The organism is Ruegeria atlantica, assembly GCF_947495585.1.
Lineage (GTDB): Bacteria > Pseudomonadota > Alphaproteobacteria > Rhodobacterales > Rhodobacteraceae > Ruegeria > Ruegeria atlantica_G.
Genome location: NZ_CANLZK010000014.1, coordinates 1 through 111,573, shown reverse-complemented (window position 1 = coordinate 111,573; position 111,573 = coordinate 1). Strand labels below are relative to the sequence as shown.

At 58.2% G+C, this 111,573-nt stretch carries 114 protein-coding genes, 1 tRNA gene, 1 pseudogene and 1 riboswitch (1 of these 117 only partly in view); of the genes and pseudogenes, 49 read left to right on the top strand and 67 right to left on the bottom strand.

Annotated elements, in window-relative coordinates; all coding sequences use genetic code 11:
* A protein-coding gene (locus QMP16_RS19700; RefSeq protein WP_282153770.1) for an NADP-dependent malic enzyme crosses the window boundary here: on the bottom strand, positions 1 to 775 show its 5' portion. Its footprint begins 1,499 nt before the window's first position; 775 of the gene's 2,274 nt are visible here — the first part of the coding sequence; it begins with the start codon at positions 773 to 775; its stop codon lies beyond the left edge, outside the window.
* 185 nt (positions 776 to 960) lie between these two features.
* Between QMP16_RS19700 and QMP16_RS19695 the strand changes: the two genes are divergently transcribed.
* From QMP16_RS19695 to upp, 7 genes are all read left to right on the top strand, one after another.
* Positions 961 to 1,665: a hypothetical protein gene (locus QMP16_RS19695; protein WP_282153769.1), complete on the top strand. Its 705-nt coding sequence runs from the start codon at positions 961 to 963 to the stop codon at positions 1,663 to 1,665.
* Positions 1,628 to 2,731, top strand: coding sequence for a cupin domain-containing protein (locus tag QMP16_RS19690; RefSeq protein ID WP_282153768.1), 1,104 nt, complete (start codon positions 1,628 to 1,630; stop codon positions 2,729 to 2,731). Before QMP16_RS19695 ends, QMP16_RS19690 begins: the two co-directional genes overlap by 38 nt.
* 103 nt (positions 2,732 to 2,834) lie before the next feature.
* Positions 2,835 to 3,227: a cytidine deaminase gene (locus tag QMP16_RS19685; protein WP_282153767.1), complete on the top strand. Its 393-nt coding sequence runs from the start codon at positions 2,835 to 2,837 to the stop codon at positions 3,225 to 3,227.
* A 4-nt stretch (positions 3,228 to 3,231) separates the two neighbouring features.
* Positions 3,232 to 4,539 (top strand): thymidine phosphorylase, encoded by a 1,308-nt coding sequence (locus QMP16_RS19680; protein WP_282153766.1) that lies wholly within the window; start codon positions 3,232 to 3,234, stop codon positions 4,537 to 4,539.
* The gene (locus QMP16_RS19675; protein ID WP_282153765.1) at positions 4,536 to 5,747 is read left to right on the top strand and encodes a phosphopentomutase; all 1,212 of its coding nucleotides are present in this window, start codon (positions 4,536 to 4,538) and stop codon (positions 5,745 to 5,747) included. The genes QMP16_RS19680 and QMP16_RS19675 overlap by 4 nt, the downstream gene beginning before the upstream one ends.
* On the top strand, positions 5,744 to 6,730 hold the full coding sequence (locus QMP16_RS19670; RefSeq protein ID WP_282153764.1) for an adenosine deaminase: 987 nt from the start codon (positions 5,744 to 5,746) through the stop codon (positions 6,728 to 6,730). Before QMP16_RS19675 ends, QMP16_RS19670 begins: the two co-directional genes overlap by 4 nt.
* Entirely contained in the window at positions 6,727 to 7,359 is a 633-nt protein-coding gene (upp, locus tag QMP16_RS19665) for a uracil phosphoribosyltransferase (RefSeq protein WP_282153763.1), read from the top strand. The genes QMP16_RS19670 and upp overlap by 4 nt, the downstream gene beginning before the upstream one ends.
* 5 nt (positions 7,360 to 7,364) lie before the next feature.
* Here the strand turns inward: upp and QMP16_RS19660 are convergent, their stop codons facing one another.
* Positions 7,365 to 8,378 carry a hypothetical protein gene (locus QMP16_RS19660; RefSeq protein ID WP_282153762.1) on the bottom strand — a complete coding sequence of 338 codons (1,014 nt, stop codon included), beginning with the start codon at positions 8,376 to 8,378 and terminating at the stop codon, positions 7,365 to 7,367.
* A gap of 153 nt (positions 8,379 to 8,531) precedes the next feature.
* Here QMP16_RS19660 and QMP16_RS19655 point away from each other — a divergent pair, with 153 nt between their 5' ends.
* Complete coding sequence (locus QMP16_RS19655) at positions 8,532 to 9,467, top strand: DMT family transporter (RefSeq protein WP_282153761.1); 936 nt, start codon at positions 8,532 to 8,534, stop codon at positions 9,465 to 9,467.
* 322 nt (positions 9,468 to 9,789) lie between these two features.
* On the top strand, positions 9,790 to 10,548 hold the full coding sequence (locus QMP16_RS19650; RefSeq protein WP_282153760.1) for a Hint domain-containing protein: 759 nt from the start codon (positions 9,790 to 9,792) through the stop codon (positions 10,546 to 10,548).
* A gap of 64 nt (positions 10,549 to 10,612) precedes the next feature.
* Here QMP16_RS19650 and QMP16_RS19645 read toward each other — a convergent pair whose 3' ends face one another.
* From QMP16_RS19645 to QMP16_RS19610, 8 genes are all read right to left on the bottom strand, one after another.
* Positions 10,613 to 12,814, bottom strand: a complete 2,202-nt coding sequence (locus tag QMP16_RS19645) for a 3-hydroxyacyl-CoA dehydrogenase NAD-binding domain-containing protein (RefSeq protein WP_282153759.1) — start codon at positions 12,812 to 12,814, stop codon at positions 10,613 to 10,615.
* The gene (locus QMP16_RS19640) at positions 12,807 to 13,295 is read right to left on the bottom strand and encodes a cupin domain-containing protein (RefSeq protein ID WP_282153758.1); all 489 of its coding nucleotides are present in this window, start codon (positions 13,293 to 13,295) and stop codon (positions 12,807 to 12,809) included. Before QMP16_RS19640 ends, QMP16_RS19645 begins: the two co-directional genes overlap by 8 nt.
* On the bottom strand, positions 13,295 to 14,506 hold the full coding sequence (locus QMP16_RS19635; protein ID WP_282153757.1) for an acetyl-CoA C-acetyltransferase: 1,212 nt from the start codon (positions 14,504 to 14,506) through the stop codon (positions 13,295 to 13,297). The genes QMP16_RS19640 and QMP16_RS19635 overlap by 1 nt, the downstream gene beginning before the upstream one ends.
* 11 nt (positions 14,507 to 14,517) lie before the next feature.
* Positions 14,518 to 15,156 (bottom strand): glutathione S-transferase family protein, encoded by a 639-nt coding sequence (locus QMP16_RS19630; RefSeq protein WP_282153756.1) that lies wholly within the window; start codon positions 15,154 to 15,156, stop codon positions 14,518 to 14,520.
* Positions 15,157 to 15,291: 135 nt separating this feature from the next.
* Positions 15,292 to 15,504, bottom strand: a complete 213-nt coding sequence (locus QMP16_RS19625; RefSeq protein ID WP_058274212.1) for a hypothetical protein — start codon at positions 15,502 to 15,504, stop codon at positions 15,292 to 15,294.
* 54 nt (positions 15,505 to 15,558) lie between these two features.
* A complete protein-coding gene (locus tag QMP16_RS19620; RefSeq protein ID WP_282153755.1) occupies positions 15,559 to 17,340 on the bottom strand; it encodes an acyl-CoA dehydrogenase C-terminal domain-containing protein in 1,782 nt (593 codons plus the stop codon).
* A 49-nt stretch (positions 17,341 to 17,389) separates the two neighbouring features.
* Positions 17,390 to 17,791, bottom strand: coding sequence for a MerR family transcriptional regulator (locus tag QMP16_RS19615; protein ID WP_058274210.1), 402 nt, complete (start codon positions 17,789 to 17,791; stop codon positions 17,390 to 17,392).
* Between the two features lie 283 nt (positions 17,792 to 18,074).
* Positions 18,075 to 18,443 (bottom strand): MerR family transcriptional regulator, encoded by a 369-nt coding sequence (locus tag QMP16_RS19610; RefSeq protein ID WP_058275812.1) that lies wholly within the window; start codon positions 18,441 to 18,443, stop codon positions 18,075 to 18,077.
* Between the two features lie 117 nt (positions 18,444 to 18,560).
* Between QMP16_RS19610 and QMP16_RS19605 the strand changes: the two genes are divergently transcribed.
* Genes QMP16_RS19605 through QMP16_RS19595 form a run of 3 tightly spaced genes read left to right on the top strand, consistent with a single transcriptional unit; the run spans position 18,561 to position 20,821 of the window.
* Entirely contained in the window at positions 18,561 to 18,980 is a 420-nt protein-coding gene (locus QMP16_RS19605) for a PaaI family thioesterase (RefSeq protein ID WP_113790396.1), read from the top strand.
* Positions 18,980 to 19,498, top strand: a complete 519-nt coding sequence (locus tag QMP16_RS19600; protein WP_108860205.1) for a PaaI family thioesterase — start codon at positions 18,980 to 18,982, stop codon at positions 19,496 to 19,498. Before QMP16_RS19605 ends, QMP16_RS19600 begins: the two co-directional genes overlap by 1 nt.
* A gap of 6 nt (positions 19,499 to 19,504) precedes the next feature.
* Positions 19,505 to 20,821 (top strand): MATE family efflux transporter, encoded by a 1,317-nt coding sequence (locus QMP16_RS19595; RefSeq protein ID WP_282153754.1) that lies wholly within the window; start codon positions 19,505 to 19,507, stop codon positions 20,819 to 20,821.
* On the opposite strand, the gene arsC is transcribed toward QMP16_RS19595, so the two are convergent.
* The 4 genes from arsC to QMP16_RS19575 are packed head-to-tail and all read right to left on the bottom strand — an operon-like array spanning position 20,818 to position 22,977.
* Complete coding sequence (gene arsC / locus QMP16_RS19590; protein WP_282153753.1) at positions 20,818 to 21,159, bottom strand: arsenate reductase (glutaredoxin); 342 nt, start codon at positions 21,157 to 21,159, stop codon at positions 20,818 to 20,820. The genes QMP16_RS19595 and arsC overlap by 4 nt on opposite strands.
* On the bottom strand, positions 21,156 to 22,214 hold the full coding sequence (locus QMP16_RS19585; protein ID WP_282153752.1) for a quinone-dependent dihydroorotate dehydrogenase: 1,059 nt from the start codon (positions 22,212 to 22,214) through the stop codon (positions 21,156 to 21,158). Before QMP16_RS19585 ends, arsC begins: the two co-directional genes overlap by 4 nt.
* A complete protein-coding gene (locus tag QMP16_RS19580; RefSeq protein ID WP_282153751.1) occupies positions 22,211 to 22,642 on the bottom strand; it encodes a DUF1330 domain-containing protein in 432 nt (143 codons plus the stop codon). Before QMP16_RS19580 ends, QMP16_RS19585 begins: the two co-directional genes overlap by 4 nt.
* On the bottom strand, positions 22,639 to 22,977 hold the full coding sequence (locus tag QMP16_RS19575; protein WP_282153750.1) for a DUF952 domain-containing protein: 339 nt from the start codon (positions 22,975 to 22,977) through the stop codon (positions 22,639 to 22,641). Before QMP16_RS19575 ends, QMP16_RS19580 begins: the two co-directional genes overlap by 4 nt.
* A 108-nt stretch (positions 22,978 to 23,085) precedes the next feature.
* Between QMP16_RS19575 and QMP16_RS19570 the strand changes: the two genes are divergently transcribed.
* The 3 genes from QMP16_RS19570 (at position 23,086) to mnmH (ending at position 26,564) form a co-directional block, all read left to right on the top strand.
* On the top strand, positions 23,086 to 24,663 hold the full coding sequence (locus tag QMP16_RS19570; protein ID WP_282153749.1) for a bifunctional metallophosphatase/5'-nucleotidase: 1,578 nt from the start codon (positions 23,086 to 23,088) through the stop codon (positions 24,661 to 24,663).
* 140 nt (positions 24,664 to 24,803) lie between these two features.
* Positions 24,804 to 25,469, top strand: coding sequence for an SOS response-associated peptidase (locus QMP16_RS19565; RefSeq protein WP_282153748.1), 666 nt, complete (start codon positions 24,804 to 24,806; stop codon positions 25,467 to 25,469).
* 42 nt (positions 25,470 to 25,511) lie between these two features.
* Entirely contained in the window at positions 25,512 to 26,564 is a 1,053-nt protein-coding gene (gene mnmH / locus QMP16_RS19560) for a tRNA 2-selenouridine(34) synthase MnmH (protein ID WP_282153747.1), read from the top strand.
* Here mnmH and selD read toward each other — a convergent pair.
* Genes selD through QMP16_RS19525 form a run of 7 tightly spaced genes read right to left on the bottom strand, consistent with a single transcriptional unit; the run spans position 26,555 to position 34,647 of the window.
* Positions 26,555 to 28,714, bottom strand: a complete 2,160-nt coding sequence (selD, locus tag QMP16_RS19555) for a selenide, water dikinase SelD (protein WP_282153746.1) — start codon at positions 28,712 to 28,714, stop codon at positions 26,555 to 26,557. The genes mnmH and selD overlap by 10 nt on opposite strands.
* 5 nt (positions 28,715 to 28,719) lie before the next feature.
* The gene (locus QMP16_RS19550) at positions 28,720 to 29,106 is read right to left on the bottom strand and encodes a Na+/H+ antiporter subunit G (protein WP_108860214.1); all 387 of its coding nucleotides are present in this window, start codon (positions 29,104 to 29,106) and stop codon (positions 28,720 to 28,722) included.
* A gap of 7 nt (positions 29,107 to 29,113) precedes the next feature.
* Positions 29,114 to 29,383 carry a K+/H+ antiporter subunit F gene (locus QMP16_RS19545; protein ID WP_058274196.1) on the bottom strand — a complete coding sequence of 90 codons (270 nt, stop codon included), beginning with the start codon at positions 29,381 to 29,383 and terminating at the stop codon, positions 29,114 to 29,116.
* Positions 29,380 to 29,880 (bottom strand): Na+/H+ antiporter subunit E, encoded by a 501-nt coding sequence (locus QMP16_RS19540; protein WP_432653421.1) that lies wholly within the window; start codon positions 29,878 to 29,880, stop codon positions 29,380 to 29,382. Before QMP16_RS19540 ends, QMP16_RS19545 begins: the two co-directional genes overlap by 4 nt.
* The gene (locus QMP16_RS19535; RefSeq protein WP_282153745.1) at positions 29,877 to 31,421 is read right to left on the bottom strand and encodes a monovalent cation/H+ antiporter subunit D; all 1,545 of its coding nucleotides are present in this window, start codon (positions 31,419 to 31,421) and stop codon (positions 29,877 to 29,879) included. The genes QMP16_RS19540 and QMP16_RS19535 overlap by 4 nt, the downstream gene beginning before the upstream one ends.
* Positions 31,418 to 31,777, bottom strand: coding sequence for a Na+/H+ antiporter subunit C (locus tag QMP16_RS19530; protein WP_058274194.1), 360 nt, complete (start codon positions 31,775 to 31,777; stop codon positions 31,418 to 31,420). The genes QMP16_RS19535 and QMP16_RS19530 overlap by 4 nt, the downstream gene beginning before the upstream one ends.
* A complete protein-coding gene (locus QMP16_RS19525; protein WP_282153744.1) occupies positions 31,777 to 34,647 on the bottom strand; it encodes a monovalent cation/H+ antiporter subunit A in 2,871 nt (956 codons plus the stop codon). The genes QMP16_RS19530 and QMP16_RS19525 overlap by 1 nt, the downstream gene beginning before the upstream one ends.
* Before the next feature lie 218 nt (positions 34,648 to 34,865).
* Here QMP16_RS19525 and QMP16_RS19520 point away from each other — a divergent pair, with 218 nt between their 5' ends.
* Positions 34,866 to 35,339 (top strand): rhodanese-like domain-containing protein, encoded by a 474-nt coding sequence (locus tag QMP16_RS19520; protein WP_282153743.1) that lies wholly within the window; start codon positions 34,866 to 34,868, stop codon positions 35,337 to 35,339.
* Positions 35,336 to 36,151 carry an alpha/beta hydrolase family esterase gene (locus tag QMP16_RS19515; protein WP_282153742.1) on the top strand — a complete coding sequence of 272 codons (816 nt, stop codon included), beginning with the start codon at positions 35,336 to 35,338 and terminating at the stop codon, positions 36,149 to 36,151. The genes QMP16_RS19520 and QMP16_RS19515 overlap by 4 nt, the downstream gene beginning before the upstream one ends.
* Here QMP16_RS19515 and mdoH read toward each other — a convergent pair whose 3' ends face one another.
* The 13 genes from mdoH to cbiE all read right to left on the bottom strand — a co-directional run bounded on the left by mdoH (position 36,152) and on the right by cbiE (position 50,880).
* Positions 36,152 to 38,020 carry a glucans biosynthesis glucosyltransferase MdoH gene (gene mdoH / locus QMP16_RS19510; protein WP_282153741.1) on the bottom strand — a complete coding sequence of 623 codons (1,869 nt, stop codon included), beginning with the start codon at positions 38,018 to 38,020 and terminating at the stop codon, positions 36,152 to 36,154.
* On the bottom strand, positions 38,017 to 39,516 hold the full coding sequence (locus QMP16_RS19505; RefSeq protein WP_282153740.1) for a glucan biosynthesis protein: 1,500 nt from the start codon (positions 39,514 to 39,516) through the stop codon (positions 38,017 to 38,019). Before QMP16_RS19505 ends, mdoH begins: the two co-directional genes overlap by 4 nt.
* On the bottom strand, positions 39,513 to 40,730 hold the full coding sequence (locus QMP16_RS19500; protein ID WP_282153739.1) for an OpgC family protein: 1,218 nt from the start codon (positions 40,728 to 40,730) through the stop codon (positions 39,513 to 39,515). Before QMP16_RS19500 ends, QMP16_RS19505 begins: the two co-directional genes overlap by 4 nt.
* A gap of 32 nt (positions 40,731 to 40,762) precedes the next feature.
* The gene (locus QMP16_RS19495; RefSeq protein WP_282153738.1) at positions 40,763 to 42,133 is read right to left on the bottom strand and encodes a tetratricopeptide repeat protein; all 1,371 of its coding nucleotides are present in this window, start codon (positions 42,131 to 42,133) and stop codon (positions 40,763 to 40,765) included.
* Between the two features lie 181 nt (positions 42,134 to 42,314).
* Positions 42,315 to 43,499 carry a CaiB/BaiF CoA transferase family protein gene (locus QMP16_RS19490; protein ID WP_282153737.1) on the bottom strand — a complete coding sequence of 395 codons (1,185 nt, stop codon included), beginning with the start codon at positions 43,497 to 43,499 and terminating at the stop codon, positions 42,315 to 42,317.
* Positions 43,486 to 45,105: a thiamine pyrophosphate-binding protein gene (locus QMP16_RS19485; RefSeq protein ID WP_282153736.1), complete on the bottom strand. Its 1,620-nt coding sequence runs from the start codon at positions 45,103 to 45,105 to the stop codon at positions 43,486 to 43,488. The genes QMP16_RS19490 and QMP16_RS19485 overlap by 14 nt, the downstream gene beginning before the upstream one ends.
* A 78-nt stretch (positions 45,106 to 45,183) precedes the next feature.
* Complete coding sequence (locus QMP16_RS19480; protein WP_282153735.1) at positions 45,184 to 45,642, bottom strand: DUF302 domain-containing protein; 459 nt, start codon at positions 45,640 to 45,642, stop codon at positions 45,184 to 45,186.
* 100 nt (positions 45,643 to 45,742) lie between these two features.
* Positions 45,743 to 46,486, bottom strand: a complete 744-nt coding sequence (cobF, locus tag QMP16_RS19475) for a precorrin-6A synthase (deacetylating) (protein WP_282153734.1) — start codon at positions 46,484 to 46,486, stop codon at positions 45,743 to 45,745.
* Positions 46,479 to 47,207: a uroporphyrinogen-III C-methyltransferase gene (gene cobA / locus QMP16_RS19470; RefSeq protein ID WP_282153733.1), complete on the bottom strand. Its 729-nt coding sequence runs from the start codon at positions 47,205 to 47,207 to the stop codon at positions 46,479 to 46,481. Before cobA ends, cobF begins: the two co-directional genes overlap by 8 nt.
* Positions 47,204 to 48,532, bottom strand: coding sequence for a cobyrinate a,c-diamide synthase (locus QMP16_RS19465; protein ID WP_282153732.1), 1,329 nt, complete (start codon positions 48,530 to 48,532; stop codon positions 47,204 to 47,206). Before QMP16_RS19465 ends, cobA begins: the two co-directional genes overlap by 4 nt.
* Positions 48,525 to 49,319 (bottom strand): precorrin-4 C(11)-methyltransferase, encoded by a 795-nt coding sequence (gene cobM, locus QMP16_RS19460; RefSeq protein ID WP_282153731.1) that lies wholly within the window; start codon positions 49,317 to 49,319, stop codon positions 48,525 to 48,527. Before cobM ends, QMP16_RS19465 begins: the two co-directional genes overlap by 8 nt.
* Complete coding sequence (locus QMP16_RS19455) at positions 49,316 to 49,684, bottom strand: cobalamin biosynthesis protein (protein WP_282153777.1); 369 nt, start codon at positions 49,682 to 49,684, stop codon at positions 49,316 to 49,318. The genes cobM and QMP16_RS19455 overlap by 4 nt, the downstream gene beginning before the upstream one ends.
* On the bottom strand, positions 49,681 to 50,880 hold the full coding sequence (gene cbiE, locus QMP16_RS19450) for a precorrin-6y C5,15-methyltransferase (decarboxylating) subunit CbiE (protein WP_282153730.1): 1,200 nt from the start codon (positions 50,878 to 50,880) through the stop codon (positions 49,681 to 49,683). Before cbiE ends, QMP16_RS19455 begins: the two co-directional genes overlap by 4 nt.
* Here cbiE and QMP16_RS19445 point away from each other — a divergent pair.
* Entirely contained in the window at positions 50,879 to 51,628 is a 750-nt protein-coding gene (locus tag QMP16_RS19445; RefSeq protein WP_282153729.1) for a cobalt-precorrin-6A reductase, read from the top strand. The two genes, cbiE and QMP16_RS19445, sit on opposite strands and share 2 nt — an antisense overlap.
* Here QMP16_RS19445 and cobJ read toward each other — a convergent pair.
* From cobJ to QMP16_RS19405, 8 genes are all read right to left on the bottom strand, one after another.
* Positions 51,601 to 52,353: a precorrin-3B C(17)-methyltransferase gene (cobJ, locus tag QMP16_RS19440; RefSeq protein WP_282153728.1), complete on the bottom strand. Its 753-nt coding sequence runs from the start codon at positions 52,351 to 52,353 to the stop codon at positions 51,601 to 51,603. The two genes, QMP16_RS19445 and cobJ, sit on opposite strands and share 28 nt — an antisense overlap.
* Complete coding sequence (locus tag QMP16_RS19435; protein ID WP_282153727.1) at positions 52,350 to 53,078, bottom strand: precorrin-2 C(20)-methyltransferase; 729 nt, start codon at positions 53,076 to 53,078, stop codon at positions 52,350 to 52,352. The genes cobJ and QMP16_RS19435 overlap by 4 nt, the downstream gene beginning before the upstream one ends.
* A complete protein-coding gene (locus QMP16_RS19430; RefSeq protein ID WP_282153726.1) occupies positions 53,075 to 53,704 on the bottom strand; it encodes a precorrin-8X methylmutase in 630 nt (209 codons plus the stop codon). The genes QMP16_RS19435 and QMP16_RS19430 overlap by 4 nt, the downstream gene beginning before the upstream one ends.
* A complete protein-coding gene (gene cobG, locus QMP16_RS19425) occupies positions 53,704 to 54,831 on the bottom strand; it encodes a precorrin-3B synthase (RefSeq protein WP_282153725.1) in 1,128 nt (375 codons plus the stop codon). Before cobG ends, QMP16_RS19430 begins: the two co-directional genes overlap by 1 nt.
* The gene (gene cobN, locus QMP16_RS19420) at positions 54,828 to 58,121 is read right to left on the bottom strand and encodes a cobaltochelatase subunit CobN (protein ID WP_282153724.1); all 3,294 of its coding nucleotides are present in this window, start codon (positions 58,119 to 58,121) and stop codon (positions 54,828 to 54,830) included. The genes cobG and cobN overlap by 4 nt, the downstream gene beginning before the upstream one ends.
* Before the next feature lie 3 nt (positions 58,122 to 58,124).
* A complete protein-coding gene (gene cobW, locus QMP16_RS19415) occupies positions 58,125 to 59,180 on the bottom strand; it encodes a cobalamin biosynthesis protein CobW (RefSeq protein WP_282153723.1) in 1,056 nt (351 codons plus the stop codon).
* Positions 59,177 to 59,566, bottom strand: a complete 390-nt coding sequence (locus QMP16_RS19410) for a DUF1636 domain-containing protein (RefSeq protein WP_282153722.1) — start codon at positions 59,564 to 59,566, stop codon at positions 59,177 to 59,179. The genes cobW and QMP16_RS19410 overlap by 4 nt, the downstream gene beginning before the upstream one ends.
* Before the next feature lie 85 nt (positions 59,567 to 59,651).
* A riboswitch (cobalamin riboswitch) is annotated at positions 59,652 to 59,861 on the bottom strand.
* Positions 59,862 to 60,148: 287 nt separating this feature from the next.
* A tRNA-Cys gene (locus tag QMP16_RS19405) sits at positions 60,149 to 60,222 on the bottom strand.
* 227 nt (positions 60,223 to 60,449) lie between these two features.
* Here QMP16_RS19405 and QMP16_RS19400 point away from each other — a divergent pair.
* The 3 genes from QMP16_RS19400 to QMP16_RS19390 all read left to right on the top strand — a co-directional run bounded on the left by QMP16_RS19400 (position 60,450) and on the right by QMP16_RS19390 (position 63,456).
* The gene (locus tag QMP16_RS19400) at positions 60,450 to 61,103 is read left to right on the top strand and encodes a protein-L-isoaspartate O-methyltransferase family protein (RefSeq protein ID WP_282153721.1); all 654 of its coding nucleotides are present in this window, start codon (positions 60,450 to 60,452) and stop codon (positions 61,101 to 61,103) included.
* A gap of 95 nt (positions 61,104 to 61,198) precedes the next feature.
* The gene (locus QMP16_RS19395) at positions 61,199 to 62,617 is read left to right on the top strand and encodes a TolC family outer membrane protein (protein WP_432653419.1); all 1,419 of its coding nucleotides are present in this window, start codon (positions 61,199 to 61,201) and stop codon (positions 62,615 to 62,617) included.
* Between the two features lie 74 nt (positions 62,618 to 62,691).
* Positions 62,692 to 63,456 carry a hypothetical protein gene (locus QMP16_RS19390; RefSeq protein WP_282153719.1) on the top strand — a complete coding sequence of 255 codons (765 nt, stop codon included), beginning with the start codon at positions 62,692 to 62,694 and terminating at the stop codon, positions 63,454 to 63,456.
* A gap of 3 nt (positions 63,457 to 63,459) precedes the next feature.
* Here the strand turns inward: QMP16_RS19390 and QMP16_RS19385 are convergent, their stop codons facing one another.
* Positions 63,460 to 64,917, bottom strand: a complete 1,458-nt coding sequence (locus QMP16_RS19385; RefSeq protein ID WP_282153718.1) for a cobyric acid synthase — start codon at positions 64,915 to 64,917, stop codon at positions 63,460 to 63,462.
* 60 nt (positions 64,918 to 64,977) lie between these two features.
* Between QMP16_RS19385 and QMP16_RS19380 the strand changes: the two genes are divergently transcribed.
* A complete protein-coding gene (locus tag QMP16_RS19380; RefSeq protein WP_282153717.1) occupies positions 64,978 to 65,547 on the top strand; it encodes a cobalamin biosynthesis protein CobQ in 570 nt (189 codons plus the stop codon).
* Positions 65,548 to 65,614: 67 nt separating this feature from the next.
* Here QMP16_RS19380 and QMP16_RS19375 read toward each other — a convergent pair whose 3' ends face one another.
* Positions 65,615 to 65,935, bottom strand: a complete 321-nt coding sequence (locus QMP16_RS19375; protein ID WP_008757056.1) for a DUF6280 family protein — start codon at positions 65,933 to 65,935, stop codon at positions 65,615 to 65,617.
* Between the two features lie 218 nt (positions 65,936 to 66,153).
* Between QMP16_RS19375 and efp the strand changes: the two genes are divergently transcribed.
* Positions 66,154 to 66,717 (top strand): elongation factor P, encoded by a 564-nt coding sequence (efp, locus tag QMP16_RS19370; protein ID WP_058274164.1) that lies wholly within the window; start codon positions 66,154 to 66,156, stop codon positions 66,715 to 66,717.
* Between the two features lie 58 nt (positions 66,718 to 66,775).
* On the opposite strand, the gene QMP16_RS19365 is transcribed toward efp, so the two are convergent.
* Both QMP16_RS19365 and QMP16_RS19360 read right to left on the bottom strand, forming a co-directional pair.
* Positions 66,776 to 67,720, bottom strand: a complete 945-nt coding sequence (locus tag QMP16_RS19365) for an ABC transporter transmembrane domain-containing protein (RefSeq protein ID WP_282153716.1) — start codon at positions 67,718 to 67,720, stop codon at positions 66,776 to 66,778.
* Between the two features lie 106 nt (positions 67,721 to 67,826).
* On the bottom strand, positions 67,827 to 68,564 hold the full coding sequence (locus QMP16_RS19360; protein ID WP_282153715.1) for a YgfZ/GcvT domain-containing protein: 738 nt from the start codon (positions 68,562 to 68,564) through the stop codon (positions 67,827 to 67,829).
* Between the two features lie 74 nt (positions 68,565 to 68,638).
* Between QMP16_RS19360 and QMP16_RS19355 the strand changes: the two genes are divergently transcribed.
* Positions 68,639 to 69,313 carry a TIGR04283 family arsenosugar biosynthesis glycosyltransferase gene (locus QMP16_RS19355; RefSeq protein ID WP_282153714.1) on the top strand — a complete coding sequence of 225 codons (675 nt, stop codon included), beginning with the start codon at positions 68,639 to 68,641 and terminating at the stop codon, positions 69,311 to 69,313.
* A gap of 7 nt (positions 69,314 to 69,320) precedes the next feature.
* Here QMP16_RS19355 and QMP16_RS23675 read toward each other — a convergent pair.
* Positions 69,321 to 70,076 (bottom strand): annotated as a pseudogene (locus QMP16_RS23675) (hypothetical protein); the annotation flags it as partial.
* Between the two features lie 78 nt (positions 70,077 to 70,154).
* Positions 70,155 to 71,042: a MurR/RpiR family transcriptional regulator gene (locus QMP16_RS19345; protein WP_282153713.1), complete on the bottom strand. Its 888-nt coding sequence runs from the start codon at positions 71,040 to 71,042 to the stop codon at positions 70,155 to 70,157.
* Positions 71,043 to 71,157: 115 nt separating this feature from the next.
* Here QMP16_RS19345 and QMP16_RS19340 point away from each other — a divergent pair, with 115 nt between their 5' ends.
* From QMP16_RS19340 to QMP16_RS19295, 10 genes are all read left to right on the top strand, one after another.
* Positions 71,158 to 71,934 (top strand): N-formylglutamate amidohydrolase, encoded by a 777-nt coding sequence (locus QMP16_RS19340; RefSeq protein ID WP_282153712.1) that lies wholly within the window; start codon positions 71,158 to 71,160, stop codon positions 71,932 to 71,934.
* Entirely contained in the window at positions 71,931 to 72,515 is a 585-nt protein-coding gene (locus QMP16_RS19335; protein ID WP_282153711.1) for a TRAP transporter small permease subunit, read from the top strand. The genes QMP16_RS19340 and QMP16_RS19335 overlap by 4 nt, the downstream gene beginning before the upstream one ends.
* Positions 72,512 to 73,831, top strand: coding sequence for a TRAP transporter large permease (locus tag QMP16_RS19330; protein WP_282153710.1), 1,320 nt, complete (start codon positions 72,512 to 72,514; stop codon positions 73,829 to 73,831). The genes QMP16_RS19335 and QMP16_RS19330 overlap by 4 nt, the downstream gene beginning before the upstream one ends.
* 50 nt (positions 73,832 to 73,881) lie before the next feature.
* A complete protein-coding gene (locus tag QMP16_RS19325) occupies positions 73,882 to 74,916 on the top strand; it encodes a TRAP transporter substrate-binding protein (RefSeq protein WP_282153709.1) in 1,035 nt (344 codons plus the stop codon).
* A gap of 148 nt (positions 74,917 to 75,064) precedes the next feature.
* The gene (locus QMP16_RS19320; RefSeq protein WP_282153708.1) at positions 75,065 to 76,750 is read left to right on the top strand and encodes a Na/Pi cotransporter family protein; all 1,686 of its coding nucleotides are present in this window, start codon (positions 75,065 to 75,067) and stop codon (positions 76,748 to 76,750) included.
* A gap of 51 nt (positions 76,751 to 76,801) precedes the next feature.
* Positions 76,802 to 78,163 carry a glutamine synthetase family protein gene (locus QMP16_RS19315; RefSeq protein ID WP_282153707.1) on the top strand — a complete coding sequence of 454 codons (1,362 nt, stop codon included), beginning with the start codon at positions 76,802 to 76,804 and terminating at the stop codon, positions 78,161 to 78,163.
* Between the two features lie 129 nt (positions 78,164 to 78,292).
* Positions 78,293 to 79,675, top strand: coding sequence for an aldehyde dehydrogenase family protein (locus QMP16_RS19310; RefSeq protein ID WP_282153706.1), 1,383 nt, complete (start codon positions 78,293 to 78,295; stop codon positions 79,673 to 79,675).
* Between the two features lie 67 nt (positions 79,676 to 79,742).
* Positions 79,743 to 80,888 (top strand): iron-containing alcohol dehydrogenase, encoded by a 1,146-nt coding sequence (locus QMP16_RS19305; protein ID WP_282153705.1) that lies wholly within the window; start codon positions 79,743 to 79,745, stop codon positions 80,886 to 80,888.
* A 74-nt stretch (positions 80,889 to 80,962) separates the two neighbouring features.
* On the top strand, positions 80,963 to 81,802 hold the full coding sequence (locus QMP16_RS19300; RefSeq protein ID WP_282153704.1) for a DMT family transporter: 840 nt from the start codon (positions 80,963 to 80,965) through the stop codon (positions 81,800 to 81,802).
* Between the two features lie 68 nt (positions 81,803 to 81,870).
* On the top strand, positions 81,871 to 82,641 hold the full coding sequence (locus tag QMP16_RS19295) for an alpha/beta hydrolase (RefSeq protein WP_282153703.1): 771 nt from the start codon (positions 81,871 to 81,873) through the stop codon (positions 82,639 to 82,641).
* 18 nt (positions 82,642 to 82,659) lie between these two features.
* Here QMP16_RS19295 and QMP16_RS19290 read toward each other — a convergent pair whose 3' ends face one another.
* The 5 genes from QMP16_RS19290 to QMP16_RS19270 all read right to left on the bottom strand — a co-directional run bounded on the left by QMP16_RS19290 (position 82,660) and on the right by QMP16_RS19270 (position 87,800).
* A complete protein-coding gene (locus QMP16_RS19290) occupies positions 82,660 to 82,941 on the bottom strand; it encodes a hypothetical protein (RefSeq protein WP_282153702.1) in 282 nt (93 codons plus the stop codon).
* 253 nt (positions 82,942 to 83,194) lie between these two features.
* Complete coding sequence (locus QMP16_RS19285; RefSeq protein ID WP_282153701.1) at positions 83,195 to 83,872, bottom strand: DUF2971 domain-containing protein; 678 nt, start codon at positions 83,870 to 83,872, stop codon at positions 83,195 to 83,197.
* A 104-nt stretch (positions 83,873 to 83,976) separates the two neighbouring features.
* Positions 83,977 to 84,984, bottom strand: coding sequence for a serine hydrolase domain-containing protein (locus tag QMP16_RS19280; protein ID WP_282153700.1), 1,008 nt, complete (start codon positions 84,982 to 84,984; stop codon positions 83,977 to 83,979).
* Positions 84,985 to 85,127: 143 nt separating this feature from the next.
* Positions 85,128 to 87,086, bottom strand: a complete 1,959-nt coding sequence (gene parE, locus QMP16_RS19275) for a DNA topoisomerase IV subunit B (RefSeq protein WP_282153699.1) — start codon at positions 87,084 to 87,086, stop codon at positions 85,128 to 85,130.
* Positions 87,087 to 87,245: 159 nt separating this feature from the next.
* The gene (locus tag QMP16_RS19270; protein ID WP_282153698.1) at positions 87,246 to 87,800 is read right to left on the bottom strand and encodes an NYN domain-containing protein; all 555 of its coding nucleotides are present in this window, start codon (positions 87,798 to 87,800) and stop codon (positions 87,246 to 87,248) included.
* A gap of 190 nt (positions 87,801 to 87,990) precedes the next feature.
* On the opposite strand from QMP16_RS19270, the gene QMP16_RS19265 reads away from it, so the two are divergent.
* A complete protein-coding gene (locus QMP16_RS19265; RefSeq protein WP_282153697.1) occupies positions 87,991 to 88,599 on the top strand; it encodes a carboxymuconolactone decarboxylase family protein in 609 nt (202 codons plus the stop codon).
* 6 nt (positions 88,600 to 88,605) lie between these two features.
* On the opposite strand, the gene QMP16_RS19260 is transcribed toward QMP16_RS19265, so the two are convergent.
* Entirely contained in the window at positions 88,606 to 89,481 is an 876-nt protein-coding gene (locus QMP16_RS19260; protein WP_282153696.1) for an alpha/beta fold hydrolase, read from the bottom strand.
* 126 nt (positions 89,482 to 89,607) lie between these two features.
* On the opposite strand from QMP16_RS19260, the gene ppk2 reads away from it, so the two are divergent.
* Both ppk2 and QMP16_RS19250 read left to right on the top strand, forming a co-directional pair.
* On the top strand, positions 89,608 to 90,531 hold the full coding sequence (gene ppk2, locus QMP16_RS19255; protein WP_282153695.1) for a polyphosphate kinase 2: 924 nt from the start codon (positions 89,608 to 89,610) through the stop codon (positions 90,529 to 90,531).
* 105 nt (positions 90,532 to 90,636) lie between these two features.
* Positions 90,637 to 92,001, top strand: coding sequence for an MATE family efflux transporter (locus tag QMP16_RS19250; protein ID WP_282153694.1), 1,365 nt, complete (start codon positions 90,637 to 90,639; stop codon positions 91,999 to 92,001).
* Positions 92,002 to 92,012: 11 nt separating this feature from the next.
* Here the strand turns inward: QMP16_RS19250 and QMP16_RS19245 are convergent, their stop codons facing one another.
* Both QMP16_RS19245 and QMP16_RS19240 read right to left on the bottom strand, forming a co-directional pair.
* A complete protein-coding gene (locus QMP16_RS19245) occupies positions 92,013 to 92,414 on the bottom strand; it encodes a hypothetical protein (protein WP_108860266.1) in 402 nt (133 codons plus the stop codon).
* 10 nt (positions 92,415 to 92,424) lie between these two features.
* Positions 92,425 to 93,627, bottom strand: a complete 1,203-nt coding sequence (locus QMP16_RS19240; RefSeq protein WP_282153693.1) for a pyridoxal phosphate-dependent aminotransferase — start codon at positions 93,625 to 93,627, stop codon at positions 92,425 to 92,427.
* Positions 93,628 to 93,718: 91 nt separating this feature from the next.
* Here QMP16_RS19240 and QMP16_RS19235 point away from each other — a divergent pair, with 91 nt between their 5' ends.
* The 3 genes from QMP16_RS19235 (at position 93,719) to QMP16_RS19225 (ending at position 94,941) form a co-directional block, all read left to right on the top strand.
* Entirely contained in the window at positions 93,719 to 94,111 is a 393-nt protein-coding gene (locus QMP16_RS19235; protein ID WP_058274142.1) for a helix-turn-helix domain-containing protein, read from the top strand.
* Positions 94,112 to 94,146: 35 nt separating this feature from the next.
* On the top strand, positions 94,147 to 94,365 hold the full coding sequence (locus tag QMP16_RS19230) for a succinate dehydrogenase assembly factor 2 (protein WP_432653422.1): 219 nt from the start codon (positions 94,147 to 94,149) through the stop codon (positions 94,363 to 94,365).
* Between the two features lie 78 nt (positions 94,366 to 94,443).
* Entirely contained in the window at positions 94,444 to 94,941 is a 498-nt protein-coding gene (locus tag QMP16_RS19225) for a MarR family winged helix-turn-helix transcriptional regulator (protein WP_186437453.1), read from the top strand.
* Here the strand turns inward: QMP16_RS19225 and QMP16_RS19220 are convergent, their stop codons facing one another.
* The 3 genes from QMP16_RS19220 to QMP16_RS19210 are packed head-to-tail and all read right to left on the bottom strand — an operon-like array spanning position 94,942 to position 96,790.
* Entirely contained in the window at positions 94,942 to 95,664 is a 723-nt protein-coding gene (locus QMP16_RS19220) for a DUF1194 domain-containing protein (protein WP_282153692.1), read from the bottom strand.
* Positions 95,661 to 96,365 (bottom strand): DUF1194 domain-containing protein, encoded by a 705-nt coding sequence (locus tag QMP16_RS19215; protein WP_282153691.1) that lies wholly within the window; start codon positions 96,363 to 96,365, stop codon positions 95,661 to 95,663. The genes QMP16_RS19220 and QMP16_RS19215 overlap by 4 nt, the downstream gene beginning before the upstream one ends.
* Positions 96,362 to 96,790: a VOC family protein gene (locus QMP16_RS19210; RefSeq protein WP_282153690.1), complete on the bottom strand. Its 429-nt coding sequence runs from the start codon at positions 96,788 to 96,790 to the stop codon at positions 96,362 to 96,364. Before QMP16_RS19210 ends, QMP16_RS19215 begins: the two co-directional genes overlap by 4 nt.
* Before the next feature lie 175 nt (positions 96,791 to 96,965).
* On the opposite strand from QMP16_RS19210, the gene thyX reads away from it, so the two are divergent.
* The gene (gene thyX, locus QMP16_RS19205) at positions 96,966 to 97,877 is read left to right on the top strand and encodes an FAD-dependent thymidylate synthase (RefSeq protein ID WP_058274136.1); all 912 of its coding nucleotides are present in this window, start codon (positions 96,966 to 96,968) and stop codon (positions 97,875 to 97,877) included.
* 228 nt (positions 97,878 to 98,105) lie between these two features.
* Here the strand turns inward: thyX and QMP16_RS19200 are convergent, their stop codons facing one another.
* Positions 98,106 to 98,312 carry a cold-shock protein gene (locus QMP16_RS19200; RefSeq protein WP_010439113.1) on the bottom strand — a complete coding sequence of 69 codons (207 nt, stop codon included), beginning with the start codon at positions 98,310 to 98,312 and terminating at the stop codon, positions 98,106 to 98,108.
* Positions 98,313 to 98,527: 215 nt separating this feature from the next.
* On the opposite strand from QMP16_RS19200, the gene QMP16_RS19195 reads away from it, so the two are divergent.
* Together QMP16_RS19195 and QMP16_RS19190 are read left to right on the top strand one after the other, a co-directional pair.
* Positions 98,528 to 98,845, top strand: coding sequence for an ArsC/Spx/MgsR family protein (locus tag QMP16_RS19195; protein ID WP_282153689.1), 318 nt, complete (start codon positions 98,528 to 98,530; stop codon positions 98,843 to 98,845).
* A gap of 39 nt (positions 98,846 to 98,884) precedes the next feature.
* A complete protein-coding gene (locus QMP16_RS19190) occupies positions 98,885 to 99,253 on the top strand; it encodes a hypothetical protein (protein WP_282153688.1) in 369 nt (122 codons plus the stop codon).
* Position 99,254: 1 nt separating this feature from the next.
* Here QMP16_RS19190 and QMP16_RS19185 read toward each other — a convergent pair whose 3' ends face one another.
* From QMP16_RS19185 to thrS, 5 genes are all read right to left on the bottom strand, one after another.
* Positions 99,255 to 99,782: a DoxX family protein gene (locus tag QMP16_RS19185; RefSeq protein ID WP_058274133.1), complete on the bottom strand. Its 528-nt coding sequence runs from the start codon at positions 99,780 to 99,782 to the stop codon at positions 99,255 to 99,257.
* Positions 99,779 to 100,540 carry a DNA-binding domain-containing protein gene (locus QMP16_RS19180; RefSeq protein ID WP_282153687.1) on the bottom strand — a complete coding sequence of 254 codons (762 nt, stop codon included), beginning with the start codon at positions 100,538 to 100,540 and terminating at the stop codon, positions 99,779 to 99,781. The genes QMP16_RS19185 and QMP16_RS19180 overlap by 4 nt, the downstream gene beginning before the upstream one ends.
* Positions 100,537 to 101,394, bottom strand: a complete 858-nt coding sequence (gene bufB / locus QMP16_RS19175; protein ID WP_282153686.1) for an MNIO family bufferin maturase — start codon at positions 101,392 to 101,394, stop codon at positions 100,537 to 100,539. The genes QMP16_RS19180 and bufB overlap by 4 nt, the downstream gene beginning before the upstream one ends.
* 70 nt (positions 101,395 to 101,464) lie before the next feature.
* On the bottom strand, positions 101,465 to 101,767 hold the full coding sequence (locus tag QMP16_RS19170) for a BufA1 family periplasmic bufferin-type metallophore (RefSeq protein ID WP_058275886.1): 303 nt from the start codon (positions 101,765 to 101,767) through the stop codon (positions 101,465 to 101,467).
* Positions 101,768 to 101,989: 222 nt separating this feature from the next.
* Positions 101,990 to 103,948 (bottom strand): threonine--tRNA ligase, encoded by a 1,959-nt coding sequence (gene thrS / locus QMP16_RS19165; protein ID WP_282153685.1) that lies wholly within the window; start codon positions 103,946 to 103,948, stop codon positions 101,990 to 101,992.
* A 195-nt stretch (positions 103,949 to 104,143) separates the two neighbouring features.
* Between thrS and QMP16_RS19160 the strand changes: the two genes are divergently transcribed.
* The 5 genes from QMP16_RS19160 to QMP16_RS19140 all read left to right on the top strand — a co-directional run bounded on the left by QMP16_RS19160 (position 104,144) and on the right by QMP16_RS19140 (position 107,746).
* On the top strand, positions 104,144 to 104,893 hold the full coding sequence (locus QMP16_RS19160; protein WP_282153776.1) for an alpha/beta fold hydrolase: 750 nt from the start codon (positions 104,144 to 104,146) through the stop codon (positions 104,891 to 104,893).
* Positions 104,890 to 105,885 (top strand): alpha/beta hydrolase, encoded by a 996-nt coding sequence (locus tag QMP16_RS19155; RefSeq protein WP_348774612.1) that lies wholly within the window; start codon positions 104,890 to 104,892, stop codon positions 105,883 to 105,885. Before QMP16_RS19160 ends, QMP16_RS19155 begins: the two co-directional genes overlap by 4 nt.
* Positions 105,885 to 106,313 (top strand): VOC family protein, encoded by a 429-nt coding sequence (locus QMP16_RS19150; protein ID WP_282120052.1) that lies wholly within the window; start codon positions 105,885 to 105,887, stop codon positions 106,311 to 106,313. Before QMP16_RS19155 ends, QMP16_RS19150 begins: the two co-directional genes overlap by 1 nt.
* Before the next feature lie 17 nt (positions 106,314 to 106,330).
* Positions 106,331 to 106,945: a hypothetical protein gene (locus tag QMP16_RS19145; protein WP_282153774.1), complete on the top strand. Its 615-nt coding sequence runs from the start codon at positions 106,331 to 106,333 to the stop codon at positions 106,943 to 106,945.
* Positions 106,946 to 107,029: 84 nt separating this feature from the next.
* On the top strand, positions 107,030 to 107,746 hold the full coding sequence (locus tag QMP16_RS19140; protein ID WP_282153684.1) for an alpha/beta fold hydrolase: 717 nt from the start codon (positions 107,030 to 107,032) through the stop codon (positions 107,744 to 107,746).
* Here QMP16_RS19140 and QMP16_RS19135 read toward each other — a convergent pair.
* Positions 107,737 to 108,321, bottom strand: a complete 585-nt coding sequence (locus tag QMP16_RS19135; protein WP_282153683.1) for a DUF6151 family protein — start codon at positions 108,319 to 108,321, stop codon at positions 107,737 to 107,739. The two genes, QMP16_RS19140 and QMP16_RS19135, sit on opposite strands and share 10 nt — an antisense overlap.
* Positions 108,322 to 108,326: 5 nt before the next feature.
* Positions 108,327 to 109,598, bottom strand: coding sequence for a polyhydroxyalkanoate depolymerase (gene phaZ, locus QMP16_RS19130; protein ID WP_058274101.1), 1,272 nt, complete (start codon positions 109,596 to 109,598; stop codon positions 108,327 to 108,329).
* A gap of 110 nt (positions 109,599 to 109,708) precedes the next feature.
* Here phaZ and QMP16_RS19125 point away from each other — a divergent pair, with 110 nt between their 5' ends.
* A complete protein-coding gene (locus QMP16_RS19125; RefSeq protein WP_282153682.1) occupies positions 109,709 to 111,511 on the top strand; it encodes a PHA/PHB synthase family protein in 1,803 nt (600 codons plus the stop codon).
* Positions 111,512 to 111,573 lie beyond the last annotated feature (62 nt).

The following is a 111,573-nucleotide window of genomic DNA, read 5'->3' as shown; positions in this document are numbered from 1 at the left end:
CTGCATCGCCGATTACATCGTCCAGCGTGCGCAAATCCGTTTTTTGTGCGAATTGATCCTTGTGCGGGTTCATGTCCTCTTCACGGCCTTCATAGACAAGCCCGTGAATGTCGCACAGCCAGATATTCTCGCGTTTGACGCCCAGTTTGACCAGCATCATCAGGCAGGCAATTCCCGCCGCGCCGCCACCGGTTGAGACCACTTTGACGTCTTCAAAATTTTTGCCGGCGACGTGCAGCGCATTCTTGGCCGCGGCACCCACGACAATCGCGGTGCCGTGCTGGTCGTCGTGAAAGACCGGGATGTTCATCCGTTCCCGGCACAGCTTTTCGACAATAAAACAGTCCGGCGCCTTGATGTCTTCAAGGTTGATCGCGCCAAAGGTCGGTTCCAATGCGCAAACGATATCCGCCAGTTTCTCGGGGTCGGGTTGATCGAGCTCGATGTCAAAGCAATCGATCCCGGCGAATTTCTTGAACAAGACGGCCTTGCCTTCCATCACCGGTTTGGATGCAAGTGCGCCGATGTTTCCCAGCCCCAGAACAGCTGTCCCGTTTGAGACGACAGCTACCAGGTTCCCGCGTGCGGTATACAGCTCGGCGTTGGCAGGATCCGCTTTGATTTCCAGGCTGGCCTCTGCCACACCGGGCGAATAGGCGCGTGCCAGATCGCGGCCGTTCGCCATCGGTTTTGTCGCTTTGATTTCAAGCTTACCGGGCTTTGGATGGGCGTGATATTCAAGCGCGGCCTGCCGCAGGCTGGGTGTGTCCGACATCGGCGACTCAACTCCTCAGAAAATTTGATTTAGTGTTAAACTATTTCCCCGGCTTTGGCTACGCTACGTCATTTTGCAACAGTTTCGCTAAAGTTCACCGACATCCCGTTGAAAAGCGTCGCATTGCTTTTACATTCGGGCAACTTTGGAGCCAACTTAGACCTGTCGAGCACTGAAAGCCATAAATGAGCTATAAAGACGAAATTCAGGCCGGGACTGCCTTCCCGGCGGAACAAGTTGTGGTTGGTCCGGATCGCGCCGCTTACGTATCGGTTTTGCTGATCGCCATCCTTATCCTTGCCGCCGTCAGTATCTGGCCGGTTCAAGCCCTTGCTCTGAACGAAGAGGGGGGATTGTTCGAAACGATCTCGGCCGCAGCGCTTTTTGCCTCAGGTCTGGCCGCGCTCTGGCGCTATCCGGGCATCACCCGTCTTTATATTGCGCTGGTCTGTCTGTTGCTGGCGGAAAGAGAGCTTGAGGCGGAAATCTATCCAGTCGACAGCCTGCCATATTGGGTCCTTAACGGTTTGGACAGTGTGCTTGATATGACGTCGGTCCGGATTGTTCTGGCCGTCATCGTGATCGGAGGTGCCCTTTGGCACGGAGCCCCGACGGCATGGCGGGCGGCAAAGCGACGGGCGCCTTTTTTCGTAATTTTCGTGCTGGCGGGATTGCTGGCGGTAACCGCTCAGCTGCTCGAGGAATTTTCCGGAATTTACCAGGCAGATCTGTCCACACTTATGACGGTGCGGCTCTTTGTGCTGGAAGAAACGCTTGAGATGTTCTTTTCGATTGGCATTTTGGCCTCTGTTCTGATCGGATGGCCAAAATCCGATGCCGAAGAGACGCTGAATGACCTCGACCTTGAACAACAGCCAGACGCGCGCTGAAATCCGACTGCCCACCAGCGAACTGCGCGACGATATCCCGTTTTTCACAAAGACCCTCGGAATGAGGATGGATATGATCTATCCCGCTGACGATCCGAGTGTTGCCGTGTTTTCAGGCCACGGGTTGCGCCTTCGGGTTGAGAGGGACGCGCCTGAAGCGGCAGGCACGATCCGCATCCTGACAGACGATCCTGACGGTTTTGCGGGCGGACAGCGGACTCTGGTCGCGCCAAATGGTACACGGGTTGAGATTGATGAACTGAACCCGCCGATGGTGATGCCTGAAACGGTGCATTCCTTTGTGGTTCGCAGGCTCAAGGATCAGGCACCCTGGATCATCGGGCGGGCGGGGATGCATTACCGCGATCTGGTGCCAGATCGGCTGGGTGGGTCGATCATCGCCAGCCATATCCGTATCCCCGATGGGGGGCCGGTGCCGGATATGGTGCATTTCCACAAGGTCGGGTTTCAACTGATTTTCTGCATCCATGGTTGGGTCGACGTCGTGTACGAGGATCAGGGCGACAAAATGCGCCTGACAGCTGGGGATTGCTTTATCCAACCCCCAGAAATCCGCCACCGCGTTCTTGAAGCCTCGGATAATGTTCAGGTGATCGAAATCGGTGTTCCCGCCGAACATGTCACAGAAATCGACCACGAGATGGACCTGCCTACGCCGAATTTCCGCCCGGACCGCGAATGGCAAGGGCAGCGTTTTGTTTATAACAAAGCCGAGAATTCAGAGTGGGGACCATTTCGCCTGCCAGGATATATCTGTCGCGACACGACGATTGCCGAGAATACCAAGGGTGTTGCAGGCGTTCAGGTCGTACGAAAAGGGCAGGGTGAACCGGTCTGGGCGACGCATGACACGGATATCCATTTTACCTTCGTCATGACGGGCGAGGTAACTTTGGAAGGTGAAGGGCGCGACCCCTACCGTCTGGAACAAGGGGATGCGTTCGTGATCCCGCCCGGTATGCGCACCAAACTGTCCGAACCTTCTGATGATGTCGAATTGCTTGAAGTCACCCTTCCGGGGGTCTTCAATACCGATCTGGGCTAGGTGAGAATTTGCCTGGGAATCTTGTACTCGGGGGTTCAACTCCCCGGGCAGTTTCCTTTAGGGTGTGATTTTCTGACCAGTTGATCAAAAATGGGGAATCGCCATGACTTTGAAAGATGCAGCACTGTCTGTCCGGGAAAAAGCCTATGCGCCTTATTCCAACTTCAAAGTTGGAGCTGCACTCCGGTCAGCCAGCGGTGAGGTCTATTCCGGCTGTAACGTGGAAAATGTGGCGTATCCCGAGGGCACCTGTGCCGAGGCCGGAGCTATTGCCGCGATGGTCGCTGCGGGCGAACAGGAACTGTCCGAGGTCTATGTTGTTGCCTCAAGTCCGCAACCGGTTCCGCCGTGTGGCGGTTGCCGGCAAAAGTTGGCCGAATTTGGCAAGCGGGACGTCAAGGTGACGTTGGCGACCATGGATGGCGCCGAGTTTGTAACCACGATTGGACAATTGCTGCCGGGCGCTTTCGACGCCTCGCACATGGAGGACGTGTGACCCCATGGACGCCCGTTCGATCATTGCAAAACTGCGCCGGAATGAAGTGCCGACCGGAGATGAGCTAAACTGGTTCGCGCAAGGTTTGGCCGATGGTGGTGTCAGCGACGCTCAAGCGGGCGCTTTTGCCATGGCCGTCTGCATGGGCGGATTGGGTACCAAAGGGCGCGCCGATCTGACGATCGCAATGCGCGACAGCGGTGATGTGCTCAGCTGGGATTTCGATGGCCCGGTAATTGACAAACACTCGACCGGTGGGGTGGGAGACAGCGTAAGCCTCGTGCTCGCCCCTGCACTGGCTGAGATGGGGGCTTATGTCCCTATGATCTCGGGGCGGGGTCTGGGTCATACTGGCGGCACCCTGGACAAGCTTGAGGCCATTCCTGGTGTCAGCACCCAGATCGGTCAGGACCGCCTGACGCAGATTTTGCGCGAAACCGGCGCGGCCATTGTCGGGGCCACGGGGCAGATCGCCCCGGCAGACAAACGCCTTTATGCGATCCGTGATGTGACGGCGACCGTTGAAAGTCTGGACCTGATCACAGCGTCGATCCTGTCCAAGAAACTGGCTGCCAGCCCCGAGGCTTTGGTGCTGGACGTCAAGGTCGGCAGCGGTGCGTTCATGAAGACGATGGATGATGCGCGCAAACTGGCGCGGGCCTTGTCGGAAACTGCGAATGCAGCAGGTTGCCGGACCTCGGCGGTCATCACCGATATGCACCAACCTTTAGCGCCTGCGCTGGGCAATGCGTTGGAAGTGGCCGAGGTGATGAAGGTCATGACGCAAGACCCCTATGCCCCGCTGGCCGAAATCTCGGCCGAGTTGGGCGGGGTTCTGCTGGCGGATGCCGGGATGTTCGCAACCGCCGAAGAAGGGCGCGACAAGATCACGGATGTCATCCGCGACGGTCGCGTGGCGGAACGCTTTGGGCGTATGATGGCAGCCGTAGGCGCGCCGCTGCAGTTTGTTGAAAACTGGTCCCGGTACTTGCCAGAGGCCAGCGTGATCCTTGAGGTTCCGGCACCGACCAACGGACACATCAAAGCGATTAACGGTGAGGCGCTGGGCCTGACAGTTGTTGCACTGGGCGGCGGACGGCAGGTTGAAGACGACGTCATCAACCCGGCCGTGGGTTTGTCTGACATCGTCCGGCTGGGCGACAAAGTCGAGAAGGGCGCGCCTTTGGCGGTAATCCACGCTTCGCGGGAGGATGCCGCGTGGCGGGCCGCCCAGAGCGTTCTCAGCGCGATCACGATAGGTGCCGATGCCCCGGCAGAGCCCACTCTTGTCCACGAAAGGATTACGCCGTGACCCGCGCGTTTCTTGTGGTGATGGATTCGGTTGGCATCGGCGGCGCGCCGGATGCTGATCGGTTCTTTAATGGCGATGTGTCGGACACGGGTGCAAACACCCTGGCCCATATTTCACAGGCCTGCGCCGAAGGGCAGGCTGAAGACGGGCGCTCAGGCCCGCTGCACCTGCCAAACTTAGATGCGCTTGGATTGGGGGCGGCAACGCGGTTGGCATCGGGGTCGGAAACACCAGGGTTGGAATTAGATCCGTCTGGGCGCTGGGGGTGCGCGAGAGAGCATTCACTGGGCAAGGATACGCCTTCGGGCCACTGGGAGCTGGCCGGTCTGCCTGTGCCGTGGGATTGGCATTATTTCCCGGATACCACGCCAACCTTCCCCGCCGACTTAAGCCAGGCTGCGGCCCAGGCGGCTGGAACAGACGGAATTCTGGGTGATTGTCACGCCTCGGGCACGACCATTATCGCCGAATTGGGGGCCGAGCATATGCGGACCGGTTGGCCAATCTGCTACACTTCCGCCGACAGCGTGTTCCAGATCGCGGCACATGAAGAGAGCTTTGGCCTCGACCGCCTGCTGGACATGTGCAAGGCGCTTGCCCCGCGGTTGCATGAGATGAAAGTGGGGCGGGTGATCGCGCGACCATTCATAGGCTCACCCGATCAGGGCTTTACCCGCACCACCAACCGAAAGGATTTTGCTATCCTACCGCCGGCGCCGGTTTTGACCAATTGGGTGCAGGATGCGGGACGCCGCGTCCATGCGGTGGGCAAGATCGGTGACATCTTCTCGATGCAAGGGATCGACACGCTACGCAAAGGGTCGGATGCCGAGTTGATGGGCCACTTGTCCGATTTGGTCGATCAGGCCGAAGAAGGCAGCCTGACCTTCGCCAATTTTGTTGAATTCGACAGCCTCTATGGCCACCGCCGTGATATCAGCGGCTATGCCCGCGCCTTGGAATGGTTCGACCGCGAGATCGGTTTGATTCTGAACAAGCTGCGCCCGGGCGATCTTATGCTTTTGACCGCCGATCACGGCAATGACCCCAGTTGGATCGGAACCGACCACACGCGCGAACAGGCGCCCGTTCTGATCGCGGGGCAGGGCACGGGCCAAATCGGGGCCGTCGATTTTGCCGATGTCGCGGCAAGTATCGCACACCATCTCAACATTCCGGCACAAGGGCCGGGGAAGAGTTTTCTATGACCGTCGCAGACCTACCCAAAATCGAGTTGCACCTGCACCATGAAGGGGCAGCACCGCCTGAATTCATCCGTCAGCTTGCGCATGAAAAGCGCATAGACCTGAGCGGTATCTTTAAATCAGACGGAAGTTATGACTTCCGCGACTTCGCCCACTTTCTCAGTGTCTACGAGGCCGCCTGCGAGGTGCTTAAATCACCCGAGGATTTCCGTCGCCTGACCTTGGCCATTCTGGAGGAAAGTGCTGCGAATGGGGTAGTCTACTCGGAAACCTTCCTCAGCCCTGATTTCTGCGGCGGCGGGGATGTGCACGCCTGGCGTGACTATCTGAACGCCATTCAGGACGCGGCGGACGAGGCCGAGCGCAAGTTCGATATTACCCTGCGCGGCGTTGTCACGTGCGTCCGGCATTTCGGACCCGAACAGGCGAAACAAAGCGCCTATTGCGCAGCAGAAACCGCCGGCGAATGGATCACCGGGTTTGGCATGGGCGGTAATGAGGGCGTCGGGACGCAGGGCGATTACAAATGGGCCTTTGACTGCGCCCGCGAAGCTGGGTTGCGCCTGACCACCCATGCCGGAGAGTTCGGCGGCCCCGAAAGCGTACGCGATGCTGTTCGGGACCTCGGTGTCGAACGGGTCGGCCACGGCGTGCGGGCCATCGAGGACGACGATCTGATCCGGGAACTTGTCGACCGCGAAGTCACACTTGAAGTCTGCCCCGGTTCCAACGTGGTTCTGGGCCTGTTCCCCGATTTTGCGGCACATCCTATTGCCCGGTTGCGCGATCAGGGCGTGAACGTCACAGTTTCCACCGACGATCCGCCGTTTTTCCATACCACCATGCGGCGCGAATATGAGATGCTGCATCAGGCCTTTGGCTGGGACGCCGAGGATTTTGCGGCCCTGAACGACACAGCCCTGAACGCGGCCTTCTGCGATGATGATACCCGCGAACGGGTCAAGAAAAGACTGGAGAGAACATGAGCGAACACCTGACCGTCGTTGACCACCCGCTGGTGCAGCACAAACTGACGCTCATGCGGGACAAGGGCACCTCGACCGCCGTGTTCCGCCAGCTGTTGCGCGAGATTACGCTGCTGTTGGCCTATGAGGTCACGCGTGAGCTGAAGCTGACCACCCGGCACATCGAAACCCCAATGGAGGAAATGGACGCCCCCATTCTGGCCGGTAAAAAACTGGCTCTGGTGTCGATCCTGCGTGCAGGCAACGGAATGCTGGACGGGGTGCTGGAACTGGTCCCATCAGCGCGCGTAGGCTTTGTCGGGCTGTACCGCGACGAAAAAACCCTGAAACCCGTTCAGTATTACTTCAAAGCGCCCGAAGGTCTGAAGGATCGTCTGGTCATCGCGGTTGATCCGATGCTGGCAACCGGCAACAGCTCGGCCGCGGCGATTGATTTGCTGAAAGAAGCCGGGGCGACCGATATCCGTTTCCTCTGCCTGCTGGCCGCGCCCGAAGGCGTCGCCCGCATGAAAGAGGCGCATCCTGACGTGAACATCGTCACGGCGTCGCTGGATCGCGAGTTGAACTCAAAAGGGTATATCATGCCTGGGTTGGGCGATGCCGGCGACCGGATGTTCGGCACCAAGTAATCGGTTTACTCGCCACAGATATTCTGCAGCCGGACCCAATCGCGGTCCGGCAGCACTTGCGGCAGCGGGCGCCCGGCCATCGGGTCAGCCTCGATCAAGCCGAGAGTGTCTTCCCCCGTGACATCCACAGCATAGGCATATGGCGTTGAAGGCAGTGCTGCCTGGGCGAAAGCTTCTAGCAAAGCTTGATCGGACAAAGTTGGGCGCGGTTCTGACAAGACCTGTTCTGTATAGGCGTCAACGATCTCGGGCGTCAGCTCTCCGGTTGTCAGCAGGCGGAACGCCGTGGTCGGGCCAGTTCGGTCCAGTACCTCGTCCAAGGGATCCTGTGCGGCGGCCCGCGCGCGTTCGGCAATGATGTAACCGGCGGCGATGGATGGGTCCTCGTGATCTTCAACCAATGAGCGGTTCAACAGAATGATCCCACCAGGCAGGCCGAGGCTTGTTTGCACCCCAGCGGGCAGAATAACGACTTCTCGCACGCCGGTTCGGGCTGCCAGTTGGTCCAACGCAGCCTGTGCATCCTCTGAGGTACACGAGACACCTGAAACCCGTTCAATTCGGTGCAGGATCGCATCTCCGATATCGTATCGCTTGATCTCGGGGACAACAGAAACGACGTGGTTTTGCAGTGCGGCCGGAACCCAAAGCAGCAATAGTGCGGCAACTGCAGCAACCACACCCGCAACACTAAGCCAGCGCAACCGTCCGGGATGCGGGCGCGACCGATCAATTGCCTTTTGCAAACGGTCGATCGCCGCGATCATCGTCGTCTCGGTTTCCTCCAGCTCCAGCGTTTCGTCGGGGTCTCCGTCCGGGTTGAAGATTGCGGGATAAAGTCCTGGGTTCTGTCGCTCCAGCGCAGCCAATGACCAATGTGTCAATGCCCGATCGTTGAAATCAGAAATCGTCAGCGTTGCTTCGCCAATCGACACCACAACCTCGCGCCGCTGCACGTCGGGCGAGGGGCGCCACAGACCGGTGGCTTCGATCCGTTCGTACTGTTTCAGAGCCGTCATCAAGGTGAAGTTTGCTCGTTATTATTTTGCCCCAGCTTAACATGGTAAATTCAAAGGGCGCAAACCAGTTGCGCCGTCTGCGGTAAATGTGCTGGATACAACGGCGCGCGAAGGATCGGCCTGTCGTGCTCCACTGTTATGCCGAGGTGAATGATGCAGGCGGACACTCAGACGTCACCCATACTGGCATCGGTGCTGATGATCAGCGCGATGGCCATCATCGGGGTGATAGACAACGTGGTGATCCTGTTGGCGGAAACGGTTGGCCTGTGGCAATTCCACCTGAGCCGCGCGTTGCTGATGTTGCCGCTGATCTTTGGTCTGTCGCTATTGGGGCTGGGCAGTATGCGCCCGAAACGATTTGGCCCGGTGATTCTGCGCAGCGTGCTGATCACCCTGGCCATGTTGTTCTATTTCGCGTCGCTTGCGGTCATGCCGATTGCGCAGGCGCTGGCCGGGTTGTTCACATCGCCGATCTTTGTCCTGTTGATCTCGGCCCTGGCAATGAAACAACGGATTGGTCCTTGGCGTATCGTCGCGGTTTTGCTGGGGTTTGCAGGGATCCTGTGCGTGCTGCAGCTTGACCCCTACGATTTCGATACCCGCAGCCTGTTGCCGGTCGCCGGGGGCCTGTTCTACGCGTTGAGTGCCGTTATCACGCGCAGCCACTGTTCGGATGAAAGCACTGTCGCTCTGTTGGCCGCGATGATCATCACGCTGGGGGCGGCCGGGGGGATCGGTCTTCTGGTTCTCGAGCTGATTCCGGTGGCCGCGCCGGATGGCCCCGACGGCTTCGCCGCCCGGGGGTGGGTCTGGCAGATGCAGCCCGCATTGCTGTGGATCGCAATACAGGCGGTTGGTTCCACGATTGCCGTCTTCATGTTGATCAAGGCCTATCAGGTGGGCGAGCCGTCCTATGTCGCGGTCTTTGAGTACTCGGTCATGATCTTTGGTCCGCTCTTTGCTTTTGCGGCCTTCGGGCAGGCGATCGGACCGGTGCAGATTGCCGGGATTGGTTTGATTGCAATCGCTGGTGCCCTGTTGGGATGGCGTGCGGGGCGCGAGGCTGCCCGGCCAGAACCGGTTTAGCCGTATCCTGAGGCCAGCCATTTGTTTTGGGTGGGCAAGCGGGGATCATTCAGACCGGATACCGATGGGTGTCACATGACCCGCGCGATTTCAGCCGACGGGCTCAGACAGATTCGGCAGCACGGATGACCGCTGGTGTTAATTATAGTTTCCAAAAACCTGCCAATTTTTACCAATTGCGCAGTGTTGTTCAAAGAATTGTTGTTTTTCACGGCTTTAAGAACGCAAATTGGGCGGCAATGTGTCTAAATTAAGTCGCCCATGGTTAAGTCGTGCTAGTCGTTATGAGTAGTTGTTTTTGTGTCAGAAATGGGTGCGACACGTGTTAAATGTACAGAGTGTTTTGAGTTATGAGGCCGTTCCGAACCAGGAAGTGCAGGACAATCCTGCGATTTCGCTGAACGCGCGCCGGGGCGGTTTTGTCCACGGAACTAAGATTGCGACGGATCGTGGATGGAAATCTGTTGAAGAACTGCAAGCCGGTGATCTGATCCGCACGTTGGACAATGGGTTCAGGGCTGTATCGCGGGCTTCGACGGATTGCATCGCAATCCCTGCCAGTGAGACCAAAATGGAAAACCTGCCGGTTCGGGTTCCGTCGAATACATTGTATAATGGAGACCCAGTCTGGTTGATGCCAGAGCAGGGCGTGGCGTTGGACAACACCAAGCTGAGCCAGGGTCCGATCACGCTGCCGATCAGCATGCCCGTGGTGCCTGCGCGGGTTCTCAGTGGAACGTTTCGATTTTCGTCCAGCGCGCCATCATTGTTGTTTGAGGTTTGTTCGTTGTTCTTTGAACAAGACGAAGTGATCTATATCGAGGGTGGTCTGCGCGCCTTTTGTCCTGCGGGCCGCTTTGGGTCGAACAGCCGGCCCGCGAACGCCTCATACAAGGTGGTCGATGCTGAGCGCACCGAAGATCTGATCGACATGGTCGCGCATAGCCGGGACATTGCTGTTCTTGCGAATTCACTGGGCGCATTACCGGCTCCGATCATGCAGAACCCGGTATTTCCGGCGCGGCCTGTCATGGGTGCGCGACGTCCTGGGCGGCCGGGGCGGCCTGCTCCGATATTCTAATTTTTTTGAAGCTATTGATTAAAGTATGACGCTGGCGCGGTAACCCGCACCAGCGTCTATTTATTTAGGCAGCTTTTGCTTCGGGGTCAAAGCGACCATAGAAGCTCTGGCCTTTCTCAGCCATCTCACGCAGCAGCGGCGGGCAGGCGAAGCGTTCGCCATACTGTGCCGTCAACTGGTCGCAACGCTCGGCGGCGTAGGGCGTGCCAATGATGTCCAGCCAGCTGAGTGGACCACCCGACCAAGGTGCAAAGCCCCAGCCAAGGATCGCACCCACGTCGCCTTCGCGGATGTCCTCTAGAACGCCTTCTTCCAACGCGCGGACCGCTTCAAGAACCTGCGCGAACATCAGACGTTCTTGCACTTCGATCAGGTCAGGCTGGTCCTCGGCATGCGGGTATTTCTCCTGCAGACCCTTCCAGTACTCGGTGCGCTTGCCTTTTTCGTCATAGTCGAAGAAGCCCGCGTTTGCCTTGCGGCCCAGACGGCCCTGTTCTTCCATCCAGAAGATCAGATCATCGCCCGGGTTTTCCGGATAGGCATCGCCCATCGCGGCTTTGGTGGCGCGTGCAATCTTGGCGCCCAGATCAATCGAGGTTTCATCGTTCAGCTGGATCGGCCCAACGGGGAAGCCCAGCTGACGCGCGGCGTTGTCAATCAGCACAGGGCTGACGCCCTCGGTGATCATGCGCAAACCTTCGTTGATATAGGGGATGATGCAGCGGTTGGCGTAGAAGAAGCGTGCGTCGTTGACCACGATCGGCGTCTTGCGGATTTGGCGGACATAGTCCAGCGCCTTGGCCACCGCGCGATCACCGGTTTCCTTGCCCTTGATGATCTCGACCAGGAACATCTTCTCGACCGGTGAGAAGAAGTGAATCCCGATGAACTGATCCGGGCGCACGCTCGCCTTGGCCAGATCCGAGATCGGCAGGGTCGAGGTGTTCGAGGCAAAGATGCAATCCTCAGGGATGATCGCCTCGACCTTCTTGGTCATCTCGGCCTTTACGCCGACGTCTTCAAACACGGCTTCGATGATCAGGTCGCAGCCCTTGAGGTTGTCCAGATCCGGCGTCGCAGTGATGCGACCCAGCATGGCCTCTTTCTTTTCAGCGGTGACCTTACCGCGCTTCATACCCTTGTCCAGGTAGCTCTCGGTATAGGCTTTGCCTTTATCCGCGGCCTCTTGGTCACGGTCGATCAGAACCACTTCCATACCGGCCTGAGCTGAGACCAGCGCGATACCGGCACCCATCATGCCTGCGCCCAGAACACCGATCTTCTTGACCCGCTGATCGGGTACGCCCGCGGGGCGAACGGCACCTTTTTCCAACGCTTCCTTGTTCAGGAACAGCGACCGGATCATCGCACCCGACGACGGGTTCATCAAAACAGATGTAAACCAGCGCGCTTCGATCTTCAGCGCGGTGTCGAAATCGACCAGTGCGCCTTCGTAAACTGCACTCAGCAGAGCCTTAGCCGCAGGGAAGGCGCCTTGGGTTTTGCCGTTCACCATCGCCGACGCGCCGACAAAGTTCATGAAACCGGCTGGGTGGTAGGGGGCACCGCCGGGCATCTTATAGCCCTTCGCATCCCAGGGTTTGATGATGTCCGCGTCCTTGGCGTTCAGCACCCATTCCTTGGCTGCGGCCATTGGCTCGGCTGCGATCTCGTCAATATAACCCGCGCCCTTGGCTTTCTTGACGTCCAGCATTTTGCCTTCCAGCAGCAGCGGAGCGGCGGCAATCGCGCCAACCTTGCGGACCATCCGGGTGGTGCCGCCCGCGCCGGGGAAGATGCCGACCATGATCTCGGGCAGGCCATATTTGGCCTTGGGGTTTTCGGCCGCAAATATGCGATGCGTAGACAGCGGCAGTTCCATGCCAATGCCTGCGGCAGTGCCGGGCAGAACGGTCGCAATCGGCTTGCCGCCCTTCTTGGTCTTGGGGTCCATGCCCGCCATCTCGATCTTGCGCAGTAGGGCGTGCATCTGCATCGTGCCCTCGAACAAGCCTTTTGCCGGGTTGTCGCCCGCCTGTTCCTTCATCACGGCCAGCAGGTTCAGGTCCATGCCGCCTGCAAATGACCCTTCCTTACCGGATGTGATAACGATCCCTTTGACGTCGTCATCAGCCAACGCCTGATCGACCAGATCGCTCAGTTGCGCCAGCCCGTCAAAGGACATCACGTTCATGGTTTTCCCGGGCACGTCCCAGGTAATAATGGCGACGCCGTCTGCGTCTTTGCTCAGAGTGAAATCAGTCATTGTCATCTCCAATCTGGTCAGCCGTCAGCGGGCTGCCATCTTTGCGGGTGAAGGCGAATCCGTTCTCATCATCCTTCACCATCATGTCTATGTCGCTGTAATAGCCGGTCTCGGTCGGGGTCCGTGTGCCCACCACCAGAAAGGTCGCGGGCGCATCGGTTTTGTTCACAAGGTGGTGGCCGTTGGCCTCACCTGCGGGCCAAGCGGCGCAATCGCCGGGCTGCATCTCATGCTCACCATCATCATCGATCAGCACGCAGGTGCCGCTGAGCATGATGGCAAATTCGTCCTGCTCCATGTGGTAATGGCGCAGCGAAGACATGCCTTGCGGTTCCAACCGCACGATGTTGACCCCGTATTGGGACAGCTCGCCTGCATCGCCCACACGCTGGACGAAACGACCTGCGGTCGCCTCGGCCAGTTTGCCGGGATAGGCCGAGCCACCCTTGAACGGGATCTGAGAGAGATCCAGCTTGGGCATCAGACGCGCTCGATGATCGTCGCTGCACCCATGCCGGACGCAATGCAGAGCGTGGCCAGACCGGTTTCCTTGTCCTGACGCTCAAGCTCATCCAGCAGAGTGCCGATGATCATCGCACCGGTTGCGCCCAGCGGGTGGCCCATGGCGATCGAACCGCCGTTGACGTTGACCAAACCGGGGTCGACATCAAACGCCTGCTGGAACCGCAGAACGACTGAGGCAAAAGCTTCGTTCACTTCGAACAGGTCCAGATCACTGATCTTCATTCCGTTGTCGGCCAGAATCTTCTCGGTCACCGGTACCGGGCCAGTCAGCATGATGGTCGGATCGGTGCCAATCTTGGCAGTCGCTTTGATGCGGGCACGTGGCTTGAGGCCGTATTTCTCACCGAATTCCTTGTTGCCGATGAGAACCGCCGCAGCACCGTCCACGATGCCCGAGCTGTTGCCCGCGTGGTGGATGTGGTTGATCTTTTCCAGATGCGGGTATTTCAGCATGGCCACCTTGTCGAAGCCGGGCATCTGTTCGCCCATCATCTGGAAGGCCGGGTTCAGGCCACCAAGGCTTTGCATGTCAGTGCCGGGGCGCATGTATTCGTCGCGGTCCAGAATGGTCAGGCCGTTCTGATCTTTGATGGTGATAACCGATTTCTCAAAGCGGTTGTCTGCCCATGCTTCCGCGGCTCGGCGTTGCGATTCCATCGCCAACGCGTCTGCGTCATCACGGTTAAAGCCATATTCGGTCGCGATGATATCGGCCGAGATTCCCTGTGGCACGAAATAGGTGTCCATCGCCAGCGAGGGATCAACGGCAATCGCTGCGCCGTCGCTGCCCATGGCAACGCGTCCCATCATTTCCACGCCACCTGCGATGTACGCCTGGCCAGCGCCGCCTTTGACCTGGTTTGCTGCCAGGTTCACTGCTTCCATGCCGGACGCACAGAAACGGTTGATCGCCAGACCGGGGATCGACTGGTCCAGGTCCGAGGCCAGAACAGCCGAGCGTGCCAGACAGCCGCCTTGTTCCATCACTTGCGTGACATTTCCCCAGATCACGTCCTCAACGGCGTGGCCTTCCAGATTGTTGCGCTCTTTCATCGCATTCAGGGTCAGGGCGGACAGGCGTACCGAGGTTACCTCGTGCAGACTGCCATCCTTGCGGCCCTTGCCGCGGGGGGTGCGCAGGGCGTCATAAATATAAGCTTCGGTCATGGGGTCTCTCCTTAAGCTCGATCCGACGGTTTGCCGGGCATCAGGTCATAGGGGTGTTTCCAGCCTGGCTGTTCCGACAAGCGGGTCAGCCAGGCGTCGATATGGGGCCAGTCGGCACGGTCAAAGCCGAATGGTTCAGGATAGTACAGATAACTGCAGCAGCTGAGATCGGCATTCGTGACGTCATTACCAACAATCCAATCGCGACCTTCAAGATGAGTGTTCAGAACGTCATAAGCCGCTTTGAGGCGACCTTGATTGAAGGCAATTACATCAGGATTTCGGTGCTGTTCCGGCAGAAAGTTGATCAGGAAACGGGTCAAGCCAGCCATTGAGCTGAGCTTGTGATTGTCCCACAGCACCCAGCGAAGAACGTCGTAGTTCTCATCCCGGTTCTTGCCGCCGAACTTGCCGGATTTCTCAGTCACATAGGCCTGAATGGCACCCGATTGGCTGGTTCGGAAATCGCCATCGACCAGCACGGGCGCTTCGCCCATTTCATTGACTTCGGCGCGGTATTCGGGAGTACGTGTCACGCCTTTGAAGAAGTCTACAAAAACCGGCTCCCAGTCCAGCCCGGACATTTCCAGGGCCAAGGCAGCCTTGTAGCTGTTTCCGCTTTCTCCGAAGCAATGAAGTTCGATTGTCATGCGATCGCCCCTCCCAAGGCGTACGGTGCGAAGTCTAAACTCGCGTATTTCGAGAAAAACAATCTGCTTGGCTGAGCGCCAAAGGGCATTGTCTTGCTGAAAACACGCCCACCTGAGTGAAGGTGGCTGTAGTGTTTAACGCTTGCGGTCATCCAACTCGGAATTGAAGATACGCAGGCGATGGGTCAGGTTGTCCTCGTTGATCACGCTGTTGAAATTCTCGAACAGAAACGACAGCGCCTCTCCTTCGTCCAATCCGGCATCACGCGCGAACGCTTTGAGCTTGCGATACCCGTCTTCGGTCATTGCGACGGGAAAGCGGCGGGTTAGTCGAAAACGCTTTGGCATGTGGTTCCTCCGGTAAGCTGGGTCCGGGCATTATCGCCCGGACCCAGACTGAGATCAGAAGCTCGCCGCGTCCAGAGCCATGACCGTGTCCGCGCCCGTCTGGATGCGTGCCAGATGCATGCCTGTAGCAGGCAGGCGGCGCGCCATGTAGAAACGGCCGGTGTTGATCTTGGTCTCGTAGAACTCTTTGTCCGACGCGCCGCCATCCAGCGCATCTTGCGCGGCTTTGGCCATCTGCGCCCACATCAAGCCCAAGCAAACATGTCCAAACATGTGCATGAAGTCATAAGAACCGGACAGAGCATTGTTGGGGTTCTTCATGCCTTCCTGCATGAAGTACATGCCAGCGGCCTGCAGGTCTTTGGACGCAGCCTTCAGCGGTTCGATGAAGGCCTTGTCATAGGCTTCGTCTTTACCAGCGTTGTCTTTGCAGAAGGTCTTGACCATGTCGAAGAACGCCATGACGTGCTTGCCGCCGTCTTGCGCCAGCTTACGACCGACAAGGTCCAACGCCTGAACGCCGTTGGCGCCTTCGTAGATCATCGCGATGCGTGCGTCGCGGGTATATTGCGACATGCCCCATTCTTCGATGTAGCCATGACCGCCATAGACCTGCTGTGCCTGAACGGTCATGTCATAGCCCTGATCGGTCAAAAAGCCTTTGATGACCGGTGTCAGCAGCGAGATCAGACCGTCCGCATCTTTGTCGTTTGACCGGTGTGCTTTGTCGATCATGGTCGCGCCCCACAGGATGAACGCGCGCGCACCTTCGGTGAAGCTTTTCTGATCCATCAGGTTGCGGCGGATGTCCGGGTGCACGATCAGCGGATCGGCGGGGCCGTCCGGGTTCTTTACACCGGTCACGTCACGGCCCTGCAGGCGGTCTTTGGCGTATTCGACGGCATTCTGGTACGCGGCCTCTGCCTGAGACAGGCCTTGCATGCCCACACCCAGACGCGCTTCGTTCATCATGGTGAACATGGCACGCATGCCTTTGTGCTCTTCGCCCAGCAGCCAGCCGGTGGCTTCGTCATAGTTCATGACGCAGGTCGAGTTGCCGTGGATACCCATCTTCTCTTCGATCTTGCCGACCGAGACACCGTTACGCTCGCCCGGCGTACCATCTTCATTGACGATGAACTTGGGCACGATGAACAGGGAGACGCCCTTGATGCCTTCGGGGCCGCCGGGGATCTTGGCCAACACTAGGTGGATGATGTTGTCAGCCATGTCGTGATCGCCGGACGAGATAAATATCTTTTGGCCCGAAATCTTATAGCTGCCATCGCTCTGCGGTTCTGCTTTGGTGCGCATCAGGCCCAGATCGGTGCCGCAATGCGGTTCCGTCAGGTTCATGGTGCCGGTCCATTCGCAGCTGACCATATTGGGCAGGTATTTGTCTTTCTGTTCGTCGGTTCCGTGCGCCAGGATCGCTGACGCCGCGCCGTGCGTCAGGCCCTGATACATCACGAATGCCTGGTTCGCAGCCGAGAACATCTCGCCAACGGCGGTGCCCAGGACGTATGGCATGTTCTGGCCGCCATACTCTTCCGGCATGTCGAGCCCAGTCCAGCCACCTTCTTTCATCTGCTCAAAGGCGTCTTTGAACCCGGTCGGCGTGTATACGATACCGTTTTCCAACCGGCATCCTTCGGTGTCCCCAACCACGTTCAGCGGGTGCAGAACATTGGTGGCCACTTTGCCTGCTTCTTCCAGAACGGCGCCTGTGAATTCGGCTTCTAGCTCGTTGTACCCCGGAACGTCGGAGTCCGAGATTTTCAGTACATCGTGCAGAATGAACTGCGTATCTTTGGTTGGCGCGTTGTAGACGGGCATGTGAAGCTCCCTTTAATTCATATGTCCGGGTGGTAGGCAGGCGAGGGGGTTACTCGGCAGCCTTTTTGTCTTGTTTGACCGAGGCGATGACTTTCTCGCCCCAGCGCAACTGTTCTTTCAGATCGTCGATCGCCTGGGTCAGTTCCTCACGGCGCGCTTCCATGTCTTCCAGACGCTCGCACGCAATTTCATAGGTGCGCGATATCTGCGTCATCTGTTGGTCGCCGACATGGTAAAGGTCCAGAAGCTGGCGTATTTCTTCCAGGCTGAACCCAAAGCGCTTGCCGCGCAGGATCAGTTTCAGGCGGGCACGATCACTTTTGGTGAACAGCCGTTTCTGACCTTCGCGGATCGGAAACAAAAGCTCTTTGGCCTCGTAAAACCGCAACGTGCGGGGCGTGACATCATATGTCTCGCACATTTCTCGGATGGTCATCAGATCTTCGGTCATGGTTTCAGCACTCTCGTCACTGGCGTCAATGAAAGTCAGTTGCGCAGTCGATGCGCACGTTACAACATGTAGATGACGTTCACGTAATGTGAACGCTGCGTCACTACAGAAGTTTACGTAACTTCCGCGCGCGTCAAGTCGCGGATTTCCGACTTTTTCGGAATTAACGTAACGGAATTTGTGGGTGCCAATTCCCGCAGAGCGACCCAACACACCTTAAGGCATGGCCGAAGTGTACGAGAGTCGCTTCATTTTTTTAATGCGCGATGGTGCGCCAACGGAATCACTCGAGCGATTTGGCAGTCTGGTCGCGCATCTCGGTCAGGGCATCAATTGCCTCGTCCAATTGCTGTTTTTGCTGGTTCAGTTCGACGATCTGCTTGTCCGCGACGTCGACAAAAGCACGCATTTGGATCTCGTTGCCTTCATTTTCATAGATCAGCAGCCACTGCCGGATATCTTCCAGCGAAAACCCATATTTGCGGCCGCGCAGGATCAAAGTCATGCGTGCGCATTCCCGCGGACCATAATATCGCGATCTGCCTTCCCGATCGGGTTGCAGCAATTCGATGTACTCATAGTAGCGCAGGGTACGTGGAGTCACATCGTACTCGGCGCACATCTCTTTGAATGACAAACGGTTGTCGGACATTCCTGATCTCCTCTGGCGCAGCCTATGTTCTGTCAGCGGCAAGCGCAACCGGCGGGCTTGCTCTTTTGGCGGACACGGGCTCATAAAGGGATAAACCAAAAGAACGGATTCAAGTACATGGTCGACAAAGCCGCAATTGCGCGCCAGTTCATCGAGGCGATCCCGCATGCAAGGGCGTTGGGTCTGAAGCTGACCTCAATCGGAAATGGCGAAGCGGGTATTACAATGCCGTACAGCAAAGAGCTTGTTGGCGATCCGCGCACCGGGGTGATTCATGGCGGCGCTGTTTTCGCCGCACTGGATACCTGTTGTGGTGCCGCCGTCATGAGCCATCCGTCGGCCCCAGGGGGTACGGCGACAATTGACCTGAGGATCGACTATATGCGGGCGGCAACACCGGGACAGACGATAACGACCCAGGCGACATGCTACCACATCACACGGAACGTAGCCTTTGTGCGCGCGACGGCGATGGACGAAGACGAAGGTCTTCCAGTGGCCACAGCGGCAGGGTCATTCACGGTGGAGGGTCTGTAATGGCGCGTACTCGCCCGGAACCCGTCCAGGTCGTAAAACAACGCCGGGATGCGGCGTTGAACGCGATTGTCGATGGTGTGCCCTACATTCGGTTCCTCGACATCGGCTTTGATCGCCGCGGTGATGAACTGACTGGTGTTTTGAACTTTGACCAGAAACTGATCGGTAATCCGTTACTGCCCGCATTGCATGGCGGCGTCACGGCGGCGTTTCTAGAAGTCACGGCCGTCATCACGCTGAGTTGGGAGTTCTTGCTGCCCAAGATCGAAAGCGGGGAACTGAATGCCAGTGATATCGCCGACTACGAAAAAGTACGTTTTCCAAAGACCGTCGATTTCACCGTCGACTATCTGCGGTCAGGCCTGCCTCGTGATGCTTATGCGCGCGCGTTCATCAGTCGGGCCGGGCGTCGCTATGCCTCTGTCCGGGTCGAGGCCTGGCAGGACAATCACGCGAAGCTCTTTGCACAGGCTTCGGGGCATTTCCTGATGCCACAGCCCACTACCGACGGAAAATAGAACGCTATGCAGGACGCTTCGGCACCCATTACGCATAAGCGGGTGCTCCGGATTGCAGCGCCGATCGTATTGTCCAATGCGACGGTGCCAATTCTGGGGGCGGTGGATACTGGTGTCGTGGGGCAGTTGGGTCAGGCGGCCCCAATCGGTGCGGTCGGCATGGGAGCCGTTATTCTAGCGACCATCTACTGGGTGTTCGGGTTCCTGCGTATGGGGACAACCGGTCTTGCTGCCCAGGCACGTGGTGCAGGGGACACGGCGGAAACCGGAGCCTTGCTGATGCGCGGGCTGTTGCTGGGCGGCGCGGCGGGTCTGTTCTTTATACTGACGCAGGTCTGGTTGTTCTGGGGGGCGTTCGCCCTGTCTCCAGCCAGTCCAGAGGTTGAATCTCTGACCCGCGCCTATCTGGAGATCCGTATCTGGGGGGCTCCGGCTACGATCGCGCTTTTTGCCGTGACAGGTTGGCTGATCGCGGTAGAGCGCACCAAGGGTGTGTTCGTTTTGCAGATCTGGATGAACGGGCTGAACATCGTTCTGGATCTCTGGTTTGTTCTTGGCCTTGGCTGGGGCGTCGAAGGTGTCGCCATCGCGACGCTGATCGCCGAATGGACCGGGTTGGCGCTTGGTCTCTGGTTGTGCAACGACGCATTCGCTGGAAATCAGTGGCGCGACTGGCCCAGGATCTTTGACCCTGTGCGTCTGCGCCGAATGATGCAGGTGAACGGCGACATAATGGTGCGTTCAGTGCTTTTGACCGGCGCATTTACCACTTTTTTGTTTGTTGGTTCCGACCTGGGGGACGTCAATCTGGCGGCAAATCAGGTGCTGCTGCAATTTCTTGAGATCACGGCTTTTGCCTTGGACGGTTTCGCATTCTCTGCCGAGGCGCTGGTGGGCAGCGCGGTCGGTGCACGTGATCGCGCCCAGGTACGGCGCGCGTCGATCATGGCCTCGCAATGGGGCGTCGGAGGTGCGTTTGCCCTGGGTCTTGTGTTTTTTCTAACCGGACCATCCCTGATTGATCTGATGTCAACCTCACCAGAAGTGCGGATTGCCGCGCGGGAGTTTCTGCTCTGGGCGGCCTTTGCGCCGGTGATCGGCGTAGCCAGCTGGATGTTCGACGGTATCTATATCGGGGCGACCTGGACCCGCGCCATGCGGCAGGCGATGATCCAGTCCGTCGCGATCTATGTGGTGGCCCTGTTCCTGCTGGTGCCGACGTTCGGCAACCATGGGCTTTGGGCCGCGCTGATGGTCCTGAACATCGTGCGCGGGGTCACGTTGGGTTGGCGTTACCCTAAGCTGGAAGCGCAGATCGCTTAAAGCAGCGACAGCAGGTTTTCGGGCGGACGACCAATCGCGGCCTTGTCGCCGGCAATGGCCAGAGGACGCTCGATCAGGATGGGGTTTTCCGCCATAGCCTGGATCAGGTCATCATCGGGCGTTGTTTTTGACAGGCCCAGTTCCTTGAACCGCTTTTCGCCTGTCCGCATCATCTCGATGGCCGGAATTCCCAATTGGGACAACACCGCGCGCAGCTCATCAGCCGACGGCGCATCCTCCAGATATTTGCGAACCTTGACGGTCGCACCTTTTTCTTCCAGCAACGCCAGACCTGTGCGGGATTTTGAACAGCGCGGGTTGTGCCAATATTCAATCACAGCCAGTCCTCTCTTTTGCTGCCAACGGCCTCTGCGACCGAAGTGAACCCGTCTTGCGCCAGCAGTTCATCCAGACCTTCGGCTATTTCTGCGGCCAGTGAAATGCCGCCATAGACCATGGCCGTATAGAACTGCACAGCCGAAGCCCCGGCGCAGATCTTGGCGTAAGCCTGCTTTGCCGTCCCAATCCCGCCAACGCCAATCAACGGGATTTGCCCGTCGGTCAACTGGCTAAGTCGTGCCAGAACGCGGGTCGATTTCTGGAATAACGGTGCGCCGGACAGACCGCCTGCTTCACCCTTATGGGCACTGCGCAGACCATCGCGTGACAGGGTTGTGTTGGTGGCAATCACCGCATCCACGCCGGTTTCGCGGGCCACATCGGCGATGTCTTGCAATTCGCCTTCGGTCAGATCCGGAGCAATCTTCAGGAAGATTGGCAAGGGGCGGGGCAGTGCGTTGCGCGTCTCAATCACGCCGCTTAGCAACGCACTCAGGGCCGCCTTGCCCTGAAGATCACGCAGTTTTTCCGTATTCGGGGATGAGACGTTGACCGTGACAAAATCCAGATTCGCGGCGCAATAGGCCAGGACCTTGGCGAAATCGCCGGGGCGGTCGTCGCTGTCCTTGTTGGCACCCAGGTTCAGGCCAATCACCGCGTCCTGTGGACGGTCAGCCAGACGGCGGGCCATGACCTCCATGCCTTCGTTGTTGAACCCAAACCGGTTGATGGCGGCCATGTCCTGGGTCAGGCGGAACAGACGTGGTTTCGGGTTGCCGGGCTGCGGGCGCGGGGTCACGGCACCGACCTCGATAAACCCGAACCCTGCGCGGGACAGAGGCGCAAGAACCTCACCATTCTTGTCGAATCCTGCGGCCAGGCCAACGGGATTCGGCAGGTCCAATCCCGCCACTTCGGTGCGCAATCGATTGGAGGTCACTGGACCCGGCGCAGGGGCCAATCCGGCCTTTAGCGCCTTGATAGATAGTCCGTGAGCTGTCTCAGGATCCATGCGGTGCAGGGCTGCCAGCCCCAGTTTTTCAGTCAGTTTCATCCGAATGCCTCTCCGCCACCGGTAGGGGCGCATCGTATAAGGCGCGAGGTTTCGACGGCGGCTTGGCGGTGCACCACGGCCATTTGGTAAACCGGGTCCGTTACCATTTCCAGAAACGCGTGCGCCGTGGGATAGCGGGCGATGAAAACTGCGTCCCAGTCTTCGTCCTGCGGGCCGATCAGTGTCGTCTGAAACACGCCGCGCCACAGGATCGAAGCGCCAAGGCGCGCTATGATCGGAGCGGTTTCCGAGCCGTACTTGCCGTAAGCCTGCGCGCCGGTCAGCCCGGCATCCGCGAGTTTGTGCCCTGCGGGATATTCAGCAGCGTCGCGGAACTTCACCAAGTTCAGCATCTCGACCGAGTGGTCCCGATCAAGGTCCTTGAAGGCCTCAAACTGGGCACGGCCCGGATCGACAAAATTGGTCATTCCATATCCTTGGGAAACTGGTGAGCGGTTCCATCAAAGGGCAGGGCGCGCGACCAGACAACATCGGTCATTTTGATCTGCCGATAAAGATGCGGGAAAAGCGCGCCACCGCGCGAAACCTCCCATTTCAGGTCGTCGCCCATGGCATCGGCGTCACACGCCAGCAGGGTCAGCCCTTCGACCCCGGCAAAATGTTTGGCGGCTGTTTCTGCCGCCTGCTTGGCAGTCGAGAAATGAACATATCCGTCAGTGACATCAATCGGCGCCCCGTCTGATGCGCCTTGCGCCTGTAACGTGGCCCATTCATCGGCCCGAAAAATTTTGTAAATCAGCATGCGGTCGTGATGCACCGGGCCACGGGTAGAATCAAGCCGGATTTCCCCCTTTGACTCTTGGCGTTGCGCGTCGCAACATCTCCGCAATTAACAATAGGGAGTTAAACTATGCTCACCCGTCTTTTGACATCTGCCGCCGCGCTCAGCCTGACCGCAGGCATGGCATTTGCCGAGTACAAACTGACGATTCTGCACACAAACGATTTCCACTCGCGTTTTGAGCCGATCAACAAATACGACAGCGGTTGCGGTGATGAAGACAATGCCGAAGGCAAATGCTTTGGCGGTTCCGCGCGCTTGGTCACTGCGGTCGAGGAGGCACGTGGCCGTGCCGAAAACTCGCTTCTGGTTGATGGCGGAGACCAGTTTCAGGGATCGCTGTTCTATACCTATTACAAGGGCAAGGTCGCGGCGGAGTTCATGAACAAGCTGGGCTACAACGCGATGACGGTGGGTAACCACGAATTCGACGACGGCCCCGAGGTTCTGCGCGGCTTTATCGACTCGGTCGATTTCCCGGTTCTGATGTCCAATGCGGATGTTGCGGACGAAGAGTTGCTGACCGATAAGATCAAGAAATCGACCGTAATCGAAGTTGGCGGCGAAAAGATCGGCCTGATCGGCCTGACACCTATCGACACTGATGAGCTTGCCTCGCCCGGTCCGAATATCTCGTTCTCGGACCCGGTGCCTGCGGTTCAGGCTGAGGTGGATAAGCTGACCGGTGAAGGCGTCAACAAGATCGTCGTTCTCAGCCACTCGGGCTATGGTGTGGATCAGCGCGTTGCGCAGGAAACCACCGGAGTTGACGTGATCGTAGGTGGCCACTCGAACACATACCTGTCGAACACCTCGGACAAGGCCGCCGGCCCGTACCCGACCGTGGTAAACGGCGTGCAGATCGTTCAGGCCTATGCCTATGGCAAATTCCTGGGTGAGTTGAATGTGACTTTTGACGATGACGGCAACGTGGTCGAGGCTGCTGGCGAGCCGCTGATCATGGACAACTCAGTTACCGAGGATCAGGCCGCTCTGGATCGTATTGCCGAGCTTGCCGTGCCATTGGATGAAATCCGTAACAAAGTGGTTGCAAACTCTGCCGATGCCATCGAAGGCGACCGCGCTATTTGCCGTGTTCAGGAATGCCAGATGGGCAACCTTGTGGCCGACGCAATGTTGGCACGCGTCGCGGATCAGGGCGTTAAGATTGCGATTGCCAACTCGGGCGGTCTGCGGGCTTCGATCGATCCGGGCGACGTGACCATGGGCGAAGTGCTGACCGTGCTGCCGTTCCAGAACACGCTGTCGACCTTTGAGATCAGCGGCCAGGGCGTCATCGATGCGCTGGAAAACGGCGTCAGCCAGGTGGAAGAGGTCAAAGGCCGCTTTCCGCAAGTTGCTGGCCTGACCTTCACCTGGGACCCTGCCGTTGCGCCGAACGAAGGGCGTATCGCTGAGGTCATGGTTGCCGACGGAGACGGATTTGTTCCCATCGATCCGGCCGCGACTTATCTGGTGGTCACCAACAACTACGTCCGCAATGGCGGTGACGGCTACAAGATGTTCTCGGGTGACGACAAGAACGCCTACGACTTCGGCCCCGATCTGGCCGATGTAACGGCGGAATATCTGGCCGAAAACGCGCCTTACACGCCCTATCTGGATGGGCGGATCAAGCAGAAGTAAATCTGTTTGGATAAACAACCCAAAAGGCCGCGTTTGACGCGGCCTTTTCAGTCTTATGGTCAGAAACTGCTTGATGGTGTTCCGCTCGGTATCGGCGCGGGCGACATTAACCTACAATTTCTGAAAAAGGGACAAAGCCTATGTGCGGACGGTTTGCCGTAACACTTCCCAACGATGCAATGGCGCAGCTTTTTTCGGCCCGCCCGGCTAACACTTTGCCAGCGGTGCCGAATTTCAACGTCTGCCCGACCAATCAGGTGCATGTGGTGCGCGCGGGGCAAACCGGGCGCACGCTTGATCCGCTACGCTGGGGGTTTTTGCCCCATTGGTACAAGGCCGAAAACGCAGGACCTCTGTTGATCAACGCGCGGGCGGAAACGCTTGCCGAAAAGCCCGCCTTTCGCGCTGCATGCCGCGAACGCCGCTGCCTGATCGCCGCGACGGGGTTCTATGAATGGACCAAGACGGAACAAGGCGACAGGTTGCCATGGTACATCTTCCGTCAGGACAACGCACCGATTGCCTTTGCCGGTGTTTGGCAGGATTGGGGGCCTGAAGATGCGCGGCAGGGCACCTGCGCCATCGTCACGACGCCGGCCAACCGTCACCTCAGCGCGATCCATCATCGCATGCCTTTGATTCTGGAACCCGATGACTGGCCGCTGTGGCTGGGGGAGGCCGGAAAAGGGGCCGCGCGTCTGATGCAGCCGGGGGACGAAGATGTCCTCAGCTATCATCGCGTCAGCCCGACCGTGAATTCGAACCGCGCCAGCGGGCTGGAATTGATTGAACCGATCGAAACCTAGCCCTGCCTTTTCATTCACGGCTTTGCGGGATAGACCTCTGACATGGTTCTGAAATTCGACAGTTTGCCCGATCTATATGCGCATGAATTTGACACGGTGATCGACGTGCGCAGCCCGGCGGAATTTGACGAAGACCACCTTCCCGGCGCCATCAGCCTGCCTGTTCTCGACAACGAAGAGCGCGCCCGCGTCGGCACGATCTATGTTCAGGAAAACCCGTTTCTGGCCCGTAAACTGGGGGCCGCGCTGGTGTTTCGGAATGCGGCCAATCACATCGAGAACAGCCTGTCCCATAATGAGGGAGGATGGCGACCGTTAGTCTACTGCTGGCGCGGCGGGCAAAGATCGGGCTCGTTCACATGGATGCTACAACAGATCGGCTGGCGGGCCGAAGTGGTCGAGGGTGGCTATCGCACCTATCGCCGGTTGGTGAAACGGTATCTCTATGATGACCCGCTGCCGCATCACCTGATCGCGCTGGACGGATATACCGGCACGGCCAAGACTGAATTGTTGGTGCATCTTGCCGCTCGTGGCGTTCAGGTTCTGGATCTGGAAGGGCTGGCCAATCACCGTGGGTCCTTGCTGGGTGATATGCCCGGTGGACAACCGAGCCAAAAGGCGTTCGAGTCCGCCCTGTCCGCTGTGCTATGTCGTCTGGACATGTCGCGCCCCGTGGTGGTCGAGGCGGAGTCGTCCAAAATCGGGTCTCTGATCCTGCCGCCGACGCTTTGGGCGGCCTTGCGCCAAGCCCCGCGCGTCCAGATCACAGCCTCTGTTCAGGCGCGTTCGGACTACTTGGTATCCGCCTATGATGACGTTCTGTCAGACTCTGACCGCCTGCGCGACCGCCTTTCCCCGCTGCGGTTTCACCGCGGGCATGACGTGGTGGATGGTTGGCTGGACATGATTGACGCTGGTGACAAACGCGCACTGACTCAGGCGTTGATCGAGCAGCACTATGATCCTGCATATGCCAAGTCCAGCCGCCTGCGCAGGTCGGACGTTATCGCGAATATCCATGCGTCGGCGCTGGATCATGCTGGCTTGTCTGCAACAGCAGCGCAGATCGAAGCCATCCTGGATCAGGTTTGAACCCGAAGCCCCGGTGCATCGGTCATGTGCCCAATGATTACGGCAGGATATCCCACTTCGCGCAAAGCTTCGCAGATCATCTGTCCTTGATCCGCTGGTACCGCGGCCAGTAAGCCTCCGGCAGTCTGAGGATCATACAGCAGGTCAGCTTTGCCGCCCGTCGGTAATTCGGGCGTAATCGCGCGATTGTCTTCGAACAAGGTTGACCGGATGCCCTGCGCGGCCAGTTCCCGCGCGCCATCCATTACCGGAACTGCCTCCAGATCCAGGGTGGCACCACAACCCGAGGCCTCGGTCATGCCCAGCAGGTGCCCCGCCAGACCAAATCCCGTTACATCGGTCATCGCATGTGCATCTGCCAATACTTCCGAAGCCCTGCCTTGAGGCTGCACCATATGTTCAAGGCCCGCCGCAACCCATTCGCCCTTTGCTGCGCCCGCCATCTCTGCCGCCATTAGAACGCCGCTGCCCAACGGTTTGGTCAGGATCAGGGCATCACCGGGTCTGGCTCCGGACAGTGTGATCGGGTCGGCGTCGCACAGGCCCGTCAGGGTGAACCCGATCGTCATCTCGTCACCCATCGAGCTGTGGCCGCCGACAATCTCGGCCCCGGCGTCACGGATGACGTTGCTGGCCGTGGCAATGATCTCGGCCATGGTGCGACGCTGAAGGGTTGGCGACATGCGAGGCAGGATGATCGTCGCCGTGGCGGCCTGCGGTTTGGCCCCCATGGCCCAGATATCCCCGAGCGCGTGAACCGCTGCAATGCGTGTCATCAAGGCGGGATCGTCCACGAAGCCGCGCAGATGGTCCGAGGTCATGACCTGCCGGGCACCCCCGGTCTGCAACAGGGCGGCATCATCGCCGGGCAGTGGTGACACGTCCGCACGAACAGGGGCGGGCAGATCGGAAAGCGCGGATTGCAACGCGCCGCGCCCGATTTTGGCACCGCAGCCCCCGCACATGGGTTTGTCGCCCAAGGCTTCGGTCAAACCAGCCGCGTGACGGCGGGGCAAGGACGGAGGCTTCATCTGCGGCAGGTTGCGAAACTTGTCCATAAAGCTTTGATCGATGTGGTTTTTCCATTTCCACATCAACGAACCGCTGAACGAGGTCCCCAGCCGCTCCCCTAATGCAGTCTTGCCGCCTAGTGATATGAGCTTGAGGTAATCCTTTTGCGGCTCATACCGTCGCAGGGCACCGGATCCTAGGGCGGCCCTTAGGTTTTGGTACAATACGGGGGCCTCGCGCACTGCGTAAACTCCGGCTTTGGGGCGGGGGTTTTCTGTCAGATGTGCGCAATCACCTGCCGCAAAAATGGCAGGGTCGCTGGATTGCAATTGCGCGTTGACGCGGATGAAGCCGTCCTGAAGATCCAGCCCTGTATGCGCGATCCAGTCATAGGGTTTTGCACCGGCTGCACCGGTCACAAAGCTGGCCGGGATTTGGCGGCCATCCTCTAGCGCGACGTGATCCTTGGCGATGTGCGAAACAGATGCCCGTTCGATCACTTCGATGCTCAGATCAGCCATCGCTTTGCGAATGGTCTGCGCGGACTTGGGATGTGTCGCCGTCAGGGCACGTGCGTTGTCAATCAGGGTCAGGTGCGCGGTGCGCCCCTTGGTGCGCAAGGCAAAGGCCATAGCCATTATAAGCTCAGCCCCAGCCACCCCACCTCCGATCACCGCGACCGTGGCATCACCTGATCCTTCCAGGTACTCTGCCCATCTGGCAGCAAACGGACCCAGCGGTTTGGCCGGAACCGCATGCTGGTCAAAGCCGGGCAGGGCGGGCATGTCCGATGTAATCCCCACATTGACCGATGCTACATCAAACGCCACCGGGGGACGGTCTGGCACATAAACCTCGCGCCGGTCTGGGTCGATGCCGGAAACCGCGCCCAGAATGAAACGCGCGCCGGCAAAGCGGGCCAGTTTGACCAGATCTATGTTCAAGTCCTGACGTGCGTAGTGCCCGGCGACAAAGCCCGGCAACATCCCCGAATATGGCGCGGTGGGGCCGGGGTTAATCACCGTCACCCGCGCGCCGGGCAGGGGGTTCATGCCCCACTTGCGCAGCAACAATGCATGAGTGTGACCGCCGCCGATTAGAACCAGATCGCGGGTTAGGGGCAGCGGTGGGTGGTGCATCAAACTCAGGACTTGCTGTGATCAGGGACGTCTTCGACCTGCTCAACCGCGTGCGTGGCCCAAAGTTCATCCTCGCCCGCATCCGGCAGATCGCTGGGCTTTTCATGACGGTGAATGTGCCATTTGGCAATGAACAGGGCCGTGATCGGCGCGGTCAGGAACAGGAACAGTGTGATCAGAAGTTCGTGTAGCGACAGGTGCTGTTCGATCAGAACCGAGTGGCAGATCGATGCCAGCAACACGCCACCCACACCCAGGGTCGTCGCCTTGGTGGGTGCGTGCAGGCGGGACATCGGGTCTTTCAGCTTGATCATGCCGTAGGACCCGACAAAGCCGAAGATGCCTGAGATGACCAGGAAGAAGGCGATCAGAAGTTCTACGATGAAACCCATTCCACCCTCACTCGATGATATTGCCACGCAGCATGAAGCGCGCGTAGGCAACCGTTGAGACAAAGCCCAGCATGGCGATGATCATGGCGGATTCGAAGAACACTTCGGTTCCCAGAGTCAAACCATATAGGATCAACAGAGCGATCGTGTTGATGACCATCGTATCCAGCGCCAGAACGCGGGTGCCAACGCCGTCCGCGGTAATGATCCGCCAAAGGCACATCATGATGGCCGCGCCAAAGCAGGCGAATGCAAAGGCGATTGCAATGTCGATCATTCGAAAATCTCCTTCAGGCGACGCTCATAGCGGCTTTTGATCTGGTCGCGCACGGCATCAGGATCGGGGGCATCCAGGCAATGCACCAGCAGGTTATGCCCCTGTGCAGACAGGTCGCTGCTGACGGTTCCGGGGGTCATGGTGATCGTACCTGCCAGCACTGTGATAGCCTCAGGTGTGCGCAATTCCAGCGGGATCGAGATCCAGGCCGGCTGACGATCTGCGTCGCGTTTGAACAGGATGATCCGGGCAACGGTGATGTTCGCGATCACGATGTCCCAAAGTACAACCAGGATGTATTCCACAACCATGGGCCAGTTGCGCAGCTTTGGGCGATCAGGCCAATAAGGCTGTGTGATGAAGGGAATGATGATGCCCAGGATCAGGCCAAAGACCAGCGAATTCAGGGTCATGTTGTTGGCCAGCAGGACCCACACGATGGTCAGCAGGAACGTCAGATGCGGGTGCGGGAATATCCGGTGCAGAAGTCTGATCATGTGTCGCCTCCCAATACGGCTGCGATGTAATCTTCGGGTGTGAACAATTGCTCGGCCGTCTTATTGGTATACTCCAGCGCAGGCCCGGCAAACAGGGTCAGCAGCACAAGGCCGATCGCCATGGCAAATACGGCTGTGAAAGCCAGCCCGGGGTTGGGCTCGGGCGCAGGCGCGGACGGGGTTTCTTCTTCGTTTTCAGGGTCCAATTCCGTGTTGTGCTGGGCATCATGGCTTTTCCAGAAGATCAACGAACCCGCCCGGGCAAGGCCAACAATGGTGACGAAGGAACCGATCAGGATTACGGCCCAGATGGCGTTTGCATCCGGTGCGTCCCGTGCGGCGTCCAGCACCAGCAGTTTGCCGACAAAACCCGATAGCGGCGGCATGCCCGCCAGCGCAATGGCACCCACAAAGAACAGAGCCGATATCAGACCCGTTTGCGGCATTGGTGCAGTTGGGGCAATCGCGCCGCCCCGGCGTTCCATCACCAGATCGGCGACCAGGAACATTAGCGCTGTGGCCAAGGTGGAATGATACACGTAGTACAGTGCCGCCGCTGTGGCCGTTTCAGTGAACAGCGAGATTGCAATCAGCAACGTTCCCATCGAGGTGATGGCACAGAAAGCCACCATACGCGCGATATGCTGTGTGCCCAGAATGCCGATGGCACCAACGGCCAGCGTCACCAAAGCGGCGGGTTGCAACCAAGCGCCAACAAGCCCCTGCGTAGCCTCAACCTCTGGGCCGAAGCCCAGCGTGTACATCCGCAGGATCGAGTAGGCGCCGACCTTGGTCATGATCGCAAATAGGGCGGCCACAGGCATGGGCGCGCTGGCGTAGCTCGCCGGTAGCCAGAAGTGCAGCGGCAAGACAGCGGCTTTGATGCAAAACACCAGCAGCAGCAAAACCGCACCAACCCTCAGCAGGGCAGTGTCATCCGCTGGTAATTCGGCCACCCGCACGGCCAAGTCGGCCATGTTCAACGTTCCGGTCACAGCATAAAGCGTGCCCAAGGCAAACAGGAACAGGGTGGACCCCAGCAGGTTATAGGCCACATATTGCACCCCGGCTTTCAGCCGTACGGCACCACCTCCATGCGTCATCAGGCCATAGGAGGCGATCAGCAGAACTTCGAAGAACACGAACAGGTTAAAGGCGTCGCCGGTCAGGAATGCGCCGCAGACGCCCATCAGTTGAAAGTGAAACAGGGCGTGAAAATGTTTGCCCCGGTCGTCCCAGCCAGAGGCGATAGCATACAGCACGATCGGCAAAGCCAACAGTGCAGTCAGAAGCACCATCATGGCCGAGAGCCGGTCCAACACCAGAACGATGCCAAAGGGCGCAGGCCAGTTACCCAGTTCATAGACCTGAATATCGCCACCTGCGGCCTGTGCGGTGACGGTCAGGGCAATACCAATAAGGGCCACCACACCGGCAACCGAAAAGATGCGTTGCAGGTCCAGGTGAAAGCGCAGGACCATGATGATGAACGGGGCCAGGATCGCGGGCAGGACGATTGGCGCAACGATCCAGTGGTTCATGCGTCTTCTCCCGGCGCGTCGACGCTGTCATTGGCGTTCATGTCGATATGGTCATCCTTCGAGGACAGGTAGGCGCTGAGTGCGATCATCACGATCACAGCGGTCATTCCGAACGAGATCACGATGGCCGTCAGAACCAAAGCCTGCGGTAGCGGATCGGTATAAGGCACCTCTTTGTATTTGTTCAAAACGGCAGGCGCGTCCAAAGCCAACCGGCCCGTTGCGAACAGGAACACGTTCACAGCGTAAGTCAGCAGAGACAGGCCCAGAATGACAGGGAAGGTCCGGCGGCGCAGGATCAGGAATATCCCGGCAGCAGTCATGACGCCAACGGCAGAGGCTACGAGCGCTTCCATCAGACCTGCTCCTTGTTTTCTTCTTCTTGCGGTGGATTATCCCGCAATGGGTTGATATCCATCGGGAATTCCTGCGCCATACCCGGTTGCCACGCAAATCGGGACAGGCTGTCCAGCGCCAGCATCACCGCCCCAAGAACAGCAAGGAAAACGCCGGTGTCGAACAGGATGGCGGTGGCCCATTCGAACTCTTCCAGCGGTGGCCAGTGAATATAGCCAAAATCGCTGGTCAGGAACGGACGATCGTTAAACCAGGCACCCAGACCCGTGGCCGCGGCAATCAGCACGCCCCAGCCGATAGAGCCATGGTAGTAGAACCTCTGGCGTTCGATTGCCCACGTATAGCCGCTGGCCATGTATTGCATCAGGAAGGCGATTGCGACGACAAGGCCCGCGATGAAGCCTCCGCCCGGCTGATTGTGTCCGCGGAAAAAGATATAGGCCCCGACCATCAGCGCGATGGGCATCATCATCCGGGTCACGACCACCATCATCAACGGGTGCGAGTCCCCCGACTGTGGCCAATGCGGTTTCCGGTTCAGCAGATAGCTGCGAACATTGGTGCCCAAAACAGCCTCGGTCAGGGCAAAGATGATCAGCGCGGCAATACCCAGAACGATGATTTCGCCAAAGGTATCAAAGCCCCTGAAGTCCACGAGGATGACGTTGACCACATTGGTGCCGCCACCACCTTTGTACGAATTCGCCAGATGGAATTCCGAAATCGTCGGAAAGGCAAAATCCCGCAGCAGCAGCGCATAGATCAACGCGCCCGAACCAATGCCCGCCACAACTGAGATTGCAGCGTCGCGCCAGCGGCGCGCGGCGCTGCTGTCCCAGGGTGTATCCGTGGGCAGGAAGTTCAGCGACAGCAGCAGCAGGATCATCGTGACCACTTCGACCGAGATCTGCGTCAGCGCCAGATCCGGGGCGGACAAATAGTTGAAGGCCATCGAAACGATCAGGCCGACAACACCAATCAGCACCAGCGACAACAGGCGATTGCGGTGGAACCACATAATCGCCAGCGTTGCACCCACTAGGCAGATCCATCCGATAAGCGGGATGATCTGAATGGGCAGCGCTTCACGTGTCTCGGGACCAATCGTGCCGGTTGTATACGCATAATAACCCAACGCGAGGGTGAAACCGATCATAATGATCGCGTAACGGCTGAGGACGCCGTTGTGCAAAGTATCGGTGATCAACCGACTGAGTTTTGTCAGCACGCCGATCACGGTGTCAAAGATCACCTTGGCCTCGGGACGCGGCAGGGCATTCCAGATTTTCTCTTCATGACGATGCAAGCTCAGCAGGAACAGACCGCCCAGTGTCGCCACCACGGACATATAGAGGGCAGGTGTGAAGCCGTGCCACAGTTTCAGCGAGTAATAGGGCAACTTCTCACCGCCAATGACCGCGCTGGACACAACAGCGACCAATGGGCCCACGATGGCGGCAGAGTTCAATCCGATCAGAACCACCAGCACGACAAGGAAGGCAGGCGCCAGCCACAGACCAACTGGCGGATCATGCGGATGGGCCGGGTAATCATGCCGCTCCGGACCTAGGAACACGTGGCTGACAAACCGGAAGGAATAGGCCGCAGAAAACAGCGCCGCCAACAATGCCAGACCCGGCACAAGATAATGAGAGTGCAGCCATGTGGTGTGAACGGTCTCTTCCAGCATCATTTCCTTGGACAGAAACCCGTTCAGCGGCGGTATGCCCGCCATCGACAGAGCGGCGATCGTGCCAATCGTAAACGTAATTGGCATAAGGTGGCGTAACCCACCCAGCCGCTTGATATCGCGGGTGCCGGTCTCATGGTCCACTATCCCGGCGGTCATGAACAGGGCTGCCTTGAACGTGGCGTGGTTGATGATGTGAAAGATCGCGGCCACGGCTGCGATCTTTGTGCCAAAGCCCAGCAACATGGTGACCAGTCCCAGATGCGACACGGTCGAAAACGCGAGAAGGGCCTTGAGGTCATCCTTGAACAACGCGATCACCGCACCCATCAGCATGGTGGTAAGTCCAGTTGTGGCAACAATGTAGAACCAGGCGTCTGTGCCAGCCAAAACGGGCCACATGCGTGCCATCAGGAACAACCCGGCCTTCACCATGGTGGCCGAGTGCAGATAGGCCGAAACGGGTGTCGGGGCCGCCATGGCGTGGGGCAGCCAGAAATGGAATGGGAATTGCGCCGACTTGGTAAAGCAACCCAGCAGGATCAGGATCAACGCGGGCAGGTAATATGGCGACGCCTGGATCAGCTCTTTGTTCTGCAAAATTACGCTTAGGTCATAGGACCCGACGATATTGCCCAGGATCAGCATCCCAGCAATCATCGCCAGCCCGCCAGAGCCGGTCACTGCAAGCGCCATCCGCGCGCCTTGACGTCCTTCGGGCAGGTGTTTCCAATATCCGATCAACAGGAAGGAGCTAAGCGATGTAAGCTCCCAAAAGATAAGCAAAAGCAGTATGTTGTCGGACAGAACGATCCCGACCATCGCACCCTGAAACAGCAGAAGATAGGTGTAAAACTGCCCCATCGGGTCCTCGCGCGACAGGTAAAACCGTGCGTAGAGGATGATCAGTAATCCGATCCCGAGGATCAACAAGGCAAACAAGAATCCCAGGCCATCCAGCATGAAATTTGCGTTCAACCCAAGGGCTGGTATCCACTCGAACCGGGCGGTCACAACATCGCCCCGCATCACAGACGGGATGTGGATCAGCAAACCCATCAGCGCCAGAAATGTGGTCAACCCAGCAGCAGAAGCAGCTGCATTTCGTCCTGCCCTGATCAGAAGAGCTGGAAAAACAGCGCCGAGAAAAGGAAGGGCCGCGATGAGGAATAGGGACAAGTGCGATACTCCGTTCTGGGCGGTCAAGTAGTACTGATTTTGTAAGGATAATTTTCTTACTGTCCAGCTAATACAACTCATTTGCCGCGCGCCAACAAAGCGAGGCTGCGGCTTTTGCCTGCAAAAATGACGTGAACTTGAACTGCCAGGATAAATTCGGCGCGGATTCCAAATCTGCGCTGTGATAGAAACCCGGTGTCAGGTCAGGAGGGTGCGACGTGGCCCGAAACGTAAACCGATCCCGCAGGTGGATCTTGATCGGAGGCTGTGCCGCAGTCGCGGGGGGATTTGCGATACGCGAATACCGGCTTATTCCGCCTGACTATGCGGGACGGCAACTTGGCGTGCAGGATGCGTATAGGAAGGCCGTGGCCGGAGACGTGTTATTGCTAGACATTCGCACCCCGAAAGAGTGGCAGTCCACCGGGATCGGTGAGGGCGCGAAATCTTTGGACATGCGCCGTGACGATTTCATTCCCGCTCTGACGCAGCTCGTCAAAGGTGACAAGGGCGCGGCAATTGCGTTGATCTGTGCGCGGGGCGTGCGTTCGGCGCGGTTGAGCAACCGGCTGACCGAGGCAGGATTTACGAATATCATTGATGTGCCCGAAGGCATGTTGGGGTCGGCCGCTGGGCCGGGATGGGTGCGCGCCGGATTGCCGGTTCGCGACTGCGACAGGAGTGTAGTATGATCCGGGAATTGACACTGGCAACGGGTTTGGCGCTGGTCGGGCAGTCGGGGCTGGCCGCCTGTGCCGATCTGGAGGGTATGTGCGAAACCGCCTCGGGCGGATACCATATCGAATTGCCCGAGGATGAGAACCCGCCACTGGTGGTGTTTCTGCACGGCTATGGTGGCAACGCCACCGGTACTTTGAAAAACCGTGGCATGGTGGAACCGCTGCTGGCGCGCGGCTACGCGGTGATGGCGCCAGAAGGGTCGGAGCGCAACGGGCGGCAAAGCTGGAACTTCTTTCCGGGTTGGGAAGGGCGCGATGAAACTGCCTTTTTGACCGAGGCGGTTCAGGATGCCGCGGATCGGTTTGGCGTGGATACGGACCGGGTCGTTCTGGGCGGGTTCTCGGCGGGCGCGTTCATGGTCTACTACCTTGCCTGCGCCGCGCCCGATACATTCTCGGCCTATGTGCCCGTCTCTGGAGGGTTCTGGCGTCCGGATCCTGAATCTTGCGATGGCCCGGTGCGGATGTTCCACACCCATGGCTGGACGGATAACGTGGTGCCGCTGGAAGGGCGCTTGTTGGGCGGTGGTCGGTTTCATCAGGGCGATATATTTGCCGGGCTCGAGATTTGGCGCGTCGCAAATGGATGTGTCGATACCAAGCCCAGCGGATTCTCGACCACCGGCCCTTTCATGCGCCGATACTGGAGCGGGTGTGACGACGGCAGCGCGCTGGAATTTGCGCTGTTTCCCGGTGGTCATTCGGTTCCCAAAGGCTGGGCCGATTTGATGATCGATTGGTACGAAGGTTTGCCGGGTGGGTGATCACTCGGCAGGGGTCATTACGCCCTTTCCCTCGATCACTTTCTTCAGCTCATCTCTGTAGCGGCGGGCTGAACGTGTGATTGCGGGCTCGTTATAGTCCTCTTTCATGCCAACCATACGGCGGGCTGCTCCGGCCGATACGCCGCTGAGCGCGGACAAAGGAATCGCAAAGGCAAGGCTGATCGCAATCGGGGCCAACCAGACTGATACAAGACCGGACAAGATACCGACGCTAAGGGCCACGCCGCTGATCGTTTCGACCGTGTGGCAAAGGATCAGCGTGCGCAGACCATAGCTGCCGCCATCCCGCGCCTGTGGGGACCAGCCCTTTTGGATACCAAAGGTGGTGCGAATGACGGCGATCATCTGTTGCACCATCAGAATGGGGGCGTAGAGGATCGACAGAACAACCTCGGCCAGAAACGAGGTCAGGAATTTGCGCCCGCCACCGAATTCGGCATAGCGCACACCGCTGAGCGGCAGGGCCAGAACACCCAGCACCTTTGGCGCAAGCAGCATCGCGTACATGACCAGAATGATCAGCACATGGCGGGTTTCCGTCATCTCGGGCCATTGCGGGAACAGTGGATTGTCTGGGCTGAAATAGTGCAGGACCGAGGCATCCTCACCCTGACCGATCAGCGCCCACATCACCAGCAGCGCAAACCAAAGCGGCGACATCAGATATCCGACTGCGCCGTGGAACATGTGGAACCGTGAAACCGACTGAAATCCGGCTGAGCCCAACAGCTTCAGGTGCTGCAAATTGCCCTGACACCAGCGCCGGTCGCGCAGGGCGTGATCAATCAGTGTCGGCGGTGTTTCTTCATAAGACCCGCGAATGCGGGGCAGGAACCGCACGCCCCAACCGGCCCGACGCAACAGACCGGCCTCGACGAAGTCATGGCTCATGATCAGTTTTTCCTGACCGTTCAATGCCCGCAGTTTCGGCAAACCCGCGCAATTGGCGAATGCTTGGGTGCGGATAATGGCATTATGGCCCCAATAATTGCCTTCCTGCCCGCACCAGCGTGCAAGCCCTTCGGCAAAAGCAATCCCATAGACGCCATTGGCGAATTGCTGCATCCGCGCAAAGACCGATTGTGCACCGATCAGCTGAGGATAGCTCTGAATCAATCCAGCGCCCGGGTCCCGCGCCAACGCATCGGTCAATCGGGCGATGGCGCGACCGGTCATCAGACTGTCGGCATCCAAAACCAGCATCGCATCCCACTCGGCACCCCAGCGGCTGACCCAGTCGGCGATGTTGCCAACCTTGCGGTCGGTGTTTTGTTCGCGACGGCGGTAATACAGTTCCAGCCCGGGGGCGAGGGTGGTGCGCAGCGCCTCGACACTGGCTTGCTCTTGTGCGGCGATCTCGGGGTCGCGCGTGTCCGAGAGGATGAACATGGCATAGTGATGCTGCCCACCGCGCGCCTGCAATTCTTCAAGCATGGTCCGGGCATTGCCCAGCACGTTCCAAGGCACCTCGTTATAGACCGGCGTCAACAGGGCCACGCGCAGCGGTTGGGCACGACCCTGACGAACGGGGCGTTCCTGCCGGGATAAGGAGACCATACCCAGCAACACGGTGCAGACCGTGAAGGAGATCCAGAAGAAGTTGAACGAGATCAGCGCCAGAAGGATGGCCTCGATCAGGTTGATGCCTTCGGCGTCGAACCAGTCCGTCATCACCCATAACAGTCCCAGCGTCGCCGCCATTGCGGGCGAAAACGCCAGCGCACGCCAGAACCCGGCCGAGGGACGTTTGGCATCAGGAACCTGTGCATCCCGAAACCCTGCGCTGAAATCCTGCGCGGGCATGGCCAGAGGCGTCTCGGGCGGCATGATATGAAGATCTCTGGTCATGAGGTCCAACGGTATAGCCAGACCTCAGAGGCTGGCTGTTTGTCTTTCAGCAACTGCGCGCGCAATTCGACATGGTCGCGGTCGCCGGGCTCGAACGAAAACGCCAGCCGCAAACCGCCTGTATCGGGGTTGCGTTGCAGCACACCTTCGGATGTTTCGGCATGCGGCGAGTCCACGAAAATGGTCATCGCCTCTGGGTCGGCGAACAGCTCGCTTTCTTCAAAATCGATGACGGCCAGACGCCCTTCACCAAACGTGTTGTCGCCCATCGCGGTGTTGATCACGCGCGCCATCGGTGTGCGCTGGGGCTCATCCCCCCAGATCAGGCGATAGGACAGGTCGACCTGGCTGCCAGCCGTATAGGGTTCGGCAGGGCGCCAGTAGGCAACGATGTTATCGTAGATTTCCTGATCCGCCGGAATTTCAACCAGCGTGACCGCACCTTTGCCCCAATCCGCACCGGGTTCGACCCACAGGCTGGGGCGTTTGTGATAATTCGCCTCAAGATCCGCGTAATCCGAGAACTCACGCTTGCGCTGCAACAGGCCAAAGCCGCGCGGGTTGGTGTCGACGAACGACGAAATCTGCAGGCGGGTCGGGTTCGCCAATGGCCGCCACAGAACCTCTCCAGCACCGTTGCGCACCAATAGACCATCGCTGTCGTGTACGGCAGGGCGGAAGTCTTCGAACCGGCTGTGGTTGGTCTGATCGAACAGGAACATCGACGTGCCGGGGGCGATACCCACATGCGTCAGCTCTTCGCGTGGGAACAGCGTGGCTTCGATATCCATCACACAGTCCGCACCGGCGGTGACATTAAACCGATACGCACCGGTCACGCTTGGACTGTCCATCAGCGCATGGACGACCATATCGCGCTGGCCAGGTTTTGGGCGTTCCAGCCAAAATCGGATGAATTCGGGGAATTCCTCTCCATCCGGGTCGCCGGTTTTCAGGGCCAGTCCACGGGCGGAGAGGCCATAGACCTCATGCAGGCCAATAGCGCGGAAATAGCTGGCTCCTTGCCAGACGCAGAACTCATCGGTCTTGCCGGGACGGTGCATTTCGGTGCGCAATCGCAGGCCGGAGAAGCCCAGCGTGTCGTTGATTGGCAGTTCCGGGACGTCCTCGGATTTGTCGAACATCCCCAGATCAAACGCGACCGGAGTAGCCATTCCATTTTCAACGGTTTCAACTTTAACAGTGCGCGGGAAGTACAGACCTGGTGTGAAAAAATCGACGTTGAAAGGCGTTTTCGTTTCATACCAAAGCGCGCGGTCCAGCCGGAATCGGATCGAGCGGTATTGCTGGTACGTCAGATCCTGCCATTCCTGCGGCACCATCTCGCGTTCCGCATAAGGTCGGCTGGCCAGATCGCGAGCCATCTCAATGACGACATTGCGGTCAAATGGGACCTCGCCGCCGGTGGCGAAGGTCGCGGGCGCAAATGCAAGCGCTGAAGTTGAAACCAGAAATGCGCGACGTGTAAAATTCATTTCTTAGACTTCCAAGGTTGTGACTTAAACCAAGCGGCCATGTATGCCACGCCGATGATCATCGCAAAGCCAATCATGTTGGCGACGAAAACACTGGCAACATCCCGCCCACTCAGGTCCAGACCGACGCCGATAAGTCGTGCTGCAGCCATCGAAAATACGAACACCGCCAATGATTGCTGCCCAACTTTGGTGATGACGGTCAGCAGGAATTGCCAGACTTTGGCCGCGGTACCCTGACCGGTTGCAATCAGGCGACGCCCATGTTCCCCGGCGACAACCCAGCCCAGATAGGCGAGTGACAGGAAATGCAGATAGCGGAACAGGCCAAAATCGGTTTTGTCGCGGAACTCTTTCGTCACGGGCCAGACCTTGCGGATTTCGTCAGCCAGATCGGGGGCCGCTGCGTTGATCCATGTGAACACCTTCCACGAACCAAAGGGCATCGAGAAGATCAGGAACAGTGCTGCCGCCCAGATCAAGGTTTTCGATACTGGGGGGGCAGGTATCCAGCCGCGCATGAAGGCGAAACCAGTAAAGAACAGCAGTTGCCAGCCAAAGGGGTTGAAGAACCACTGCCGTTCCGACCACGGTTCGGCCGGTAGGTCCAGAATGTCGGTCTGTGCGACCAGCCAGATCGCGACGGATGTCGCAGCGACGGCCCAGAAACCGAACCGGTAGAGGCCCATAAACATGGGCATCATTGCCAGAACCACCAGATACATCGGCAGGATGTCGAAATAGTTCGGAACATAGGTCAGCGTGAACAAACCCACGATCTGAGGCGCAGGATCGTTGAAGAAGTGCTGCAAGTTCAAAGACGAAACGTAGGTCTTTTCAAACAGCCCTGATTGATCCAGCGCCGCCATTGACATGGCGACAAAGAAGAACAGGCAGATATGCGCCCAGTAGACCTGCCAGATACGGAACGACACGCGGGCCGTTCCCAGCCACCACCCCTTGCGCAGGAACGCTCCGCCAAAGGCAATCGCCGACGCCATGCCCGAGCAGAACACGAAAATCTCGGTCGCGTCCGAGAATCCAAACCGCGCGGGAATCCACTTAGCCCATGGATCGTTCGGGATATGGGCGATCAGGATGATGAACATCGCGATGCCGCGATAGAAATCCAGGCGCGGGTCGCGCGTGCGGGCAGGGGCCGCCGCAGAGGCAGCCACTGGCGCAAAATCAGAAGCGGGCGAAACTGTCGCCATACGTATTCTGTCCTTCTTGGTCTTAGTTTTTGTTATTCAGCCGGGACGCTTTGTGCGTCTCCGTTGTCGCGTGCCGCATCGATCAATGTGCGGCGCGCAAGAGCGTAATTGTCTTCGCCCCCGGCTCTTTTGGCGCGACGGTCATCCAGGATGCGCTCGACAGCATCCAGACGGCCGGCGCGCAGGCCGGAATCAATTGTGATGCGCTCGAATACATCACGTTGGGCGTGGCTTCCACCTGCCAGTTGCATACCTGCTCGGGCGTTCGATAAAAAGTCGAAGGCGTCGCCGTAAAGGCCTTCGCCAAAGGCCTCTAGCCCTTTGGCGGCTGCAATGCCCGGATCGGACATGCGGATCGGGGTGTCCCCCTGATTGCGCTGCGCATCTTTCTGAATACGCTGCAACATCTTGCTGGTCGCCTCAGGGCGATTGTCGCCGGTCAGGGCCAGAAGATAGTGAAGATCGGCAAAGATCAGACAACCATCTTCGGTCCGCGCTGCACTGAGATCCGCCAGTTCTTCCCAGCGGTTGCCCACATTGACGCCCTCAAGCTCAAGCCGTGACAGCAAGGACGTGGCGTTCGAGATATCGCGGTAGTCGTCGGTTTTGTCCTGACGGATGTAGTTGTCATACAGCTCCATCACCTGATCGACCTGACCCAGATCCAGATGCATCAGCGCCTTGTGCCACCAGACGTGATAGCGGAAGTTGTTGCAGTGGGTCCAAGCCTCTTCGCGCCCTGCCAACCAATCAAGGCCCAGCTGCGCGTTGCCTGTCATCTCATGCACGTGTGCAACGGCGTGCAGACCCCAGGCATCGTCCGACACCATCCACAGCGCCTGCCGACCTGCGATTTCGGCCTTTTCGTAGGCACCGGTTTCTTCCAACGCAAAGGAATGACAGCCCAGCAAATACCCACGACCTGCATGATCGGGTTCGTACGCCGGCAGAACCCGCTCGATCGACCGGCGCATGCCTTCCGCGTCGCCAAGTACAAATCGCGTCGCGTGGCTGAGTTTCATTGCCAGCGAGTCTTGTGGGTGGTCGCGCAGAATCTCTTCGAATTTTTGAATGGCTTGCGTGGGCAGGTCAGCCAGATACAGACCCAGCGCTTCGACATACAGTCGCTCGCGCGCTGAGACCGGCTGGCGTTCCATGGCACTGTTGGCGGCTGCCATCGCTTCGACGGCGACCGGCATCATCTCGCGACGGCCCAGCAGGACCATGAACAAGCCTTTGATTGCGTGACCCAGGGCAAAATCGGGTTCAAGCTCCAGAACTTTGCCAAGATGCTGCGGCGTCACGGCGGCATGGGCCATGAACCCAAGCAGAACACCATCCCAGGCCTCGGCACTTGCCGGGTGGCTGAGGGTGTTCATCTGTCCGAAAACGTCTTGCTTCATGTTCATGTTCCGATCCAATCGAGAATATCTACATCACCTGATGTAGCAGAGACTCTTGGTGGGTCGTATCAGTATCGGCCCTGCTCTCGAATTGGTGAAATGCCGTGTGGGCAAAAATTGAAAAAAACCGCCGATTCAATGGCATGTTTCAGCAACATGCCGCCGAAATGGGCAGAGTGTTTCAATCGTCAAAGGGGTGTTCAGCGCGCAAAACGGCCTGCGTATCGGCCCCAAAGACGGGCGGAGCAGCCCGATATGTTACAGGTGTGCGCGACAGTTTCAGCGGATTCCCGATCAGTTGAACATCACCCGGTGCGGCCTGCATCGCGATCTGCATCTGGCGGGCTTCGACCTGATCGGTTGAAAAAACCTGATCCAAAGTCTGTACTGGACCAACCGGAACCTTGCGGGCTTCGAGCTGCTCAATCATGGTCTCTGAAGCATGGGTCTTCACCACCGGACGCAGCACGGCGTTTAACGCGTCACGATTTTCCAGCCTAGCTGGGTTGGTGGCGAAACGCGGATCATCCGCCAGATCGGGGTGATCGATGAATTCGCAGAACCGGCGGAACTGACTGTCATTTCCGACGGCCAGAATGACGTGGCCATCGGCGGTTTCATAAACGTCATAGGGTACGATGTTCGGATGCCCGTTACCGCGCCGTTGTGGTACGGTGCCTGAGGTCAGATAGTTCGCACCTTCGTTGATCAGCCACGCGATCTGCGCATCTACCAGCGCCAGATCAATCTGCTGGCCTTCGCCGGTCTGATCGCGGTGGCGCAGGGCCGCCAGAATGCCGACACTTGCGTACATTCCGCACATCACATCGGCGATGCCCACGCCCACCTTCATCGGCGCGCCATCGGGTTCGCCTGTTAGCGACATGATCCCGCCGTACCCCTGTGCCATCAGGTCATAGCCTGGCTTGGACGCATTTGGCCCGGTCTGGCCGTAACCCGATATCGAGCAATAGACGAGGCTGGGGAAGTCTTGCGACAACGTGGCGTAGTCCAGACCGTATTTCGCCAATCCGCCGGGTTTGAAGTTCTCGATCAGAATGTCCGCATGCGAGGCCAACCGTTTGATTTCAGATTGCCCCTCGGTCGTGGTGATGTCGATAGCCACGGATTTCTTGTTGCGGTTGGCCGACATGAAATAAGCGCTTAGATCGGACCGGTTGCCTTGCGCATCTTCGACGTAAGGAGGGCCCCATTGGCGGGTGTCATCCCCGCCGGTCGCGGGGTTTTCGATCTTGATCACGCTGGCCCCCAGATCACCCAGCAACTGCGTGCAGGTCGGTCCGGCCAAAATGCGACTGAGGTCCAGGATTTTGACGCCCTTCAGCGGTCCTTCAGATCCGGCCATCATAGCCCCCACGGTCAATTTCTGCGGCAATCACGGTGAATGAGTTGGCTTTCATCGCCTCATTCAGGGCATTGCGCAGTTCCTCGCGGTTGCGAACGGTGTGACCTTTACCGCCAAACGCCCGGCCCATGGCTGCAAAGTCGTGATGGTCGAAATCCACGCCCCTGTTGCCCATCTGGCGCTGGCGCTGTTTCAGCTCGATCAGCGCAAGGCTGGCATCGACAAAGACAAGAAAGATCGGGTTTCCGCCCATTTCGGCGGCAGTCGACAGCTCTCCGGCTACCATCAGGAACCCGGCGTCGCCCGAAAAACTGATGACTGGGCGGTCCGGTTCGGCCAGTTTCATGCCAATCGCCATTGGTACGGCGCAGCCCATGGTACACAGCGCCGAGGACTGGATCAGTCCGCGTTCCTCGGAACAATCCCACATCTGACTCAGCAAGATACGATGCGCGCCACTGTCGGCTGTAGCCAGTGTTTCGGCAGGCAGGGTTGCACGGGTTTCGGCGATGACAGCGGCGGGGCCCCATTCCTCATCGGTCGGGAACGCCTCAGCCAGCGCGGTTTTGACCCGTGTGGGTTCGCCGTCCGGCCACGTTTCGCGGGCAGGGTTGCCCTTTGCCATGGCCTCCAACGTGGCACCCGTATCGGCGACCATATTCAGGCTGGCCTGATGCATATAGTGGTCATTGACCACAGCCGAGATGTCGATGACTCGCTTTTCTTCAGGGTCCCAGACCTCGCGCCAGCCGGGGCGCATCTCGATCGGGTCGTAGCCAAGGCACAAGACCAGATCGGCCTGTTCAACCAGCGGCAAAAGGTGTTTGTCGGCCAGCGGTGACAATCCGGCCCCGCCAAGGCAAAGGGGGTGATCTTCGGGCACAACTCCCTTGGCTTTGTAGGTGGTTACAAAGGGGATGCCGAAATGTTCCAGAAACGCCTGCACAACATTGCGCGATCCGTCATACAGCACGTCCAGCCCCACAATCGCAATGGGACGTTCCGCGTCAGCCACCCAACGGCGCGCTTTCTCAAGGCAATTGCCCTCGGGCGCGACGGCGGCAGTCTTGACCAGTCGCCGCTTCTTGACGCTGGATACGCACATATCCGCAACCGAGATCGGAATATCGATATGCACGGGTCCGGGGCGCGGCTGGTTGGCCAGCGATACGGCCTTGTCTGCCACGATATCCGCGCCCTGTGCCGTCAGTTTAAAGGTTCCTTTGGTGATCGAGCGATAGACCTGTGCGTGATCCATAACCTGATGGGTATAAGTCAGCGCTTCATCCGCATCGACGCAACCGGTCAGCACGATCATCGGCACCCGGTCCTGCAAGGCGTTGGCGACCACGTTGATCCCGTTCATCGCGCCGGGGCCAAGCGTCGCCACCAGAACAGCAGGTGCGCCGTCGCGGTGATGCACGGCTTCGGCCATGAATCCGGCGGCGTTTTCGTGCTTGGTCAGGTGAAAGGTGATCCCCGCCTGTTCCAGCGCATCCACCAACGTCAGAACCTCGCCACCGGGCATACCAAAGGCATGGCGGCATCCGGCCTCGTAAAGTCTTTGGGCCAAAAGGTCCGCGGCGCGGGGCGAAAGGTCCTGCATTAGTTATGCTCCGAAATAATACGTCATTGCAGATTGCGGAGGACGCGTCCGGACGCAAGCAGGTTCACGGCAGTGTGACTAATTGACTGCGGATTCCGCCACTGCCTGAAACTTTTCATCCAGTTCCGTCGCAATTTCTTGCAGTGGCTCACCGCCTTGCTGGGCATAGGGGGCAAAGACGTGGCTTGGGGTTTTGTAGGACAAAGTCGCCGTGCCGTCCGCATTCTCGGTCACGTAGAATCGGATGGGCGCTTCGATCATTGCGTTGACCGAGGTTTCCAGAACCCGCACCGCGTAGTCGTTGTTAAAGGCGCCGATCACTAAGTTTCCGGGAATGATGATACCACGGGCCGCCGCCGCCTTGGTTGGCCCGGCCTGCGTTACAACGATCAGATCGTTTTCTTTTACAGCGGCCTTCGTATCCGCGACCAACACATCATAGCTTTTGTCGGTGGAATGAACGGCCCAGCCCGGCAGCGGTTCTTGCGCCAGTGCGGGAAGGGCCAGCAAACACAGTACGGTCGAAATAGCCTTCATCGTGCTGTCCTCATGGGTATGGGTACGAAATTGATGCCAGAAACTCGCATTTCGCGCAGTCACAATCCCGTGGGTAGCAGCCGCAGAAGTTGCCTTCGGATCAGTCCACACGCCTTTTCAGCAGATAAATGTCCATGATCCAGCCGTGATCCGCCCGCGCTTTTGCGCGCGTTTCGACTATCTGCGACGCCATATCAGCCAAAGGACCGTGGATCAGGACTTCTTCCTTCATCCCCACATAAGCGCCCCACCAGATATCATAGCCTGCCATCTCAAGGCTTTGGAACGAACACTCGCCGTCCAGCATAACAGCCACTTTCGAGGCGTTAAGCGGCCAGCCTTCATCCCGAATGCGCCGACCGGTGGTCACGACATACGGGGCGCCCAGATCGTTGATTGGTATCGCATGCGCCGCGGTCAGTGCCTGAAGCGCGGTGATACCAGGGATTACACGCGTCTCCGGTTGAGGTTGCAGCCGCGAGGCGATGCGCAGCGAACTATCGTAAAGCGAGGGATCGCCCCAGATCAAAAGGGCAACCCGCTTTGCATCGGGATGCGCCGCGATCGCCTCTTGCCACCGCAGAGCGATGGCATCGTGCCATTCATCCACGCCGCGCAGATAGCCATCATCAGCACGCCGTTTGGGGATATCAAAATATGCGATCTGTGGCGCGGTGTCGGTCACCTGAGCGATAATCTCTTCCCGCAAACCGGCCAGATCGGCCTTGTTCTCGCCCTTGCGCGGGATCAGGATCAGGTCTGCGTCCCGAATGGCATTAGCGCCTTGAAACGTCAGGTGGTCCGGATTGCCGGTGCCAATACCGATCAGAGTTAAGTCAAACATTGTCGGTCTCTGCCAGAGGGCCATAGAGTATCAGGGCAGGGGCCGTGCCGATCTCAGCACCCAGCTTGTCCGCCAACTCACCAACCGTGGATCGGTGTAGCACCTGATCCGGGGTTGAAACGGATTCGGTCATCAACGCCGGTGTTTCCAGCGGCAAGCCATGTTCATTCAGTGCCTTGACCAGTAAAGGAAATGTGCGCTTGCCCATGAATACAACGGTAGTGGCATCTGGGTCGGCAAGGGCGGTCAGATTCAGATCATCGGGCAGTTTGCCACTGACATCGTGGCCGGTGACGAATTGTACGCGGCGCGCCGTGAGCCGCCGTGTCAGGGGAATGCCAGCCGCCGCTGCTGCGGCAATCGCCGAAGGGATGCCGGGGATAATCTCGTATTCGATCCCGGCCTCGCGCAGCGCCACCAGTTCTTCTTCCAGCCGTCCAAACAGACCGCCGTCACCGGATTTCAGTCGCACGACGCGGGCACCTGTTTTGGCATAGTCCACCAACAGGCGGCTGACGTGGTCTTGTTTCGGTGACGGGCGACCGGCGCGTTTGCCGACCCCAACAAGGTCTGCGTCCTGATGCGCATGGTTCAGGATTGGGCCACTGCTGAGATCATCGAACAGCACCGCGTCTGCCTTTTGCATCCGGTCCACGGCTTTAAGCGTCAGCAGTTCCGGATCCCCGGGACCGGAGCCAATGAACGAAACGAAACCGCTCATGCCTGAGCCTCAGCGATCAGATGAAAGAATGTTCCGGTCACGTTGCCGCGAATTGATCCGGTTTGTGGTCCCTCAACCCCTTCAGCATCGAACACCCGTGCCAAAGGTGCGTCGGGTTGCTCGAGGATCGAAGAATAGTGAAACTCATGGCCACGCAATGTCGCTTCAGCGGCATACCCTGCCATTGGGGCCAACAATTGCGCCTTGCGATACCCAAGATTGAACTTTCGCTTCTCATAGGAGGTCACGAGCCCAAGCAGACCCGCCATCTGATGCCGGACCCCTTCCTTGTCGACCAGAGCTTCGCCCAAGGCCATATACCCACCACACTCACCATGAACGGGTTTTGTCTCCGCATGTTTGCGCATACCGCTTAGGAATGTGTCGGCAGAAGCCAAAGTGCCCGCGTGCAATTCAGGGTAGCCACCGGGCAACCAGACCATATCGGCATCAGCAGCCGGGGCTTCATTAGCCAGCGGTGAAAACGGCAGGATTTCCGCCCCCGCCGCGCGCCAGCCTTCCAGCAAATGCGGGTAGGTGAACGAAAACGCCGCATCTCGTGCAAGCGCGATCCGCTGTGCCGGAGGCCGCGGCAGCGCGGCTGACGATGGCCCCTTGGGGCCTGAGGAAGCCGCCGCCTTGATCGCCTCAAGGTCCACGTGTTCGCGAAGGAACGCGGCATACCCGGCAATCGCGCTTTCCAGATCTGGGTGCTCGACCGCCTGAATCAAACCAAGATGCCGCTCGGGCAAGGTCAGATCTCCACGCCGGGGCAACACGCCCAGAACCGGCAATCCTGCTCGCTCCATACCCAACCGGGTCAGGCGTTCGTGGCGTGGGCTGGCGCAGCGGTTCAGGATCACACCGGCAACGGGCAAGTCGGGATTGTACATCCGAAATCCCAGCGCAGTGGCCGCCGCAGATTGGGCCTGACCGCCCACATCCAGCACCAGAACCACGGGCCAGCCCATACGCTGTGCGGTTTCGGCACTTGATCCGTGCCCAAGCTCTCCGGGCTTGGCAACGCCGTCGAACAGGCCCATCGATCCTTCGGCCACGACGATATCCGCGCCCGCGGCCTGAGCAGAAATTGCGTTCAGCAAAGGTTCGGCCATCGCCCAGCTGTCCAGATTGAACGAGGCGCGTCCCGCTGCGGCACGGTGAAAAGCTGGATCGATATAGTCCGGTCCGCTCTTGAACGGTTGCACCGTCAGGCCATCCTCGGCTAGCGCCCGCAACAAGCCTAACATGACGGTGGTTTTACCCGTCCCGGAAGACGGCGCAGAAATCAGTAGTCCCGGAGGGTTGGTCATCCCGTCATTCATTCTCGGGGCTCCAGCTTGACCAAGGGCTGTCCGCGCTTTGCGGGCGATACCGGCGGTCGTATTCTTTTGAATAGAGACAGCTTTCGTCAAAGCCTTCGCCCGCAAGTGCCGGGCCAACCATGATCAGAGCGGTGCGAGAGATACTCTCGTCCAGTGAGTCTTTCAGGGTCGCCAACGTGGCGCGAATGATCCGTTCGTCCGGCCAGCTGGCGCGATATACCACTGCCACCGGGCAGTCTGCTCCATAGGCCGGGGTAAGGTCCGCGATCACGTTGTCCAGATTTCCGATCGACAGGTGAATGGCCAGAGTTGCGCCGGTGCGGGCAAAGTTCTCAAGAGTTTCGCCTTCGGGCATTGAAGATGCGCGGCCGGGCGTCCGGGTCAGGACCACAGATTGCGCCAATCCGGGCAAGGTCAGTTCCGTTCCCAGCGATGCAGCCGCTGCGGCGAACGATGGTACACCGGGGGTCACGCTGACCGGAATGCCCATCTCCTTCAATCGCCGGATCTGTTCACCCATTGCCGACCAAACCGACAGGTCGCCGGAATGCAGACGTGCAATGTCATTGCCAGCCTTATGCGCTGCCTCAATCTCGGCCATGATCTGATCCAGATCCATTGGCGCGGTGTTGATGATCTTTGCGCCCTCGGGGCAGTGGGCCAGAATCTCTTCGGGCACCAGCGATCCTGCATACAGGCACACCGGGCACGACGCGATGATATCACGCCCCCGCAGGGTCAGAAGGTCGGCAGCGCCGGGTCCGGCGCCGATGAAATGAACGGTCATGTTTGTCCTCCGATGGCGACGGCGCAGGTTGCAAGCCGGTCGTCCGAAATCTGTCTGGGTGAGGTCAGCCGCGCACCTGTTCCGGCGGCGGCAAGGGCGGATGCTTCGGCTACGCTGCCGGTGCCATAGGTGGCATGGCTGCGGTTCGAGCAGGTGAGAGTGCGCTGTCCCGCCAGATCGGCAGCAGCGATGAAATGCAGGGGCAGGGCAGTCTCTGCGGCAAACTCCGACAGCGCGGCGTGACCTTCCTTGTCGGCAACAGTGGCCAGCGCGTCGACGTTTTGCCCAACGCTGGCCCGCTTGAATACGGCGCGCAGGCTGTCCACGGTCGCCGTTGATGAAAACCCCAAACCTGCGATGATCATAAGATTACGCTCCACTGCACCACCGGATATGCGGATTTCCAACCGCGCCGAGGTCCCAGTGCCGAAGCCTGCGCCAGTTCGATGCGCAAAAGTTCTCCGCCCAGTTTTTCGTGCCATTGCGCCAGTAAGGCTTCGCTTTCCAGCGTCACAGCATTGGCGACCAACCTGGTGCCGGCGGGCAGGGCGGCGTACAGCCAATTCAGCAATTCGGTACTCAGGCCACCGCCGATGAATACCACATCCGGAAACCCAAGGCCGTCCAGTGCGGTTGGCGCTGTGCCATGCACAACTTGCAGCCGGTCTTGCCCTAACGTGTCGGCATTTCGGCGAATGCGGTCCGCGCGATCCTCGCGGGGTTCGATCGTGGTTGCGGTCAGGGTCGAGTCGCACATCAGCCACTCGATGCTGATCGAGCCGGTGCCGCCGCCGATATCCCACAGATGCTCGCCGCGCTTGGGGGCCAGCGCCGACAGGGTCAGCGCCCGCACAGGGCGTTTGGTGATCTGGCCGTCATTCTCGAAGATATCATCCGGCTTACCTGAGGCCTTGGGCAGCGCCTGTCCTTCACCCGCAACTTCAAGCCCAACACAGACTGGATGGTCGAACCCGCCCAGCAGGGCTTCGGTCAGCGATACACTGCGCGACCGTTCGCGGGGGCCGCCAAGGGCCTCCATCACGTGCAGCTGCGTATCGGCGAAACCCGTTTCATTCAGGTATGTCGCAAGCTCGGCCACCGCAGCGCCGTTGCGCAGCAGCAGGATGGCGCGCAATCCAGGCGAAAGATGCGGGCGCAGACGGGTCAGCGGGGCGGCGTGCAGACCGAATGTCTGCGTACTTTCTAACGGCCAGCCCAGACGCGCGGCGGCGAGCGAGAACGTGGACTGACCCGGATGGGCTGTCCATTCTCCGGCGTCGAAATTGCGCGCGATTACCGAGCCCGCGCCGAACCAGAACGGATCGCCCGAGGCCAGAACAACCGTTGGGCGTCCGCGAAACCCGGTCAGGATCGGCAGGCCGTCGGAGAAGGGCACAGGCCAATCTACGCGCTGCGCACCTGTTTCGGGGATCAGAGACAAATGGCGCGGCGGGCCCATGATGATTTCGGCACGCTCCAGTACTTGACGACTTGCGGGTGACAGGCCATCCAGTCCATCTTCGCCCAAGCCCAAGACGCTTAGCCACGGAGCTTCATGCATGACCAACCTCCTGATCCTTGGTGGCACGACCGAGGCCAATGCACTGGCCAAATCCTTGGCCGAGCAGGGCATCCCGGCGACCTATTCCTATGCCGGACGAGTGGACAATCCAAGGCCGCAGCCCCTGCCGGTGCGTGTTGGAGGGTTCGGCGGCGTCGAAGGCCTGGCCCGTTACCTGACGGACCACGCGATCACTCAAGTAGTCGATGCCACCCATCCCTTTGCCGCGCAAATGAGCACAAACGCCATTGCCGCATGCCGCGAAGCCGAGGTGCCTTTGGCCGCTTTGACCCGCCCGGCATGGTGCCCGCAGGACGGAGATCGGTGGCAGCACGTTTCTGATATTGACGCGGCAGTTACCGCTTTGAGCGGTCCTAAACGGCGCGTTTTTCTGGCCGTTGGCCGCCTGCATCTTGAAGATTTCGCGGCTCAGCCCCAACATCACTTTTTGCTGAGGCTGGTGGATGAACCGGATGCACTGCCGCTGCCCGATTGCGAGGCGATCGTGTCGCGCGGACCTTTCACCGAAGCAGGGGACCGAGCGCTGATGCTGCAGCATGGCATTGAACTGGTAGTGTCCAAGAACTCTGGCGGCACCGGTGCACGCGCCAAGCTGGATGCCGCGCGCGCATTGGGCGTGCCGGTGCTGATGATCGACAGGCCGACCCTTCCGCGAAGGACCGAATTGTCGAACGTGACGCAAGTTCTGGACTGGTTGGCTCATTCCGGGGTGAACCTCGGGGTATAGACGATCGGCGCGCTGTCACGGTTGATGACGCGCGTCAGGGATGACCCGACAATGACCACGGTTTGCATGTCAGCCATGTCAGGCGTCGCCTCGGCGAGGGTTGAAATCCGGATCGCCTCATCCGCGCGCGATACGGCGCGCGCGAACAGGATCAGGCGCTCGGGCTCGCATTCTTCGCGCAGGATTTCCAACGTTTTTACAAAGCCTTCCGGGCGGGATTTCGAGCGCGGGTTATAAAACGCCATCGCGAAATCCGCCTGCGCTGCTAGGCGAAGACGTTTTTCAACCAGCGACCAGGGTTTCAAGTTGTCGCTGAGGTTGATGGCGCAGAAATCATGACCCAGCGGCGCCCCGGCCCGCGCGGATGCCGCTAGCATTGCGGTGATACCGGGCAAGACATCGATAGGGATATTGCGCCACTCGGCGGGACCATTCTCTAGGGCTTCGAACACAGCTGCCGCCATTGCGAACACACCGGGATCGCCCGAGGATACCACGACCACCCGTTTCCCCTCAGCCGCCATCTGCAACGCGTGTTGGGATCGATCGATCTCGACCCGGTTGTCGCTAGCATGCAACGTCAGACCAGGGCGCTCGGTCACGCGCGCGACATAGGGGATGTACCCGACCACGTCCGTGGCATCCGTCAAAGCAGCTGAAACCTCGGGGGTTACGAGATCTTCGTTACCTGGCCCCAGGCCCGCAATCTTGACCCAACCACTCATGGCCGCCGTCCCTGACCATGCACGATAATGATCGAGAAATAGGGTGTCACCTTTTCGCATGCCTCGGACAGTTTCGTCACCACCTGGTTCGGCATCTGAGCAAACTCGACGATCCATGCGCGGTCATACAAACCGGCTGTTTTCAGCGCACGCTTCACCTTGTCTATATTGCGCCCGATTTTCATGACAACCAACGCGTCGGTCTGCGCCATGCGAATTGCCAGATCTTCTTCGGGCAGGGTGCCGACCAGTACTGTCAGCACATCATCGCCCCAGGTGATCGGGTTACCCGTTGCTGTCCATGCGCCGGACATGCCGGTAATGGCTGGCACGACCTCTACATCAGCCTGATCGCGCAAGCGGCTGTAAAGATGCATGAAAGACCCATAGAAAAACGGATCGCCCTCGCACAATACCACCACGTCCTCGCCCTGATCCGACAGAGCCTTCAAGTGCCCGGCGCAGTCCTTGTAAAAGGCCGAGAGCAATTCGTTATAGCGCGGATCATCCAGTGGAATTTCCGTAGTGACTGGGTATTCCATGGGAAACTCAACAGCACTGTCCGGGATCATACCATTGACGATCTTGCGTGCCTGACCGCTGCGACCCGGCTTGCGAAAGAACGCGACGTGGCGCGCATTGCGCAGCAGGCGGTCGGCCCGCACGCTCATCAGGTCCGGATCACCGGGACCAAGGCCCACGCCGTATATCTTGCCGCCACTCATTCGGCGCGGCTCGCAATGGCGTTTATCGCGGCGACGGTGATGGCGCTGCCGCCCAGACGGCCTTTGACGATGCAAGAGGGTACAGGCTGGGCCTCCCACAATGCGTCCTTGGATTCGACGGCACCGACAAAGCCCACCGGGCAGCCGATGATGGCGGCCGGGCGCGGGCAATCGGGATCCTCCAGCATGTTCAGCAAGTGGAACAGAGCGGTCGGCGCGTTGCCGATAGCGACCAGAGCGCCTTCCAGATGCGGGCGCCAAAGCTCCAGCGCGGCGGCAGAGCGGGTATTGCTCATCTCGGCGGCCAGTGGGCGCACGCGCTCGTCATGCAGGGTGCAGATCACCTCATTTTCAGTAGGCAGGCGGAACCGGGTCACGCCTTCGCTGACCATCCGGGCGTCGCACAGGATAGGCGCGCCATTCTCCAACGCCGTCCGTGCGGCTGGCACGAAACCGGGCGAAAAATGTACGAATTCTTCCAGACCGACCATTCCGGCGGCGTGGATCATGCGAACCGCAACTTGCTCTTCATCAGCGTCAAAACGCGCCAGATCGGCCTCGGACCGGATTGTGGCAAAGCTTTGCTTATAGATCGCTGCGCCGTCGGTTTCGTATTCATAGGGCATCAGGTGAGGTCCATAGTCATAAGTGTTTCGGGTGTCAGCCCGCGTTGGGAGGGCTCATCCCCCGCGCGACCGTTTTTGACAAGATCAAATCGTCCGTCGTTGCCGACCAGTGTGACATTTGCCGGACCCATACGGGCACAGCCTTTGGCGCAACCGGATACATGCAAACTTCCTGGGATTTGGGCGGCCAAGACGCGGGCAACTTCGCGGGTTTCCACCTGAGCTTGCGGGCAGAACGGTGCGCCGGGGCAGGCGTCGGTTGTCATCAGCGGGTCGGTGCCATCAATAACAAAGTCCGGTGCTTGTATCGCCGCCCCGCCTTCCAGCAGGATCAGTCGCCACGGAGTGACGCGCAGGGCAGTGGCTCCGCTGTTTGTAACAAGGTCTAAGAGCTGTCGCGCCGGCAATTGTCCGAACGCCGCGCCATAAAACACACCCAGATCGCAGACGCCGGGCTGCGGCGGTGTGCCGATGTCACCGGGCGCGCTGCCTTGCCACTCCGCTGGCAAATCCTGCGTCGCGGCCACCCGCGCCATGCGGCGGGTTTCTGGCGTGAAACGTTCGGAAAACCATCCGGCCAAGGCGATAAGCCGGTCAATTGCGTTGGTTTCTGTGACCCGGCAGCCAGTCTTGGCCCCGTCGGCGCGCAGGATGAGGCCATCAGTGCCTGCCTCGACCCGGATATCGGCCGAATCCGCCGCCAACAGGCGCGTGGGGCCAGTGTCGATGGCAAAGCCGAATTTGGCGGGCAGAGTCGGCAATTCCTCCAACCGGTCGATCAGTTCCTGTGTCAGCTGTGCGGTTCGATCACCTGATCGATATAGGGGCGACACCAAGATATTGCGTCGCATTTCAATACCGGGCTCAGCATCCAAAAGGTTCAGCGCGGCCAGCTCGGCCAGCAATGCCTGATGATCGTCTTCTTTCACCCCGCGCAGCTGTAAATTGGCGCGGTTGGTCAGGTCGATCGTGCCATTGCCAAATCGCTCGGCCAACTCACAAAGACCACGTGTTTGTTCGGCGCTCAAACGAGTCAGACGCGGGCGCACCCGAACCACCAGACCATCGCCCGACATCATCGGCCGATGCGCACCGGGGCACCAACCCTGAACGACCGGGGCGCTCATCCCAGCCCCTCCAGATCGGCCCGGATTGAGTTGCGGCGGGTGTTCCAAAGGCCCGCGTCCAACAACGCGCGGAACCTGTCCTGCATGGCCTGATACGCGCGCGGGTTGGCCTCTTGCAAAAACGCGTCGACCTCAGCGTCTCCCAAAGTGGCGTCGTGATAGAGGTCGAACAGATGCGGCGCGACTGTGCCCGACAGATGCGCGAAAGACGCCATGTGATCAAGCGTCGCCGCAATCTCGGCAGCGCCCCGAAAGCCATGCCTTTGCATGCCTGCAATCCAGTTCGGGTTGGCGGCACGGGCATGAACCACACGGCTGATTTCTTCAGGCAGCGTTCGGGCGCGCGGGCTATCCGGGTTGGTGTTGTCCAGATGGTATAGCTGCGCCGTACCACCGGTGACTGTCTTGGCGGCGGCGAAACCAGCCTCGTGCGTGGCATAGTCGTTGGCCAACAGCAGATCGGTTTCGGTCAGATCCTGCAGGTGCACGAAACTGTCGGCATTCGTGACCCGTTGGGTAATGCCGTCCAAATCTTGTGTGATGTGTTCGCCTTCCAAAGCGAAAGAGCTGGCCTCAAGCCATGCCTCACCCGCCTGCGCGCGGGCCTCATCCGTATAGATTTCGGACAGCTGGGTCATGTTCACGCCATAGCTGCCCGGGGCCGGGCCAAAGACGCGCGCCGCCGGGGCCTGTCCGGCATAAGGGTTCCAGTCCGGGGCTTCATCGCGATCCGACAACGCGCGAACAGCTTGACCATAAAGCGCTGAAAGGGTCGGGAACACATCACGGAACAAGCCTGAGACGCGCAAGGTCACGTCCAGACGTGGGCGACTGAGGTCAGTGATGGGTAGCACTTCGATGCCCGACACCCGCTCGGACCCTTTGTCCCAAACGGGTTTGACGCCCAGCAGGTGCAACGCCATGGCGAACTCTTCGCCCGCCGTGCGCATCGTGGCTGAACCCCAGAGATCAACGATCAGCCCCTTGGGATAGTCGCCTTCTTCCTGCAGGTGCCGCCGGACCAGTTCTTCGGCCAGTTTCACACCTTGGGTATAGGCCGCGCGGGTCGGAACCGAGCGCGGGTCGGTTGTATACAGGTTTCGCCCGGTGGGCAGGACGTCTGACCGTCCGCGGTAGGGGGACCCGGACGGGCCTGCCTCGATCCGTTTGCCTGCTAGCGCGTCGATCAGTGCATTGCGTTCGGCATTGGCAGAAGGTGCCGTGTCAAAATTGGCGGCAGCTTCGGGCACACGTCCAAAGATATGCAACCCGTCGCCGAACTGGCTTTCCTTGATGTCACAGACAAAACGGTCGATGCGAGTGATCGCCTCGGCCGTGCAGGTGGCCTGATCGAGACCGAGGTCGCTCTCTAACCCGATGGCTTGCGCCTCATCCCAGATATCTTCTTGTAGGCGGTCGCGGCGCTTGGGGTCCAAGCCATCGGCGTTCGAGAATTCGTCCAGCAGCGATTCCAGCCGAACCATCCGATCCGGCGTGCCGCTTTCTTTCATCGGCGGCGGGATGTGGCCCAAAGTGACGGCCCCGATCCGTCGCTTGGCTTGCGCGGCCTCGCCAGGGTCGTTGACAATGAAGGGGTAAATGACAGGCAGGTTGCCGATCAGCGCCTCGGGCCAGCATTCGTTGGACAAAGCGACCGATTTGCCTGGCAGCCATTCCAGCGTACCGTGCGCGCCGATATGGATCAATGCGTCCGCTCTCAGACCATTGCGCAGCCACAGATAGAAGGCGACATAGCCGTGGCGGGGGGTGCGGGACAGGTCATGATAATCGTCATCACGCAACTCGGGCGTGCCGCGTTCAGGTTGCAACGCGACCAGCGCCTTGCCGCGGCGCAGGGCGGTGAAGTGGAGCGCGCCATCTGCAAAGGCCGGATCATCCTCGGGCTTGCCCCAGACGGTTTCGAGGTCTGCGCGCAGTTGTTCCGGCAAGTCTGCCAGCGCAGTAAGATATTCGCCAAGCGACCACGTAATCCGCGCGTCCAACAACGTATCAGAAATCGGCTGGGCAGGAGCGGTGTCATACCCTTCGCCCTGCAGGTCGGCCAGCATCGCCTCGGCCGAGGCCAAAGCATCGAGGCCCACCGCATGGGCCATCTGCCAGTCTTTGCCGGGATAGGTGGACAGCACCAAGGCGGGGACCTGATCCCCTTTGGGCTTGTCGTTCAGGTTCAACCAGCCGGTGACCCTGTCGATGATAGCCTCGATCCGTTCCGGTTCAGCCCGGTGGGCAAAACGGGAATACTCCAGATGCGGGTCACGCTTGCCCGGTTCCTTGAAAGAGGCGATGCCTGCCGAGATCCGACCGTCCACTTCGGGCAGGACGACATGCATCGCTAGATCAGCGGGCGAAAGACCGCGTTCCGCCTCGGCCCAAGCCTGGCGGCGTGAGGTGGCCAGAGCAACCTGAAACACCGGCACATTGGCGGCGTCCAGTGGAGAGGTGCCGGATGCGCCCTTGCCCGAGAAAGAGGTGGCATTAATGATCGCCGCCGGGTTCAGCGCCACGACATTTTCGCGCAGCCAATCGGCGGCAAGCGGGGCTTTCAGCGAGGGAGCGAACAGACCGACGGCCTCAAACCCGCGTGCGCGCAGGCTGCGGATCAAGGTTGCGACCGGGGCGGTGTCCGCCGAGGTAAGGTAAGCCCGGTAGAACGTTACCAAGATACGCTTTGCGTCGGTGGTGAACGCTTTATCCGCCGGGATGACGCCGCGATCCGGGCACCATGCACCGCATTCGGGCAGGGTCTTGGCCCCCATCACGGGTCCGGCATAGAGACCCGCCGCAAGCGCCATCTGGGCAAGAGCCGCTTGCGCCGCGACTTCACCGCCGGTGTCACAGAGATGCGCAAGCCGCCGCAGGGTCGAGACGGGCAGGGTGGAGTAGTCATCCAGCCGAGTATCCTCGCGCCCGTCGGCGGGTAGGACGGCCAGCGCGATGCCTTTAGCCTGTGCCAGCGCCAGAACTTGCTGCAAGCCATAGGACCAGTAAGGGACGCCGCCGATCAAACGGATCAGAATGCCCTTGGCGCCCTCGAGCGTTTGCTCGACATAAGTGTCGACAGACAGCGGGTGTTTCAACGCGGTCAGATTGGCCAATCGCATCGTCGGCATGCGACCTTCGGACCCGCCACCGCGATGCCATCCTGCCGCGAAAGCGCCAAGGTCGCTGTCCGAAAAGGACAGCACCACCAGATCCGCCGGGCTCTGACCCAGATCGGTCGGGGTTTCGGTCTCTTCTAACCCGTGGCTTTCGCGGAAGACGACGTGCATGGCTTACTCGGCGGCCTCGGTCACACCCACGAGGATATCGCGGATGGCGGCCTCATTGATGTCGTCATGCTCGGCAATGACCACCAGACGCGAGCGGCGCTCTTCACCCGGTTCCCACGGCCGGTCGTACTGATGACGCACGCGGGCACCAACGGCCTGCACCAGCAGACGCATCGGTTTGCCCTGAACGGCGGCATAGCCTTTGACGCGCAGGATGTTCAGCTCATTGGCCAGACGTTCGATATTGGCGACCAGTTCCGCCGGGTCGGTCTGTTCCGGAAGCTCGACGATGATGCTTTCGAAATCGTCGTGTTCGTGGTCGTGATGGCCATCGTGATGCGAAGGGCGTGCGTCCATGTCATCCTCGGCGGCCGCTTCCAGCCCCAGCACGACACGCACGTCAACGGCGCCTTCGGCAACCTCAACCACGGGCAGGGCGCGCGGCGCCTCAGCCGCGATGACCTCTTTGGCTTTGGCAACGCCTTCCGGACCGGCCAGATCGGGTTTTGTCAGCAGGATGATGTCGGCGCACGAGATCTGATCCTCAAACACCTCGGACAGAGGCGTTTCGTGGTCGATCGAGTCATCTGCCAGGCGCTGGGCGTCCACCGCCTCGACATTCGGGGCGAAACGCCCGGCGGCAACGGCCTCGGCATCGGCCAGAGCAATCACGCCATCGACGGTGATTTTCGAGCGGATATCAGGCCAATCAAACGCTTTTAGCAGCGGCTTGGGTAGAGCGAGGCCGGATGTTTCGATCAGGATGTGATCGGGGCGCGGCTCCAGCGCCATCAGTGCCTCGATGGTTGGGATGAAATCATCGGCCACGGTGCAGCAGATGCAGCCATTGGCAAGTTCCATGATGTTTTCTGCCGGGCAATCCGGAATGGCGCAGGATTTCAGGATATCGCCATCTACACCTACATCGCCAAACTCGTTGACAATAACGGCCAGGCGCTTGCCCTGAGGGTTCTGCATCAGGTGTTTGACCAGCGTGGTTTTACCCGAGCCCAGAAAGCCGGTGATCACAGTGACGGGGAGTTTTTCAAGGTTGCTCATTTCAGGGCTCCAATCGGGGGAATGCGGGCCGCACAGTTTTTGCGGAAATGTTCGGGGCGTTCGCGCCATTTCACCAGACCGTCTTCAGCGGCCAGATACTTGGTGACGCCTTCAACGATGGTCTCGACATGGTCGGTCTCGTCGAGGTTTTCATAAACGAAGGTCCATCGGGACGGGCCGCCACGCAAAACGATCGAGCATCCCTGATCACAGTTCGACAGACATTCCACCGGTTTCAGGTCGACGCCGTCAGGCAAGCCGGCCTGTTCAAGTGCTTTATGCAGCAAAGTACCGGGTCGCTGGGTGTCATCTTCGATGGGTAACCCACGGCGGCATGTCGTGCAGACCAGCAATTCGACTGGTGCGGTCTCGGTCACGTCTCTCATCCCCCTAAATCCTTTATACGGGGGACGGGGTTTCATGCGGGCCACGCGTCTGCACATGGACCCGACACCGGAACACCCCGCCCGGTTTCAACTTCGGGTGCTGGCAGGTCTCCCGGCTTGCGGATGTCAGAGCAATTGCCCTGTCGGATGTCCCGCCTTCCCGGCCTATTGGGCCAGTGGCATTGGGCACCCTCTCCGGTCACGGTCGCGGGGGCGGCTGTGCTTGGCGATGACATCGCTGGCACATTCCCTTTTCATCCATCCGAGGATGGACACCAACGCATGCGACATGCGGCACGGGCAGGGGGCTTGTCAAGCACGACTGGGGATTGAAAACCGGTTACGTCAGAAAAGCGACCAGCCGAAGTCAGTCAGCGGCATCCGATGCGATCCGTTCACGCGAGCCAGGCGCAATTCAGCCCGGCCGCCGCAGATGATTGAGCACTTCTCGCTTTGGTAATCAGGTAGTGCGGTTGTGTAAATGGAATCGCTGGACCCGCAATCGCAACAGGCATCTGATACTGAACTTTAGGCGTTCGAAATTGCGAAAGCAGCGCAGAAAGCTAAGTGCTTGGAAATAAATGGAGGCGAGTACCGGAATCGAACCGGTGTACACGGATTTGCAATCCGCTGCGTCACCACTCCGCCAACTCGCCTTTTCAAGTAAAATCAAATACTTGCCGTGGTGTGATCGGCGTTTTAGCAGCTTTCGACAGGAGCGTCCAGAGGGGGGAGCGCAAATTTCAGGGTCGGGTGCAAACTTAGTCTTCGGTTGCGACGTTGTATCTTGTGAAGATTGGAAAGATTCCGTGTCTGAGCCGTTGCCGGTTTTTCAAGGATGTGGCAGAACTCAATCACCCAAGGGAGCAAGATGAGCGATCCAATGACAGATTTCGCAGCCCGCCGCCGGACGATGGTCGATACGCAGATACGTCCTTCTGATGTCACGAAGTTTCCCATTATAGACGCGATGCTGACCGTCAAGCGCGAGAATTTCGTGCCGGATGCGCAGCGCGAGGCCGCCTATGTCGAGGGATTAATCGAGCTAGGTGACGGGCGCTGCATGCTAGAGCCGCGGACCCTGGCTAAGATGCTGGACATATTGAACATCTCCAACGACGAGTCGGTTTTGGATATTGCCCCGGCCTTGGGGTATTCGACCGCTGTCGCTGCGCGCATGGCACAACTGGTTGTCGCCGTAGAGGAAGACGAGAGCCTTGCGACCGAATCCCAGTCGATCCTGATGGAGGCGGAGGCAGACAATGCGATTGTCCATGTCGGCCCGCTTGAGCTAGGTGCCCCCGAACATGGGCCTTATGACGTGATCATGATCCAGGGTGGCGTGGAACAGGTTCCGGATGCTTTGATCGCACAGCTTAAGGATCATGGGCGAATTGCCTGCCTTTTTGTCCAAGGTGCGCTGGGGATCGTCCGTATCGGCCATAAATCAGGGGATCGTGTGACCTGGCGGGATGCGTTTAACGCCAATGCACCGATTTTGCAGACATTTTCCAAAAGTCGTGTATTTTCGCTATAGTTCGATCACTGATTTTTCTGCTGCCTTGATTAGTTTAATGCAAACGCGCAAACTATCGGCAGAGCAGCGTAATTTCGATTTGAGAGGATTTCGTTATGGGTTCTATGGCGGGAGGAAAGCTGGTCAAGGCGCTGGCGCTTACTGCGGGGGTCGCACTTAGCTTTGTACCGGGACGTGCGGTCTGGGCTGACAACATAACTGACGCATTCATTGGTGCGTATAATACCAGCGGGTTGCTGGAGCAGAACCGAGCGTTGTTGCGTGCGGCGGATGAAGACGTGGCAATTGCGTTGTCGGCGCTTCGACCGATCATCAACTGGACGGTTGCAATTAGCCACGACTACACGCGTCGCGAAATCAACAATGTGGTGACAAGACCCGACCCGAACAACTTCTTCACTGGTCTGACCCTCAGCCAACTGCTCTACGATGGTGGGGCTGCCGTTCTGGGCAAGCAATCGGCGCAAGAAACGGTGCTGTCGACCAGACAGACCCTTGTTGATATCGAACAACAGGTTCTGTTCCGCGGTGCCAATGCTTATCTCGAAGTTCTTTTGCAGGAAGAAACCGTACAGATTCGCCTGAACAACGTCGACGTGTCGGCCGAAGAACTGCGCGCATCGCAGGACCGGTTCGATGTAGGCGAAGTCACGCGTACGGACGTTGCGCTGTCACAAGCCCAGCTTGCAAGCTCGCAAGCTGATCTGGCTGTTGCGCGCGGTAACCTTGACACGGCGCAGGCGGAATATGTGAATGCCGTTGGCAAATCGCCCGGACGCACGGCGGGTCAACCGAGCCTGCCAAACCTGCCAAACTCGGAACCGCAGGCCGTCAGCCTCGCGCAGCGTAATCACCCGGCCATTCTTTCGGCTCAGCACCAGGTGCGTGCCTTCGACCTGATCGTGGCGCAGCAGCGCGCCAACCTGGGACCGAATGTCAGCCTGAATGCCGATGCCGGTATCACCGAGAGCTATGACAACGACGACAACACCAGAGACGGCACTGTTTCGTTGAATTTCAACCAGCCGATTTATGCCGGTGGCCGTTTGGCCGCAAGCGTGCGCCGCGCCATGGCCACACGGGATGCATCGCGTGCCAACCTGTTGAATGTGCAAAAAGATATCACTCAGGGTGTGACCGAAGCCTATGCCCGTTTCCAAGCGGCATCAGCAAGTTTGCGGGCGTCGAGCGAACGGGTTCGCGCATCGAAAGTGGCGTTTGACGGTATCCGCGAAGAGGCCACTCTGGGTGCACGGACCACGCTGGACGTTTTGAACGCCCAGCAGGATTTGCTGGATGCGCAGCTGGCCGAGGTCGCATCGCGTATCGAGCGTTCGCGTGCGGCTTACCAGCTGTTGCAAGCACAGGGCCTGTTGACCGCCGAACGTCTGGGACTGGCGGTGCAGATCTATGATCCGACGCTGTATTACAACCTAGTCAAGAAAGCGCCGGCTCAGGTCAGCAGACAAAGCAAGGACCTGGATCGCGTTCTCAAAGCACTGCGCCGCGACTAAGGGTCAATACTATCTGTTGTGACGCCCGGCTTGTTTGGCTACACTCAATCCTGAGGATAGAGCGGTAGAGAACAATGACGGAAAAAGTCGTGAACGGCAGAGTAGAGGACGTGCTGTCCTCGATCAAACGGCTGGTCGGTGAAAGAGGTGAACAAACCTCGGAGCCGACGCCTTCAATCGCCCGCAAGCCCGGGCGATTGGTGCTTACCGATGCATTGCGAGTCGGCGGAACTTCCAGCATTCAAGACAGCCCGGAGATTGAAGCCGAAGCCAAAGCAGGCTACACGGCCGACGCGTCGGTCAAGCCGATGCTTCTGCGCGCGTGCGACATCGTAAATCGTGAAAATCCCGCCAACAAAGAACAAGCCGCGCCAGAGCCGGCCAAAAACCCGACCAACAGCCTGAGCGCAAAGATCGAAGCCCTAGAAGCGGCGATTGCACGCACTGAGGACCAGTGGGAGCCGGATGGCGACAGCGAAGACGAGTACTCCGGTACTCCGGCGAAGGCCCTTGAATTCAGCGCGCGCAAAGAAGTTACGGATACCGAGGGAAAGAAAGCCGAACCCTCTCAGGCAAAGGCCAAAGAAGCTGTCGCGACGACCAAGGCAACTTTCGTTCGCGACCCCGAGGTGATCACCGCACCACCTGTTCACCCAGTCGAAGCAGCAGCGGAAGATTCAGCGATAGCTGGTATTTGCGAAGACGCATTGCGCAAAATGATAGCTGAGGTTGTCCGTGAAGAATTGCAGGGTGTTTTGGGTGAACGTATCACCCGCAACGTCCGTAAGATGGTCCGGCGCGAAATCTACAAGGCCCTGGCCGAGCAGGACCTCGAGTAGCACTCAGACGCTTTTGGGCGTTTCTGCAAGCGCCAGCAGGCGGTCCAGATCCATATTCTGTTCAAGGTGGTCGGCCAGCGCGTTCAACGTATCTTCGACCCCGTCTTCATAGGCCAGGTCCGAGGCCACGCCCAATTGCGACAGGTATGACGCGCGGAATGCGTCCGAGCTGAAGATACCGTGCAGGTAACTACCGCGGATACGACCAGAGGCGTTTGCAGCACCTTCTGGCCGCCCCTCGACCTCTAGCCAAGCGCGGGCGCAATCAGGGCCTTCGGTACGGCCCATGTGGATTTCGTAGCCCGACACCGGTTCTCCTCCGCCAAGGGCGCGGGCCGAAGTGAGCGTTACCTGTTTCTTCCCTGCCATCACGGTCTCAACATCCAGCAGGCCCAACGCTTCAACAGTCCCCGGTTGTCCGTCGACGCCATCCGGATCAGCGATTGTCTTGCCCAGCATTTGATAGCCGCCGCACAGGCCCAGAACATGGCCGCCCCGGCGGACATGGGCATATAGGTCGATATCCCAGCCCTGAGCCCGGAAATAAGCCAGATCGCCAATGGTGGATTTGCTGCCGGGCAGCAGTACTAAATCTGCATCACCGGGCAGGGGGCGTCCTGCTGGCACGATCTCGACCGAGACACCGGGTTCGGCAGACAAAGGGTCGAGGTCGTCAAAATTTGCCATGCGTTCTAACTGCGGAACAACCACCTTGCAGGCCCCGCCAGAGTGGGACCGGATATCCATCATATCCTCGGCTGGCAGTTTCCACGCATCATGGAACCAGGGAACGACGCCCAGACAGGGCCATCCGGTACGTGCAGCGATTTCATCGCGACCTTCATCGAAAAGGGATACGTCGCCCTTGAACCGATTGACGGCAAAACCCCGGATCATCTCCAGATCGCCTGCATCCAATACCGCCTGGGTGCCTACGATCTGGGCAATGACACCCCCGCGGTGAATGTCACCTACCAGAATAACGGGTACGGCTGCAGCGCGCGCAAATCCCATATTGGCGATGTCACCCTTGCGCAGGTTGGTTTCGGCCGGGCTACCCGCGCCTTCGATCAGGACAAGATCCGCGTCGCTGCACAAGCGGTCAAAGCTTTCAAGCACTGCGCCCAGCAGTTTGGATTTATCCTTGCGGTAATCGCCCGCTTTCATCGTGCCGGCGCGTTGGCCCTGAACGATGATCTGAGCGCCAGTGTCGGTTTCCGGTTTCAGCAGAATCGGGTTCATGTCCGTATGCGTCGCACGCCGCGCCGCCAGCGCTTGCAGGGCCTGTGCACGGCCGATCTCTCCGCCATTTTCGGTGACGGCGGCATTGTTCGACATGTTCTGCGGTTTGAACGGTGCAACGCGCAGCCCGCGCCGGGTGAAAGCCCGCGCCAGACCGGCCACTAGAACCGATTTCCCGACATTGCTGCCGGTGCCCTGAATCATGATGGACCGAACCATGGACTGCCTCCTATGTTGACGCGCAGATGACCTGATTTGCGGGCAAAGGAAAAGCCAAAGTTGAACACGCCAGCGCATCTTTTGATCGGAGTTGCAGCCTTTGCCCGCCCAGCCCACGGACGTATCCTGTGGGCCGCTCTGTTGGGTTCGCTATTGCCGGACCTGTCGCTTTACGTGATGGCGGGCACGTCCCTTTACGTGCTTGGGATTCCCCCAAGCGTGGTCTTCGACCAGCTTTATTTTTCCGACGGCTGGCAGACCGTGTTTGCGATCGACAATTCCTTTGTCGTTTGGGGGGGTGCCTTGCTTATCGGGGTATGGATGCGCTGGAAAGTCTGGACCGTTGGGGCGTCCGCCGGGTTGCTGCATCTTTCGATGGATTTTCTGCTGCATGCCGGGGATGGGCGGCCGCAGTTCTGGCCATTCAGCGATTGGGTGTTTCACAGCCCTGTCAGCTATTGGGACAGCACCCATCACGCTTTGTGGGTGGCACCAATTTCGGCCGTGCTTTGTGTCGCGTGTTACGCCGTTTTGTGGCGTCGCGGCATGCCCATCTGGGCGAAAGCGTTCTTTGCCGTGCTGCTGATGGCCGAACTGTGGGTCGCGCGGCAGTGGCTGTTGTTCTTTTGAATGATGGCATAAGAAAAGCGCGCTCCCAGCTAGGGAGCGCGCTTTTTCATGCGAAAGTCACTTTGGATCAGGCGGCTTCTGCTTGTTGGGCCGCGTTGCGACGTTCGCTTTCTTCACGCGACAGCGCAACCGAGGTGCGCACACCACGTCCAACGAACTCCATCAGTCCGCCAACAACGCGCTCATTCGGGTCGATACCCGCGCACGAAAGTACTTCGCGACCATCACGAGAACGCGCCCAACGGGCGATTTGTTCCGGGCCATTGCCATACTTCTTGTCGTCGGCAATAGCGTCATCCAGCGCAGCCAGTACGACAGCCGCGAAAAGTTTGCGTGCACGATTGCCTTGCTCGTTGTTAAAGGCAGTGCCGTCAACGAAATCTCTCATCTCGTCTTCCTTGTTGTTCTTGCTCTTGCATTTTCGGCGTGACGGTTCTTATGACCGATTAAGTGCGATTCGGATACACTTAAAATGCATAGTTGCGTTGCGTCATTTGCATAGCTTGCTGCAGGTGCAGCACTAAGTCTCGTCATCTTGTCAGGTGTGTTCCCGCCAGATATAGGAGCGGGAACTGACGCATCAACCGTTTGTGAAGGATTTAAGTCATGCCCAAGATAAATGGGAACGAAATTCGCCCCGGAAATGTGCTTGAGCATAACGGCGGGCTATGGGCCGCAGTCAAAGTTGACCACGTAAAGCCAGGTAAAGGCGGCGCTTTTGCGCAGGTCGAACTGCGCAATCTGCGCAATGGCTCGAAGCTGAACGAGCGGTTCCGCTCGGCCGACAAAGTCGAACGCGTGCGTCTTGAGCAGAAAGATCAGCAGTTTCTGTACGAATCTGACGGCATGCTGGTGTTCATGGATTCCGAGACGTATGAGCAGATCGAACTGCCTGCAGAACTGCTGGGCGAACGCCGCCCGTTTCTGCAGGACGGCATGACAATTGTCGTCGAATTTTATGAAAGCGAGGCTCTGAACGCCACGGTGCCTCAGAAAGTGACCTGCAAGATCGTTGAGACCGAGCCTGTGGTCAAAGGTCAGACCGCCGCGAATTCGTTCAAGCCAGCCATTCTGGACAACGGTGTCAAAGTCATGGTGCCGCCATTTGTCGGTCAGGATGAGATGATCGTGGTGAACACCGAAACCATGGATTATTCCGAACGCGCCTAACCACGCGTTTGCCAGAGTAAAGAAAAACCGCGTGGACCCGTGCCGCGCGGTTTATTTGTCAGCTGCCCCGTCTGATTTGGCGATACCGTTCGGGATTGGGGCCAAACAGTTCAAGCATCAGTTCATACTTGATGCGATTGGCGCTGACCTGCCGGTAAAAGGCGATCAGGAATGCTGTGGGGCCCTGAATGCGGCTGAGGCCGCTTGTGGCGGCGACCACAGTGCCGACATCTGTTTTCCCGTTCAGAACCAAATAGCCGCCCAACATCAGGACGCCGACCGTTCCGGCTCCGTTTATGACGCTCAGTAGAAACTTGGCCGAAAGTTTCCAGATGAACATCTTGCGCCGTGTTTCGTAGATCTCGTCGAACTGCGCCTCAACCTCGCGCGCGATTTCGTTGATCCGCTCGACATTCAGCTTATCGTTGGCTCCGCGTAAAATCCGGACACGTTCGGCGACAAACACGTTCACCTTGCGTTGGGATACCAGCACGATGATGATCTGCGGCACGATCATCGAAAAGGCGATCATGCCCAGCCCAGGTTGCGTTGACGAGATATAGCCGATCACACTGATCAACGTGCCGATCTGAACGACCGGGTCCGAGAAAGCGCCGCCCGCGAATTTCCCCAGCTCTTCTGCCTCGGCTGAAATCGCCGTGGTCATCGTGCCCTTGCGCATCGTTTCGCCCGAGACATTGATATCTGAGGCACGCAGCAGCAGCCTTTGACGGATCATGCGGATCAGATCTTCGCCCAACGTTCCTGCGCGATAGCTCAAAAGCCACTTTAGGGCGAGGCTGAGTAAGATGACCGACATCATTCCGACACCCAGGTAGATCAGCCTGTCCGTGCTTACATCGGCCGAGGTCAGGTGGTTGATGATGTCGCGCTGAAACTCCAGCGGAACTGCAGCCAGACCCGCAATCGCAATGGACAGAACGATGAGGATGATCTGCCGTCCGGCGCTGGCGCGCCAGATTGCCCTGTATAGCTGGAACATACGTGCATCCGGATTGCTGAATTCAAACCAGTGTGACAGCGCGCTTGGCTATGTTCAAACCAAACCAAATCAGTCGGTTGCTCAGCCGTGCCGGTTCGGCAACACGTTAAGTGTCCAACTGTATGGTGGCGTCACCGGCCTGCATGTCGTCACCTACGCGGTCCAATCGCAAATAGGCGATCCCGCGGCCATTGGATTGGGTGAACAATGTACCGGCCGGTTTTCCGCCAGAAGTAATTGCAGTTCCAACCGCTGCAGACCCAGCGACGCTAACGCTGCGCAGACCCTTGCGCAGTTCAGTCTTGTGTTTCATCCGCGCGGTGACTTCTTGCCCCACATAACAGCCTTTCTTGAAGTCCAAGCCGTTTAGCGCCTCGAACCCGGCCTCAAGGATATAGCTGTCGGGGGTCAGTTCGATTCCGGTTTCCGGAATGCAGTGTCGCACGCGGATAGCATCCCAATCGGTGCCGTCTTCGCTTTCCGCACCCGCTGTATAGGTCCGCCAGCCCATATCCGGGTGCCTTGGGTCGGGCAGGGCACCTTCGGGCGCAGGGCCAGTGCCGCGCTGCAGGTTCAGGCCGCTGTCTTCGATGCTGACATCTGCGCGTAGCTTGTACATGCCCAACCGTTTGGTAAATCCATCGGCAAGGACTTCGGCAACATCTAGCAAAACCGTGTCACCCTCGCGCTTCAGGAAGAAGTCCGCCAGGTATTTGCCTTGTGGGGTCAGCAGGGCGGCGTAGACCAGCCCATTGTCCAACCCTGCGATGTCGTTGGTGATCAACCCTTGAAGAAAGCTGTCGGTGTCCGAGCCGCTCAGGCGCAATATACGGCGGTTGGGCATCTGGGTTGTCCTCGTCTTTTCCTCGGACCTCGTGATATAGGGGTTTCCGCTGCCATGACCAGAGGGTTTCCGCCGTGCCTGCGCCGATTAGCATCGTTATCCCGACCCTGAATTCGGAGGGGAACCTTCCCGGGACCCTTGCGGCCTTGATGGAAGGCCTGCATGCGGGGCTGATCCGCGAATTGATCGTCTCGGACGGAGGGTCGGCCGATCAGACGCTGGAAATTGCAGATGAGGCCGGGGCTGAGATCGTGACCGGGCCGCCTTCGCGCGGGGGGCAATTGGCCCGGGGATGCGCCGCAGCCAAAGGGGAGTGGTTGTTGGTCCTGCACGCGGACACGGTTTTGCAAACGGGGTGGAGCAAAGTTGTAGGCGACCACCTTGGCACCGGAACCCCGGCAGCGTTTCGTCTGGCGTTTCGGGCTTCAGGCTTTGCACCGACATGGGTGGCGGGCTGGGCCAATCTGCGCAGTCGCCTGTTTGGCCTGCCATATGGCGATCAGGGCCTGTTGGTCCCGAGTGAGATGTATCGAAAGGCGGGGGGCTTTCCCGATCAACCCTTGATGGAGGACGTGGCTTTGGCCCGCAGCCTGCGCGGCATCACTTTGCTGCCCAGCCGGGCGGTTACGAGCGCGGATCGCTATGAGCGTGCGGGCTGGTTGCGTCGGGGAGGGCGGAACCTGTGGACTCTGACGCGGTATTTTCTGGGGGCAGATCCTGCGAAGCTGGCGCAGGACTATCGGCGCTGAGCGACGCGCGCAGCTCGACCACGGACTTGCCCAACCGGAACGGCGCTGCGAAACTGACCAGACATAACGCGATGATCTGCAGCACAAGTATATGCGCATTGTCTTGCAGGTATTCCCATTCGTCCTTCAACTTGCCGACCTGTTCCACCAGATCATCATAGCTTTGCGCCAGGATCAGATAGTCTCCGGCAATCGCGGGAACCTTGCGGCGCATGTTGTCGATCGCGGCCTGTGTTATGTCGTCCAACGTGGTAAAGACTAGGAACTGATCGATGTTGAACGCATCAGCCTTGTCGGCCATTGCGCGCATTTCGTCCTGTTCGTCTTTTGCCTGACTGCCAAACAAAAAATGCAGCCCCTGCAGTGGCGCGACCTCATTTGTGACTTCGATAAACAATGGCAGGTCGGCATTGCTGGCGGTTGAGGCCGACAGGAATTCGACCTTTTCGCACAACACTTCGGTATCCGGGTCAAAGGCCGGGTCGCAGAACCGCAGCCGGAATCGCGCGGCGTCGCGGTCAAAGGCCAGCCCGGCGGCGTAAGCGACGTCTATCTGGCGATCCAGCCGTGAGCTATCCGAAGTGTAAAGCCCGGCCAAAACCGCGACCAGAGCGCCAACGCCACCCAGCACAACCCAGACGAGGTCCGCAAGTTTCCAGGCACGATGCCCGGCGGGTTTGCGGAAAAGAAAGGCGGTGCCAATCAATCCAATCAGAAAGAACAGGATCAAGAGCGGCAGTTGGTTTTGGGTCACGAAACTCATGCCTTCAAAGTGACGGCCTGCCATGCGGCTGGCAACACTCCTCACGCTCAGTTGTTCCGTTTGGGTGGGAAAAAGCCGTTATGAGCCCGAGCTTTGGCCGAATTTCCGGAACAATTTGGTGCGGTCAAAAGCCTGTTCCAGTTCATCCGTGCGATCTTTAACCGAATCCCACAACCTTTCCTGTACTTCGGCGATGACGCATTCCATCAAAACCAGAATGGCTGCCATGGAGTCCCACGCGGACGGCACCGCAATGCGCGCAGCAAAGGTGTGTTTGGCCAGCCGATGAATAGGCGAGCGCCATTGATCAGTGAACAGGACGATTTCGGCCTTACGTTCATGGCACAGCTGGCCGATCAGCAGTGACGCGTTTTCATATCGGCGAACATCCAGCGTCACCAGCACATCATCTTTGCGTATGTCCAGCAAGTCATGCGTCCACGATGCTGCAACGGGCAGCAACCGCACGTCGGGGCGGATCATCTGCAGGTGCAGGTACAGGTATTGGGCCAGCGTGCCGGTAATGCGGCCGCCGGTGATAAAGATGCGCCGGTTGGGGTCACATAACAAGTTGCAGAAACTGTCGAATTCACCGGGGTCAACCTCATCAATCGTGCGTTTCTGATTGGCGAGAGTCTGTTGGGAATACCGGTTCAGAATGTGTTCTTCGGGCAGGTCGTTCTGCCATAGGTCACGCTTGGCGACCGGCCCCGAGATCATCTCTTTCACCTCCCCCCGCAGGGCGGCCTGAAACTGCGGATAGCCGTCAAAGCCGGTTTTCTGCAGCATCCGTGCGACGGTCGTGGTCGAAACCGAGGCCGTGCTGGCCAGCTCCGTGATGCTGCCAAGGCCAGCCATGGGGTAGTCGTCGAGCAATACACTGACCAGTTGACGCTCGGATGGGGTCATCTTGTCTTTGTGGGCCAGCAGCCTGTCCGTCACCCGCACGCGGCGTTCCTCCTGCATCATTTCGATCTTAGTGTGAATAATTTTTCAGCAAGATCAAGAGTGGTGAAATTTTTACAGGAAAAATATTGACAGGTTAAGGTCTCATGTGGAAATTTTTCCACACGCATCTTAATTGGAATCGCAAGGCGGTATTTTGGACTTCGGAACAGTCGTTCACACGGACACAGTGGATGGTCCCTATTCGGTAATGCTGGTCTGCGAACACGCGTCCAGCCGCATTCCCGCGTTTTTGGGGGATATGGGATTGCCTGTGGACGCGCTTCAAAGCCACATCGCGTGGGATCCGGGGGCATTGGCTGTAGCCAAGCTGATGGCGGAACGCCTGTCGGCACCGCTGGTGTATGGCGGGGTGTCCCGGCTGGTCTATGACTGCAATCGCCCGCCCGAAGCCGCAGGTGCCATGCCGGCGCGCAGCGAGGACTATCAAATCCCAGCGAATGTCGATCTGTCCGAGGAAGAGCGTGAAAGCAGGATTGAGAGCATCTACCGGCCCTTCAGCAGGGCGCTGTCTGAACTCATTTCTCAAAACGGGGATACGCTTGAACTTATGGTGACGGTCCACAGCTTTACACCAGTCTACCATGGTCAGACGCGTGAGGTGGAACTGGGCGTATTACACGGGGTGGATGACCGGTTCGCCCGGGCAATGATGACGACAGTACCCGCCGACCAAACCTATGAGACTCGCTTGAATGAGCCGTATTCGGCGGCGGACGGGGTCGCCCATACCCTTGACGCGCAAGCCCTGCCGAAAGGGCTGTTGAACGTCATGATCGAGATCCGCAATGACCTGATACAAACGTCCGAGCAGCAAGAGGTGATGGCCGATTGCCTGGCGTCATGGACCGCGCGGACCCTTGCAGATTTTCAGAAAGGGGGCGCGGCGTGATCAAGGCGATGGCCTCATATGTCCGGATCGTCGATGCGGTCAACTACCGGATCGGACGGGTCATGATGTGGGGCCTGTTCGTGATGATGGGCATCCTGCTGTGGTCCTCGATCTCAAAAACGTTTTTCGAGCCATCGCATTGGACGCTGGAAATGGCGCAGTTTGCGATGGTGACCTATTACATTATGGGCGGACCGTATTCGATCCAGCTGGGATCAAACGTCCGCATGGACCTGTTTTATCACAACTGGAGCCCGCACCGGAAAGCCTGGTTCGATGCCTTCACCGTTCTGCTGCTGATCTTCTATCTGGGAGTTCTGTTTTATGGCGGGCTTGGGTCGACGGCCTACAGCCTTGGCTATTGGGGCGATGAACCGGTCTCCTACTTTTTCGGACTGTTGACGGGCAGTGAGGAAATTGGCCGGCTTGAACGCTCATCGACGGCGTGGCGACCGTATATCTGGCCAGTAAAAACCATCATGGTGTTCGGCTTCTTCCTGATGCTGCTGCAGGCGATATCGGAATTCTTCAAAGACATAGCCCGGATCAACGGGCAGGAAATCGGGGTCGTGCGGGCATGAGCCAGGAATATATCGCCATCTTCATGTTCGCATTGATGATGCTGATGCTGTTCACAGGTCAGCGGGTCTTTGGCGCGATTGGCGCGGTGGCTACCATTGCCGCGCTGGCGCTTTGGGGCACAGGCGGACAGGACATCACGTTCTCGGCCGCGATGAAGCTGATGAAATGGTATCCGCTGCTGACGCTGCCGATGTTTATCTTCATGGGGTATGTGCTCAGCGAAAGCCGGCTGGCGGATGACTTGTATAAGATGTTCCACGTCTGGATGGGCCCCATCAATGGCGGTCTGGCTATCGGCACCATCGGGTTGATGGTGCTGGTCTCGGCCATGAACGGCCTTAGCGTTGCGGGTATGGCCATCGGCGCAACTATTGCGCTGCCGGAGCTGCTTCGGCGCGGCTACGACAAGACGATGGTGACCGGCGTCATTCAGGCCGGGTCCAGTCTTGGCATTTTGGTACCACCCTCGGTGGTTCTGGTTCTCTATGCGATGATCGCGCGCCAGCCTGTTGGGCAACTGTGGCTGGCGGGGATTATCCCGGGTCTGCTGATGGCTGCGATGTTCATTCTTTACATCTGGACCCGCTGCCGCATTCAGCCCGAGCTGGGACCCGCAATGGAAGACGCGCATGAGGTGCCATGGGCCGAGAAAATCAGGCTGTTGGGAGCAGGGGCGCTGCCGCTGATAATCTTCGCGGCGATGATGGTACCGTTTGTGAATGGTTGGACCTCGCTGGTCGAAAGCTCGGCGATCGGAGCGCTGACCGCTCTGGCTGTGTCCGTCATCAAGCGCCGCATGACCTGGAAGATTTTCGAAGACTGCACCAAGCAGACGTTGGCCATTTCCTGCATGTTCATGTGGATCATTCTGGCCGCGTTGGGCTTTGGGGCCGTATTTGACGGTCTCGGCGCGGTGAAAGCCATCGACAATCTGTTCACCGATCAACTTGGCTTGTCGCCATGGATGATCCTGATCCTGATGCAGCTAAGCTTTATCGTCATGGGCACGTTCCTGGATGATACGGCAATGCTGGTCATCGTGGCACCGCTTTATGTCCCGCTGGTCGGCGAGTTGGGCTTTGATCTGATCTGGTACGGGGTGCTTTATACGATCACGACGCAGATCGCCTATATGACGCCGCCCTTCGGGTACAACCTGTTCCTGATGCGCGCGATGGCCCCGCCCGAGATCACCCTGCGGGACATCTATGGTTCGATCTTTCCTTTTGTCGCGGTGATGGTGCTGGCGCTGACAATCATCATGATTTTCCCGGAAATCGCTCTGTGGTTGCCCGGGTATGTCTATGGAAACTAATAAGAATGCTCGGTGAACGGGCACAGAAACTTTAACGGAGAGGAATTGACATGACGACAAGACGTAAGTTTCTGAAAACTGCTGGGGTTGGCGTTGCTGCCGCACCACTGGCGACGCCTGCCTTGGCGCAGAACACGATCACATGGCGGATGCAAACATATGCTGGCCCAGCCTTGGCCGAGCACGTGATTGATCCTGCGATCAAGATGTTCAACCAAATCGCCGGTGACCGGATGCAGATCGAGCTGTTCTATGCTGATCAGCTGGTTCCCACGGGAGAGTTGTTCCGAGCGATGCAGAAAGGCACCATCGACGCGGTACAATCGGACGACGACTCGATGGCATCGCCTACCGAAGTAACTGTTTTCGGTGGCTATTTCCCGTTCGCCTCGCGGTATTCACTGGACGTGCCCGTGTTGTTCAACCAGTGGGGCCTGAACGAGATCTGGGACGAAGAATATTCCAAGGTCGGCGTCAAACACATCAGCGCTGGCGCATGGGACCCGTGCCACTTTGCGACCAAGGACCCGATCAACTCGCTGGCGGATATGAAGGGCAAACGCATCTTCACATTCCCAACGGCGGGTCGCTTCCTGTCGCAGTTTGGCGTCGTGCCGGTCACCCTGCCATGGGAAGACATCGAGGTCGCGGTACAGACAGGCGAACTGGATGGCATCGCTTGGTCGGGCATCACCGAAGACTACACTGTCGGCTGGGCCGATGTGACCAACTATTTCCTGACCAACAACGTGTCGGGCGCCTGGGCGGGTCACTTCTTTGCCAATATGGACCGCTGGAACGAACTGCCCGAAGATCTGCAGACCCTGTTCAAGGTTTGCTGTGATCAGTCACATTACTACCGTCAGTGGTGGTATTGGGGTGGTGAGGCGAATCTGCGCGTCAACGGCACCAAGATGCAATTGACCTCTATCCCGGACGAAGAATGGGTAACCGTTGAGGAAGCCGCCGTGAAGTTCTGGGACGAAATCGCAGCCGAGTCCGAGACCAAAGCGAAAGTTGTCGACATCTTCAAGCGTTACAACGCCGAGATGCTAAAGGCTGGTCGGCCTTATCGTTACACCTAAGAAACCCTTCTTCCCGACGCGTGGGGCACCCCGTGCGTCGGGATTGGACATCAATAAGCGACACCATTTATGCTCTCGTCTGTTCCAAGAATAGAAAAACAAACCCGGAAGCACATTTGTGCGCACCGGTCAGACGAGGTGTGAACATATGGCTATCGCGAGCTTTTTGATTGAGATTTTTGCCGCAACCATGTTGCTGCTATTCGCCGTACGCTTGGTTCGTACCGGTATCGAACGGCGCTTTGGTGCGCTGTTCCAGTCGATCCTGACACGCCACTCCAACAGCTTTGTTGCAGGGGGGGCTGGCATGGTTCTGGCCACGATCCTGCAAAGCTCGGCCGCCGTTACGGTTTTGCTGACCGGTTTCGCTGCGGCGGGGATGGTGACGTTTGGGATGGCGCTGGCGGGTGTTTTGGGCGCGGATTTGGGCGCCGCTTTAGTCATTCAGGTTCTGTCCTATGATCTGGGCTGGCTTCAACCCGCATTGCTGGCGTTAGGCGGTTGGCTGTACCTGAAATCCGAACGGTCGAATGTACGGCTTATGGGCCGGATCGTTCTGGGCGTCGCCTTTATCCTGATCTCGCTTCAATTCCTGCGCGAAGCAGTTGAGCCGATCCGCGAAAGCGCGTTTTTGCCCGCAATCGCGGGGTATCTTGAGACCGACTATTTCAGCGCCTTCATTGTCGGCGCAGTGCTGGCCTTTGTCATGCACAGCTCGGTCGCGACGATCCTGATGTGCGTGGCCTTGGTTCAGATCGGTGCAATTCCCTTTGCCGCCGGGTTGTCGCTGGTGCTGGGAGCAAATCTGGGATCGGCGTTCATTCCAATGTGGCTGACGCGCGATATGACCGTCACAGCCCGGCGCATCCCTCTGGCCAACCTCTTATTGCGGGGAAGCGCGGCGCTGGTAATGCTGATCGTCGTGAATGTTGGCGGGTTGCACGAGGCGCTATTGGTGACGAGCCCGGCGCAGTCTCTGATTTTTGCACATATCGGATTCAATTTGGCTGTATTCCTGCTGGCCACAGGCTTCGTGAACCAGTTGGAACAGCCGATGGCCGTTCTGATGGCGGAGCCCAAAGCCGAGGCCAATGCGCTGGATCAGTTCTCGGATGCGCTGACACCGCTGGGGGACCCCAGCGGCGAAAGGGCCAGCGTTGCGATGTCCTCGGTGCGTCACGAACTGTTGCAGATGATCACGCAAGTCGAGCGTATGTTCCGCCCCGTTTTGGATATCTACGAACAGGATGACAGCGACGCGATTTCCGCGCTTTGGCAGCAGGATGAGCGGGTCAATACGCAACTGACCGAGATCCGCCGTTTCGTCGCGCGCATGCCGCGGCAGAATATGAGCAAAGGGCAGATCAAAGCCGCACGAGGGTTGGTCGAATATGCCATCCGTCTTGAAGCTGCTGGCGATGTCGTCTCGAACCGGATGACCCGAACGGCGCAGATCAAGCACACAGAACGTTCGGAATTCTCAGCGCAGGGATGGAAAGAGCTGAAGGATTTGCACGCGGCCATTCTGGAAAGCTTCTCGCTGGCGCGTCACGTGCTGTTGGTGGACGACATGGATTGTGCCCGACGGCTGGTGTTGGACAAGGCCGAGGTCAAGCGGATGTCCCGCAATAGCCGCAAGGCGCACCTCAAACGGTTGGAGCGCGGTCAGACTGAGAGTTTCCAGTCCTCCGATCTGCACCTGGAAACGCTGCGGTCCATGCGTGATCTGCATGGGCACATCGCCGCCATCGCCTATCCGATCCTCTACAAAAGCGGTCAGGTTCTGGAAACGCGCCTGGTGATGGAAATGGAAAAAGAAGCCAACGATGACTGACGGCAGGTAATCGAAACCGAGGTCTCTGCTAAGTGACAAAGGATACCAATGATGGGCAATGATGCGATTTTGGCTGATCTGAAAGCCAAATTCGAGGCGGGCGAGGTCGACACGGTGCTGGTCTGCATGGTGGACATGCAGGGCCGCCTGATGGGTAAGCGGTTTCACGCAGGCCATTTCGTGGCGGGCGCATGGGAAGAGACACATTGCTGCAACTACCTGCTGGCCACAGATCTGGAGATGGCGACACCCGACGGCTATGCCTCGACCAGTTGGGAGCGGGGTTATGGCGATTATGTCATGAAGCCCGACCTGAGCACACTGCGCCCGGTGCCGTGGCTGGACGGAACGGCGATGGTGATGTGCGATGTGCTGGATCACCACACGCATGAAGAGGTTCCACACGCGCCTCGGTCTATTTTGAAGAAGCAGGTCAACCGGCTGAAAGCCATGGGCTATGACGCGATGTGCGCCACCGAGCTGGAGTTTTTCCTCTTTGAGAAGAGCTTTGACCAGATCCGCAAGGAAGGCTTCCGCGATCTGGAGCCGATCTCGGGCTATAACGAAGATTATCACATCCTTCAGACCACCAAGGAAGAGCATGTGATGCGCCCGATCCGCAACCATCTGTGGAATGCGGGGATTCCGGTTGAAAATTCGAAAGGCGAGGCTGAGACCGGGCAGGAAGAACTGAACATCAAATATGCACCGGCGATGGACACGGCCGAATACCACTCGATCGCCAAGAACGCGGTGAAAGAGATCGCCTGGCAACACGGTCACGCGGCGACATTCCTTCCGAAGTGGCACCATGACAAGGTGGGCAGTTCGTCCCACGTGCATCAGTCGCTTTGGGCGGATGGCAAGCCAGCGTTTTATGATGCGGATGATGCGTTGGGTATGTCGGTGCTGATGAAAAACTATATGGCGGGCCTGCTGAAATATGCCGCTGACTATACCTATTTCATGGCCCCCTACATCAACAGTTACAAGCGCTTCATGAAGGGCACCTTTGCGCCGACACGGATTATCTGGTCGGTGGACAACCGTACGGCTGGCTTCCGTCTGTGCGGCGATGGGACGAAAGCCGTGCGGGTTGAGTGTCGTATTCCGGGATCAGATATGAACCCGTATCTGGCGATGGCTGGCATGTTGGCCGCCGGGATCGCCGGTATTGAAGAAGGCCTGGAACTGCAATCGCCCACCACCGGTGATGTCTATCAGGGTGACACCGGCATGATCCCCGGCAATCTGCGCGCAGCACGGGATGCGTTGCACGGGTCGTCGATGCTGCGGGCTGCCATGGGCGATGAGGTGGTCGAACACTATACCCGCGCGGCGGAAGTCGAGATCGAGGAATTCGAGCGGGTTGTGACGGATTGGGAAATTGCCCGAGGGTTTGAGCGGGCTTGAGATTGGGTCCGGCTGGAGGCTTCGCCCGCCGCCATTGGCGCTCGAACCAATGGCGCACCAATGGCAGCCCCCGGGATATTTGTGGCTAGATGAAGCAGGGATCCTGTTTCTTTCGGAATTGGAGTGGATATGGGGCAGATGTTGAAATGTGTCTCGCCGATTGATGGATCGGTTTTTGCTGAACGTGAGGTGTTGTCACGGGATGCAGCGTTTGAAGCTGCAGCGCGATCGCGGGCGGCACAGGCAGAATGGGCGGCGCGGCCATTGCAGGAACGTATCGATCTTGTCATGGCAGGCGTGGCTGCGGTTGGGGCGATGAACGATGAGATTGTGCCCGAGTTGGCGCATATGATGGGTCGTCCGGTACGTTATGGCGGTGAGTTTGGCGGCTTTAACGAGCGTGCGAGCCATATGGCTCAGATTGCCGAGGCGTCTCTGGCTGATATCGCAGTGGGCGAGGATGAAACCTTCAAACGCTATATCAAGCGCATTCCGCATGGCGTGGTCTTTGTAGTGGCGCCCTGGAACTATCCCTACATGACCGCAATCAACACAGTGGCCCCGGCGCTGATCGCGGGGAACACTGTGATCCTGAAACATGCCACACAGACGCTGCTGGTGGGCGAGCGCATGGCGCAAGCGTTTCATTCCGTGGGTATACCCGAAGATGTGTTTCAGAATGTCTTCCTGAGCCATGACGTGACTAATGACCTGATCGCAGGCAATGCGTTCGACTTTGTGAACTTCACCGGGTCAGTCGGTGGTGGCCAAGCGATGGAGCGCGCGGCTGCTGGGACATTCACCGGTGTTGGCACCGAGCTGGGTGGCAAGGATCCGGGCTATGTCATGGATGACGCTGATCTGGATGCAGCGGTCGAAACGCTGATCGACGGTGCCATGTTCAACTCGGGCCAGTGCTGTTGTGGGATTGAGCGGATTTATGTTCACGAAAGCCTTTATGACGACTTCGTCGCCAAGGCAGTCGATGTAGTGAAAGGCTATAAGCTGGGCAATCCTCTGGACAGCGATACAACGATTGGTCCGATGGCCAATGTGCGCTTTGCCAAAGAGGTGCGCGCGCAGATTGCTGAGGCCGTTGGGGCCGGGGCGGTGGCTCATATCGACACGTTCCCCGAGGACGATGGTGGGGCCTATCTGACACCGCAGATCCTGACCAGCGTCACCCATGACATGCGGGTGATGCAGGACGAGAGTTTCGGCCCCGTCGTCGGCATTATGAAAGTGTCCTCGGATGACGAAGCCATCGCCTTGATGAATGACAGTGAATTTGGTCTGACCGCCAGCCTGTGGACCCGCGATGTAGACCGGGCCGAACGCGTGGGCGATGCGATCGAAACCGGAACCGTGTTCATGAACCGCGCCGATTACCTGGATCCGGGTCTTTGTTGGACAGGCTGCAAGAATACCGGCCGCGGCGGCGGTTTGTCCGTCATTGGCTATCACAACCTGACACGTCCCAAATCCTACCACCTGAAAAAGGTCACGGGCTAAGGGGAACGGCCTGCCCGGTTCAGACCCCCTCGGCCGGGCAGGTCTCAAATCACAAAGGAAACCTGACATGTCACTTGTTGGAAACTGGTCCTATCCGACCGCTATCAAATTCGGCGCAGGCCGCATCAAGGAACTGCCCGAGGCATGTGCTGCCGCTGGTATGAAAAGGCCGTTGTTGGTTACCGACAAAGGGTTGGCCGATCTACCGATCACCGCGGCGACGCTGGATATCATGGAGGCCGCAGGGCTGGGGCGCGGGCTGTTCAGCGATGTGGATCCGAACCCGAACGAAAAAAATCTTGAGGCAGGTGTCGCAGCCTACAATGCGGGCGGCCATGATGGCGTGATCGCTTTTGGCGGCGGTTCCGGGTTGGATCTGGGCAAGATGGTTGCCTTTATGGCGGGTCAGACGCGTCCGGTTTGGGATTTTGAAGATATCGGCGATTGGTGGACTCGCGCCGATGCCGATGTCATCGCACCGATTATCGCTGTGCCGACCACAGCCGGGACCGGGTCCGAGGTCGGGCGCGCCAGTGTCATCACGAATTCCGAAACCCACGCGAAAAAGATCATATTCCATCCCAAGGTTCTGCCGACCGTGGTGATCTGCGACCCCGAGCTGACAGTTGGCATGCCCAAATTCATCACAGCGGGCACTGGCCTGGATGCATTTGCGCACTGCGTTGAGGCGTATTCCAGCCCGCATTATCATCCGATGAGCCACGGCATTGCGTTGGAAGGTATGCGGCTGGTCAAGGAGTACCTGCCACGCGCCTATGCAGACGGCACAGATATCGAGGCCCGCGCGCAGATGATGAGCGCGGCAGCCATGGGGGCTACCGCCTTTCAGAAAGGCCTAGGCGCGATCCACGCCATGAGCCATCCGATTGGCGCGGTTTTTAACACTCACCACGGCACCACCAACGCGGTTTGCATGCCGACAGTACTGGAGTTCAATGCGCCAGCTATCGCTGATCGGTTTCAGTCGGCGGCAGCCTATCTGGGAATTGATGGCGGCTTTGATGGCGTCCGCGGTTTTGTCCAGTCGTTCAACGACTCGCTGGGTATCCCAACCAGGCTGTCCGAACTGGGTGTGACCGAAGCTGCGATCCCGGAACTGGTGCAAGGCGCGATCATCGATCCGTCTTGTGGTGGTAACCCAATCGAATTGACAGAGGACAATCTGACCGCTCTGTTCAAGGCTGCATTGTGATCGGTCTTGCTCTGTGCAAGTAACGAAACCGGCCCGTTTCTTGGGCCGGTTCCCTCTGCGCGAAAGGTTCGGACGTGACTCTGTTTGTCATCGCCATCATTTTGACGGCTGCGTTACTGCATGCGGTGTGGAACGCCATCGTCAAAACCGCCGCCGACCGAACGACCACTTTGGGCCTTGTCGCATTTGGGCATGTCATCCCTGCAACGGCCATGGTCCTGCTGCTGCCGCTACCCAGTGCTGAGAGCTTTCCCTATATCCTGATCTCGACCGTCGTGCATTTAGGGTACTACTACATGCTAGGAAAAGCCTATCAGCATGGGGATCTGAGCGTCGTCTATCCGATCGCCCGCGGTATCGTGCCTGCGCTGGTCTCGCTCTGGGCGATGATCCTGGTGGGCGAGGTTCTGCCGCTGCAGGCATGGGGCGGGATTGCGCTGATCGCGCTTGGTATTCAGCTCAGCAGTTGGAGTGCCTTGCGGTCCGGCGTCGGGCGCTGGGCGCTGTGGTTTGCACTGGGTACGGGGTTTTGCATCTCGATCTATTCAGTTGTGGACGGCATTGGCGTGCGGTTGTCGGGCAATACGCTTAGCTACTGGGCCTGGGGCGCGTTCCTGCACCTGTTCATTGCAGGGTTTGTTGGTATCAAAAAGCGCGACACATTGCCCAACCTTCCTGCAAAGGTCTGGATGATCGGCATCCTGGGCGGGCTGGTGTCGATGACGGCCTATGGTTTGGTGCTTTACGCCAAGAATTTCGCACCACTGGGTGCGGTTTCAGCACTGCGCGAGACTTCGGTGATCTTCGCTGCGCTGATCGGGTTTATCTTCCTGCATGAAGGCAACTGGATGCGTCGCCTTGGTGCGGCCCTACTGATGGCCGTTGGCGTAGCCCTGATTGGTATGTCGGTCTGATCCCGGCGGCCTTGCCGCGCGCGCCTGTCGTCTCGCATAGTGGGGGCAAGTGACGAGAGGGCGTTTTGATGACCAAAGAAATTGTTCTGATCCACGGGGCCTTTGCCGGACCTTGGTGTATGGCGGACTACGCGGGTTTCTTCCGCGCGCGCGGTTGGACGGTGCACATCCCTGCACTGCGCTTTCATGGTGGCGACCCCAAGGCCGAACCTGACCCCGGACTTACGGATACCAGCGTCGCGGATTATGCCAATGATATTGCCGAGCTTGTGCAGGGCTTGGACAGCAAGCCGGTCATCCTCGGCCATGCCATCGCGGGCGTTGTGGCGCAGCAAGTGGCCGCGCGCGGATTGGCCAGTGCTATTGTCCTGATCAACCCGAACGCGCCGTGGGGCACGCTGCCCGAAACCGACGATGAACGCGCCATCCCGCGCGCGCTGATGGAGGGCGGGGCGTTCTGGAAACAACCCATGCATGTCGAGTTTGAGCTGATGGCCCCTTTTGCGTTGAACAAGATGCCCGAGGCGCAGCAGCATGAGGTGTTCGACCAGCTGGGTGCGGAAAGCGGGCGGGTGATGTTCGAGATGTTCTTTTGGATGTTCGACGACCACCACGCAATGAAGGTCGATATCGACAAGGTCGATTGCCCGGTGCTGATCGTCTCGGGCACCGAGGATCGCGCCGTCAACCCCGACACCTGCTGTGCGCTGGCCAATCTGTACGGGGATCGCGCGACGTTTATGCCGGTGGAAAACCACGCGCATTTCCTGTTCATGGAGCCAGGTTGGGAACACCCCGCCGGCCAGATTGCGGACTGGTTGGAGGAGAAGGTGGGCTAGAAGGCCCGACCTTTCAGTTCAGCGATTAACCTGAATACCGCTCTCCGGTTTCCACTTCATGGCACCGTCGCCGCCTTTGATACAACGCAGAAGGTGTTCTTCGCGTGTACTGGACGTTTCGGTCACGGTGTTGTTGCCAGAAATCACAACATAGGCGTCCACCGAATAAGCGAGGCCGTTGTAATAGCAGAACCGTAACTCTGCCCCGACCGGAATAGGTGATGCGCCGATCAGCGACTGCTGCGCGCCTACCTGACTGGCCAGCAAGGCAAAGGCCAGCCCGAGGGTTAGTGATTTCATGTCGTCCTCCCGTTCGAAAATACACTCGTTCAAATTGGGTCTTGGACGCTCGGATCCTCAGAATTTGTTCTTGTATGACAGATTGAGCGCAAGTGTGAACGGGATCAACGGGTTAGGCAAGGGGGGTGTTTTGGAGGGCTCGAGTAAATGTCCCAAACAATCGGCCAAATGCTTGACGCAATTCATCATGCACGCTCCCATCTCAACCGGTGGGAGGGCGAGTCAAACTGGGATGTGTACCAAACAACAAAGATCACTTCGCGAGCTTGGCTGACTTTTGCTCAACAATTTTGAAGCTTCGAAAAGATGCGCGGGCTGTTTTTACATCGACACCATCGTAGCCAGATAGAGCGCTTTCAAACTGATTAGATTCGAGTTCTGAATTGGCACCTATGATAACTTCCCTAAGCCGTAACCGGTCCTGAAACTTTGCAAAAAACAAAGGCTTGCCCAGTGACTTTTGTATTACTTCTTCCCTAGAAAGAGTGACAAAAACTCGGTGTTCTTTCTCGTATTTCCAGTGCTCGCTCTTAGTTCTCTGGGCGTATTGGATTTCAGCTGAGAGCGCGCATTTGTAATTACGAGCTTTGGGGTCAATCTCGCGAAAGCTCTCATTATATTCAGTTTTAGTTACTTCGCAGGAAACGTCGAACCCGTAACATACGCCTTTGTGATTTTGGGCGTAATGCCCCCACATTGTTGGAACATCCCATGTTCTGCTATGTGAAATGAATCCAGCCACTTTTGAAGTCTTACGGATTCGATCTCGCCATTCCGATCTGAACGCCCTATCTTCACCGAAATCAAAAGGCATCATTTCGAAGACGTCGTTCACTTTATCATAAAACGAAATCTTCAGGCGGCGTTTTTCTACGTTGTCTAGTGCAAAGTCTGGGCCTGTGAAATGGTACAGACGCCTGGGCTTACTCAAACATCCAACTCCTCCACAAACCGCGCGTTCCCTGCGTGTTTTGAAGCCGCGAGTCGGGTTTGATGCTCGCCAGAGATTCGATCATATGCTCGTGCAATTTTACTTTATCTTTTGACGTTATTATTTTCATACAACGCGTTATGAAGCGACGCAAAGGCACTTCCGCGATCGACAGGTGAGGCGTTGAACAAGATGACAATGGTCTCTCCGTCGGAGAATCGAAATATAACAGTAAAAATACCCTGAAGGCCGCCCCAATGAGTCAGGTGCTGGCCGTTTTCCTCTGGCCACACATGCCATCCTGAAGCATAGAAATCAGTGTTTTCATCATGGGTCGCCGTCGCCTCAAAATGGGGTTGAGGGACCGAGGCGAAATACCAGATCGCTTCGGCTGTGCCGATTGCCCCGCCAGCGATACCCAGCCCCAAAAGCCAGTTTTGATCAACCTCAGAATCCAACACGCGGGTCCAGCCATCGATGCCAAATTCCCAATTGGGTCCGACGGCACCTTCGAGATGGATATCGGCGACCTGCTGCAAGGCGTTTTCGACAGTCATTCCCAGCGTGCTGGTTATCAGATTGCTCAGAAGGCAGAAACCAACATTCGAGTACGCCGTTTTTCTGTTAGGCGCGTGATCCAGGGGCAGGGTTTCCCATACGGTTTGGGCCACTTCGGGGCAACTGGCCGACAAATCGAGGCCGAGGCGTTCTGGAGCGAAGATCGGATCGTAACTAGTGTTTTTGTCAAAACCTCCCGTATGCACCAAAAGCTGACGAGCCGTAATCTGAGAGGATCGCGGATCATGAGGCAGGGGAAGGTTGGCAAGCTCGGCTATTGGACGCTCCAGGTCGAACTGACCGCGTTCCTCAGCTTTGATCAATGCTCTGGCCGCAATGGGTTTGGTGAGTGAGGCTAAACGAAATGGCTGGTCAGGCTGCATAGGAGTATTCTGAATTGGATCGGAAACACCGAATGCCACAATTTTAGGGTCCGCACGCCATGGGCCATAGGCCAGCACAGCACCAGGAATATTGTGGATGTGAAGAAATGAGTCGACAATTTCTTCAACAGTGGCTGGCCTGCGACGATGATCCGCCTGCAGTGCAATCATACCAGCAAGAAAAAGAATACCGGCCGCCCATCGCAGCCTTGCCTTACGTGACCCCAACATATGGCCCCTGCGTTGCTTGTTGATTTATGAGGCCCTTGTCCTGATTGGGTTTACCCATGTTCTGCGCATTGCTTTAAACTGTCTCAAACATCCAACTCCTCCACAAACCGCGCGTTTTCCTGAATGTATTGGAACCGCAGTTCGGGTTTTTTGCCCATCAGGCGCTCGACCAGATCGCCGGTCTCGCCGGGTTCGTCCTCGTCGATGGTGACCCGGATCAATTTCCGGGACGCGGGGTCCATCGTGGTTTCTTTCAGGTCCTTGGCGTCCATCTCACCCAGACCCTTGAAGCGTGAGACGTCGATCTTGCCTTTGCCGCCCAGACCTTTTTCAAGCCACTCATCCCGCTCGGCCTCGTCCAGGCAATAAACCCGCTTGGCGCCTTGGGTCAGGCGATACAGGGGCGGACAGGCCAGAAACAGGTGGCCGGTGTCGATCATCGGACGCATCTGGGTAAAGAAGAACGTCATCAGCAGCGCCGCGATATGCGCGCCGTCTACGTCCGCGTCAGTCATGATGATGATCTTGTCATAGCGCAGGTCGTCGACATTGAACTTGGTGCCAAGACCGACACCCAGCGCCTGCGTCAGATCGTTGATCTCGGCATTGGTGCCCAGCTTGGAACTGGCCGCGCCCAGCACGTTCAGGATCTTGCCGCGCAGGGGCAGCAGGGCTTGCGTTTTGCGGTTGCGACCCATCTTGGCCGAGCCGCCCGCAGAATCCCCTTCGACGATGAATAATTCTGTTCCGTCGCGTGTTGAACTAGAACAGTCCACCAACTTGCCGGGAAGACGCAGTTTTTTAGTGGCGGACTTGCGTTGTGTTTCTTTCTCGGCGCGTCGGCGCAGACGTTCTTCGGACCTCAGAATGAGGAAATCGAGAATAGCACCGGCGGATTTCGTGTCCGCGGCCAGCCAGTTATCGAAATGGTCTCGGACCGAATTCTCTACCAACCGTTGCGCCTCGACCGTCGCAAGGCGGTCTTTGGTCTGGCCCACGAATTCCGGCTCGCTGATAAAGCAGGACACCAGCGCGCAGCCACCAGTGATCAGGTCGTCGCGGGTAATCTGCGCGGCCTTCTTGTTGTTGATCAGTTCGCCATAAGCCTTGATCCCTTTCAGGACTGCAGCCCAGAACCCGGCGACATGAGTGCCGCCTTCGGGGGTGGGGACAGTGTTACAGTAGGACTGGATGAACCCGTCACGCGAGGGCGTCCAGTTGATCGCCCATTCGACCTTGCCTGCTGCACCGAATTTTTCCCGAAAGTCCACAGTGCCGGCAAAAGGCTGCTCGGCATAGGTGGACGAGCCGTTCATCGTTTCCTTCAGGTAGTCCGATAGACCGCCGGGAAAGTGGAAGCTGGCCTCGGTCGGCGTTTCGCCATCGTCGATATGGGATTTCCAGCGAATTTCGACGCCCGAGAACAGGTAGGCTTTGGAGCGGATGGATTTGAACAACCGTGTGGGTTTGAACTTGTGATGGCCGAAGATTTCTTCGTCCGCGTGGAATGTCACGGTGGTGCCACGTCGATTGGGGGCCGCGCCGACTTTTTCGACGGGGCCCAGAGGGACCCCGCGCGAGAACCGCTGTTCGAACAGAGTCTTGTCACGCGCCACCTGAACGACCATCGAATCCGACAGCGCGTTGACCACGGACGCACCCACACCGTGCAAACCGCCCGAGGTCTGATAAGCCTTGCCCGAGAACTTACCACCCGCGTGCAGGGTGCAGAGGATCACCTCAAGCGCCGATTTGTCCGGAAACTTGGGGTGCGGATCGATCGGAATACCGCGCCCGTTGTCGCGCACCGTCAGAGCGTAATCTGCGTGCAGCTCGACCTCAATCCGGTTGGCGTGACCCGCAACCGCTTCGTCCATCGAATTGTCGAGGATTTCGGCCACCATATGGTGCAGCGCGCGTTCGTCCGTGCCGCCAATATACATGCCGGGGCGTTTGCGGACCGGTTCCAGCCCTTCAAGCACCTCGATCGAGGAGGCGTCATAGGTATTGGTCGCTTCTGGCGTCAACAGATCGTCGGGCATGGGTGCTGCTCTTGTTTTTGGGTTTGGTCCCATTATGGCAGGGGATGTGGTCCGGGGGAAGGGGCGCGCGAAGTGTTGTGTGCGGTTTGTCGGCTATGATGCGCCCTGATTGGGAGCTGAGGTTGAAACGCTACATGTTTGACTAGGCTGGAACCACGGTCACAACGCCAGCCAGAGAGCCCCATTCCGATAGCCACCCTGCACAAGCTCTTTGGCCGGCAGCACATCCGGATAATCGTCAACCCAGTCGCGAAAACGGTCATTTGTGACAATGGTAGCACTTAGGTCGCGAGCGACCTGTAGAACAAGCGGGTCGGCTGGCGTTCCCTTGGGTGCGACCATAACACGGTCAACGGGCAACCCAAGCAGAGAGGCAAGGGCTTTGTCATTCATGTAGCGATCCGAGATTTTGTAGCCGACATTTGCATCGAACACGACACCGGGAGTCAGGCCGGAGGCGGTTAAAGCGTCGACAACTTCTCGTACGGTGGCAATGTCCGGAATGCCCTCTCGCCAGTGCAAAATATTTGATCCATCAACCACGGCCCAGTTCTCCGGCGCTTTCGATCTGCGCAACCATTTTCCAAGCAGCAATATCGCGCTTGCAACGGTGCAAAGCCCTGCGACCATTGCCCAATCAGAAAAAGCAGGGCGGGACAGTGCCGCGAACAGGCCGCAGATTGACAGGACAAACAAGAACAGAGGAAGGCGCATCGCTGGAAAATCAATATAGTGAAACGGGGTGTCGGCAGTTCTTTATCAGGTGGCGGTGGAGGATGCCCAGAGCGTTCTCATTGCAGTCACGTGAAATGTTCCAGGTAAACGTGGCCGTCAAGGCCTCGCATTGTTTCTGCATTCTGTTTAGGTTTGGCTGCAAAAGCAAATGGATACGGGAGGCAAAGAGATGAGCTGGATCAGAACCATCCCTTTTGATGAAGCAACAGGAAAACTCAGGAAACTGTACGACCGTGTTACTGGCCCCGGCAACAATGTCGACAACATCATGATGGTGCATTCCTTGCGGCCACATTCGATGGAAGGTCACATGGCCATGTACAAGAACGTGCTGCACCATTCGTCCAACACGATCCCGAAATGGTTTCTTGAGGTTTTGGGCGTGTGGGTCAGCGCGCTGAACAAATGCAGCTATTGTGTCGAGCACCACTACAGCGGTTTGCAGCGTTTGTTGGGCGATCCGGAGCGTAGCCAGGCAATTCGCGCGGCGATCGAGGCTGGCACACCAGATGAGGCCCCGTTGGATGCGGCCCAGATCGAGGCCATGCGTTACGCGCGCAAACTGACCGAGGCCCCGGCGGAGTTGAAACAGCAAGACGTGGAAGCCCTGCGCACGGCCGGATGGGATGACGGTGAGATCCTCGAAATAAATCAGGTGTGCGCGTATTTTTCTTATGCGAACCGGACCGTTTTGGGGCTGGGGTGTTCCACAGATGGTGACATATTGGGCCTGTCCCCCAACAATTCGGATGACCCGGCGGATTGGGGGCACCGGTAACCGGATTTAGCGCGCGATCCACCCAAAGATTGCCTGTGCTACCGCTTCGGGCTGTTGATGGTGCAGCCAGTGATCAGCGTTCGGAATGTCGATGCGCGTCAGGTCGGGTGCGTAGTCTTCCAGCCCCTCCGTCGATTCTGGCAGCAACGCCTTGTCTTCACGCCCCCACAGCAACAGGTGGGGGCAGCGAACCATCAACCGGTCCTTCGGCAGCTCTGGCAGATCCGTGCGCGGTGCGCCGGGTTTCGCAACCACCAGCGGCGATGCCCGGTACCAGTTCAGCATAGTCTCCAGCCGCCTGGGCCGGGCCCATTCTGTACGATAGACCTGCATCTGCTGGTCCGTAAGCCAGTCTGTACCCATCCCGAAACGAAAGAACTGTTCGAGCTTGGCGAAATTGTCCGCCGACAAACGCTCTGCCGCGTCTGGTGCGCGCAGGGCATTGATGTATTGCGAAGCCTCGGATTGCGCCCCGCCTGCGGCCATGGCCCGTTGGAAAGGCGCCGGGTGCACGCCGTTGGCGATAATCAATCGGTCCACCAGATCCGGGCGGAACATGGCCAAACCATAGGCTACAGACGCTCCCCAATCGTGGCCAAGAACACAAACCGGACGGGCGAACCTCTCAATCAACGTCACCATGTCCGAGACCAGTCGCGACAGGGCATAATGGCCGACGCCCTCCGGCGCCCAGCTTTGCCCGTAACCGCGTTGATCGGGGGCGATGCAATGAAAGTCGGAGGACAAATGCGGGGCCAGGTCCTGCCACGCGCCGCTATATTCGGGAAACCCGTGAAGCATCAATAAAGGCGGAAGGTTAGGGTCCCCCCAGCTGCGCAGAAGGAACCTATGGCCGTTAAGATCAATGAACTTGTTTTTCATAGCCGAAGCCCTGTGTTGTACCTGAAGCACACGCCCAGAAAGATGTAAAAGTTTGACACCAATCAAAGCGTGTTTTTCACCCGGCTGCTAGGCGTTTTCCCGGACAGTGAGACAAGGAGAACCTGAATGGAAGTTGTGCCGCAGACCGAGAAAATCCAAGACCCTGCCAACCTGTCGGCGATAGCCAAAACCTCACCGACTGAGCCTAGCCCCGAGAAAATTCGTCAGGCCTTTGAAAGCGGTAAATATCCTTATGATCGCAAGATGGCGCGCAAAGCTTATGAGGCGGAGAAGGCGCAACTGCAGGCAGAATTGCTAAAAGTACAACATTGGGCACAGGAAACCGGCCAGCGGTTTGTCTTGTTGTTTGAGGGCAGGGATGCCGCAGGCAAAGGTGGAACGATCAAACGCTTTATGGAGCACCTGAACCCACGCCAAGCGCGTGTCGTTGCCCTGAACAAGCCCACCTGGGAAGAGAAGGGGCAGTGGTACTATCAGCGCTATGTTCAGGAATTGCCCACGGTCGGCGAAATGGTTTTCTACGACCGGTCCTGGTACAACCGCGCCGGGGTTGAACGGGTGATGGGATTTTGCTCACCCAACGAGTATCTCGAGTTCATGCGTCAAACGCCCGAGCTGGAGCGGATGCTGGTGCGCTCGGGCATCCAACTTTACAAATACTGGTTTTCGGTCACGCAACCCGAACAGCAACGCCGGTTCAAAAGCCGCGAAACCGATCCTCTGAAACAGTGGAAGCTGTCGCCGATCGACAAGGCCAGCCTTGACAAATGGGACGATTATACCGAGGCCAAGGAGGCGATGTTTTTCTACACCGACACAGCCGATGCCCCGTGGACCATCGTGAAATCGAACGACAAAAAGCGCGCCCGCCTGAATTGCATGCGCCACTTCCTGTCCACTCTGGATTATCCGGACAAGAACCATGAAATCGTCGACAGCCCCGATCCTTTGATCGTCGGGCAGGCGCATCACGTGATCCAGCATTCGGAACATATTCTGGGCAATTCACTGCATCCAGAAACGGTGTGACAGTAGTCCTCGCAGGTAACATTTGAACCTGCGGACGTAGTCTCAAGGTGAAATTTCGTCGTTCGCCTCTTGTCCCGGCCTCGGGCCGGGCATAAGGCTGTTCGGATGAGTAAGGTGATGACATATGGTGGCCACTTCCGGGCCATTTCTGTACTGGGCCTGCCGCTGATCGGCGGGCACCTGGCCCAATTTGCTATTGGGCTGACGGATACGGTCATGCTGGGTTGGTATGGTGTCGAGGCACTGGCCGCCGTGACCCTGGCCAGCAGCTATTTCTTTGTGCTGTTCCTGTTTGGGGCCGGATTCGGTTTGGCCGTCATGCCAATGGTGGCGACGGCTGCGGCTGAAGAAGACGAAACAAGCATTCGCCGTACAACGCGCATGGGGTTGTGGTTGTCGTTGATCTATGCGGCGGTCATGATGCCAATGCTCTGGTGGTCTTACCCAATTTTTCTTGCGTTGAAGCAGGACCCGCAGGTTGCCGAGACAGCATCCCAGTACCTAAGGGTCGCCGGGTGGGGCCTGATTCCGGCGCTTTTGGTCATGGTGTTGAAATCCTATCTGGCCGCGTTGGAGCGGACCCAGATCGTGCTCTGGATCACTGTGGCGGCGGCGGTGGTTAACGCGTTTACCAACTATGCCTTGATCTTCGGCAATTGGGGAGCCCCTGAGCTGGGTGTGATGGGTGCCGCCATCGCGTCGGTTGTCACTCAGGTCGTATCGTTGGTTTGCGTGGTGATCTACGCCATGCGCGTTTTGCCCGAACATAGTCTGTTCCAAAGGTTCTGGCGCCCGGATTGGGAGATGTTTCTAAGCGTTCTCCGCCTTGGTGTGCCGATTGGTCTGACGACTCTGTCCGAGGTCAGCTTGTTCGCAATGTCAGCAATCATGATGGGCTGGCTGGGTCAGGTTCCGTTGGCGGCACATGGCATTGCACTGAATTTGGCATCCGCGACGTTCATGGTGCATCTGGGGTTGTCAAACGCTGCGACGATCCGGGCAGGGAACGCGTTGGGCCGGAAAGATCGGCCACATCTTGAACGCGGCGCGATTGCGGTGACGGGGATGTCTTTGGTGATCTCGGTCCTGACTGTCATCCTGTTCCTAGCCTATGCCGAGCCTTTGATTTCCCTGTTCATGGAACCGGATGACCCGCAGCGTCCGGAAATTCTGATGATCGGTACAGGCCTGCTGGCCATGGCTGCCTTGTTTCAGCTGGTGGATGGCGCACAGGTCATTGCGTTGGGTCTGCTGCGCGGCTTGCAGGACGCAAAGGTCCCGATGGTCATGGCCGCGCTCAGTTATTGGGGCGTAGGGATCACGTCCTCGTACTACTTTGGCTTCGTATTGGGCATGGACGGAATCGGAGTCTGGCTGGGCCTTGTTCTGGGCCTTGCCTGCGCGGCGGTTATGCTGATGGCGCGGTTCTGGATGCGCTCGGTCCGCCAGGTCGGTGTGCCCGCCGAGTAAGATTCGGCGGGTCAGTCTTTGCCGAAGCGGTCTGCCTTTTTTCGCACTAGGACAGAGCGTAGATCATGCATGGCCAGCAGCAACCTGTCGGTAACGTCTTCCAACTGCTCTGGTGTCGCCTTGGATTGCGCCCATTGCGTGGTGAGGTTCAGATAATCGACAGCCCGATGAATGTCGTCGATGTCGCGCTGGGCCAGCAACGCTTTGCGCGCCTCCATCCAACGGGCAATCTCGGCTTTGTCGGCGTCGGACAACGTGCGTTGGCCTTGCGGTTTCACCTCGCCATTGCGGATGTTGATGACCGCGATCTGATCCATCTCGATCCGGCGCTGGCGGTTTTCAGTGTCGATCCTGAAAACCGCCGCACCATTCTCGCGAACGCGGAAATAATATTCGGGCAATTCCGACGTCATTTGCGCTTACTCAAGTCAATGATGCGCAAAAGCGCTGGATGCGGGTGCAGGCTTCGGTCAGCGCCTCGTCCGAGGTCGCATAGCTGACCCGAAAGTTCGGCGACAGGCCAAAGGCCGCACCGAACACGACGGCCACGTCCACCTCTTCCAGCAAGGCGGTCGCAAATGCCTCATCCGAGTCGATCACAGTGCCTGCGGGGGTGGTTTTGCCAATTAGCCCGGCAATGGATGGATAGACGTAGAACGCCCCCTCGGGCGTCGGGCAGCTGATGCCGTCGATTTCATTCAACATGTGAACAACCAGATCACGGCGGCGTTTGAACGTTTCGTTGTTGGGGGCCAGAAAGGACTGAGTGCCGTTCAGTGCTTCAACCGCCGCCCATTGGCTGACCGAGCAGGGGTTCGAAGTTGATTGCGATTGGATCTTGCGCATGGCGGCGATGACCTCGACCGGTCCTGCCGCGTAACCTATGCGCCACCCAGTCATGGCGTAGGCCTTGGAGACACCGTTGCAGGTCAGCGTCCGGTCATACAAGCGGGGTTCAACTTCCGCCGGTGTGCAGAATTCGAACCCGTCATACGCCAGATGTTCATACATGTCGTCGGACATGACCCAAACATGCGGATGGCGCATCAGGACGTCGGTTAGTTCTTTCAACTCTTCACGGCTGTAGCCTGCACCGGTGGGGTTCGACGGTGAGTTGAAGATAAGCCACTTGGTCTTCGGCGTGATCGCAGCCTCAAGCTGATCTGCAGTCAGTTTGAAGTTGGTCTGGATCGAAGTTTCCGCGATTACTGGAGTGCCCCCGGCCAATAGCACCATGTCGGGATAGCTAACCCAATAGGGCGCAGGGATCACAACCTCATCGCCCTCGTTCATCGTGGCCATCAGGGCATTGTACAAAGTTTGCTTGCCTCCGGTGCCGACCGAAATCTGCGCGGGCGTATAATCCAACCCGTGGTCACGCTTCATCTTGGCGCAGGCAGCTTGTTTCAATTCAGGGATGCCGTCAGGCGCGGTATATTTGGTCTTCCCGGCCGCGATGGCCGCTACTGCTGCGTCCTTGATGTTCTGCGGAGTGTCGAAATCGGGCTCGCCCGCGCTTAGGCCGATGACATCGCGCCCGGCGGCTTTCAACTCGGCCGCTTTAGCGGTTATCGCAATGGTGGGCGATGGCTTCACGCGTGACAGTGTCGCAGAAAGGAAACTCATGGTCGGCCTCGATTTGTATGTTCAGCTTGACTGTCATAGGGTGCGCTCGAATGACGATCAAGCGATATGAATTATGGAATTGGAGAGCCCGATGAACGACGAGAATGACTGGTACGGACCGGACTCTGCGACATTCGGGGACAGGCTGGCAGGGGCACGCGAAGCGGCTGGAATGACCCAGGCCCAGATGGCCCGCAGGCTTGGCGTGAAAAAGACGACAATTGCAGCTTGGGAAAACGATCTGTCCGAGCCGCGCGCGAACCGTCTTTCCATGATGGCAGGCATGGTAAACGTGTCGATCATGTGGTTGCTGACCGGTGAAGGCGAAGGCATGGATGCCCCAGTCGAAGCGGAAGAGGGCGCACCCGAGCTTGCGGATGTCGTGGCTGAACTGCGTTCCATTCGCGGTGAAATGCGCGCCAGCGCCGAGCGGGCCGCGAAGCTGGAGAAAAGGGTCCGTCTGATGCTGGAGCAAGGTCGGTGAACGAACCACGGGACGTTCGAATAAAGCGGCTGAAGATGCGATCCATGCGGCGTGGGATCAAGGAAATGGATTTGATCCTGTCGGCCTATGCAGACCGAAATCTGACGGCCATGGAGCCGTCGGATATGGATAACTATGATGCGTTGCTGCACGAAAACGACCAGGATCTCTATCAGTGGGTCACAGGGCAGGTGCAGCCGCCCGAAACCTATTCCGAATTGATATCGGACATCGCGCAGACCTTTCAGAAATAAAAGAAAACCCGGCTTAACCGATTTTTCGGGATTTCCATTCATCCTGTCTGAAACAGCGCGACTGAATCGGAGGATCGGATGAGTATGGAAATGCAGGTCTCCGCGCCGGGAACCAAAGGGTTCATGACCAGCTATCTTGAGGCACTCGCCTTGGTGGAACGGCTGCACCGGTTGCTATTGGACGTCATCAAGGATGAGTTTGAGCGTGTTGGCGTATTGGAGATCAACGCCGTGCAGGCCTTGCTTTTGTTCAATATCGGCGACCATGAAGTCACCGCAGGTGAACTGAAAAGCCGCGGGTATTATCAGGGCAGCAATGTCAGCTATAACCTGAAAAAGCTGGTCGAAATGGGGTATATGCATCATCAAAGATGCGAGATCGACCGCCGATCCGTAAGGGTTCGATTGACCCCACGCGGTCGTGAAATACGCGATGTCGTATCCGAGCTGTTTTTGCGCCACGCTGAGGGGCTGCAAAATCGCGGCGTGTTGGGGCTGGAAGGCATCGATGACATCACCACATCCCTGCGGCGGGTCGAGCGATATTGGACTGACCAAATCCGGTACATCTATTGATCAGGGGCGCAGGGTATCTGTGGCGTCGGACAGGGTTAGCCCCTCTAACTCGCGTATCAGTTTTCGGGTCATTGCGTCCTCATAGGCTTCAAATCCCAAAGCGACTTCGACGAAGGCTCCGGGCCCTAGTATAACCCATGTGTTGTAATAGGCGGAAAGCTCACCGACCTGGACATAGCGTTTGTCGCCATGACTGGGATCGTCTGCTCCGATCACAAGCCCGTTGATCGTGATGCCGGTGTTTTCCAGTTCGGCTTTCACGCTGCGTGGATGAGGGCCCAGATTGTGCTTGCCGTCCCCTGACAGATCCAATGTGCGTTTCCAGCAGTTCGGTTGCTGCGACAGTAGATTGGCTCCGAACCGCATTGCCGACCCAACAGCCGTGCCCTGTGGTGCGTTACCCCGTGTGACGGTCTTCAATTGGTCGCTGATCCGTGCAAGATCTTGTGCCGTGCGGATCTCAGTCCAGTTTACCAATATGCGTTGATGGCGGGTCTCGCTCCATTCATAGATTGCCAATCGTACAGGCGCGCCGATGTCGGACAGGATCAGTTGAACAACTTCAGGGCGTTGCAAGGCCGCAGCCAGACCGCCGGTTTGCATCCTATACTCGGTGCTGTCGACCGAACCGGACACATCCAGCCCCAACGCCAGTGCTTGCCTGCATTCCGACGCAGCGGCGCTGGCGAACATGGCAAATATCGCGGCCAGAAGGCGGATCATTGATGCGCACCCTCCTTCAACGCACCGATCTGCAACCCTTTCAGCTCACGTTCCAGCTTGCGACGCATCGCGCGCTCAAAATCTTCGAACCCTTGCGCGATTTCCAGAAACGCACCGGGGCCATGCAGAACGTTGTTCTCGAAGAACGGGATGAGGAACAGCTCTCCTTCAAAGTCCGCAGCGTTGATCACCAGCCCGTTGACCACGACGTTTTGAAAGGGAAAGTGCCGGTATGCAGAGTCCGGTCCATAGCCGTCATTGTTTGAGCCATCCCCGGACAGATCGATAGTTTGGAACAGGCAGGGCGGTGCTTGCTGCATCAAAGTCGCGCCAAATGCCAAGGCATAGCCCATTGCTGTGGCTGAGCCGCTGTCCGAGCGAACCGATTGCTGCACTGTTGAGGCTGCGACCAGCAGATCGGCTTCGGTGTTTATCATGGTCCAGTTCAGAACAACGCGTTGTGTGGTGCGACCACTCCACTCATACACGGCCAGCGCCACTGGTGCGGGCGAGGAAAAAAACGCCTCGACCACTTCTGGTGCGATCAATGCAGCCGCAAGACCCTGCCGTTGCAAAACGTCTTCGTTCTCGTCCACGGAAGTCGAGATATCCATGGCGAGCGCCAGCGCAAGGCGACAGGTCTCGGCCCGAACGGGGCTGGCCAGAACGGCCAGACCCAATGCTATCAGCCAGCGGATCACCAGTGACCGGCACTTTCCATGCTGGCCCAGGGCTCGGCCGGTTCCAGCGCGTCACCATTTTGCAGCAGCTCGACCGAGATATTGTCGGGTGAGCGCACAAACGCCATACGCCCGTCACGCGGTGGGCGATTGATCACGACGCCGTTGTCCTTCAGGTGCTGGCAAACCTCATAGATGTTGTCGACCCCATAAGCGAGATGCCCGAAATGACGGCTGTCGCTGGGCAGGGTGTCATCCCCATCCCAGTTATGCGTCAGCTCGATCGGCCGATCCTCTTGTCCCGGGGGGGCCATGAAGATCAGTGAAAATCGGCCCGCTTCGCTGTCATAACGGCGGGTTTCCTTCAGGCCCAGCAGTTCATAGAACGCCATCGACTTCTCCAGATCCTTCACGCGGACCATGGTGTGAAGATATGTCAGCCCCATTGTGGCTTCCTTTCTATTCAGGTGATGCGCTGCAGCTTAGCGCGCGCGCCAAGCGTGTCGAGGGGCAGGGCGGACACAATTTGGAATTTGCGACGCTTGGTGCACATGTCGCGGTTCCGGTCTGGGAATTGCCGAGATATAGTGGTGGGCGACTCATTGCTGGAAAGGAACTTTCATGCCGCTGTCCTCTGACCAACTGGCCGAGATCGAAGCGCAACGGGCGCAATCGCATCCAACACGCCGCGTTGTGGCTGAGGGGATGGAAGACCACCTCTATACCGCGCATCAAGTACTGGACCACGGATTTGTGCGCGTCATTGACTACATGGGGGATGACGCAGCAATTTGTCAGGCGGCACGTGTATCTTACGGCAAGGGCACCAAATCGGTGCAGAACGATGAGGGTCTGATCCGCTATCTGATGCGGCACTGGCACTCGACCCCGTTCGAGATGTGCGAAATCAAGCTGCACGTCAAACTGCCGGTCTTTGTCGCCCGACAGTGGATTCGTCACCGGACCGCAAACGTGAACGAATACTCAGCCCGCTATTCGATTCTGGACCGCGAGTTCTATATCCCCGCACCGGACCACGTGGCCGCGCAGTCCGAAGTGAACAATCAGGGCCGCGGCGACGCCCTGCAAGGCGAAGAGGCAGCCCGCGTTCTGGAAATGCTCAAGGCCGACAGCGCGCGGTGCTATGACAATTACGAAGCCATGATCAACCAGGATGGTCAGCAGGGGCTGGCGCGAGAATTGGCGCGCATGAACCTGCCTGCGAATATCTACACGCAGTGGTACTGGAAGGTGGATCTGCACAACCTGTTCCATTTCCTGCGCCTGCGGGCCGATCCACATGCTCAGTACGAAATCCGAGTTTACGCCGACATGATGTGCAAGATCGTCGCCGACTGGGTGCCCTTCGCGTATAGAGCGTTCGAAGATTACCGTTTGGGTGCGGTCAACCTTTCGGCGCAGATGGTTGATAGCCTGCGGCGCATGTTGGCCGGTGAAACTGTGACGCAGGAAAATTCGGGCATGACGGCACGGGAATGGCGCGAGTTCGAGGCTGTCATTCGCGAGGGTTAAAGCCGACAGGACTCTTTCTTCCGATGTCATGATGCCTTTTCGAGCAGCTCATGACATCAGTCATCAGTGTGATACGTGAACGCTTGGAAATCGTGGTGTTCGGCTAAAACGAAAACGCTCATGCCGATTCCAAACCGACGCGAGGGTAAGGTTTCAAACCCTGAGAATGGACAACGGCCGGAAATTGGCCGTTGGCCTGCTTTTAGTACCCGCAGATGACGGGGTGTTTTATAACGGCTTCAAATCAGAGGCCATTTGTCGGCCGTCGCGTCCGTCTTCCAACTCATACGAGACTTTCTGATTGTCAGCGAGTCCGGTCAGACCGGACCGTTCTACGGCCGAGATATGAACAAAAACGTCCTTGCCACCTTCGTCAGGGGCAATAAACCCATAGCCTTTCGTGGTATTAAACCATTTCACGGTGCCAGTTGGCATTTCCCGTGTCTCCTTCTACTTACACGTTGTCCCACAAATTGGTGGGGGCAGTGGTTGACGCAACCACAACGCATCACCGCTTCGCCCACACGACGCAGCCCGAATTGTGTGTTTCGTCTTTTTCAACATTGCACGGTGAAGTAAAAAATCAAGAATAACTGGATGTAGCAGGCAAAAATGCCAAAAATTCATACAAGTATAGGAACGGTCCCAAAATGCGTCTATATGGCCTGAAAAACTGTGATACTTGCCGTAAGGCACTGAAAGAAATTAAAAATATTGAATTTGTAGACGTTCGCGCGCAAGGAGTTCCCGATTCTGTCCTGACAGAGGCGTTTGCTACGTTCGGCGAAGCTTTGCTCAATACCCGGTCAACAACTTGGCGTGGATTGGACGCGGAACAACGCACGCGACCACCTTTGGAGTTGCTGAAGGAACACCCGACTTTGATGAAGCGCCCCTTGATCGAAGATGACGGTACGTTGTTGTTGGGCTGGACCGCGAAAACCAAGGCAAGCCTTGGCGTTGCCTGATCGGGCGCTTATGTGTTTGACGTAAATATGAGGGTTTAAATGCGCAACGCATCAATGATTTTGGGCGTCATTGCCGGTTTGATCGGAATGATTGTTGGCTTTTTTGGCTATGGCTATATCGAATTCATAAACCATTACGGTGAGATCGAAGGCCTTGCTGAGCAAGTGGACAACGTACAGTTCATCCAGACCGCTTCCATTATTGCGCCTTTGCTGGCCATCGCGGGGGGCGCAATGGCCCATGCGCGGGCTCTGATCGGTGGAATATTGCTGCTGATCTCAACCGTCGGGATGTATTTCGCTTTTGGATTCAACGTCTTCACGATGTTTCCGGTGGCCTTTGCCGCCGTGGCAGGCATCCTTGGGCTGGCCGCGGGAAAACCGGACGAGCCCAAGGCACATTTCTAGGTCATTTCACGTGCAGCGCCCGGTCGACAGACAAGGGGCCTGCGCCGTTGATCACGATAACGAGCAGCACGAAAGTCCAGAGCGTCCGCTGGTCCAGCACATTTGGTGCGGCGGTGAAAAAGCTTCCCAGCGCTGCGCCATGCCCGGTGACGTCGACAATTGTCTGAACCCAGACAAATCCGATCATACCCAAGGCCGCCAGCCGGGACAGAAGCCCGACCAGAATCAAGGCTGGCAGCAGGAACTCAGCCCAGGTGCCGGCAACTGCGATCACCCAATAAGAAAAGCCAAGTTGTGAACTGTCATAGCTGACGGCTTCCATTGCTTTGGGAAAAATCTGGACGTATGCACCGTCAGACGGGAACAGGAAACCCAAAATGCCACTGCCTAGTTTGGTGGTTGCTGAGTTCCAATAGTAGACAAGCAGCGTCGCGGCAAAAACCACCCGGGCCAGTGTTGGCGTGAGCCAGCCAGAGGTCATTTCCAGCCGTCCCAGGGTATTATTGTGAAAAGAGATCAGGGCAGTCATGTTGCCAGCCTTTCGATAGACACAGAAGTAATCGCGCCGCCCTGCAAAAGCAGCGCCAGAGTGGCCCCAAGGTCAAATTCGGGGTGTACGGCAGAGGTTTGTTCGAATGCCTCGCCAATGGTAAGCCCGGCCTGAACGTGGGCGATCCAGTCCGCTCCGCCTTTGGGCAGCAAATGCGGGGCCGGGTCGAATTCGGGTCGGGTGATCAGGATATCTTCGGACCCGGGTGCGGGTTTGGGTGCACCCTCTTCGGAATTGAAGCGCCAGATCGAAAAAAGCGGCCAATCTGACCGAAGAACCTTCATGGATGGCGCAAATTCCAGCTTTGCCAGAACGATCTCTTCCGGTGTTATGGCCAGCGCATCGGGCGGTGCAGGTTGGCTGTCAGCAGAGTGGTAGGACCGGCGCAGCGCCAGTTCCAGACGCGCGACGTCGGGAAGGTAGCCAAGGTGCGACAACTGCTCCATCCCAGCAAGGAATTCGGGGAATTCCTCACCGTAGAACATCATCAGCGGTGAAGACGGAGGGTGTTTGCGCAGGAAAAGCCCGGCAAGCCCATCCATGTTCTGAGATCCCAACAGCCGTGCGATCACCGGAAAGGCCTGATGCATCGCTTCGGTCAGCGAAACAGCCACGTTGTTGCGGTAAACGCTGAACCGCCGCCCGGCGGGGCGTTCTGCGGCATCCCACAAACCGTCCGGGACAGCCGCCGACGGGTCAAGCAGGGCTGCGCGGAACGTGGTTTGCGAAACGCTCATGCTGGGATGCGGTCCAGTGCCGCCTGCGCCCGATCTGCTTCAGCCCGAAGAACGGACCAGTCGGGTACGTCCGTATCCCATTCGATCAGAACGGGTTTCGGACCGGAACGGTCCAACACGTAGTCCAGCAACGTCCACACCGGATCAACGACTTCGCGACCGTGGCTGTCGATCAGCAAAGGACGACCATGGTCGTCTTCGTCTTCGTCATGACCGCCAAGGTGTATCTCGTGGACGTTGTCCAGCGGGTAGGCGTCGATGTAGCCCTGCGGCGAGAAGTCCAGGTTGGTGGCCGACACGAAGACATTGTTCACATCCAGCAAAAGACAACATCCTGTTCGACGTGCGATTTCACGCAGGAAGTCAGGCTCGGACCACGTGCTTTCTTCAAAAGCCAAATAGCTGGATGGGTTTTCCAACAGCATTTGCCGCCCCACGGTTTCCTGAACCTGGTCTATATGGGCACAGATACGCTCCAGCGTTTCGTCCGTGTAGGGCAGGGGCAGAAGATCGTTCAGGAAATGACTGTCATGGGTCGACCAGGCCAGATGCTCGGAAAAGCTGGCCGGATTCAGCCAACCCACCAAGTGTTTCAGGCGCGCCAGATGATCGGGGTCCAAGGGGCCTTCTCCACCGATCGAGAGGCCAACGCCGTGGACGGAAATAGGAAATTTTTCAGAGAGGTGGCGCAATTGAGCCAGCGGCCTGCCGCCATCACCCATGTAGTTTTCGGCATGGATCTCAAGCCAGCTAACCGGATGCGCATGATCCAGAATCTGGTCGTAATGCTGGGGTTTATACCCGACGCCCGGTGCCGCGGGCAGCCTGTTTGATCGAAGTGAACTATCCAGCATGTGCAAATCCTCCGGTCACGAAAAGAGGCGGGCGATAGGGCCCGCCCCTCCGATTCTCAGATGCTTGGGCTTATGCCGGCAGGTCGCGCTCCAGCGGTTCCAGCGAACCTTCGCGCGCTGCACCGTCTGCCGACTTGGGCAGTTCGATATCGGCGCAGGTTCCAGCGTCGACCAATGTCCAGGCATTGCCCTGATAGTCAACGGTCGAGGTGCCCGCGCAGGTGGTGCCGGGGCCAGCGGCACAGTCGTTCTGACCGGCCAGCGAAACGCCATAGCATTTTTCTTTGGCTTGTGCCGAGGCGGTTGTGGCTACGCCAGATACGGCTGCTGCAACTGCGCTTGCGATAACCAGGGTTTTTGCGGTGTTCGACATCTCGGTAATCCCTTTTGATGACTGCGTATGTCTTCTTGTGACAATGACAAAGGTAGTAGCTAAATCGGGGCAGGTGAATTCACGAGCCCGTGTCTCACAACCCCGTCAAAGAGCGTAATGCCCTCTTGAAGGTTAACAAACTGTTTTTGAAATGAAAAATGGAAAATGTTTCAATCCGACCCCGAAATTGGGGTCGGATTTCGGGCAATTTGTCGCCGAATGTTACAGAAGATCAGGCGGCGTCGCGGCCAATGACAGCTCTTTTGTTACAGCCTCAAGAGATTGAACTTGTGTCTGTTTTTCGCCAAGGCGGCGCACACTTACGGTACGCTCTTCAACTTCGCGGTGACCGACTGCCAGAATGATCGGCACCTTGCCGACCGAGTGCTCACGAACCTTGTAGTTGATCTTTTCGTTGCGAATATCCGCCTCAGCCCGCACGCCAGCAGCCTTGAGCGTTTCGACAACTTCCAAAACATAGTCATCCGCCTCGGACGTGATCGAGGCGACCACAACCTGACGCGGGGCCAACCAGAACGGCAGTTTGCCAGCGTGTTCCTCGATCAGGATACCGATGAAGCGTTCGAACGAGCCCAGGGTTGCACGGTGCAGCATGAACGGACGGTGCTTGGCACCGTCGGCACCGATAAAGTTCGCATCCAGACGCTCGGGCAAGTTTGGATCAACCTGCAGGGTGCCGCACTGCCATGTCCGGCCGATCGCGTCGGTCAGAGTGAATTCCAGCTTGGGGCCATAGAACGCGCCTTCGCCTTCCAGAACCTCATAGTCATAGCCCGCTGCCTTACAGGCATCACCCAGCGCCTTTTCGACCAGATCCCAGCTTTCGTCCGATCCGATCCGTTTTTCCGGTCGGGTCGACAGCTTGATTGTCCAATCATGGAACCCGAGGTCAGCATAGACCTTGGACAGGAACGCAATGAACTTGGCGGTCTCAGATTCGATCTGTTCCTCGGCGCAGAAGATATGGCCATCGTCCTGCGTGAAACCACGGACCCGCATGATCCCATGCAAAGCGCCCGAGGGTTCGTACCGGGCGCACGATCCAAACTCCGCCATACGCAGGGGCAGGTCGCGATAGGACTTCAGGCCCTGATTGAACACCTGCACGTGGCAGGGGCAGTTCATCGGCTTCAGCGCGTTGATCGCCTTTTCGCGAGCATGCTCCTCGTCCACTTCGACGATGAACATGTTTTCCTGGTACTTGTCCCAGTGGCCCGAGGCTTCCCACAATTTGCGGTCGACAACCTGAGGGGTGTTCACCTCGACATAGCCGTCCCGCTCCTGCATGCGACGCATATAGTCCTGCAGCGTGGTGTAGATTTTCCAGCCGTTAGGATGCCAGAAGATCTGGCCAGGGGCCTCTTCCTGCATGTGGAACAGGTCCATTTCCTTGCCCAGCTTTCGGTGGTCGCGCTTGGCGGCTTCTTCCAGCATATGCAGATGCGCTTTAAGCTTTTCTTTGCCGGTGAAAGCCACGCCATAAATACGCTGCAGCATCGCGCGGTCGCTATCACCGCGCCAATAGGCGCCAGCAATGCTCATCAGCTTGAAGGCGTCGCCCGGCAGTTGGCCGGTGTGCTGCAGGTGCGGGCCACGGCACAAATCCTGCCAGTGACCGTGCCAGTACATCCGCAGGGGCTCATCACCCGGAATGGCTTCGATCAGCTCGACCTTATAGGGCTCGTTGTTGGCCTTGTAGAACTCGATCGCGCGGTCGCGGTCCCAGACCTCGGTGGTCACGGGATCCCGCTTGTTGATGATCTCTTTCATCTTTTTCTCGATGAGGCCGAGGTCTTCGGGCGTAAACGGTTCAGCCCGGTCAAAATCATAGTACCAGCCGTTGTCGATGACGGGGCCGATGGTAACTTTGGTTGCAGGCCAGATTTCCTGCACCGCGCGCGCCATCACGTGCGCCAGATCGTGACGGATCAGCTCGTTGGCCTGTTCCTCATCTTTCATGGTGTGGATGGCGATCTGCGCGTCAGACTCGATGGGCCACTGCAGGTCCCAGTGCTGGCCGTTCACGGTGGCCGAGATGGCCTTTTTGGCCAGTGAGGTCGAGATGTCGGCAGCCACCTGCGCGGGCGTCACGCCTGCGTCGAAGGATCGGGAATTGCCATCGGGAAAAGTAAGGGAGACTGACTGTGAGTCCAGGGCCATATCGGCTCTCCTCGTCGGTTTGGCGCCCACTGAACGCCCGGTTGCGGGTTATGTGTGTTCGATCCATTTGGCAGGTGCAGCATGACCTGTCAAGCACCCAACCGCGCTGTGGCTGACGCGGCGGGAGGTTCGAATTCGGGAATTGCAGCCACCGGGCAGCCGTGCATGATGAACCCCAAAAGGAAAGAGGGCGACATGGCAGCGACGGATTTTCTGGAAACGGCGCAAGGGCGGCGGCTGGCTTATCACAAAAGCGATGGGGCAGGGCCGACGGTTGTATTTTTGGGCGGGCTGAAGTCTGACATGGAGGGCACCAAGGCGGTGCATCTTGAGGCTTGGGCCAAGGCGCGCGGTCAGGCATTCCTGCGGTTCGATTACTCGGGCCATGGCGAGAGCTCGGGCAAATTTGAGGACGGATGCATCGGCGACTGGCACGAGGATGCTTTGGCCGCGATAGCTGCCCTGACCGATGGGCCACTGATCGTGGTCGGGTCGTCGATGGGCGGCTGGCAAGCGCTATTACTGGCGAAGGCAATGCCGGATCGGATTGCAGGTATGGTGACCATCGCCGCCGCGCCTGATTTCACTGAAGACGGGTATTGGGCATCGTTTTCTGACACGCAAAAACAGGTGTTGGAAACCGAAGGGTATGTCGAATTACCCTCTGACTATATGGAGCCTTATATCATCACGAAACGCATGATTGAGGACGGAAGACAGCAGTTGGTTCTGCGGGATGCAATTAATCTTCAGTTTCCGGTGCGTTTTCTGCAAGGGACTGCAGATACTGCTGTTTCCACTGCAACCGCTGTGCGTCTGGTGGAACATGCCACCGGTTCAGATATTCGCCTGCTCTTGGTCAAGGATGCAGACCACAGGTTCTCGGACGGGCCATGCCTGGAAATCATCGAAAACGCCGTGCTTGAAGTGATGGACGCGCAATGATCCGGGGGGTGGGCAAAGCCATCGGGCGTGTTCTTCTGGTGCTGGTCGCGGCTGGTGCCCTGATCTATTGGTTCGGTCCGCGCGAAGAAGTGAACCTGAACCCGACATTTGAACCGCGCAAGTATGGCGAAGGGGTGCAGGTCTATTTCGAAAGCGTTGAATCCGCTTTCGATGACATCACTGCTGGTGTCGAGAAACGGGTTGTCTGGCAAGACGGGTTCAAGGAACAGCGCACCCCGGTTTCCATATTGTATTTGCATGGATTTTCCGCCTCGTCCGAGGAAATTCGCCCTGTCCCGGACATGGTCGCCGATGCGCTAGGGGCCAATCTGGTCTACACCCGCTTGCAGGGTCATGGGCGCGGCGGGGAGGCGATGGCCGAAGGCACTGCCTCGGGCTGGATGCAGGATATGGCCGAAGGGTTGGCCGCCGCCCGAGCGGTGGGCGAACAGGTCGTCGTGATTTCAACCTCCACCGGCGGAACGTTGGCTGCGGCGGCAGCATTGGACGATGCGCTGATAGAAAACGTAGCCGGTTTGGTCTTTGTTTCTCCGAATTTTGGTGTGAACACGCCCGGTGCTTGGATACCGGGCCTTCCATGGGCGCGAAGCTGGTTGCCATTGATCATGGGGGAAGAACGGGACGTCTCGGGGCCGGATCCCGAGAAGAACAAGTACTGGTCGTCGGTTTATCCGTGGGAGGCAGTTGTGCCCATGACCGCTTTGGTCGAGACCGTTTATGCCATGGACTTCTCCAAGGCGCGTGTCCCGGCGCTGTTCTGGTTCTCGGACGATGATCAGGTTGTGCGCCCGGACCTGACCCACAAGGTGGCCGAAGCTTGGGGCGGACCTGCAAGTGTTCAGACGGTTACAATGGGGCCGGGCGATGACCCGTCATCCCATGTCATTGCCGGACGCTTGATGTCTCCGGGACAGACTGATGCTGCGGTCGCTGGTATTGTGGCATGGTTGAAAGAGCAGGGGATCGAATGATGGAACAGCGCGTCAGCCTAATCACTGTCGGGGTGGAAGACCCTGAAACCGCCGCTGCATTCTATGAAAAGATCGGCTGGAAACGTGTCGACAGCCCGGACGGTGTGATTGCCTTTGATCTGATCGGGCAGACGCTGGGGCTGTATCCTCTGCCGGCACTTGCCGATGAGATTGGTGTTGACGTGGGCACCTTGGGCCGTGGGGCGCTGACGCTTAGCTATAACTGCCGGTCAAAAGAAGATGTCGCGCTGGTTTTAAGCAAGGTTCAAGCCGCTGGTGCCGAGGTTCTTAAACCGGCCTCGGATGTGTTCTGGGGCGGGCATCACGGTTATTTCCGCGCACCCGAAGGCACGATCTGGGAGGTCGCTTTCAACCCGTTCTCACCTCTGGCCCCTGATGGGGCGTTTCGTTGGAACGGGTACGGGTGATGCGTAAGCCGGGTAGCATGTGGAGCCTTGAAAACCTTGGCCGCGTGCGCCTGTCCCGGCATTTTTTCATGCGTGATTTCTTGTATTCCGAGATTGGAAATTTCCATGAAAAACAAAATCTTCCCGACAATCCTGATCTTGCCATCGAAACCGGCCGAGCCTTTTGCCAAACGTTGCTGGACCCTTTAGAAGAGACGTTCGGACGCGTGGCAGTCCGGTCCGGTTACCGATCGTCGTCGTTGAATCAATATGGCAATGAAAACCGGCTGAACTGCGCCCGAAACGATAATCCACAGGAGTGCCATATCTGGGATTGGGGCACCGGCGATGATCGGATTGCCGGGGCGTCGATTGTCATTCCGTGGTTCGCGGATCGTTACGCGGAAGGCCGGGATTGGCGCGATCTGGCGTGGTGGATGCACGATCATCTGGAATATTCCGAGATTTGGTTTTTCCCAAAACTCTGTGCTTTCAATCTGGTGTGGCGGCCAATTCCCCTAAGGCGTATCGACAGCTACATCGCCCCGCGCGGGAGCCTGTTGCGTGCGGGCGAAAATCCGGGCGAAGACCTGAAGACTCGTCAAAAGCGCTATGCGGATTTTCCCACGTTTTGCGGTATTGCCTATCCGTGAAGTTTAACTTGCCCAGGCCGAAAAAACCTCTCATCCTGTTAAAAAACAAAGCCACTCAAGAAGCTGAGACGAAGGAGGCCGCGATTGATCGAGCCGCTGGTTCTATTGCCCGGATTGATGTGCGATTCTAGGGTGTTTGCCCCTCAGATCACCCACTTTTCTCGTCAACGCGCGGTCACGGTTGCACCGGTTTCGTTGGGCGAGCGGATTGAAGAGATTGCCTCGGGCCTTTTGGATCAACTGCCACACCGCTTTGCGCTTGCCGGGTTTAGTATGGGTGGTGTGGTGGCTCTTGAACTTATTCGTCGCGCGCCAGACAGGATTTCGCGCCTGTGCCTTATGGCCACCGATGCGCAGTCCGACACGCCGCAGATCGCGGCGACACGAGAAGAGCATATGGTTGGTGCCAAGGCAGGGCGGCTTGAAGAGGTTATGCGTAAAATCCTTGGGTCAGACACGCTGGCCCCGGGGCCAAGGCGCGTTCCCATTCTGAGTGACGTGACTGCCATGGCATTGGATCAGGGGGCAGATGTGTTCGAACGCCAGATGCGCGCTTTGCAGCGGCGTCCGGATCAGCAAGGTGGGCTGCGAATGATCAAGGTTCCCACGCTGGTCTTGTGTGGGGCACATGACCTGCTGACACCCGTCAGAAAACACACCTTTATGGCGGAACTGATCCCAAACGCGGAACTCAAAGTGGTTGAGGACGCGGGGCATTTGCCAACGCTCGAAGCGCCTCAGGTTGTCAATGAAGCACTTGAGAACTGGTTAAACATGCCTGCGCGAACCACTTACGGGTAAAGGGCGGCGCGCTCGGATTTGCTGAGGATCACAGGCTCGACAACCGGGTCGAAGGTATCTGGGTCGAAGAAGGGTGTGTTCTTCCAGCTACCTGACATCCGCGATTTCGCGACGCGGGTCACCAGCCCGTATACGGCCGACCCAATCTTTTCATGGGCCTGTTTGCCGCGGCCTGTGGGGATAAACCCGCGCGTGGTGACTGGCCCCAACCCACTTGGGCCGGGGATACGTTTGACGATAAAACCTGCGAATGGGAACTTCGGCGTTGTTGGTGTGGTCGCCAGTGGCGCATTGCAGCAACTGGCATTCCAGCGCATCATCCCTTTGGGGCTCAGTTGCATCAGCGCGAGATGCTCTGCGCCACCGTCGAAAAGGATCTCTTCCGGAAGCATCTGCAGGATTTCAACAGGACCGGGGGCAGGATCGGGTTGCCCAAAATACAACTGAGCCGCGCGGCAATCGTGACAGCAGCACACGACATGTGTGCCGTGTTTCACGCCTGCGGCGCTGATCCGTCCATGTAGGGAACCGCAAGAGCAGGAAAATGGGGTGTCTTTCGCCACTTTCCTGCTCATGGTTTTTAAGCCACTTTGTTTTTGTTTGCGGCGCGACGCTTTGGTTTGCGCGTATTTGCATTCATGAAGTCAATCACAAGCGGCCGGATGTTATCCCGCCAGCTGCGGCCCGCAAAAATGCCATAGTGACCCGCGCCGGGTTCGACATGGCTTGCCTTTTTTGCATCCGGCAAACCGGTGCAGAGTTCAAGCGCGGCAATACACTGGCCGGGCGCCGAGATATCGTCATTTGCGCCTTCAACCGTTTTGACCGCAACATCGGTGATTTTGCCGATATCGACCTTATGACCTGCGACAACGAACTCATTGCGGGCGATCTCGCGGTCTTTGAACACGCGCTCGACCGTGGAAAGGTAAAACTCGGCGGGCATGTCCATGACCGCCAGGTATTCATCGTAAAAGCGGTTATGCGCATCGTGATCGGACGCTTCGCCTCGCATCACGCGCTGGATCTGATCGGTGAACGCTTTGGAGTGGCGATCTCCGTTCATCGACATGAAAGACGCCAATTGCAGCAAGCCTGGATATACCATGCGGCCGACGCCTTTGTATTTGAATCCGACGCGCTGGATCATGGTTTCTTCCAGCTGTCCCATGGTCACACGACGGCCGAAATCGGTCACGTCGGTCGGGGTTGCGTCAGGGTCAACCGGACCACCGATCAGGGTCAATGTGTTGGGCTGGGCCTTGGGCTCGACCTCGGCCAGATAAGCGGTTGCGGCAAGCGTCAGAGGGGCGGGCTGGCAAACGGCAACAACATGAGTGTCCGGGCCCAGCTCTTTCATAAAATCGACAAGATACAGCGTGTAATCCTCGACATCGAACTTGCCTTCGGAAACAGGGATATCACGCGCATTATGCCAGTCGGTTACGTAAACCTCACAATTGACCAGCAGGCTTTTGACCGTGGAACGCAACAAAGTCGCGTAGTGGCCGGACATTGGCGCTACCAGCAGCACCTTGCGGGGTTGTTCTTCGCGTCCATTGACGCGAATATGGATCAGGTCGCCAAATGGGCGCTCCATTACGGGAACAATATCAACAAGGTGGTCTTTGCCATCCTCACACGTGAACGTTCGAATACCCCAGTCCGGCTTTGCGATCATGCGCTGAAACGTGCGCTCGGTCACTTCGCCCCATGCGGCCATCATGCTGAAAGCCGGGTTGGGGATCATGGAGAACAGTGGGTAAGACGCCATAGCACTGGCCGTTGCCCCCATCCATTGGTTCGTGTTGCGCATGGTTTCCATAAGGTCGTAGGTCATCATGTAGCGCATATAGGGGGCCTCCTGGCTGCCGGTGTGAGTGTCGGACCATTCGTCGCTTTGCTCCCCAAGCCCACGACGATTATTCTGCATAGCAGCGAGGTTAAGGGGGAATTGTTAAAATGACAACAAGTGAACACCGGACGCCGGAGCTATCCCCGGAACACCTTGAGAGGCTTAAAGAAAATATGGACAAGGTGGAGGAGCTTTCGAAGCGACTTGTTGATGCGATGTCGGGAAAGAAGGGTCACAACCCTGCTTTGGACGGTCCGAATCAAGAGCTTTATGCAAAGGCAGCATCGGCGTATTGGGCCGAAGCGATGCAAAATCCTGCGCGGCTAATGGAGAAGCAGATCGAGTTCTGGGGCCAGTCTGTTATGAACTTTGCCGAGGCGCAGCAGGCGCTGGTGGGTAGCGAGGCAGAAGAGGCCGCATCCGGACCCCGGGACAAGCGGTTTTCCAACCCCTTGTGGGAGACCAATCCGTATTTCAAATTCATCCGTCAGCAGTATCAGACAAATGCCGATGCCATCGCGCAGGCAGTGGCTTCGGTCGAGGATCTGGATGTGCAGGACAAGCAGCGGTTGGCGTTCTTCTCGCAGCAGATAATCGACATGATGTCGCCGACGAATTTTCTGGCGACCAATCCCGATGCGCTGGAAAAGGCGGTCGAGACGGAAGGCCAGTCACTAATCCAGGGTCTGGAAAACCTGGTGGCTGATCTCGAGGCCAATGACGGCGAGATGGTGGTGAAACTGGCCGATGACAGTGCCTTTGAGGTGGGCGGCAATATCGCGACGACGCCCGGCGATGTGGTTTATCGTAACCGGCTGATGGAGCTGATCCAGTACAAGCCAGCGACCGAGACGGTGCATGAAACGCCGCTGGTGCTGTTCCCGCCGTGGATCAACAAATTCTACATTCTGGACCTCAAAGCGCAGAACAGTCTGATCAAATGGGTGACAGAGCAGGGCTATACCCTGTTTGTGGTCAGCTGGGTGAACGCCGATGAATCCCACGCCGATATCGGCATGGAGGATTATATCCAGGACGGATTCCTGACCGCGATCGAAGAGGTCAAATCGATCTGCAAGGTCAAACAGGTCAACGCGGTCGGCTATTGCATCGCGGGCACCACGCTGAGCCTGACACTGTCGTTGCTCAAGCAGCGCGGCGACAAGTCGATCAAATCGGCCACGTTCTTCACGGCCCTGACCGACTTTGGTGATCAGGGTGAGTTCACGCCCTTCCTGCAGAACGACTTTGTGGACGGGATCGAGGATCAGATTTCGGAGGACGGGGTTCTGAAGGCGTGGATCATCGGGCGCACGATGTCGTTTCTGCGATCAAAAGACCTGATCTATGGGCCTGCGATCCGCAGTTATATGATGGGTGAGACACCGCCCGCGTTTGACCTGTTGTTCTGGAACGGGGACGGGGCCAATCTGCCCGGTCGTATGGCGGTCCAATACCTGCGCGGCCTGTGTCAGCGCAATGATTTCGTCACCGACGGGTTCGAACTGCTGGGGCATAAGCTGCATGTGCACGACGTGGACGTGCCCCTGATGGCGATCACCTGCGAGACCGATCACATCGCGGCGTGGAAGGCGTGTTATCGCGGTGTGCAGCAGATGGGGTCGCGGTCGAAAAGCTTCATCGTTTCGGAATCGGGGCATATTGCAGGCATCGTGAACCCGCCCAGCAAGAAGAAATACGGTCACTACACCAACACCGATCTGAAGGCGGACCCCGAAACCTGGTTGAAAGAGGCCACGTATCACGAAGGGTCTTGGTGGCCCCGGTGGGAGGCCTGGCTGAAGAAGCGGTCGGGTAAACAAGTGCCTGCGCGCGCGACCGGCGATTCGGCGCATCCCGTCCTGGCGCCGGCGCCAGGGACCTATGTGCAGGTTAAGGCAAGCGGTTGATTCCTAACTCTTCTGCGAAGAATTTCTGCAACGCAGCAAGAAAATTCTTGCAATGCTGCGTT

Excerpts from the sequence above, each read along its gene's own strand:
- QMP16_RS19320 (WP_282153708.1), top strand. The coding sequence starts at position 75,065 with ATGGCTATCGCGAGCTTTTTGATTGAGATTTTTGCCGCAACCATGTTG.
- QMP16_RS19620 (WP_282153755.1), bottom strand. The coding sequence starts at position 17,340 with ATGCCCGTCTACAACGCGCCAACCAAAGATACGCAGTTCATTCTGCAC.
- phaZ (WP_058274101.1), bottom strand. The coding sequence starts at position 109,598 with ATGCGCTACATGATGACCTACGACCTTATGGAAACCATGCGCAACACG.
- QMP16_RS19190 (WP_282153688.1), top strand. The coding sequence starts at position 98,885 with ATGCGCAACGCATCAATGATTTTGGGCGTCATTGCCGGTTTGATCGGA.
- QMP16_RS19515 (WP_282153742.1), top strand. The coding sequence starts at position 35,336 with ATGATCCGGGAATTGACACTGGCAACGGGTTTGGCGCTGGTCGGGCAG.
- QMP16_RS19135 (WP_282153683.1), bottom strand. The coding sequence starts at position 108,321 with ATGAGCAGGAAAGTGGCGAAAGACACCCCATTTTCCTGCTCTTGCGGT.
- QMP16_RS19595 (WP_282153754.1), top strand. The coding sequence starts at position 19,505 with ATGCAGGACGCTTCGGCACCCATTACGCATAAGCGGGTGCTCCGGATT.
- QMP16_RS19680 (WP_282153766.1), top strand. The coding sequence starts at position 3,232 with ATGGACGCCCGTTCGATCATTGCAAAACTGCGCCGGAATGAAGTGCCG.
- QMP16_RS19160 (WP_282153776.1), top strand. The coding sequence starts at position 104,144 with ATGGCAGCGACGGATTTTCTGGAAACGGCGCAAGGGCGGCGGCTGGCT.
- QMP16_RS19570 (WP_282153749.1), top strand. The coding sequence starts at position 23,086 with ATGCTCACCCGTCTTTTGACATCTGCCGCCGCGCTCAGCCTGACCGCA.
- QMP16_RS19385 (WP_282153718.1), bottom strand. The coding sequence starts at position 64,917 with ATGGTTCGGTCCATCATGATTCAGGGCACCGGCAGCAATGTCGGGAAA.
- QMP16_RS19685 (WP_282153767.1), top strand. The coding sequence starts at position 2,835 with ATGACTTTGAAAGATGCAGCACTGTCTGTCCGGGAAAAAGCCTATGCG.
- selD (WP_282153746.1), bottom strand. The coding sequence starts at position 28,714 with ATGCACCACCCACCGCTGCCCCTAACCCGCGATCTGGTTCTAATCGGC.
- cobN (WP_282153724.1), bottom strand. The coding sequence starts at position 58,121 with ATGCACGTCGTCTTCCGCGAAAGCCACGGGTTAGAAGAGACCGAAACC.
- QMP16_RS19235 (WP_058274142.1), top strand. The coding sequence starts at position 93,719 with ATGAACGACGAGAATGACTGGTACGGACCGGACTCTGCGACATTCGGG.
- cobJ (WP_282153728.1), bottom strand. The coding sequence starts at position 52,353 with ATGAGTGGTTGGGTCAAGATTGCGGGCCTGGGGCCAGGTAACGAAGAT.
- QMP16_RS19410 (WP_282153722.1), bottom strand. The coding sequence starts at position 59,566 with ATGAGAGACGTGACCGAGACCGCACCAGTCGAATTGCTGGTCTGCACG.
- cbiE (WP_282153730.1), bottom strand. The coding sequence starts at position 50,880 with ATGCATGAAGCTCCGTGGCTAAGCGTCTTGGGCTTGGGCGAAGATGGA.
- bufB (WP_282153686.1), bottom strand. The coding sequence starts at position 101,394 with ATGCTGGATAGTTCACTTCGATCAAACAGGCTGCCCGCGGCACCGGGC.
- QMP16_RS19530 (WP_058274194.1), bottom strand. The coding sequence starts at position 31,777 with ATGGAAGCGCTCGTAGCCTCTGCCGTTGGCGTCATGACTGCTGCCGGG.
- thyX (WP_058274136.1), top strand. The coding sequence starts at position 96,966 with ATGCCGCTGTCCTCTGACCAACTGGCCGAGATCGAAGCGCAACGGGCG.
- QMP16_RS19610 (WP_058275812.1), bottom strand. The coding sequence starts at position 18,443 with ATGTCCGACAACCGTTTGTCATTCAAAGAGATGTGCGCCGAGTACGAT.
- QMP16_RS19305 (WP_282153705.1), top strand. The coding sequence starts at position 79,743 with ATGTCACTTGTTGGAAACTGGTCCTATCCGACCGCTATCAAATTCGGC.
- QMP16_RS19550 (WP_108860214.1), bottom strand. The coding sequence starts at position 29,106 with ATGGGTTTCATCGTAGAACTTCTGATCGCCTTCTTCCTGGTCATCTCA.
- QMP16_RS19365 (WP_282153716.1), bottom strand. The coding sequence starts at position 67,720 with ATGTTCCAGCTATACAGGGCAATCTGGCGCGCCAGCGCCGGACGGCAG.
- QMP16_RS19280 (WP_282153700.1), bottom strand. The coding sequence starts at position 84,984 with ATGATTGCACTGCAGGCGGATCATCGTCGCAGGCCAGCCACTGTTGAA.
- QMP16_RS19315 (WP_282153707.1), top strand. The coding sequence starts at position 76,802 with ATGGGCAATGATGCGATTTTGGCTGATCTGAAAGCCAAATTCGAGGCG.
- QMP16_RS19445 (WP_282153729.1), top strand. The coding sequence starts at position 50,879 with ATGACCAACCTCCTGATCCTTGGTGGCACGACCGAGGCCAATGCACTG.
- QMP16_RS19600 (WP_108860205.1), top strand. The coding sequence starts at position 18,980 with ATGGCGCGTACTCGCCCGGAACCCGTCCAGGTCGTAAAACAACGCCGG.
- QMP16_RS19270 (WP_282153698.1), bottom strand. The coding sequence starts at position 87,800 with ATGCGCCTTCCTCTGTTCTTGTTTGTCCTGTCAATCTGCGGCCTGTTC.
- QMP16_RS19225 (WP_186437453.1), top strand. The coding sequence starts at position 94,444 with ATGAGTATGGAAATGCAGGTCTCCGCGCCGGGAACCAAAGGGTTCATG.
- QMP16_RS19250 (WP_282153694.1), top strand. The coding sequence starts at position 90,637 with ATGAGTAAGGTGATGACATATGGTGGCCACTTCCGGGCCATTTCTGTA.
- QMP16_RS19565 (WP_282153748.1), top strand. The coding sequence starts at position 24,804 with ATGTGCGGACGGTTTGCCGTAACACTTCCCAACGATGCAATGGCGCAG.
- QMP16_RS19180 (WP_282153687.1), bottom strand. The coding sequence starts at position 100,540 with ATGAGCGTTTCGCAAACCACGTTCCGCGCAGCCCTGCTTGACCCGTCG.
- QMP16_RS19655 (WP_282153761.1), top strand. The coding sequence starts at position 8,532 with ATGCAGGCGGACACTCAGACGTCACCCATACTGGCATCGGTGCTGATG.
- QMP16_RS19575 (WP_282153750.1), bottom strand. The coding sequence starts at position 22,977 with ATGCTGATTTACAAAATTTTTCGGGCCGATGAATGGGCCACGTTACAG.
- QMP16_RS19500 (WP_282153739.1), bottom strand. The coding sequence starts at position 40,730 with ATGGCGACAGTTTCGCCCGCTTCTGATTTTGCGCCAGTGGCTGCCTCT.
- QMP16_RS19605 (WP_113790396.1), top strand. The coding sequence starts at position 18,561 with ATGGTCGACAAAGCCGCAATTGCGCGCCAGTTCATCGAGGCGATCCCG.
- QMP16_RS19645 (WP_282153759.1), bottom strand. The coding sequence starts at position 12,814 with ATGACTGATTTCACTCTGAGCAAAGACGCAGACGGCGTCGCCATTATT.
- QMP16_RS19495 (WP_282153738.1), bottom strand. The coding sequence starts at position 42,133 with ATGAAGCAAGACGTTTTCGGACAGATGAACACCCTCAGCCACCCGGCA.
- QMP16_RS19400 (WP_282153721.1), top strand. The coding sequence starts at position 60,450 with ATGACAGATTTCGCAGCCCGCCGCCGGACGATGGTCGATACGCAGATA.
- QMP16_RS19435 (WP_282153727.1), bottom strand. The coding sequence starts at position 53,078 with ATGAGTGGCGGCAAGATATACGGCGTGGGCCTTGGTCCCGGTGATCCG.
- QMP16_RS19145 (WP_282153774.1), top strand. The coding sequence starts at position 106,331 with ATGTGGAGCCTTGAAAACCTTGGCCGCGTGCGCCTGTCCCGGCATTTT.
- QMP16_RS19360 (WP_282153715.1), bottom strand. The coding sequence starts at position 68,564 with ATGCCCAACCGCCGTATATTGCGCCTGAGCGGCTCGGACACCGACAGC.
- QMP16_RS19290 (WP_282153702.1), bottom strand. The coding sequence starts at position 82,941 with ATGAAATCACTAACCCTCGGGCTGGCCTTTGCCTTGCTGGCCAGTCAG.
- QMP16_RS19635 (WP_282153757.1), bottom strand. The coding sequence starts at position 14,506 with ATGACCGAAGCTTATATTTATGACGCCCTGCGCACCCCCCGCGGCAAG.
- QMP16_RS19310 (WP_282153706.1), top strand. The coding sequence starts at position 78,293 with ATGGGGCAGATGTTGAAATGTGTCTCGCCGATTGATGGATCGGTTTTT.
- QMP16_RS19480 (WP_282153735.1), bottom strand. The coding sequence starts at position 45,642 with ATGAAGGCTATTTCGACCGTACTGTGTTTGCTGGCCCTTCCCGCACTG.
- QMP16_RS19535 (WP_282153745.1), bottom strand. The coding sequence starts at position 31,421 with ATGAACCACTGGATCGTTGCGCCAATCGTCCTGCCCGCGATCCTGGCC.
- QMP16_RS19490 (WP_282153737.1), bottom strand. The coding sequence starts at position 43,499 with ATGGCCGGATCTGAAGGACCGCTGAAGGGCGTCAAAATCCTGGACCTC.
- QMP16_RS19155 (WP_348774612.1), top strand. The coding sequence starts at position 104,890 with ATGATCCGGGGGGTGGGCAAAGCCATCGGGCGTGTTCTTCTGGTGCTG.
- parE (WP_282153699.1), bottom strand. The coding sequence starts at position 87,086 with ATGCCCGACGATCTGTTGACGCCAGAAGCGACCAATACCTATGACGCC.
- QMP16_RS19345 (WP_282153713.1), bottom strand. The coding sequence starts at position 71,042 with ATGCAGGAGGAACGCCGCGTGCGGGTGACGGACAGGCTGCTGGCCCAC.
- QMP16_RS19485 (WP_282153736.1), bottom strand. The coding sequence starts at position 45,105 with ATGCAGGACCTTTCGCCCCGCGCCGCGGACCTTTTGGCCCAAAGACTT.
- QMP16_RS19240 (WP_282153693.1), bottom strand. The coding sequence starts at position 93,627 with ATGAGTTTCCTTTCTGCGACACTGTCACGCGTGAAGCCATCGCCCACC.
- QMP16_RS19670 (WP_282153764.1), top strand. The coding sequence starts at position 5,744 with ATGACCGTCGCAGACCTACCCAAAATCGAGTTGCACCTGCACCATGAA.
- QMP16_RS19545 (WP_058274196.1), bottom strand. The coding sequence starts at position 29,383 with ATGATCGACATTGCAATCGCCTTTGCATTCGCCTGCTTTGGCGCGGCC.
- QMP16_RS19230 (WP_432653422.1), top strand. The coding sequence starts at position 94,147 with ATGCGATCCATGCGGCGTGGGATCAAGGAAATGGATTTGATCCTGTCG.
- QMP16_RS19640 (WP_282153758.1), bottom strand. The coding sequence starts at position 13,295 with ATGCCCAAGCTGGATCTCTCTCAGATCCCGTTCAAGGGTGGCTCGGCC.
- cobW (WP_282153723.1), bottom strand. The coding sequence starts at position 59,180 with ATGAGCAACCTTGAAAAACTCCCCGTCACTGTGATCACCGGCTTTCTG.
- QMP16_RS19660 (WP_282153762.1), bottom strand. The coding sequence starts at position 8,378 with ATGACGGCTCTGAAACAGTACGAACGGATCGAAGCCACCGGTCTGTGG.
- QMP16_RS19395 (WP_432653419.1), top strand. The coding sequence starts at position 61,199 with ATGGGTTCTATGGCGGGAGGAAAGCTGGTCAAGGCGCTGGCGCTTACT.
- QMP16_RS19615 (WP_058274210.1), bottom strand. The coding sequence starts at position 17,791 with ATGACCGAAGATCTGATGACCATCCGAGAAATGTGCGAGACATATGAT.
- cobG (WP_282153725.1), bottom strand. The coding sequence starts at position 54,831 with ATGAGCGCCCCGGTCGTTCAGGGTTGGTGCCCCGGTGCGCATCGGCCG.
- mdoH (WP_282153741.1), bottom strand. The coding sequence starts at position 38,020 with ATGACCAGAGATCTTCATATCATGCCGCCCGAGACGCCTCTGGCCATG.
- QMP16_RS19125 (WP_282153682.1), top strand. The coding sequence starts at position 109,709 with ATGACAACAAGTGAACACCGGACGCCGGAGCTATCCCCGGAACACCTT.
- QMP16_RS19330 (WP_282153710.1), top strand. The coding sequence starts at position 72,512 with ATGAGCCAGGAATATATCGCCATCTTCATGTTCGCATTGATGATGCTG.
- QMP16_RS19195 (WP_282153689.1), top strand. The coding sequence starts at position 98,528 with ATGCGTCTATATGGCCTGAAAAACTGTGATACTTGCCGTAAGGCACTG.
- QMP16_RS19265 (WP_282153697.1), top strand. The coding sequence starts at position 87,991 with ATGAGCTGGATCAGAACCATCCCTTTTGATGAAGCAACAGGAAAACTC.
- efp (WP_058274164.1), top strand. The coding sequence starts at position 66,154 with ATGCCCAAGATAAATGGGAACGAAATTCGCCCCGGAAATGTGCTTGAG.
- mnmH (WP_282153747.1), top strand. The coding sequence starts at position 25,512 with ATGGTTCTGAAATTCGACAGTTTGCCCGATCTATATGCGCATGAATTT.
- cobM (WP_282153731.1), bottom strand. The coding sequence starts at position 49,319 with ATGACCGTTCATTTCATCGGCGCCGGACCCGGCGCTGCCGACCTTCTG.
- QMP16_RS19625 (WP_058274212.1), bottom strand. The coding sequence starts at position 15,504 with ATGCCAAAGCGTTTTCGACTAACCCGCCGCTTTCCCGTCGCAATGACC.
- thrS (WP_282153685.1), bottom strand. The coding sequence starts at position 103,948 with ATGGCCCTGGACTCACAGTCAGTCTCCCTTACTTTTCCCGATGGCAAT.
- QMP16_RS19260 (WP_282153696.1), bottom strand. The coding sequence starts at position 89,481 with ATGAAAAACAAGTTCATTGATCTTAACGGCCATAGGTTCCTTCTGCGC.
- QMP16_RS19150 (WP_282120052.1), top strand. The coding sequence starts at position 105,885 with ATGGAACAGCGCGTCAGCCTAATCACTGTCGGGGTGGAAGACCCTGAA.
- QMP16_RS19430 (WP_282153726.1), bottom strand. The coding sequence starts at position 53,704 with ATGCCCTATGAATACGAAACCGACGGCGCAGCGATCTATAAGCAAAGC.
- QMP16_RS19325 (WP_282153709.1), top strand. The coding sequence starts at position 73,882 with ATGACGACAAGACGTAAGTTTCTGAAAACTGCTGGGGTTGGCGTTGCT.
- ppk2 (WP_282153695.1), top strand. The coding sequence starts at position 89,608 with ATGGAAGTTGTGCCGCAGACCGAGAAAATCCAAGACCCTGCCAACCTG.
- QMP16_RS19580 (WP_282153751.1), bottom strand. The coding sequence starts at position 22,642 with ATGACCAATTTTGTCGATCCGGGCCGTGCCCAGTTTGAGGCCTTCAAG.
- QMP16_RS19585 (WP_282153752.1), bottom strand. The coding sequence starts at position 22,214 with ATGAAACTGACTGAAAAACTGGGGCTGGCAGCCCTGCACCGCATGGAT.
- QMP16_RS19505 (WP_282153740.1), bottom strand. The coding sequence starts at position 39,516 with ATGAATTTTACACGTCGCGCATTTCTGGTTTCAACTTCAGCGCTTGCA.
- QMP16_RS19540 (WP_432653421.1), bottom strand. The coding sequence starts at position 29,880 with ATGATCAGACTTCTGCACCGGATATTCCCGCACCCGCATCTGACGTTC.
- QMP16_RS19185 (WP_058274133.1), bottom strand. The coding sequence starts at position 99,782 with ATGACTGCCCTGATCTCTTTTCACAATAATACCCTGGGACGGCTGGAA.
- QMP16_RS19210 (WP_282153690.1), bottom strand. The coding sequence starts at position 96,790 with ATGGGGCTGACATATCTTCACACCATGGTCCGCGTGAAGGATCTGGAG.
- QMP16_RS19455 (WP_282153777.1), bottom strand. The coding sequence starts at position 49,684 with ATGATCATCGCAGGTTTGGGGTTTTCATCAACGGCGACCGTGGACAGC.
- QMP16_RS19220 (WP_282153692.1), bottom strand. The coding sequence starts at position 95,664 with ATGATCCGCCTTCTGGCCGCGATATTTGCCATGTTCGCCAGCGCCGCT.
- cobF (WP_282153734.1), bottom strand. The coding sequence starts at position 46,486 with ATGTTTGACTTAACTCTGATCGGTATTGGCACCGGCAATCCGGACCAC.
- QMP16_RS19295 (WP_282153703.1), top strand. The coding sequence starts at position 81,871 with ATGACCAAAGAAATTGTTCTGATCCACGGGGCCTTTGCCGGACCTTGG.
- QMP16_RS19170 (WP_058275886.1), bottom strand. The coding sequence starts at position 101,767 with ATGTCGAACACCGCAAAAACCCTGGTTATCGCAAGCGCAGTTGCAGCA.
- QMP16_RS19465 (WP_282153732.1), bottom strand. The coding sequence starts at position 48,532 with ATGAATGACGGGATGACCAACCCTCCGGGACTACTGATTTCTGCGCCG.
- QMP16_RS19695 (WP_282153769.1), top strand. The coding sequence starts at position 961 with ATGAGCTATAAAGACGAAATTCAGGCCGGGACTGCCTTCCCGGCGGAA.
- QMP16_RS19245 (WP_108860266.1), bottom strand. The coding sequence starts at position 92,414 with ATGACGTCGGAATTGCCCGAATATTATTTCCGCGTTCGCGAGAATGGT.
- QMP16_RS19690 (WP_282153768.1), top strand. The coding sequence starts at position 1,628 with ATGACCTCGACCTTGAACAACAGCCAGACGCGCGCTGAAATCCGACTG.
- QMP16_RS19630 (WP_282153756.1), bottom strand. The coding sequence starts at position 15,156 with ATGACAATCGAACTTCATTGCTTCGGAGAAAGCGGAAACAGCTACAAG.
- QMP16_RS19375 (WP_008757056.1), bottom strand. The coding sequence starts at position 65,935 with ATGAGAGATTTCGTTGACGGCACTGCCTTTAACAACGAGCAAGGCAAT.
- QMP16_RS19200 (WP_010439113.1), bottom strand. The coding sequence starts at position 98,312 with ATGCCAACTGGCACCGTGAAATGGTTTAATACCACGAAAGGCTATGGG.
- cobA (WP_282153733.1), bottom strand. The coding sequence starts at position 47,207 with ATGAGCGGTTTCGTTTCGTTCATTGGCTCCGGTCCCGGGGATCCGGAA.
- upp (WP_282153763.1), top strand. The coding sequence starts at position 6,727 with ATGAGCGAACACCTGACCGTCGTTGACCACCCGCTGGTGCAGCACAAA.
- QMP16_RS19390 (WP_282153719.1), top strand. The coding sequence starts at position 62,692 with ATGACGGAAAAAGTCGTGAACGGCAGAGTAGAGGACGTGCTGTCCTCG.